The organism is Cryobacterium sp. Hz7 (genome assembly GCF_004402815.1).
Classification (GTDB): domain Bacteria; phylum Actinomycetota; class Actinomycetes; order Actinomycetales; family Microbacteriaceae; genus Cryobacterium; species Cryobacterium sandaracinum.
Window position 1 is genome coordinate 57,041 of the sequence record NZ_SOFB01000011.1, and the last position, 93,761, is coordinate 150,801.

General features: G+C 67.9%; 88 protein-coding genes and 3 pseudogenes (1 of these 91 cut by a window edge). 46 read left to right on the forward strand and 45 right to left on the reverse strand.

Annotated elements, in window-relative coordinates; genetic code table 11:
- The 6 genes from E3N86_RS02300 to E3N86_RS02325 all read right to left on the reverse strand — a co-directional run.
- On the reverse strand, positions 1 to 758 hold the 5' portion of the coding sequence (locus tag E3N86_RS02300) for a radical SAM protein (RefSeq protein WP_206751002.1). 208 nt of this gene lie to the left of the window's left edge; only the first 758 of its 966 coding nucleotides appear in the window; the start codon lies at positions 756 to 758; the stop codon falls past the left edge of the window.
- Positions 759 to 808: 50 nt separating this feature from the next.
- On the reverse strand, positions 809 to 1,621 hold the full coding sequence (locus E3N86_RS02305) for a phosphate/phosphite/phosphonate ABC transporter substrate-binding protein (RefSeq protein ID WP_134511250.1): 813 nt from the start codon (positions 1,619 to 1,621) through the stop codon (positions 809 to 811).
- On the reverse strand, positions 1,618 to 2,775 hold the full coding sequence (locus tag E3N86_RS02310) for an acyl-CoA dehydrogenase family protein (protein WP_206751003.1): 1,158 nt from the start codon (positions 2,773 to 2,775) through the stop codon (positions 1,618 to 1,620). Before E3N86_RS02310 ends, E3N86_RS02305 begins: the two co-directional genes overlap by 4 nt.
- A gap of 33 nt (positions 2,776 to 2,808) precedes the next feature.
- Positions 2,809 to 3,204: a hypothetical protein gene (locus tag E3N86_RS02315; RefSeq protein ID WP_104101606.1), complete on the reverse strand. Its 396-nt coding sequence runs from the start codon at positions 3,202 to 3,204 to the stop codon at positions 2,809 to 2,811.
- Positions 3,201 to 3,737 (reverse strand): DoxX family protein, encoded by a 537-nt coding sequence (locus E3N86_RS02320; RefSeq protein WP_134341957.1) that lies wholly within the window; start codon positions 3,735 to 3,737, stop codon positions 3,201 to 3,203. Before E3N86_RS02320 ends, E3N86_RS02315 begins: the two co-directional genes overlap by 4 nt.
- 396 nt (positions 3,738 to 4,133) lie before the next feature.
- Entirely contained in the window at positions 4,134 to 4,868 is a 735-nt protein-coding gene (locus E3N86_RS02325) for an SDR family oxidoreductase (protein WP_104101598.1), read from the reverse strand.
- Between the two features lie 286 nt (positions 4,869 to 5,154).
- Here E3N86_RS02325 and E3N86_RS02330 point away from each other — a divergent pair, with 286 nt between their 5' ends.
- Positions 5,155 to 5,859, forward strand: coding sequence for a hypothetical protein (locus E3N86_RS02330; RefSeq protein WP_134341958.1), 705 nt, complete (start codon positions 5,155 to 5,157; stop codon positions 5,857 to 5,859).
- A gap of 42 nt (positions 5,860 to 5,901) precedes the next feature.
- Here E3N86_RS02330 and E3N86_RS02335 read toward each other — a convergent pair whose 3' ends face one another.
- The 5 genes from E3N86_RS02335 to E3N86_RS02355 all read right to left on the reverse strand — a co-directional run bounded on the left by E3N86_RS02335 (position 5,902) and on the right by E3N86_RS02355 (position 10,427).
- Positions 5,902 to 6,531, reverse strand: a complete 630-nt coding sequence (locus E3N86_RS02335; RefSeq protein ID WP_241985921.1) for a DUF808 family protein — start codon at positions 6,529 to 6,531, stop codon at positions 5,902 to 5,904.
- Between the two features lie 57 nt (positions 6,532 to 6,588).
- Complete coding sequence (locus tag E3N86_RS02340) at positions 6,589 to 7,530, reverse strand: Brp/Blh family beta-carotene 15,15'-dioxygenase (RefSeq protein ID WP_104101593.1); 942 nt, start codon at positions 7,528 to 7,530, stop codon at positions 6,589 to 6,591.
- Positions 7,527 to 8,726, reverse strand: a complete 1,200-nt coding sequence (locus E3N86_RS02345) for a lycopene cyclase family protein (RefSeq protein ID WP_134511251.1) — start codon at positions 8,724 to 8,726, stop codon at positions 7,527 to 7,529. The genes E3N86_RS02340 and E3N86_RS02345 overlap by 4 nt, the downstream gene beginning before the upstream one ends.
- Positions 8,727 to 8,859: 133 nt before the next feature.
- On the reverse strand, positions 8,860 to 9,483 hold the full coding sequence (locus E3N86_RS02350; RefSeq protein ID WP_104101588.1) for a LysE family transporter: 624 nt from the start codon (positions 9,481 to 9,483) through the stop codon (positions 8,860 to 8,862).
- A 50-nt stretch (positions 9,484 to 9,533) separates the two neighbouring features.
- Entirely contained in the window at positions 9,534 to 10,427 is an 894-nt protein-coding gene (locus tag E3N86_RS02355) for a DUF808 domain-containing protein (protein ID WP_134511282.1), read from the reverse strand.
- A 197-nt stretch (positions 10,428 to 10,624) separates the two neighbouring features.
- Between E3N86_RS02355 and E3N86_RS02360 the strand changes: the two genes are divergently transcribed.
- The gene (locus E3N86_RS02360; protein WP_104101585.1) at positions 10,625 to 11,191 is read left to right on the forward strand and encodes a PadR family transcriptional regulator; all 567 of its coding nucleotides are present in this window, start codon (positions 10,625 to 10,627) and stop codon (positions 11,189 to 11,191) included.
- Positions 11,192 to 11,228: 37 nt separating this feature from the next.
- Positions 11,229 to 12,935 carry an AarF/ABC1/UbiB kinase family protein gene (locus E3N86_RS02365; protein WP_134511252.1) on the forward strand — a complete coding sequence of 569 codons (1,707 nt, stop codon included), beginning with the start codon at positions 11,229 to 11,231 and terminating at the stop codon, positions 12,933 to 12,935.
- 235 nt (positions 12,936 to 13,170) lie between these two features.
- Here the strand turns inward: E3N86_RS02365 and E3N86_RS02370 are convergent, their stop codons facing one another.
- Positions 13,171 to 13,959, reverse strand: coding sequence for an SDR family oxidoreductase (locus E3N86_RS02370; RefSeq protein ID WP_134373460.1), 789 nt, complete (start codon positions 13,957 to 13,959; stop codon positions 13,171 to 13,173).
- Between the two features lie 242 nt (positions 13,960 to 14,201).
- Here E3N86_RS02370 and E3N86_RS02375 point away from each other — a divergent pair, with 242 nt between their 5' ends.
- The 7 genes from E3N86_RS02375 (at position 14,202) to E3N86_RS02405 (ending at position 20,226) form a co-directional block, all read left to right on the forward strand.
- The gene (locus E3N86_RS02375) at positions 14,202 to 14,843 is read left to right on the forward strand and encodes an ABC transporter permease (RefSeq protein ID WP_104101578.1); all 642 of its coding nucleotides are present in this window, start codon (positions 14,202 to 14,204) and stop codon (positions 14,841 to 14,843) included.
- Positions 14,844 to 14,904: 61 nt separating this feature from the next.
- Positions 14,905 to 16,152 carry an ATP-binding cassette domain-containing protein gene (locus tag E3N86_RS02380; RefSeq protein ID WP_104101723.1) on the forward strand — a complete coding sequence of 416 codons (1,248 nt, stop codon included), beginning with the start codon at positions 14,905 to 14,907 and terminating at the stop codon, positions 16,150 to 16,152.
- 107 nt (positions 16,153 to 16,259) lie between these two features.
- Positions 16,260 to 16,985 carry an ABC transporter permease gene (locus E3N86_RS02385; RefSeq protein WP_104101721.1) on the forward strand — a complete coding sequence of 242 codons (726 nt, stop codon included), beginning with the start codon at positions 16,260 to 16,262 and terminating at the stop codon, positions 16,983 to 16,985.
- Complete coding sequence (locus tag E3N86_RS02390) at positions 16,986 to 18,011, forward strand: glycine betaine ABC transporter substrate-binding protein (RefSeq protein WP_134373462.1); 1,026 nt, start codon at positions 16,986 to 16,988, stop codon at positions 18,009 to 18,011. It abuts the gene before it with no gap.
- Between the two features lie 140 nt (positions 18,012 to 18,151).
- Positions 18,152 to 18,856: a histidine phosphatase family protein gene (locus E3N86_RS02395; RefSeq protein ID WP_134373464.1), complete on the forward strand. Its 705-nt coding sequence runs from the start codon at positions 18,152 to 18,154 to the stop codon at positions 18,854 to 18,856.
- Between the two features lie 9 nt (positions 18,857 to 18,865).
- Positions 18,866 to 19,438, forward strand: a complete 573-nt coding sequence (locus E3N86_RS02400) for a DUF3090 domain-containing protein (RefSeq protein ID WP_104101569.1) — start codon at positions 18,866 to 18,868, stop codon at positions 19,436 to 19,438.
- Positions 19,438 to 20,226 carry an SCO1664 family protein gene (locus tag E3N86_RS02405; protein WP_134373466.1) on the forward strand — a complete coding sequence of 263 codons (789 nt, stop codon included), beginning with the start codon at positions 19,438 to 19,440 and terminating at the stop codon, positions 20,224 to 20,226. The genes E3N86_RS02400 and E3N86_RS02405 overlap by 1 nt, the downstream gene beginning before the upstream one ends.
- A gap of 1 nt (position 20,227) precedes the next feature.
- On the opposite strand, the gene nrdG is transcribed toward E3N86_RS02405, so the two are convergent.
- Positions 20,228 to 20,830 carry an anaerobic ribonucleoside-triphosphate reductase activating protein gene (nrdG, locus tag E3N86_RS02410; RefSeq protein WP_134373468.1) on the reverse strand — a complete coding sequence of 201 codons (603 nt, stop codon included), beginning with the start codon at positions 20,828 to 20,830 and terminating at the stop codon, positions 20,228 to 20,230.
- Complete coding sequence (nrdD, locus tag E3N86_RS02415; RefSeq protein ID WP_134373484.1) at positions 20,823 to 23,060, reverse strand: anaerobic ribonucleoside-triphosphate reductase; 2,238 nt, start codon at positions 23,058 to 23,060, stop codon at positions 20,823 to 20,825. The genes nrdG and nrdD overlap by 8 nt, the downstream gene beginning before the upstream one ends.
- A gap of 308 nt (positions 23,061 to 23,368) precedes the next feature.
- Between nrdD and E3N86_RS02420 the strand changes: the two genes are divergently transcribed.
- The 3 genes from E3N86_RS02420 (at position 23,369) to arfB (ending at position 26,635) form a co-directional block, all read left to right on the forward strand.
- Complete coding sequence (locus E3N86_RS02420) at positions 23,369 to 24,214, forward strand: pseudouridine synthase (RefSeq protein WP_241985918.1); 846 nt, start codon at positions 23,369 to 23,371, stop codon at positions 24,212 to 24,214.
- A 275-nt stretch (positions 24,215 to 24,489) separates the two neighbouring features.
- Positions 24,490 to 26,082: an HNH endonuclease signature motif containing protein gene (locus E3N86_RS02425; RefSeq protein ID WP_134511254.1), complete on the forward strand. Its 1,593-nt coding sequence runs from the start codon at positions 24,490 to 24,492 to the stop codon at positions 26,080 to 26,082.
- Between the two features lie 130 nt (positions 26,083 to 26,212).
- A complete protein-coding gene (arfB, locus tag E3N86_RS02430; RefSeq protein WP_134374478.1) occupies positions 26,213 to 26,635 on the forward strand; it encodes an alternative ribosome rescue aminoacyl-tRNA hydrolase ArfB in 423 nt (140 codons plus the stop codon).
- A 115-nt stretch (positions 26,636 to 26,750) separates the two neighbouring features.
- Here the strand turns inward: arfB and E3N86_RS02435 are convergent, their stop codons facing one another.
- Positions 26,751 to 28,634, reverse strand: a complete 1,884-nt coding sequence (locus E3N86_RS02435; protein WP_134511255.1) for an FAD-binding monooxygenase — start codon at positions 28,632 to 28,634, stop codon at positions 26,751 to 26,753.
- Between the two features lie 227 nt (positions 28,635 to 28,861).
- On the opposite strand from E3N86_RS02435, the gene E3N86_RS02440 reads away from it, so the two are divergent.
- Complete coding sequence (locus E3N86_RS02440; RefSeq protein WP_241985919.1) at positions 28,862 to 29,191, forward strand: HNH endonuclease signature motif containing protein; 330 nt, start codon at positions 28,862 to 28,864, stop codon at positions 29,189 to 29,191.
- 284 nt (positions 29,192 to 29,475) lie between these two features.
- On the opposite strand, the gene E3N86_RS02445 is transcribed toward E3N86_RS02440, so the two are convergent.
- Positions 29,476 to 30,108, reverse strand: coding sequence for an O-methyltransferase (locus tag E3N86_RS02445; RefSeq protein WP_104101036.1), 633 nt, complete (start codon positions 30,106 to 30,108; stop codon positions 29,476 to 29,478).
- Between the two features lie 86 nt (positions 30,109 to 30,194).
- Between E3N86_RS02445 and E3N86_RS02450 the strand changes: the two genes are divergently transcribed.
- Positions 30,195 to 30,575 carry a Sec-independent protein translocase TatB gene (locus E3N86_RS02450; protein WP_104101037.1) on the forward strand — a complete coding sequence of 127 codons (381 nt, stop codon included), beginning with the start codon at positions 30,195 to 30,197 and terminating at the stop codon, positions 30,573 to 30,575.
- Here the strand turns inward: E3N86_RS02450 and E3N86_RS16655 are convergent.
- Entirely contained in the window at positions 30,572 to 30,718 is a 147-nt protein-coding gene (locus E3N86_RS16655) for a hypothetical protein (protein WP_166784980.1), read from the reverse strand. The genes E3N86_RS02450 and E3N86_RS16655 overlap by 4 nt on opposite strands.
- A gap of 500 nt (positions 30,719 to 31,218) precedes the next feature.
- On the opposite strand from E3N86_RS16655, the gene ppk2 reads away from it, so the two are divergent.
- Positions 31,219 to 32,088: a polyphosphate kinase 2 gene (ppk2, locus tag E3N86_RS02460; protein WP_369827975.1), complete on the forward strand. Its 870-nt coding sequence runs from the start codon at positions 31,219 to 31,221 to the stop codon at positions 32,086 to 32,088.
- Positions 32,089 to 32,129: 41 nt separating this feature from the next.
- Here the strand turns inward: ppk2 and E3N86_RS02465 are convergent, their stop codons facing one another.
- From E3N86_RS02465 to E3N86_RS02480, 4 genes are read right to left on the reverse strand one after another with little or no spacing between them, the layout of a single operon-like run.
- The gene (locus tag E3N86_RS02465; RefSeq protein ID WP_104101039.1) at positions 32,130 to 33,680 is read right to left on the reverse strand and encodes a succinic semialdehyde dehydrogenase; all 1,551 of its coding nucleotides are present in this window, start codon (positions 33,678 to 33,680) and stop codon (positions 32,130 to 32,132) included.
- 58 nt (positions 33,681 to 33,738) lie between these two features.
- Positions 33,739 to 34,905 (reverse strand): Mrp/NBP35 family ATP-binding protein, encoded by a 1,167-nt coding sequence (locus E3N86_RS02470; RefSeq protein ID WP_134511257.1) that lies wholly within the window; start codon positions 34,903 to 34,905, stop codon positions 33,739 to 33,741.
- Entirely contained in the window at positions 34,898 to 35,494 is a 597-nt protein-coding gene (locus E3N86_RS02475) for a DUF1003 domain-containing protein (RefSeq protein WP_104101041.1), read from the reverse strand. The genes E3N86_RS02470 and E3N86_RS02475 overlap by 8 nt, the downstream gene beginning before the upstream one ends.
- Positions 35,481 to 36,812 (reverse strand): magnesium transporter MgtE N-terminal domain-containing protein, encoded by a 1,332-nt coding sequence (locus E3N86_RS02480; protein WP_134511258.1) that lies wholly within the window; start codon positions 36,810 to 36,812, stop codon positions 35,481 to 35,483. Before E3N86_RS02480 ends, E3N86_RS02475 begins: the two co-directional genes overlap by 14 nt.
- Before the next feature lie 54 nt (positions 36,813 to 36,866).
- Between E3N86_RS02480 and E3N86_RS02485 the strand changes: the two genes are divergently transcribed.
- On the forward strand, positions 36,867 to 37,448 hold the full coding sequence (locus tag E3N86_RS02485; RefSeq protein ID WP_104101043.1) for a general stress protein: 582 nt from the start codon (positions 36,867 to 36,869) through the stop codon (positions 37,446 to 37,448).
- 16 nt (positions 37,449 to 37,464) lie between these two features.
- On the opposite strand, the gene E3N86_RS02490 is transcribed toward E3N86_RS02485, so the two are convergent.
- On the reverse strand, positions 37,465 to 39,021 hold the full coding sequence (locus E3N86_RS02490; protein ID WP_166784986.1) for an aminopeptidase P family protein: 1,557 nt from the start codon (positions 39,019 to 39,021) through the stop codon (positions 37,465 to 37,467).
- 460 nt (positions 39,022 to 39,481) lie between these two features.
- Here E3N86_RS02490 and E3N86_RS02495 point away from each other — a divergent pair, with 460 nt between their 5' ends.
- Positions 39,482 to 40,351 carry a PHP domain-containing protein gene (locus E3N86_RS02495; RefSeq protein WP_104101046.1) on the forward strand — a complete coding sequence of 290 codons (870 nt, stop codon included), beginning with the start codon at positions 39,482 to 39,484 and terminating at the stop codon, positions 40,349 to 40,351.
- A gap of 137 nt (positions 40,352 to 40,488) precedes the next feature.
- Here the strand turns inward: E3N86_RS02495 and E3N86_RS02500 are convergent, their stop codons facing one another.
- A complete protein-coding gene (locus E3N86_RS02500) occupies positions 40,489 to 42,066 on the reverse strand; it encodes a DEAD/DEAH box helicase (protein WP_134511259.1) in 1,578 nt (525 codons plus the stop codon).
- A 207-nt stretch (positions 42,067 to 42,273) separates the two neighbouring features.
- On the opposite strand from E3N86_RS02500, the gene E3N86_RS02505 reads away from it, so the two are divergent.
- Positions 42,274 to 42,981 (forward strand): ferritin-like fold-containing protein, encoded by a 708-nt coding sequence (locus tag E3N86_RS02505; protein WP_241976719.1) that lies wholly within the window; start codon positions 42,274 to 42,276, stop codon positions 42,979 to 42,981.
- 25 nt (positions 42,982 to 43,006) lie between these two features.
- Here E3N86_RS02505 and E3N86_RS02510 read toward each other — a convergent pair whose 3' ends face one another.
- Positions 43,007 to 43,315, reverse strand: a complete 309-nt coding sequence (locus E3N86_RS02510; protein WP_134511260.1) for a hypothetical protein — start codon at positions 43,313 to 43,315, stop codon at positions 43,007 to 43,009.
- Positions 43,316 to 43,321: 6 nt separating this feature from the next.
- Complete coding sequence (locus E3N86_RS02515; protein WP_104101050.1) at positions 43,322 to 43,546, reverse strand: DUF3107 domain-containing protein; 225 nt, start codon at positions 43,544 to 43,546, stop codon at positions 43,322 to 43,324.
- Positions 43,547 to 43,644: 98 nt separating this feature from the next.
- On the opposite strand from E3N86_RS02515, the gene E3N86_RS02520 reads away from it, so the two are divergent.
- Both E3N86_RS02520 and E3N86_RS02525 read left to right on the forward strand, forming a co-directional pair.
- Entirely contained in the window at positions 43,645 to 46,959 is a 3,315-nt protein-coding gene (locus E3N86_RS02520) for an ATP-dependent DNA helicase (protein WP_134374686.1), read from the forward strand.
- On the forward strand, positions 46,956 to 50,396 hold the full coding sequence (locus E3N86_RS02525; protein WP_134511261.1) for an ATP-dependent DNA helicase: 3,441 nt from the start codon (positions 46,956 to 46,958) through the stop codon (positions 50,394 to 50,396). The genes E3N86_RS02520 and E3N86_RS02525 overlap by 4 nt, the downstream gene beginning before the upstream one ends.
- A 284-nt stretch (positions 50,397 to 50,680) precedes the next feature.
- Here E3N86_RS02525 and E3N86_RS17225 read toward each other — a convergent pair.
- Positions 50,681 to 51,442: pseudogene (locus tag E3N86_RS17225) on the reverse strand (phosphotransferase); the annotation flags it as partial.
- Positions 51,443 to 51,531: 89 nt separating this feature from the next.
- Between E3N86_RS17225 and nudC the strand changes: the two are divergent.
- The 4 genes from nudC to E3N86_RS16660 are packed head-to-tail and all read left to right on the forward strand — an operon-like array spanning position 51,532 to position 55,146.
- Positions 51,532 to 52,500 carry an NAD(+) diphosphatase gene (gene nudC / locus E3N86_RS02535; protein WP_134342085.1) on the forward strand — a complete coding sequence of 323 codons (969 nt, stop codon included), beginning with the start codon at positions 51,532 to 51,534 and terminating at the stop codon, positions 52,498 to 52,500.
- Positions 52,491 to 54,206 carry an ATP-dependent helicase gene (locus tag E3N86_RS02540; protein ID WP_134511262.1) on the forward strand — a complete coding sequence of 572 codons (1,716 nt, stop codon included), beginning with the start codon at positions 52,491 to 52,493 and terminating at the stop codon, positions 54,204 to 54,206. Before nudC ends, E3N86_RS02540 begins: the two co-directional genes overlap by 10 nt.
- A 25-nt stretch (positions 54,207 to 54,231) precedes the next feature.
- Positions 54,232 to 54,972 carry an SGNH/GDSL hydrolase family protein gene (locus tag E3N86_RS02545; RefSeq protein WP_134511263.1) on the forward strand — a complete coding sequence of 247 codons (741 nt, stop codon included), beginning with the start codon at positions 54,232 to 54,234 and terminating at the stop codon, positions 54,970 to 54,972.
- A 9-nt stretch (positions 54,973 to 54,981) separates the two neighbouring features.
- Entirely contained in the window at positions 54,982 to 55,146 is a 165-nt protein-coding gene (locus E3N86_RS16660; protein ID WP_158250268.1) for a hypothetical protein, read from the forward strand.
- Between the two features lie 177 nt (positions 55,147 to 55,323).
- On the opposite strand, the gene E3N86_RS02550 is transcribed toward E3N86_RS16660, so the two are convergent.
- Complete coding sequence (locus E3N86_RS02550) at positions 55,324 to 56,184, reverse strand: TOMM precursor leader peptide-binding protein (RefSeq protein ID WP_134511264.1); 861 nt, start codon at positions 56,182 to 56,184, stop codon at positions 55,324 to 55,326.
- 134 nt (positions 56,185 to 56,318) lie between these two features.
- Here E3N86_RS02550 and E3N86_RS02555 point away from each other — a divergent pair, with 134 nt between their 5' ends.
- Positions 56,319 to 57,878 carry an SDR family oxidoreductase gene (locus E3N86_RS02555; RefSeq protein WP_134511265.1) on the forward strand — a complete coding sequence of 520 codons (1,560 nt, stop codon included), beginning with the start codon at positions 56,319 to 56,321 and terminating at the stop codon, positions 57,876 to 57,878.
- 638 nt (positions 57,879 to 58,516) lie between these two features.
- On the opposite strand, the gene E3N86_RS16665 is transcribed toward E3N86_RS02555, so the two are convergent.
- Positions 58,517 to 58,684, reverse strand: a complete 168-nt coding sequence (locus E3N86_RS16665) for a hypothetical protein (RefSeq protein ID WP_158252085.1) — start codon at positions 58,682 to 58,684, stop codon at positions 58,517 to 58,519.
- Positions 58,685 to 58,791: 107 nt separating this feature from the next.
- Positions 58,792 to 59,070: a metal-sensitive transcriptional regulator gene (locus E3N86_RS02560; protein WP_104101060.1), complete on the reverse strand. Its 279-nt coding sequence runs from the start codon at positions 59,068 to 59,070 to the stop codon at positions 58,792 to 58,794.
- 89 nt (positions 59,071 to 59,159) lie between these two features.
- Between E3N86_RS02560 and E3N86_RS16670 the strand changes: the two genes are divergently transcribed.
- From E3N86_RS16670 to E3N86_RS02585, 6 genes are all read left to right on the forward strand, one after another.
- Positions 59,160 to 59,345 carry a cation-translocating P-type ATPase gene (locus E3N86_RS16670; protein ID WP_166784981.1) on the forward strand — a complete coding sequence of 62 codons (186 nt, stop codon included), beginning with the start codon at positions 59,160 to 59,162 and terminating at the stop codon, positions 59,343 to 59,345.
- Positions 59,342 to 60,043 carry a DUF2207 domain-containing protein gene (locus E3N86_RS02565; protein WP_166784982.1) on the forward strand — a complete coding sequence of 234 codons (702 nt, stop codon included), beginning with the start codon at positions 59,342 to 59,344 and terminating at the stop codon, positions 60,041 to 60,043. Before E3N86_RS16670 ends, E3N86_RS02565 begins: the two co-directional genes overlap by 4 nt.
- A 130-nt stretch (positions 60,044 to 60,173) precedes the next feature.
- Positions 60,174 to 60,461 carry a hypothetical protein gene (locus tag E3N86_RS02570; protein ID WP_134511267.1) on the forward strand — a complete coding sequence of 96 codons (288 nt, stop codon included), beginning with the start codon at positions 60,174 to 60,176 and terminating at the stop codon, positions 60,459 to 60,461.
- Positions 60,461 to 60,796 (forward strand): DUF6804 family protein, encoded by a 336-nt coding sequence (locus E3N86_RS02575; protein ID WP_104169961.1) that lies wholly within the window; start codon positions 60,461 to 60,463, stop codon positions 60,794 to 60,796. The genes E3N86_RS02570 and E3N86_RS02575 overlap by 1 nt, the downstream gene beginning before the upstream one ends.
- A 204-nt stretch (positions 60,797 to 61,000) precedes the next feature.
- Positions 61,001 to 63,181, forward strand: a complete 2,181-nt coding sequence (locus E3N86_RS02580; RefSeq protein WP_134374672.1) for a DEAD/DEAH box helicase — start codon at positions 61,001 to 61,003, stop codon at positions 63,179 to 63,181.
- 112 nt (positions 63,182 to 63,293) lie between these two features.
- Positions 63,294 to 64,322, forward strand: a complete 1,029-nt coding sequence (locus E3N86_RS02585; RefSeq protein ID WP_134511268.1) for a 6-phosphofructokinase — start codon at positions 63,294 to 63,296, stop codon at positions 64,320 to 64,322.
- Between the two features lie 89 nt (positions 64,323 to 64,411).
- Here E3N86_RS02585 and E3N86_RS02590 read toward each other — a convergent pair whose 3' ends face one another.
- Positions 64,412 to 64,666, reverse strand: a complete 255-nt coding sequence (locus E3N86_RS02590) for a mycoredoxin (RefSeq protein ID WP_104101065.1) — start codon at positions 64,664 to 64,666, stop codon at positions 64,412 to 64,414.
- A 61-nt stretch (positions 64,667 to 64,727) separates the two neighbouring features.
- Here E3N86_RS02590 and E3N86_RS02595 point away from each other — a divergent pair, with 61 nt between their 5' ends.
- The 3 genes from E3N86_RS02595 (at position 64,728) to E3N86_RS02605 (ending at position 66,819) form a co-directional block, all read left to right on the forward strand.
- Positions 64,728 to 65,201, forward strand: a complete 474-nt coding sequence (locus E3N86_RS02595) for an 8-oxo-dGTP diphosphatase (protein WP_104101066.1) — start codon at positions 64,728 to 64,730, stop codon at positions 65,199 to 65,201.
- Positions 65,202 to 65,290: 89 nt separating this feature from the next.
- Entirely contained in the window at positions 65,291 to 66,493 is a 1,203-nt protein-coding gene (locus E3N86_RS02600; protein WP_134374668.1) for an inorganic phosphate transporter, read from the forward strand.
- A complete protein-coding gene (locus E3N86_RS02605; RefSeq protein ID WP_134374666.1) occupies positions 66,490 to 66,819 on the forward strand; it encodes a peptidase in 330 nt (109 codons plus the stop codon). Before E3N86_RS02600 ends, E3N86_RS02605 begins: the two co-directional genes overlap by 4 nt.
- A 265-nt stretch (positions 66,820 to 67,084) precedes the next feature.
- On the opposite strand, the gene E3N86_RS02610 is transcribed toward E3N86_RS02605, so the two are convergent.
- Positions 67,085 to 68,365 carry a uracil-xanthine permease family protein gene (locus tag E3N86_RS02610; protein ID WP_104101069.1) on the reverse strand — a complete coding sequence of 427 codons (1,281 nt, stop codon included), beginning with the start codon at positions 68,363 to 68,365 and terminating at the stop codon, positions 67,085 to 67,087.
- A gap of 102 nt (positions 68,366 to 68,467) precedes the next feature.
- On the opposite strand from E3N86_RS02610, the gene E3N86_RS02615 reads away from it, so the two are divergent.
- The 3 genes from E3N86_RS02615 to E3N86_RS02625 all read left to right on the forward strand — a co-directional run bounded on the left by E3N86_RS02615 (position 68,468) and on the right by E3N86_RS02625 (position 72,066).
- The gene (locus E3N86_RS02615; RefSeq protein WP_241985920.1) at positions 68,468 to 69,997 is read left to right on the forward strand and encodes a carboxylesterase/lipase family protein; all 1,530 of its coding nucleotides are present in this window, start codon (positions 68,468 to 68,470) and stop codon (positions 69,995 to 69,997) included.
- A 139-nt stretch (positions 69,998 to 70,136) separates the two neighbouring features.
- Complete coding sequence (locus tag E3N86_RS02620; protein ID WP_134342065.1) at positions 70,137 to 71,642, forward strand: NCS2 family permease; 1,506 nt, start codon at positions 70,137 to 70,139, stop codon at positions 71,640 to 71,642.
- Positions 71,643 to 71,760: 118 nt separating this feature from the next.
- Positions 71,761 to 72,066 carry a hypothetical protein gene (locus E3N86_RS02625; RefSeq protein ID WP_233191409.1) on the forward strand — a complete coding sequence of 102 codons (306 nt, stop codon included), beginning with the start codon at positions 71,761 to 71,763 and terminating at the stop codon, positions 72,064 to 72,066.
- Between the two features lie 28 nt (positions 72,067 to 72,094).
- On the opposite strand, the gene E3N86_RS02630 is transcribed toward E3N86_RS02625, so the two are convergent.
- From E3N86_RS02630 to E3N86_RS02650, 5 genes are all read right to left on the reverse strand, one after another.
- On the reverse strand, positions 72,095 to 72,841 hold the full coding sequence (locus tag E3N86_RS02630) for a FadR/GntR family transcriptional regulator (RefSeq protein WP_104101273.1): 747 nt from the start codon (positions 72,839 to 72,841) through the stop codon (positions 72,095 to 72,097).
- A 67-nt stretch (positions 72,842 to 72,908) separates the two neighbouring features.
- Positions 72,909 to 73,700, reverse strand: a complete 792-nt coding sequence (locus tag E3N86_RS02635; RefSeq protein ID WP_166784983.1) for a 3-oxoacyl-ACP reductase — start codon at positions 73,698 to 73,700, stop codon at positions 72,909 to 72,911.
- A 35-nt stretch (positions 73,701 to 73,735) separates the two neighbouring features.
- On the reverse strand, positions 73,736 to 75,097 hold the full coding sequence (locus tag E3N86_RS02640) for an aldehyde dehydrogenase (RefSeq protein ID WP_134511270.1): 1,362 nt from the start codon (positions 75,095 to 75,097) through the stop codon (positions 73,736 to 73,738).
- Positions 75,094 to 75,909 (reverse strand): gamma-glutamyl-gamma-aminobutyrate hydrolase family protein, encoded by an 816-nt coding sequence (locus E3N86_RS02645; RefSeq protein WP_198412254.1) that lies wholly within the window; start codon positions 75,907 to 75,909, stop codon positions 75,094 to 75,096. The genes E3N86_RS02640 and E3N86_RS02645 overlap by 4 nt, the downstream gene beginning before the upstream one ends.
- A complete protein-coding gene (locus tag E3N86_RS02650; RefSeq protein WP_134511271.1) occupies positions 75,896 to 77,263 on the reverse strand; it encodes a glutamine synthetase family protein in 1,368 nt (455 codons plus the stop codon). Before E3N86_RS02650 ends, E3N86_RS02645 begins: the two co-directional genes overlap by 14 nt.
- A 220-nt stretch (positions 77,264 to 77,483) precedes the next feature.
- Here E3N86_RS02650 and E3N86_RS02655 point away from each other — a divergent pair, with 220 nt between their 5' ends.
- Both E3N86_RS02655 and E3N86_RS02660 read left to right on the forward strand, forming a co-directional pair.
- The gene (locus E3N86_RS02655) at positions 77,484 to 79,031 is read left to right on the forward strand and encodes an amino acid permease (protein ID WP_104101074.1); all 1,548 of its coding nucleotides are present in this window, start codon (positions 77,484 to 77,486) and stop codon (positions 79,029 to 79,031) included.
- A 438-nt stretch (positions 79,032 to 79,469) separates the two neighbouring features.
- Complete coding sequence (locus tag E3N86_RS02660) at positions 79,470 to 79,751, forward strand: alpha/beta fold hydrolase (protein ID WP_134511272.1); 282 nt, start codon at positions 79,470 to 79,472, stop codon at positions 79,749 to 79,751.
- A gap of 112 nt (positions 79,752 to 79,863) precedes the next feature.
- Here the strand turns inward: E3N86_RS02660 and E3N86_RS16675 are convergent.
- The 3 genes and pseudogenes from E3N86_RS16675 to E3N86_RS02680 all read right to left on the reverse strand — a co-directional run bounded on the left by E3N86_RS16675 (position 79,864) and on the right by E3N86_RS02680 (position 83,001).
- Positions 79,864 to 80,409 (reverse strand): annotated as a pseudogene (locus tag E3N86_RS16675) (glycosyltransferase family A protein).
- 13 nt (positions 80,410 to 80,422) lie between these two features.
- On the reverse strand, positions 80,423 to 81,298 hold the full coding sequence (locus tag E3N86_RS02675; protein WP_233194206.1) for a fumarylacetoacetate hydrolase family protein: 876 nt from the start codon (positions 81,296 to 81,298) through the stop codon (positions 80,423 to 80,425).
- A complete protein-coding gene (locus E3N86_RS02680) occupies positions 81,295 to 83,001 on the reverse strand; it encodes a DNA-3-methyladenine glycosylase 2 family protein (protein WP_255453028.1) in 1,707 nt (568 codons plus the stop codon). The genes E3N86_RS02675 and E3N86_RS02680 overlap by 4 nt, the downstream gene beginning before the upstream one ends.
- 135 nt (positions 83,002 to 83,136) lie before the next feature.
- On the opposite strand from E3N86_RS02680, the gene E3N86_RS02685 reads away from it, so the two are divergent.
- The 3 genes from E3N86_RS02685 (at position 83,137) to E3N86_RS02695 (ending at position 86,317) form a co-directional block, all read left to right on the forward strand.
- A complete protein-coding gene (locus E3N86_RS02685; RefSeq protein WP_134511275.1) occupies positions 83,137 to 84,528 on the forward strand; it encodes an FAD-binding oxidoreductase in 1,392 nt (463 codons plus the stop codon).
- 22 nt (positions 84,529 to 84,550) lie between these two features.
- Complete coding sequence (locus E3N86_RS02690) at positions 84,551 to 85,780, forward strand: PrsW family intramembrane metalloprotease (RefSeq protein WP_134374654.1); 1,230 nt, start codon at positions 84,551 to 84,553, stop codon at positions 85,778 to 85,780.
- 165 nt (positions 85,781 to 85,945) lie between these two features.
- Entirely contained in the window at positions 85,946 to 86,317 is a 372-nt protein-coding gene (locus E3N86_RS02695) for an FKBP-type peptidyl-prolyl cis-trans isomerase (RefSeq protein ID WP_104101078.1), read from the forward strand.
- Between the two features lie 51 nt (positions 86,318 to 86,368).
- Here the strand turns inward: E3N86_RS02695 and E3N86_RS02700 are convergent, their stop codons facing one another.
- Positions 86,369 to 86,665 carry a DUF167 domain-containing protein gene (locus tag E3N86_RS02700; protein ID WP_233191412.1) on the reverse strand — a complete coding sequence of 99 codons (297 nt, stop codon included), beginning with the start codon at positions 86,663 to 86,665 and terminating at the stop codon, positions 86,369 to 86,371.
- 56 nt (positions 86,666 to 86,721) lie between these two features.
- On the opposite strand from E3N86_RS02700, the gene E3N86_RS02705 reads away from it, so the two are divergent.
- Both E3N86_RS02705 and E3N86_RS17230 read left to right on the forward strand, forming a co-directional pair.
- Positions 86,722 to 87,141, forward strand: a complete 420-nt coding sequence (locus E3N86_RS02705) for a hypothetical protein (RefSeq protein ID WP_134374652.1) — start codon at positions 86,722 to 86,724, stop codon at positions 87,139 to 87,141.
- Positions 87,142 to 87,702: 561 nt separating this feature from the next.
- Positions 87,703 to 88,302: pseudogene (locus E3N86_RS17230) on the forward strand (DUF222 domain-containing protein); the annotation flags it as partial.
- A 189-nt stretch (positions 88,303 to 88,491) separates the two neighbouring features.
- Here E3N86_RS17230 and E3N86_RS02715 read toward each other — a convergent pair.
- From E3N86_RS02715 to E3N86_RS02735, 5 genes are all read right to left on the reverse strand, one after another.
- The gene (locus tag E3N86_RS02715) at positions 88,492 to 89,340 is read right to left on the reverse strand and encodes an SDR family NAD(P)-dependent oxidoreductase (RefSeq protein ID WP_134374648.1); all 849 of its coding nucleotides are present in this window, start codon (positions 89,338 to 89,340) and stop codon (positions 88,492 to 88,494) included.
- Positions 89,341 to 89,344: 4 nt separating this feature from the next.
- Complete coding sequence (locus E3N86_RS02720; RefSeq protein ID WP_104101082.1) at positions 89,345 to 89,770, reverse strand: pyridoxamine 5'-phosphate oxidase family protein; 426 nt, start codon at positions 89,768 to 89,770, stop codon at positions 89,345 to 89,347.
- A 112-nt stretch (positions 89,771 to 89,882) separates the two neighbouring features.
- Positions 89,883 to 90,812, reverse strand: a complete 930-nt coding sequence (locus tag E3N86_RS02725) for a hypothetical protein (protein WP_134374646.1) — start codon at positions 90,810 to 90,812, stop codon at positions 89,883 to 89,885.
- A 72-nt stretch (positions 90,813 to 90,884) separates the two neighbouring features.
- Positions 90,885 to 91,154: a protealysin inhibitor emfourin gene (locus E3N86_RS02730; RefSeq protein ID WP_104101085.1), complete on the reverse strand. Its 270-nt coding sequence runs from the start codon at positions 91,152 to 91,154 to the stop codon at positions 90,885 to 90,887.
- 45 nt (positions 91,155 to 91,199) lie between these two features.
- Positions 91,200 to 92,381 (reverse strand): M4 family metallopeptidase, encoded by a 1,182-nt coding sequence (locus E3N86_RS02735; protein WP_134374644.1) that lies wholly within the window; start codon positions 92,379 to 92,381, stop codon positions 91,200 to 91,202.
- 253 nt (positions 92,382 to 92,634) lie between these two features.
- Between E3N86_RS02735 and E3N86_RS02740 the strand changes: the two genes are divergently transcribed.
- Entirely contained in the window at positions 92,635 to 93,537 is a 903-nt protein-coding gene (locus tag E3N86_RS02740) for an LLM class flavin-dependent oxidoreductase (protein ID WP_134374642.1), read from the forward strand.
- Positions 93,538 to 93,761 lie beyond the last annotated feature (224 nt).

The window sequence follows — 93,761 nt, forward strand, 5'->3', positions numbered from 1 at the left end:
CCGGATTCAGCGACTCCGCGGTGGGCGAGTGCGCGGATTACCTGGTCGTCCCGCAGGATACCGAGAGTATCGAGAAAGGCGTGAAACGGCGCGAGTTCGTGCATCTGGTCGGCCGGCAAAGTGGCTGCGACCTTGACTCGAAATCCCTCGTCGTGTGCGATTTGGATGCCCGCGACGGCCCTGGCCCAGGACCCGGAGCCGCGGTGGCTGTCATGGATCTCGGATGTGGCAGAGTCGAGACTGATCTGCAGCACGAGCTGGGAGCGGTCCATTCGACGCAGGCGCTCGCGCCTCCTGCCGTGAAAAAGCATGCCGTTGGTGAGCAACGTCGTGGGCAGTTTGTTCGTGCAGGCATTGACCAACTCGTCGAGGTCATTCAGCAAGAACGGCTCTCCGCCGGTGAGGATGAGCTCTTTGACGTCGGCATCTGCAGCCTCGTGCGCGATCTGCCGGACTCGATCCATTCCGATGGCTCTCCGCTCTGCCTTCGGAGACGACCGAACGCAGCAATAGTCGCAAGCCAGATTGCAATCGAAATTGGTGTATACCCAGACCCGGGATCCTGGGAGCTGACCGGGATCGAGCCCGGCGAGCGGGTCGGGCGAGCGGCCGTGGAGCACGGTGATGGCCGACCCCACCATGCTGACGATCTCATTCCCACTCGAAAGGCACCACGCTGAGATGAGTTCCAGGGCGGCCTCCCGATCGCATGTCCCGAAGTCGACAGAAGCCGTACGGCCTGTTGCCACCCGGCTCACGTTCTCGACCAGGTCGAGGAGCAGGCCCGCGCCTACCGGAGGGCTCGCGGTCACCATCGGTCCGATACTTTCTGTTCCCGCACGGCCGCGATGAGCGAGGCATACCCGTCAAGTTTCGGCGACACCCACGCCCGCAGGCCTTCCATCTCGAGGATTCGCTGATGTTCGAGGTTCTCCCAGTCCATCGCGAATAGGTTTGCCACCCACTCGTCCGACCGGTCGATCGTCAGCGACGGCATGGCGGTGAAGGTGCAGTGGCTGTACTCGGGGGAGATCCAGAAGGACTCGAACGCGCCGGGGAGGAGCTCACCGCGACCGATCGCTTGCCACGTGTTGATGCCGATCGCCGCAGCATCCGCCCGATCCTCGAGCACCGCGCGAAGGGCGTCGAGTTCGCTCCTGCCCGTATCACCGTGTTTCCCGACATCGCTATTGATGCGAGTGAGATCGACATCCGTTTCGCCGATCCCCGCCTCACGCAGGAAATGCACGGGAAGGATGGCGGCTTGCGCTGAATCGCGTGACCCCAGGGCAAGTCGACGTCCACGAAGACTCTCCAGCCCGGTGAAACCGCTGCCTGCTCGGGCGACGAACACCGTCTGGAACACAAGGTCCGTATCCCGGGACGCGAGTGCACGGCATGCTCCATCCGTCTGGGCGACAGTGCGCACCCAGGCCAGGTTGGTATTCCACGCGAGATCGATTGTTCCCGTGATGAGGGAGTCCACCAGACTCGCATAATTTGAGAACAGCATGAAGTCGATCGGCGTTGAGGTCTCGGCGAAGCAGTCTCGCATCCCTTCCCAGATGGGTACGACATTGGGAGAGTACGCAACGGAGCCGATGATCAGGGGCGCACTCACGCTGCAGCACCCGTAGAGGCAGTGTCACGAGTTTGGGCGGCGGGTGCCGCGACGGTTTCCGGGGCGTCGAAAAGTGGGCGGCCAGTGATCGCCCTGCCGTAGAACTCATAGAGCACATCGGATGTCGGAGCCATCACGTGGCCCGCGCGGGCATCGCGAAAGTACCGATCTATTTGCAGGTGCTCCGAGAACGCCGCACCGCCGCAGACGCGCATCGCGGCATCCGTAATTCGCAGTGCGGCATCGTTCGATGATGCCTTGCTGCCGAGCACGAATAGGGGGGTATCCTCCTGCGGGTCAGCCACGCGACCAGCGGCCCGATCAAGGTACGCGCTCGCATTCGCGAGATCGATTGACATCTTCGCCAACTGCGCCCGAATTGTCGGTAGCGCTGACAGGCTTTGGTCGAGATGCTCCAGCCGGGTTCCCACCGTATGCCTCACCGCTGCGTCGACGGCCGCACGGCTGAGCCCGATAGACACAGCCGAGTTGCCGAGATTGAACCACGGCAAAACAGAACTCATCATGAGCCCGAATCCGCTACCGGCCGTCCCGAGACGGAATCCCTCGGAAGAATCCATGTCGATGGTCATCGGGCTCGAGGAGTTCCCACGCAATCCCATACCGCTCCACGGCCGGTCAACGCTGAGCCCCGGGCTATCTGCCGGGACCGCGAACAGGTCGACGGTCTCGGCATCCGCAGTCCCGGTAGAGATGATGTAGACATCCGCGTGGCCTGCGGAGGTCACCCAACTCTTTTTCGCCGAAATATGCATTCCGTCTGACGTCGAGGTCGCGCGCGACACCGGAGTCCAGAAGTGTGAGCGGGAACCCGCTTCAGAGAACGCGAGGGAGGCAAGAGAGCGACCACTGGCGAGATCCTCGAGGAGTGCGGGCATCCCCGCTGGCGGTGCGGCTGCGACGGGCATGGAAGCGCTCACATGCATCAGATAGATCATGGAGGTCGACCCGCACGCTCCCGCAAGCTGGCTGATGACCTCGACAAGCTCGCGTGGCCCCGCACCAAGACCACCAACCTCAGTGGGCAGAGTGAGTCCGAGCAAACCGGACTCGCGCAGGGCCGCGATGGCCTCATGTGGAAAACGCCCATCCGCATCTACTGCGTGGGCGTGAGTTCGTGCAACGTCGAGCACGGGCTGAACGCGTGAATTCAGGTCCATTACGGCTTACCTTTCGTCGGAATCGTGGGTGCGAATAAGCGAACGGACAGCGCGGGCGAGCATGAGAAGCCCGAGGCCGAGACCACCGGTGACCGCCATGGTAGAGGCGTCGCCCCCCAGCGGCCTGAAAGACGCCGCGAGCCCTGCGAGTTGCACGAGCGCGGCGACGGTCAGCAGAACACCGGCGGCAGCGTAGAGCGCGGGGCGCCGAGTGGCACCGCCGGCGATGGCGAGTGTGCCACTCACAAGTAGAACGACAGCACCAGTTGCCCCGATGTGCACGAAGTCGAATTCGGTCGGAAGCTGGGCGCCGAACACGAAGCCCGCAAACACAAGTGAGGCCAGGCCGAGAAGGACGCTAGCGCGGTCGAAGGCGCTCGAGCCGGCTGGTGATCGCCTCATGACAGCCTCATCATCAGTCGGGCCGCGCGCCCTGAGGATTGCACCCACTGCTGGCGAAGGACACCGTCGATTCCATAGCTTCGCCCAGCTGCGGTCGCGAAGATCGCGAGGTGAGCGAGCGCCATGAGATAGTACGACCAGTGCCATTCGTTCGGGGCGAAAAGTACTGAAAGCGTGATTGCCAGGGTCTGGCCGATGCCGACGACAGCCCAGAAACGCGTGGCGAGGCCGATGAGCAGAAAAGCCCCGAGTCCGCCTTCGACGAGGAGGGTGAACCACCCGAAGACCTCGATATTGGGCAGGATGACGGCTTCGACGAGTGAGGAGTAGGGCGGTAGAACAGGATGGGCGATCGCCTGGCTCGCCCAGAAGTAAAGTCCGTTCTCCTGTGCTCGGCCGAAGTCCGGAGGGATCTTCCAGGCGACATTCTGGATCCACATCAGTGCAACACCGACGCGGAGCACCGCGACCATAACCCCTGTCGCGCGGGAGACGGGAACCGCCACAACCGGCGCGTCATTGACTCGGGACATGAGAACCGTTCATCTCCAGCATCCAAGCGGCACGGAGAGCAAACCGCAATACCGAGAAGATGGAAAATCCCAAAGAAACTTCCCATCGAAATCCCATCATCTGCCCGACCGTGTTGTGCCATCCTTTCGGAAACGGCTTCTGACGCGCAGGCCGAGACAAGGCGACTGAAGCAGCAAATCGTCGAGTTGGACTATTCAGTCACGGTAGGCGCTTGCTCCGGACGGCCGCTATTTCTGCGTTGGCGGAGCAGTGCCCACGCTTCTGGGGTCGCGACTATCGGCGTTGCGCTTGGCCTGCTGACCGGGCGCCGGATGGGCGTCCCTGCCCTCTGACAAGGGCGTGCGTTCGGCAAGGTGGTCGTCACTCCGCAGGGGTCGAAACCGGCGACCTGACGCTCACACGTTCAGGACTTGCCCAACCGTCGCACCGCCGTCGGCGATGAATTCGGTGCCCGTGGAGTAGGTTGCGTCGGCGACCAGGTACAGAATCAGCTTCGCCACCTCCTCAGGCTCGCCAATGCGCGGGATCGGCTGCCCCGCGTACATCTCCAAACTTTCCATACCCGCGGTCATCGGTGTACGGATGCCGCCAGGGTGCACCGAGACTACGCGGATGTTGTCAGCGCCGAGATCCAGGGCCGCGGCTTTTGTAAGTCCGCGCACTCCCCACTTGCTGGCAACGTAGGCGCTCAGGTTGGAGTAGCCCATGATTCCCGCGGTGGACGACACGTTGACGATGACGCCTCCGCCGGCAGCTTTCATTGATTCAGCGACCGAGCGGATGCCCAGAAAGACTCCGGTCAGATTGATGCCGATGACGCGGTTCCACTCCTCCAACTCTGTAGTGGCAACAGGCGTGAATGCGACGATTCCGGCGTTGTTGATGAGGATGTCAATGTGACCGACGGTGGAGTCGACGTCGGCCACCACCTGCTTCCACTGCGCCTCGTCTGCCACGTCGAGGTGTCGGTAGACGCCGCCAATCGAATCCGCCAGCGCCTGGCCGGCGTCATCGGCTATGTCGGCCACGATGACCCGGGCTCCCTCTGCTGCCAGCAGCGTCGCATCCGCCGCACCCATGCCCACGGAACCGCCTGTCACCAGCGCGATCCTGCCGTCGAGTTTTCCCATGATCGGTCTCGATTCTGTTTTTCTCGCCCCGCTCGGGTCGCAAGACGAACGTCTCGCCACAGTAGCCACGTTCATTGGCAGCGGGCTACCTTGGCGCCATGCGTAAACTCTTCGTCTCGGCACGAGATCAAGAAATAGAAGCGGAAGTATGCTCCCCTGACGATGAGCGTCAGGACGAGCGGGGGTGTGGAGCGGAGTGCCAATGTTGCTCTGGCCCGCATGATAAATTCGATTGTTCCGATACCGGAGCATGACAGCACGCAGAACATCGTCGAGAGGCTCAAGCATGAGCGAGAAACTGAGCTTCCGAGTCCGACGCCTCAATAAGAAGCATCGGACCGCTTTCGTCGCGTTGTTCGCTGAACACCCGCAGGCCGAAGTCGATGACGCGCCTGAGATCTATTTCGACGACACCATCGAACTCCAAATTGAGTCCATGGCTTTGGCCCTCGTCGCCGAAACCGATGACGGCCGGCTTCTCGGCGCTCTTGTCACCGAACCGGACAGCTACGTTGACGAAAATCAGCTCGACGAAGACTCCACCGACGATGACATCGACGATGCAATCGTCAGCGATCACGGCACCGCCGTCTTCGAGCTGCTGATCACCGGTGGATCCGCGCAGGTGTGCCGGGAACTCCTCAATACTCTCGCACCGGCCCTCACCACCCGCGGTTTCGCTCAGGTGCATGCCAGCGTCCCACCAGATCTCGCCGAGGTGTTCCGCGGTCAAGGCTGGGTTGTCCTGCCAGAAAACACGGGTATCGCCTGGATGGGCATGGACCAGTCAGACGAGCAGGTGCGCGACTATGAAGCGATCCCGAGCAGCTCGCTGGCCGCGTTCCTCGTGATCGACCCCAACGTGTACATGTCTTGGCCGTATGACGCTCCTGACAACCCCGAAGATGACGACTCTCGACAAGAGAACATCGCCACAGGCATGGAGGAGTTCGCAGCCCGGGTAGACGCAGAAGCATCCTCAGATTCTTAGTGTATGACGGCGAGCAGCACGCCGACGCCCACGAGGCTCTCGTCAGGCCGCTACGCGGTCTGTCCGATTCCGTTCCAGAAAGTGCGACACTCCGGAAAAGATCGCGACAATGCTCAGGCCCAGAATGAGCCGGAACACGGCCGGCATTGACCGCACGATGCGCGCGCCGAGGCCGATCACCGCCAGGGCGCCGAGCGTCAAACCGGTCCCGAAATCGGGATCGAGACCCGCCAGTGCGATGAGCATGATCTCTGTGCTGAGGATCAGGTCGGTGCGAGTAGGGCCGAAGACGAGTTTTCGCTCATCCCGCGGTTCAGTGTCGTCAGCCTCATGGTGGGCGCCGAACCATTCGGTGACTTTCTCCGCACCCTCGAAGCAGAAATAGGTGCCGCCGATGATCGGCAGCCACGGCAACACCCATGGTGCGAATGCGGAAAGGAGCAGTGCGAGCGGGATGATGATGAAGTTGTTGAATAGGCTGCCGAGTGCGATCTGCCTGACAGCGTGGAGTTCGCGTGCCGGTGTGAAAACCCGAACGTACTGTGGGGTGACGGCCGCGTCGTCGATGATGATTCCTGCGGTCTTAGCACTCGCCGTGGGGGAGGCGGTAAGTACGTCATCGACTACGGCGAGCAAGCCGACCGAGATCTGGACCTCCTCGAATGGGGGCATCACCCTGGTGGGCGACGCAGTGCTGACCACAGTTCCGCTCGGCACGGGCAGGAGATGTCACAGCAGAACCGCACCAGCTGCTCGTCGCTGACGAATTTCGTAGGTCACCACCATCATGTGCGGCACGGTGAGCCCTGCCAGACCGATGAACACCAGCTGCAGGATCTGCTCGCTGAGAACGCCGCCGGGGCCGAACGCGACGAGGAAGACCGCTACCGCGAGGAGGGGGACCACGGTGTAGACCACGACCAGGAGGGCCGTCTGCCGTCCGCCGCCCCGCTCCTCCTGGAATCCTCCCTTCAAGTGCCGAAAACTGTGCAGTGCGCAGAAATACAGCACGAAGAAGACCAGCGGTTCTGTGGCCAGGCCGAGCACTGTGGCGAGCACGATCTCAACGCTCTCGCTCGGCCGGTGTCGCAGGGCGACCAGGGCAGCGATCATCAGACCTGCCACGGCGATCGGCCCGAGCCACTCCTGCACGCTGGCCACGACTGCGCCTCCGTCACCGGACAGCACCACGTAGATTGCTCTGACCTGGTCAGGATGCGACAGCGCCGGCACGGTGAGCAGCCCGAATCCGGCGAGAAAACGCAGCCCGACCGACCGGTCCGCATTCCAATCGGAGCCGAAGTGCAGCGCCGACACGAGCAAAAACGCGACCAGGCTCAGCACGGGCGCGACCAGCCAGAGCAGCACCACGCCGACCACGACCAGAATGTAGACCGCGTTGAACCCGGCGAAGCCCAGCGGAGTGCGCCACAGCCCAGCCCGGCGCGCGATCAGTGGATCGAGAGCGCCGTGGGGCAGGCCCAGCACACCGGCGAGGATGCCCAGCAGCACGATTTGAACCGTGGGCGAGGGCATGGGAATGCCCAGTCCGACCACGGCCAGAATGACCAGGGCCAGGCTGGAGAACACCACCGTCTCGGCGGGCACGCGCCGCCGCCGCGGCGTGACGCGGGCGGCCTCGCTACGGGGAGGAGTGGTCTGATCGGTCATCGCTGCACGCTGGTTTCTGTGGTCGGCGTCGGTCTGGTGGCCGGCAGGGTCTGTGCCGGGCTGAACGCCGCAGGCGCGGCCACCTGGGCAAGAAAAGGGGTCCACGGCAGGCTCGCGATGATGCGTGCGTAGTCCGTGGGTCGGGCGCCGTCGCTGAGAAAGCGCACCAGCGCGGCGGGGGCAACGCCGCGGGCGAGGGCGAAAAAATACTCCGCGGTGCGTTCCGGATGCGCCCGAACGGCCTGCAGAAAGATGCGATCGAAGGCGCGCCTCGCCCGAGGTTCGTCTGGGTGGCCCACCGCCCCCTGGCCAGCGAGCAGGCTCTCCGTGCAGAGTTGAGCCCAGCGCTGAATGCGCAGGAACCCGTAGCCCGAGGCAGCCCGCAGCGCCCCGCCGGCATTGCCGGCGTGCACGACCCCGGGGATCGGCGACGCCGTCTGCCGGCCCAGACCCATGGCCAGCACGCCACCCTCGGTGCGCACCCGGCGGGCGTCGGCCAGGCCGAGCCCGGTGAGTACCTCGTCGAGCTCGCCGACCAGGCGCTCCCGCTCTATCGGCGCCGTGCCGAAGCGGGTCCACTCCACGATCGCGCGGTTCCGGCCGAGCGGCAGGGCGTACACAAAGCTCAAACCCTCAGCGTCGGCGTCGAGCGACCCCATCAGCGTGACCTCGCCGAGCTCGAACGGCAACGGATGCTCACGCTCCAGTTCGAAGCCCACGAAGCTCTGGTACAGCATCGACTCGGCGGCCCGTGGTCGGGTGTCAACCACCTGACGGGCTAGTAGGGGGCCCGCGTTCGTCTCAACCCTAACGCCGCCGGGGACTGCGTCGACCGTCTCGGCGTGCACGCCGAGGCGCAGGTCGACGTTCGCAGACTCGGCGATGTCGGCCTGCGCGCTCGCGTAGAAATCGCTGCCCCGAATGTACTGGTAGGCCAGCCCGGGTACCCGATGCCGAACGGTGAGGCCCGCCGCATCCGAAAAGGTCCAGGTCTTCCAGCTTCGTGAGACCAGGTGTGACAGGTCGTGCTGTTCCGGTCGCCAGAAGCACCAGCTGCGGTCGTCCTGATAGGCCGTGCGGGGTTCCAGCACCACGACGCGCAAACCGGAACGTACTCGGGCCAGCCGGGCGGCCAGCGTGAGACCGGCGAGTCCACCACCTAGTATCACGAGGTCGGCGTCCACGGCAGGCGTCATCTGTGCTCCTTGCGCTCGATCACGTCCGAGGTGCCAATGGGACGATCTTCGAACAGCCTAGTGGTCTTGGTATGTGATTTTTCGGCTGCTCACCCGGCTGCGAAAAACACCTTCAACCGGTGGTTTGGATTCCTCAGTGGAGGACCGCGAGCAGCACGCCGACAGCCACGAAGAGCACACCGAAGACGCGGTTCAACACGCGCTGGCCGTGATCGTCGCGGGTGAATCGCGCGAATGAATGCGCTGTTCCGGCGAAGAAGAACCACATCACCAGAATGTCGATCGCAACGACGGTGGCCGCGACGATCAGATACTGGGTCGGCATCGGCCTGTCCACCCGGATGAACTGAGGCAGGAACGCAAGGAAGAACACGATCGCTTTGGGGTTGAGCATGTTCACCCACAGCCCGCGTCGGAACATCGACCAGCGGGGCTCATCGCTCAGGGCCCGGGTGCGCTCGCCATCGAGTTCCGGCTTGGCCAGAAACTGACGGATGCCCAGGTAGACGAGGTAGGCGGCACCCGCGTAGCGAATAACGTTGAAGGCGATCGGAGAACCGGCCACGAGCAGACCGACACCGAGTGCCACGATCACGATGTGGATGAGAAGCGCGGCCTGCTGGCCGAGGATTCCCCAGATGGAGCGGCGAAAGCCCGCGTTGAGAGCGTTGCTCATGGTGTTGATCGCCCCCGCACCGGGCGTGAAGCTGATCAGGGTGCCCGCGCCGACAAGGGCCACCCACAGGGAGAACTGCACCGGGACATCCTCGTTTCATGCTGATTGCGGCTTGCCAGCCGGCGACGGGGTCAGGCCGTTACGCGGTGGGACCGATTCTGCTTGCGAAGGCGCGAGATCCCGGACAGGGCCGCGACAATGATCAGGCCGAGAATGAGCCCGAAAACGAGCGACATCGCGGTGTCGGTGACCCAGACAATGATAGGTCCGGCAGGTTCGACCGCCTGCGTCACGGCGTGCAGAACGTCGTAGGGAACGCTCCAGATCGTGTCGTTCAGGTTCACGATCACCAGGTGGCCTCCTACCCACAACATGGCGACCGTGCCGATGACGCTGATCACTCGGAACACGGCCGGCATCGATCGCACAATGCGCGCGCCGGTGCGTCTGACCCGTCGTACCGGGTTCTTCATCAGCGTCAGCCCGATGTCGTCGATCTTGACCAGCAGGGCGACCGCACCGTAGACGAGCGCCGTCATCCCCAGGCCGATCACGACCAAGGCGCCGAGCGTCATCCAGATGCCAAAATCGGGATCGAGACCCGCCAGTGCGATGAGCATGATCTCTGTGCTGAGGATGAGGTCGGTGCGAATAGCACCGAAGACGAGCTTTCGCTCATCTCGCATCTCAGTGTTGTCAGTGCCGTGATGAACTCCGAACCACTCGGTGACTTTCTCCGCACCCTCGAAACACAGATAGGTACCGCCGATGATCAGCAGCCACGGCAACACCCACGGCGCAAAGGCGGAGAGGAGTAGTGCGAGCGGGATGATGATGACGAATTTGTTGAACAGGCTACCGAGAGCGATCCGCCACACGATGGGAAGCTCGCGCGCCGGTGACAGTCCCTGAACGTACTGAGGCGTGACGGCCGCATCGTCGATCACGACGCCTGCGGTCTTCGCGCTAGCTTTGAGAGCGGCGGTGAGTATGTCATCGACAACGGCGAGCAGGCCGACGGACATCTGGTTCTCCTCGGATTCAGGGGCGTCGTCCTGGTGCAGGGCGACGGCAATGGGGTCAACATTACCGCGCGGCAGGGTGGGCACAGGCGCCTCCCAGACGGTGGAAAGAAGATTGATTCTGGTTTCGCCATCACGTCGCGAACGATATATCGTTAACTATCGTCGAGCCGGATGGCTTCGGCGCTGAGGAGGACATCATGAGTGGTTCATTTATGGGTGACGGGTTCAGGGCACGCCGGGGCGGTGCTGGTGAGGGCTGGCCCAGCGGAATGTGGGATGCCATGGAGCAGCTGCGCGGACAGTTCGACCGCAAGGCCGGTCCGAGAATGGCACGCGGGAACGTGCGTGCGGCGGTGCTTGCGCTGCTCGCCGAGAAGCCGATGCACGGATACCAGATCATTCATGAGATCGAGGAACGCAGCAATGGCGCCTGGAAGCCGAGCCCCGGCTCGGTGTATCCCACGCTTCAGCTGCTTGCGGACGAGGGCCTCATCAACGCCGAGGAGTCCAACGGTCGCAAGACCTACTCGCTCACGGACGAAGGCCGCGGGGTAGCGGATGCCATGGCCGACCAGCCGGCCCCGTGGGAGGCCCAGAGCGCTCGGGACACCGGGCGGGCGGCCGCGCTGCCCAAGGCCGGCATCGACCTGGCTCAGGCCGCCGCGCAGGTCGCGCGATCCGGCAACCCGGAGCAGGTGAAGCAGGCTGTCGCCATCCTGGATGAGGCGCGTCGCAAGCTGTACGCCATCCTCGCCCAGGACTGACCGAGTGCCCTCAGCACGTCGGCATCACGGAGATCAGATGACCGACGTCGCGGACTTGCGTGCCCGCTACCGCCGGATTTTGCGGTTCGCCGCCCTGTATTTGGCGCAGACGTGGTGTTACGAGGTCCTTCTCCCGCGGGTCGGGCTCGCGCGGGTCGCGGCACGAAGCAGATCGGCGCGACTGCAGCACATCGCGCAGCGCTTCCACGTGCTCGCGGTCGACCTGGGTGGCCTCATGATCAAGGTCGGCCAGTTCATGTCGTCGCGCCTCGACGTGCTGCCGCCGGAGATCACGAAAGAGCTCGAAGGTCTGCAAGACGAGGTTCCGCCGGTGCCCTTTCCGGCGATCCAGGCCGTCGCTGAAGCCGAGCTGGGTGTGACGCTCGAGCGTGCGTTCTCTTACATCGATCCCTCGCCGCTGGCCGCAGCATCCCTCGGTCAGGTGCACCGCGCTCGGCTGTCGGAACTCGATGCCGCCGAGACCGGTCTGCTCGACGTCGTCGTCAAGATTCAGCGGCCGGGCATCAGCGAGATCGTCGAGGTCGACCTCGGCGCTCTCCGACGTGTTGCCCGCTGGCTCAGCCACGTGCGTCTCGTTTCGGATCGCGTCGACATGCCCGCCCTGGTCGAGGAGTTCGCGTTCACGAGTCTTGAGGAGATCGACTACCTGCACGAGGCGGCAAGCGCCGAACGGTTCGAGCGGAACTTCGCAGACGACCCCCGGGTCAGCGTTCCCGAATTGGTGTGGGAGCGCACCACGCGGCGCGTGCTGACCCTCCAAGACGTGACCGCGATCAAGATCAACGACGTCGACGGGCTGAGGGCAGCCGGAATCGACCCGTCAGAAGTTGCCGAGGACTTCGCGGCGGTCATGTTCGACCAGCTCTTCGTCAATGGCTACTTCCACGCCGACCCGCACCCCGGAAACATCTTCGTCACGCCGCTCGCCGCCGGTGTACCCGGAGCGGACCACGGCCGGGCCTGGAAGTTCACCTTCATCGACTTCGGGATGATGGGCGACGTGCCCGATGTCCTGCGTCGGGGCCTGGTGAATCTGCTCATCGCCGCCGCGTCACGGGACGGAAAGGGGATGGTGGACGGCATCCGCGAAGTGGGTGTGCTCCTGCCGTCCGCTGATACCGCCGAACTCGAGCGCGCGATGACGAAGCTGTTCGCCCGTTTCGGCGGGATGGGTTTCGCCGAGTTGCAGGATGTCGACCCGCGCGAGTTCCGCGCCTTCGCCATCGAGTTCGGTGATGTGGTGCGCTCGCTGCCGTTTCAGCTTCCGGAGAACTTTCTGCTCATCGTGCGCGCGATGTCGCTGACCTCGGGAATGTGCAGTTCGCTCGACCCCGCCTTCAATATCTGGAATTCCGTCGAGCCATATTCCGCCCAATTGATCCGCGCCGAGGGCGGGAACGTGGTGCAGGCGACCGCAAAGCAAGTGGCGTCGGTTGCGGCCATCATCGCGCGGCTTCCCCAGCGGCTCGACAGCCTCACGACGCGATTCGACGACGGTACCGTCTCGGTGCAGACTCCCCGGATCGAGCGTCGCTTGGTCATCATCGAGCGAACCGCACGTCAGATCGTCTCGGCAATCCTCTTCGCCGCTCTGCTGATCGGCGGCATTCTGCTTCGTGCCGAAGATGTCGTGCTCGGAACGGTGCTCGTAGCCGTGTCCGCGTTCCCGCTGTTGCACGCCCTCTTCGCCGGGCTATCGGCGCGGCGCGGACCGCTGCTCTAGTCCCGACTGCGTGGAACGCCATTTCGGTTACTGAAATGCCTATGTCTGGTCAGAACGAAAAGCGGGATGCGGGGTTGCCGTCGACCTCGAGGTCACGACGCGCGCCCGGTCGCTCACTTCACCGCGGCGGCGTCAGAAGTGCCCCGCGAGGCGAAAGCCGGCCGATGGTGCCCTGGCCGAATTTGCTCTCGACCTGGCACTGGACCTGACCTTCGGAAAGCCACAGACCGATCGGCTAGCCCCGGGGAAGGAAGATCGAACCGGCAAGTGTGATCACCGTTCTGCGTGGGATGAACGTGACGAGCGATGCGGTGATTCTGTTGCGCGCACCGACAATCACGGACGGCACCGATTTTCTGGCGCTGATGGCAGCCAGGGTCACGTCGACGACATTCGAGGCCGGCACTCGCTTGCCGGGTGACTGCGAACCGGCGATGTCGAAAAACTCAGTGTCGGTGGACCCCGGACTCACCGCGAAAACCCGCACTCCGGTGTTGTGGGTCTCGCCCCAGACGGCCTCGGTGAACGACAGGACGAACGCCTTCGTGGCTGCATAGACCGCCATTCCGGGCACGGGCTGGTACGCCGAGGTGCTGGCGATGTTCACGATAATGCCCGAGTCTCGGGCCACCATGCCCGGCAGGAAGGCAGCCGTCAGGTCGACCAGCGTGCTGACGTTCAGAGCGATTTCCGCGTGAAGGCGGGCTCGGTCTTCGTCGACCAGGCGCGCATTGGTTCCAAAGCCGGCGTTGTTCACGAGAACATCAACGGTGATCTGCTGGTCGAGGAGTTGGTGCTCGACCGCGGCGGCCGCACCGGGCTCGCTCAGGTCCTGCGAAATGACGTGGACGTCGATCCCGTTCTGCTTGCGCAATTCGGATGCGAGAGCCTCCAATTTCTCGGTTCGGCGGGCCACCAGAATGAGGTTCGTCCCCGTCGCGGCGAAGGCTCGGGCGAAGTGACTGCCGATGCCCGAGCTGGCGCCGGTGACGAGGGCGGTCTTGCCTGCGAGATCGAAATTCATTCAGCTGCTTCCTGACGTAAACGGTGTTCACACCCTAGAGGAGCATCCAGTCGGCCAGTCAGGCGCACACCGGTCCGTTATATCTCGCTGCGGCAATAGGGGGGTGGCCGTGCGAGAATGCTCAGCAACCCTCACCGAAGGCTCACAGCCTGCGTCCCCATCCAGTTCGGCATCCGCGCCTCCCATTGCGCCCGTGCCGGTGGCGGTGAATCAGTGTGTTCTCGACTCGAAGAGGTTTTGATGTGTTGGACTTTCTAGGGGATCAGTATGAGCAGATCCTATTCAGCAGTTGGCAGCATTTCAGCCTTGTCGTTCAATGCCTGATCCTGGCGACAGTCATTGCCGTCGTGCTGGCTTCGCTCGTCTACCGCAGTTCCGCGCTCACCGGGATCGCCAACTCGGTGTCGGCCATCGGCCTGACCATCCCGTCGTTTGCCTTCATCGGACTGCTCATCGCGCCGCTCGGCTTCGGTGTCCTTCCGGCCGTCGTCGTGGTGGCGTTCTTCGCCACGCTGCCCATTTTGCGGAACGCGGTCGTGGGCCTGTCGGGTATCGCTCCATCGATCGTGGAATCCGCCCGCGGCATCGGCATGAGCCGGTTTCGCACGCTCCTGCAGGTGGAACTGCCGATCGCCTGGCCGATCATCCTCACGGGCGTTCGGGTATCCGCTCAGATGGTCATGGGTGTCGCCGCGATCGCCGCATACTCCCTCGGCCCGGGCCTGGGTGGATTCATCTTCTCCGGCCTATCCCGACTCGGCGGCGCCAACTCCCTCGAGTCAGTGCTGACGGGCGTCATCGGCGTTGTCGTGCTCGCCCTTATTCTTGATCTCCTTCTCGTCGGCCTCGGCCGCCTGACCACACCTCGAGGTATCCGTGTCTGAGTACATTGCATCCAACCCTGCTGAATCCAGCAGCACCGAAGAATCCGTCACCCCCACCGGCATCACCGGTGCAAGCATCCTGTTGGACCACGTCACCAAGCGGTTCCCCGGCCAGGCGCGCCCCGCCGTCGACGGTCTCACCATGGAGATCCCGGCCGGCAAGATCGTGATGCTCGTCGGTCCCTCGGGCTGCGGCAAGACCACGACACTCAAGATGATCAACCGGCTTATCGAACCGACCGAGGGTCGCATCGTCGTCGATGGCGACGACGTCACCGACATGAACGGCGACACCCTGCGCCGAGGCATCGGCTATGTCATTCAGGCCGGAGGACTTTTCCCGCACATGACAGTCGCCACCAATATCGGCATCGTGCCGAAGATGCTCGGCTGGGACAAGGCCCGCATCGCGGCCCGCGTCGACGAGCTTCTCGAGCTTGTTTCCCTCGACCCGGCGCTTTACCGCGACCGATACCCCAAGGAGCTCTCCGGCGGCCAGCAGCAACGCGTCGGCGTGGCGCGCGCCCTCGCGGCCGACCCGCCCGTGCTTCTGATGGACGAGCCCTTCGGCGCCGTCGACCCGATCACCCGACTGCGCCTGCAGGACGAACTGATCAACATCCAGGAAGAATTGCAGAAGACCATCGTCTGCGTGACCCACGACTTCGACGAGGCCGTCAAGCTCGGCGACTGGATCGCCATCTTCAACGAGGGTGCCCAGCTCGTGCAGTACGACACTCCGGAACGCATCCTCGGCGACCCGGCCAACGAGTTCGTCGAAAACTTCATCGGGTCCGGCGCCGGCCTCAAACAGCTCACCCTGACCCGGGTGGCGGAGGTCAGCCTCAGCGACGCCGTCGTGGGCAAACCCGGTGAACGGGCAGCGGATGTGCTGGCCCGCGTCGTCGAGACCGGCCACGGCCACGCGGTCATCGTTGATGAGCGTCGCCGACCCATCCAGTGGCTCTCCGCGCGCCAGCTCGGCCGCCTCGAGGTCATCAGCGACGTTCCCGACCCGAAACTTCCGCTCGTCGGCAAGCGGGCTACGCTCAATGACGCGCTCGACACGATGCTCGTCTCGAGCGCCGGAGCCGCGCTCGTCACGGGCCGCCGCGACATGTTCAAGGGCGTCATCGACGTTCAAACCGTGATGGACGCCATCACCCGGTCACAGTCCGCTGCCGTGCTTGAGTCAGACCAGGCCCCCGTCGGGCTGAACACCGGCCTGTTCCAGGCGCAGGTGTCTGCCGCCGAGGCAGACCTGATCGAGACCGATCCCAGCGGCGCTGACGCGCGGTCCGTTCAGTGAGTACCCGCACCCCGCATACAGAGGCGGGCCTTGCCGGCGGCGATTCCGCCGTTGAAACGCCGGGCGACCCGACTGCGACCGGCGTACCGGTCAGCCGTGCGCGCACGGTGTGGCGATCCTGGCGGGGACTGGTCTACCAGCTGGCCGGCATCCTGCTCGCGTTCCTGGCGCTCGTGATCTGGCTGCTGACGGCCAACCTGTCGCCGATCGTGCTCACCACCCTCGCTCCCGGCGCGCTCTGGGTCTACACGGTGGAGCATATCCAGCTCACCCTGCTCGCCGCGGTGATCGTGTTGGTCATCGCGATTCCCTTGGGAATCGCCCTGACCCGCAGACCCTTGCGGTTTCTGACCGCTCCGGTGCTCGCCATCGCCAACTTCGGTCAGGCGGCCCCCGCGATCGGCGTCGTCGTGCTGCTCGCGTTCTGGGTCGGCTTCGGCTTCTGGGCCGCGACGCTGAGTCTCGTGCTCTACGCCGCGCTTCCGGTGCTGCGCAACACCATGGTGGGCCTGCAGCAGGTCGACGCCCGCCTCATCGAGGCCGGACGAGGCATGGGCATGAGCTCCGCCGCCGTATTGTTTCGGGTGGAGCTCCCGCTCGCCGTTCCGGTCATGCTGTCGGGCGTGCGCACCGCTCTCGTTCTGCTGGTGGGCACCGCGGCCCTGGCCACGTTCGTCAACGGCGGCGGACTCGGCATCCTGATCACCACGGGCGTCAATCTCAGCCTCACCCCCGTGCTCGTCACCGGAGCGCTGCTCGTGGCTCTGCTCGCCCTGCTCATCGACTGGGTCGGCCGCGTTGTGGAACACATCGCCCGCCCGAAGGGACTCTAGATGTATCGCTCGTCTTCTCGCACCCGCCTCACGTCCCTCGGCCGCTGGGGGGTGGTAGCCGGTCTCCTCGCCCTGTCCGCAGTCGCTCTGACCGGTTGCGGCCTGAAGCCGGCAACCTCGTACGTTCCCGCGGTCGGACCTGGGTCGATCACCCCGCTCGAGGGCGCCGAGGGCGTCGACCTCACGGTCACGTCCAAGAACTTCACGGAGCAGCTACTGCTCGGCAAGATCGCGGTGCTCGCCGGGACCGCCGCGGGATTCGACGTCACAGACCTCAGCAATCTGCCCGGCAGCCAGCCGACCCGCGAGCTGATTCTTTCTGGTCAGGCCGACATGCTCTGGGAATACACCGGAACCGCGTGGCTGACCTACCTCGGTCAGGATGAGTCGATCGCCGACCAAGACAAAATGTGGCAAGCCGTGTATGACATCGACATCCAGAACGGCATCACCTGGGGCGCACCGGCCCCGATGAATAACACCTATGCCCTGGCTGTGCGCAGTGAGGCGGTCGCCGAGCTCGGCGGCATCACGACCATGTCCGAACTCGCCGCGTTGCCGGTGGAGGATCGCACTTTCTGCGTCGAATCCGAATTCAACTCCCGGCCGGATGGCATGAACCCCATGCTCGCCCACTACGGACTCGAACGTGGCGCCGCTGACGGGGTGCCCAATGGCAACATCGGAATCTACGACACCGGTGCGATCTACAGCGCGACCGACGACGGCGCCTGCAACTTCGGCGAGGTTTTCACGACCGACGGTCGACTCGACGCGCTCGACCTCACAGTTCTGATCGACGATCTCGCGTTTTTCCCTGCGTACAACGTCGCGCCGGTCTTCTTCACCGAGTCGATCGAAGCCACCCCCGGCCTGGAAGAGATCTTCGCCCGGATTTCGCCCAAGCTCACCGACGAGGTTCTGCGCGGCATGAACCGTCAGGTTGACGTCGACGGGAAGGAACCCGCTGATGTGGCCTATGCCTGGATGATCGACGAGGGGTTCATCACCGACCCGACCGACTGAGTCACGGAGAGTCCAGCTGACTGCACCGCGTGGACGGTGTCGGCGGTCAGCTTGGAGGACGCGACGTGACATCCGGCTTCCTCAAGCATCAGATCGTCTGGCCGGGCTCCGTTCCCACCCTGCCTGTCTAGGCTGTACCCATGGCCACAGTCATCCTCGTGCGGCACGGCCGCACCACCGCAAATGCCACCGGAATGCTGGCCGGCCGCGCTGCCGGCGTTCGGCTCGACCAGGTCGGGCAGGACCAGGCCGCCCTCACGGCCAAGCGCCTGGCCGTGGTGCCGCTGGTCGGCGTGGTGTCGAGTCCTCTGGAGCGCTGCCGGCAGACATCTCAGTTCATCCTGGATCAGCAGGCCGGCTCGCTCGTGACGCCGGTGGAGGAAGACATCACCGAGTGCGATTACGGTGAGTGGCAGGGCCAAGCCCTCGGCGATCTCGCCAAGGAGAAGCTCTGGTCGTCAGTGCAGTCTCAGCCGTCGGCCGTCACCTTTCCCGGCGGAGAGTCGATGGCGACCATGCAGGCCCGGTCGGTCGCGGCCATCCGTCGTCACGATGCGGCGTTCGAGGCCGAGCACGGTCCGGGCGCGGTGTGGGTGGCGGTCAGCCACGGCGACATCATCAAGTCCGTTCTGGCCGATGCGCTCGGCATGCACCTCGACCTCTTTCAGCGCATCAACGTGGGTCCGGCATCCGTTTCGATCGTGCGCTTCGGCACCAGCCGGCCGAGCGTGCACGCCATCAACACGGATGCCGGCGACCTCGCCTGGCTCGGCGCCAGCGCCCCTCTGGCCGACGCGCCGGTGGGTGGCGGGGCTGGTCAGGCGCCGCACACGACGGTCGCCTAAAATACCCACATGCCCACAATCGTCCATGAGTTTGCCTGGCCGGATCGTGTCGTCATCGGCACCGTCGGTCCGCCTGGTTCTCGCACGTTCTACCTGCAGGTGCGCACCGGAGCTCAGATTGTGAGCATCGCCCTGGAGAAACAACAATCCGCGCTGCTCGCCGAGAAAATCGATGAGATGCTCGACCAGCTGATGAGCCATGAGGGCAACCCGTTCAGCATCCCAAGCACTACCCCCGTCGAACTCGTCGACAACGAGCCGCTGGATCAGCCCGTCGCGGAGGAATTCCGCACCGGCGGGATGAGCCTGGGCTGGGACCCCTCGACCGTGCAGGTTGTGCTTGAGGCCTATCCGCTCGTGGAAGTCGATCCGGCCAGTGACGACGTGCCCGACGAGGATCTGCTCGACGCGATCATGCAGGAGCCGGCGGAGATGCTCCTGGTACGGATGCCCGTCGGTACCGCCCGGGCCTTCGCCAAGCGCACGCGCGAGGTGGTGGGGGCCGGCCGCCCCCTCTGCCCGCTCTGCGGCAACCCCATCGACGCCGACGGACACACCTGCACCCTCCCCGGCAGCCCCTGATGCACGATGCCGCCCTCGACGGTGAGCTCGACGGCGAGCTCGACGGTGAGCTCGAGCTCACGGGACGCATCACGACGGCCTCGAACGCGACCTTCCTCGGCACTATCGGCGGATTCACGGTGGTCTACAAGCCCATCGCCGGCGAGAATCCATTGTGGGACTTTCCCGACGGCAACCTCGCCAACCGCGAGGCCGCGGCCTACCTGGTCTCGCAGGCCTTCGGCTGGAACGTCGTGCCTCGGACCTGGCTGCGGGGTGGCCCGATGGGCCGGGGGATGGTGCAGCTGTGGCAGCATACCGATCCCGATCAGGATGCCGTCGACCTCGTCCCGTGGGAAGCCGCGCCGACCCCGGGCTGGCGTCGCGTCTTCGACGGCCGGGACGAGCACAATCGTGCGGTGACCCTCATCCATGAGGACTCGGCCGCGATGCGACGCATGGCCGTGTTCGACGTAATCGTGAACAACGCCGATCGCAAGGGCGACCACATCCTGGCGATGCCGGACGGGCACCGTCACGGCATCGACCACGGCCTCACCTTTCACGTCGACCATAAGTTGCGCACTGTGCTCTGGGGCTGGCTGGGCGACGAGCTCATCGCCGACGAGCTGGACGGGATCGACCGGGTCAGTGCGCAGCTGACCGGCGAGCTCGGCGACATCCTTGCCGGGTTGCTCACCGACGCCGAGATCGCCGCACTGGCTGCACGCTGCGACCGGTTGCGCTCTGGAGGGCGGTTCCCTGCGCCGCGCGGCGACATGCCCGCGGTGCCCTGGCCGCTGTTCTGACCTAGATCAGGTTCCGTTTCTCGATCTGTTCGAAGGTGCCGGTCGCGTCCGTGAGCCCGCCCCACAGCGTCACCTGTCCACTGGCCAGGGACTCCTGAACGTCGATGATCCGCTGGTTGCTGCTCCCCCGGAACTGCAGTTTGAGGTCGCGCTTGGCCAGTTCGAACCGACCGTCGACCAGAACGTCGATCGTGCCGAGAAGGGCCAGCTTGTCCGCACTCTCCCGCAAAAGTTCTTCGAACGTGTAGCCGGTCCAGCACCACACATCCTTCGACGTGCCGAGCTCCCGGCGCACGCGGTCGAGGAGGGCCAGGCACACCCCTGTGTTGAGGAACGGCTCCCCGCCGAGGAGGGTGAGGCCCTGTACGTACTCCTGGCCGAGATCGGCCAGGATCCGATCCTCAAGTTCCTGGGTGTACGGCTGCCCGTAGCGAAAACTCCAGGTGGCCTGGTTGAAACAGCCCTCACAGGCGAACAGGCAACCGGACAGGTACAGGCTGCACCGCACCCCCTCGCCGTCGACGAAGACGAAGGGCTTGTAGTCGCCGACGTACCGCTGGCTCAGTTTCTCCGACAGCCACTCGCCGGGCCGGGGGTTACGCATCCACGGCGACGGATGCCGCGGCATCCGCCCCACGGATGCCGGTGGTGCCCGGCATGTGCTTGACCCGGGAGGTGATCTCGGTGTGCCGGCCGTGCACCATCGGGCGGGCCTGCGGGTTGCCGAGGTAGCCACAGGTGCGCTTGACGACATCGCAGGTCATCGGGTCGGCGTTGTGGCACTCGGGGCACTCGAACCCACGCGGGGTGGCGTCGAAGTCGCCCGAGAAGCCACAGGCGTAGCACCGGTCGATCGGAGTGTTGGTGCCCAGATAGCCGACGCGATCGTAGGAGTAGTCCCATACCGCCTCGAGTGCCTTGGGGTTCTGCTGCAGGATCGGGTATTCGCAGTAGTGGATGAACCCGCCGGAGGAGTACGCCGGGTAGACCTTCTCGAAGTCCAGCTTCTCGAACGGCGTCGGGCTCTTGCGCACGTCGTAGTGGAAGCTGTTGGTGTAGTAGTCCTTGTCGGTGAGGTTTGCCACGGCGCCGAACTTCGCGGTGTCGAGTCGGCAGAACCGGTCGGTCAGGCTCTCGCTCGGCGTCGAGTACACGCTGAACTGGTAGCCGTACTCGGTGCTCCATTCCTGGGTGCGCCCATGGAGCGTGCGCAGGATCTCGACGGTGAAGTCCTTCGCCTCGGGATTGGACTCCCAGTCACCGCCGTAAAAGGCCGCGGCCACCTCGTAGAGGCCGATGTAGCCGAGGGAAACGGTGGCGCGCTTGTTCTTGAAGAGGGTGTCGACGGGCTGACCGGCATTCAGGTGTTGGCCGAAGGCGCCGTAGATGTAGAGGATCGGGGCGTTCTCCGGGGTCGCTTCCTTGCACCGGTCGATTCTGAAGAGCAGGGCGTCGCGCGCCGTGCTCACCCGTTCGGCAAGGATGCTCCAGAACTTGTCCTTGTCGCCGGCGGCCTCGAGGGCGATCCGGGGCAAGTTGAGCGTCACGACTCCGAGATTCATCCGACCCTCGGAGACGTCGTTGCCCTGCTCGTCGGTCCAGCCCTGCAGGAACGAGCGGCAGCCCATCGGTACCTTGAAGCTGCCGGTGAGTTCGACGATCTTGTCGTAGTTGAGGATGTCGGGATACATGCGTTTGGTGGAACATTCCAGCGCAAGCTGCTTGATGTCGTAATTCGGGTCGTTCGGTGCAAGGTTGAGGCCGCGCTTGATGGTGAAGATCAGTTTCGGGAAAATTGCCGTGCGCTTCTCACTGCCGAGCCCCTCGATCCGGATCTGTAGGATCGCCTTCTGGATTTCTCGCTCGAACCAGCTGGTGCCGAGGCCGAAGCCCAGGGAGGTGAAGGGGGTCTGCCCGTTCGAGGTGAACAGGGTGTTGATCTCGTATTCGAGACTCTGCATCGCGTCGTAGATGTCCTTGAGGGTCTTCTCCTCGGCATAGGACCGGTGCTGCGACTTATCCGCGATCCACTTGCTTGCGTCGATCAGGTGCTTTTCGAGGTTCTTCTCGGCGTAGGGGGCGAGAACTTCGTCGATGCGGTTCCCCGAGCATCCGCCGTACTGGCTCGACGACACGTTGGCGATGATCTGCGAGATCTGGGCCGTCGCCGTCTGGATCGACCGGGGCGGGTTGACGTCGGCGTTGCCGATTCGGAAGCCCTGGCTCAGCATCGTCGTGAAGTCGATCAGGCAGCAGTTCGTCATCGGCGCGTAGGGGTGGTAGTCGAGGTCGTGGAAGTGCAGGTCGCCCTTCTGGTGGGCGTTGGCGACGTGCGGGGGCAGCATCTTCAGGCCGATGGCCTTGCCCACCGCGCCGGCGGTCAGGTCGCGCTGGGTGTTGAAGACGTCGCTGTCCTTGTTGGCGTTCTCGTTGACGACCGACTCGTCTTTGCTGATCAGTTTTATGATCGAGTGGTTGATGTCGGTGGCCTTGCTGCGGGCGAAGTCCCGCTGGATGCGGTAGTTGATGTAGGCCTCGGCGGCGTCGTACTCCTTGCTGTCCAGCAGGGCGTGTTCCACGATGTTCTGCACCTCGTAGATCTTGATGTCGACCGCGAAGCGCGAGGCGATCTCGCGGTCGACGCGAGCGACCAGGTCACGGATGGTGCGGTGCGTGAGCGGGGTCAACTCGCCGTTCACCTCGGTGAAGCTCTTGGCCAGTGCCGCGTAGATGCGGGCGTTGTCGAAGGCGAGCAGGCGGCCGTCCCGTTTGGCCACCATGAGCGCGCTCAGAGCATGCTCGGTCGTGAGGTTTCCTGCGCCGGGATTTTCCATTTTCAGCACGCGCTGCCATCTCCTTGGGTCGGTACCCACGGCAATCGGGCGGGACGCTGAGTCGGGCGAAAGAACCACATCTAGTGGTTGGGGTGCGATTCACATACTACCTGTAGGGTTTCGCAGTCATGTGCTTCGGCTCGCCGCCGGTGTCTCCGAGTTGGTGGGGCGGTTGCCGGGCGGCGTACGATCGGTGAATGCCACCGCCCTCCCCGTTGCCACAGCGCCACGGGCTTGACGCTGCCTGGGTATGCACGCCGGATGGGGGCCGGGCCGGGCCGCATCCGTGGCCGACCATGGGTGCGTGGTTGCTCGAGCGACTCGCCGAGTTCGTCGATGTCGCCGGGTTTCTGGCCGGGGAACGCTTCGCCTATCAGTCGGGCGCGCTGGTCGTGGGCAGCGACCTCTATGGCCCGCGTACCTTTGTCTGGTTTCATCGCGATCTCGCCGATGAGACAGCCGTGCCCGGGACCATACACGTGGTGCATCGGGATGCCCGACTCATCGTGATCGACAAGCCGGCCTTCCTCTCGACCATTCCGCGCGGCCGACACGTTGTACAGAGTGTGGTGGTGCGCTTGCGCGCCGAGTTGGGACTTCCCGAGCTCTCGCCGTTGCATCGCCTGGATCGGGTGACATCGGGCCTCGTGGTTCTGGCGACGGAGCGGCGCTGGCGTGGGGAGTATCAATCGATGTTCCAACGCGGCGAGGTCGAAAAGACCTATCGGGCGCTGGCCCCGCTGCGGCCGGATCTGGATTTGCCCGTCACCGTGCGCAACCACCTCACGAGCAGGCGCGGCCACTGGCAAGCCGAGGTGACCGACGACCCGGCCAATGCCGAGTCGCTGATCGAGCTGGAGACCGTTCTGCAGCACACGGGCGTCTATCGGCTGACGCCGCGCACCGGAAAGACCCATCAGCTGCGAATGCACATGCTGGGCCTAGGGATCCCCATCATCGATGACCCGGTGTACCCGGTCGTTCAGGATGTCGCACTCGACGATTTCACCCGCCCGCTGCAGCTCCTGGCGAGCGAGGTGACCTTCACCGATCCGATCGACGGGGAGTTGCGCCGCTTCGAGAGCGTCCGGGCGCTTCCGCTGCAGGCTGAGGTTGCTGTTGCTGTTGCTGGGGCTGCTGCTGGCTCAGCCTGAAGGCGCCCCAACCTCCCGACCCATCGCGAAGCATCCGCTGCCGGCCCCCGGCCGAACGAATTCGACGGAGATTTTGCTCAGAACCGGCCCACAGCATCCTTTTGGCTCGAAATCGGTAAAATCTCCGTCGAATTCGTTAGGGAGCCCGCGGTGCCTGAGGCGCGCACCGACGGATGCACGTGGTCGGCCAACCACGGCACCGCGCCGACCGAATTACTTTCTATACTCGTGCAGAACCTCTTGACTTATTATTAGTACACATCTACTATTAAGGTATGGCTGGAGCCCCCACTCCGCACCACCCCACCGCCTCACCGCAGGCGGTGCCTTCCCTCGCGCAGGCACCCCTCGCGCAGGCACCCTTCGCGCAGTCACCCCGTGCACAGTCACCCCTCGTGCAGCAGCTGCAGCAGGCCCGTGACCTGGCCGCAGCCGTGCTCGACTCGGTGTCTTTCTCCCTCCTGGGCGAGGCGGACGCGATGATGGTGCTGGGCATGGTTGAAGACCTCGGCCGTCGGGTCGATGCGGCCAGGGTTGCCTCCGCCGCCGACATTTCGGTGCGGTCTCGGCGTATCCTGGGCCACGAGTCCCTGGCGTATAAGAACGGGGCTAGCAGCGGCATCGACCTGATCACTCGCCTGACCCGCGTCTCTTCCCGGGAGGCGAATCGGCGGGTGCGCCTGGGCGAGAACGTGACCCCGCGCCGGGCGGGCACCAGCATGTTGCCGCCCTACTACCCGGCCGTGGCCGATTCCCTCACCGCCGGGGACCTCGGCGTGGACGCGGCCGAGAACATCGTCACCGCCCTCGACCAGGTCGCGGCCCGGGTCGCGCCCGACGAGCTCGGCACTGCCGAACGTGCCCTGGTGGCCAGTGCCACCGGCGCCGTCACCGACGACACCCGCGGCCTGCCCGGGGAGGGGTTCGCGTTCCCTGCGGACCTGGTGCGGGGCATGGCGGGGCAGTGGCAGGCCCGCCTCGATCCCGACGGCACCGCCCCCAACGAGCCCGTCGCCGAAGCCCGCAGCACCGTCGGCTTCGGGCTCTTCCGCGACGGCCTCTACCCGCTCCGCGGCGGAGTCACGCCGGAGCTCCGCGGCATCATGAACGCCATCTTCGACACGTACCTCTCCGCTCACGCGGCGCCCGCATTCCCCACGGCCAAGGAACAAGCGCGCATGGCGGCCGGGCAGCTGATCCCGGGGGCGGAGGCCGCGGCCCTCAGCGACGACCGTATCGGTGGTCAGAAACGCGCCGACATCCTCCGTGGTGTGTTCGAAGCCGCCACCCGTGACGCGGGGACCCCGACCATGGGCGGCGCCGCCCCCACCGTCATGATCCACGTCAACCAGGCCGACCTTACCGCGGGCCGCGGGGTGGGTTGGATCGACGGCGTCGAAGCGCCGATCTCGCTGACAAGTGTGAAGCAGGCGCTCTGCGCCGGTGGTTTTCAGGAGATCCGGTTCGGGCCGCACAACAAGGTGCTCAGCCTCAGCACCGAGAATCGTTTCTTCAACCGGGCCCAACGCCGCGCCATCAGCGCCCGCGACGGCGGCTGCACCATCCCGGGGTGCACCGTGCCCGCCGCCTGGTGCGAAGTACACCACGTCACCCCCTGGCACCGCGGCGGAAAAACCGAGATCGACAACGGGGTCCTGCTCTGCTGGTACCACCACCACAGCATCGACACCTCCGGCTGGGACATCCGCATGATCCGCGGCACACCCGAAGTCAGGGCACCCTACTGCTTCGACCCCACCCGCACCTGGCGGCCTGGGGGAGGGAACCCGGCCAGCCGCTCACCGGTCTCGGCGGGCTCGACCAGCGTCAACGTGCCTTCCCGAAATCGGGTCACCACCGCCTCCTAGGAACGTGGCTTCGTCCGCCACCACCCGGGCGCACAGTGCCCCCACAGTTCGACAGGCGCGATCACGGTGCTGTTTGGCCACCGGAGCACTCCAGCCGACACCAACCCCAAGATCGTGTCACGCTGGTCACATGGATCTGGAGGTGTCGCCCGCGCTGATTATTCCCGAGCGCGAACTCGGCTGGCGGTTCTCGCGGTCGTCAGGGCCGGGCGGCCAGCACGTGAACACCTCCGACAGCCGCGTCGAGCTCATCTGGAGCGTTGCCGAGTCGGAGAAGCTTTCCGACGACCAGCGGATGCGCCTGCTCGCCCGCCTCGCCAAACGCCTCGTCGACGGGGCGATCACCGTGACCGCGTCCGAGCGGCGCTCCCAGCTGCGCAACCGCGAGCTCGCTTTGGCGAAGCTCGCCGACATCGTGGCCGCGGGCCTGGCTCCCGATGCGCCCATCCGCCGGCCGACCAAACCCACTCGTGGTTCGGGCCGAAGGCACCTCGCCGCGAAGCAACAGCGGTCGGCCACCAAGAAGCAGCGGCAGAGGCCGTCCGCCGACTAGCTGCGAGAGCGGGTGAATCGTCGAACAGCGCAGCTCAAAGCGACGAGTCACCCGTTCTCGCTGCCTGAGGTGTCCGCAGGAGCGGCTAACGCAGGAGCGGCTAACGCAGGAGCGGCTACCGCACCAGCAACATCTGTCGGAAGAACGCCGCGAGCTCAGCGGTCGCGGTCAGCGGCAGCACGTTGGCCACATACATGTCCGGGCGCACCACCACGACGGCACCGCCGCGGTCGATCCCGCGCAGCTCGAAGATGTCGTGCGCCGGGTCGGTTGCATAGAGCTTTTCGTAGTCGATCAGCTCAAAGGGTCCTCTTATCGGCAGGAAAACGCCCGGAACCCGGCCGATGTCCACCCCGGTGTGCTCTTGCTGGTAGACCACTTTGACGTCGAAGACACTGTCGATGTCGCTCCCGGTAGGGGTGTACGCGAGCAGCGGCGACTCGAGTGAGGTGCGAATCCACTCGGCCCACTCGGTCAGCGCCGAGGCATCGCCGGACACAGCGGCATCCGCGAACGCGTACAGGCGCCACCGGCCGTCGGCGCGGTGGTGGTGTCCGAGCTGCACGGGGTTGGCGTCGCCGACGCGCACCACCGGGGCGGACTTAAAGCGCTTGCCGAGCGGGAATCCCGTGGCGAGGTGCTGGTGTGTTGCCTCGCCGGTCAGCATCGACGGCGGGTATTCCGTCATGAAACCCGACGGGAACTCGGCCGTCTTCGTATAGAACTCCTCCAGTGGAACTTCCAGGTCCTCCGACTTCGTCGCCATCAGGGTCGACCAGGTCTTGTCGAAATCGATCAGGTTCTTTGCGATGACCTGGCGCTCGGCAGAGTAGGTACCGAGCAGGGATTCGGGGCTGCGGCCTTCGATCACGTAGCCGAGTTTCCAGGCCAGGTTGAAGCCGTCCTGCATCGACACGTTCATGCCCTGGCCGGCCTTGGCGCTATGCGTGTGGCAGGCGTCCCCGGTGATGAACACCCGCGGGGTGCGTGTGCCGATCTCGTGGGGGAGGAGGTCGTCGAACCGATCGGTGAGACGATGGGCGACCTCGTACACGCTGTGCCAGGCGACATTCTTCACGTCGAGGGTATACGGGTGGAGGATGCCGTTGGCCTTCGCGATGATCTCCTCGATCGTCGTCGTGCGCACTGCCCCGTTGTCGTCAGCGGCCACCTCGCCGAGATCCACATACATGCGGAATAGGTATCCGCCCTCGCGCGGGATGAGCAGGATGTTGCCGCCGGATTCGGATTGGATCGCGCACTTCATGCGGATGTCCGGGAAGTCGGTGACCGCGAGCACGTCCATAACGCCCCAGGCGTGGAATGCCTGGTCGCCGGCGAGCGTACAGCCGATCGAGTCGCGCACAGCGCTGCGGGCACCGTCGGCGCCCACCACGTACTTGGCGTGCACGACGCGTTCCTGGCCCTGCTTCTCCCCGGTGGTGTGCATGAGCGTCACCGTGACGGGATACTCGCCCTCGTCGGTGTTCTCCAGGCTGCGGAAGTCGAAGCCGAAATCCGGCTCCATTCGCGTGGGGGAGTGCGCCATCACTTCGGCGAAGTAGTCGAGAACACGCGCCTGGTTGACGATCAGGTGCGGGAATTCGCTGATGCCGGTGGGGTCGTCCACGGCACGGGCCGAACGGATGATGCGGGTCACGTCGGCGGGGTCCGGTGTCCAGAAGGCCATTTCGGTGATGCGGTAGGCCTCGGCGATGATGCGTTCCGCGAAACCGAACGCGTGGAAGGTCTCGACGCTGCGGGCCTGGATGCCGTCGGCTTGCCCGATTGCAAGGCGCTTACCGCGGCGCTCGACGATGCGGGTCGTGATACCGGGGAACTGGGAGAGTTGCGCGGCGGTGATCATGCCGGCTGGGCCCGTTCCGACGATGAGAACGTCGACGTTCTCGGGGAGCTCGCCCGGGCGATTGAGGCCGACCCCGGCGGCATCCTGGATGCGGGGATCGGTGGACACGTATCCGTGGTGGTGAAACTGCACGGCTTCCTCACTTCTTTGTGGGCTCTGCGTGGGTGAATCGGACGTCACTGTCGTGGCGTGCATGTCCTGACGTGTTCGATAATCGAACACAAAGTTCTATTATCGCTTCTCGGATCATATATCATCCGGCTGGCCAGGACTAGATGAGAGGCGGCGAACCAATTCGACGGAGATTCTGGCTCTCCTGCTGCTTCTGTGGGTTAAACCCGGCCGGGGAGCACTGGTTTGTGGCCGCCGAGGCTGAGCATGGCGAGGGCGATGAGGGCGTCNTCATTCCCGGCTGCACCGTGCCCGCCGCCTGGTGCGAAGTACACCACGTGATCCCCTGGCACCGCGGCGGAAAAACCGAGATCGACAACGGGGTCCTCCTGTGCTGGTACCACCACCACAGCATTGACACCTCCGGCTGGGACATCCGCATGATCCGGGGCATACCCGAAGTCAGGGCACCCTACTGCTTCGACCCGACCCGCACCTGGCGGGCCGCGGAAGGGAACCCGGCCAACCGGGCACGGGCACGGTCTCGGCCTCGGCAGGCTCGACCAACGTCAGGGTGAGTCCCCGGGATCGGGTCACCGGTCTCGGCCGGCTCGACCGACGTCAGCTTAAATCCCCGGCCGCGAGCGACCTGAGCCCGGTGGTCGAGGTCGTCGAAACCAGGCGGGCCATCTTCCGAACCCGGCCCGGGGCATCCGTTAGCGCGGGCGGCGACAACGGATGCCGGTGTGTGGGCCTCCGGAGCCGGCGCACCGGGTCTCGACAGGCTCGACGACCGACAGGCTCGACGACCGACAGACTCGACCACCGATCGGCTCGACCACCGGAGGGTGTGCTCGACCGTCTAGGCGCGGAGCTTGGTGATCTGCAGCAGGCCGTCGCCCACAGGGGAGAGGGCACTGATGACTGCGGTGGACGAGGCGATGACGGTCAACAGGGTGCGGAAGCCGGTCGCCACATCGTCGCGCTGGGCCGGGTTGGCCACGCGGCCGCGCCAGAGCGCGTGGGCCACGAGCACGGTTCCGCCCGGGCGGGCCAGGCGCAGAGCATGCTCGACATACTCGATCACACACTGCGGATCGGCGTCGACGAACACAATGTCGTAGGAGTTCTCGTTCATGCGCGGCAGTACATCCGCTGCCCGGCCCGTGATCAGGCGTACCCGGTTCGCGGGGATGCCGGCTTCGGCGAAGTTGGCTTTGGCGTGCTGCTGGTGGTCGACCTCGGTGTCGATCGAGGTGAGGGTGGCGCCGGGGGCGCCGGTGAGCAGCCAGATGCCGGAGACGCCGGCACCGGTGCCGACCTCGAGAATGCTCCGGGCCCCGGTGGCGGCCGCGATCACGGCCGATTGAGCGCCGACCGCCGGAGAAATCGCGTCGATTCCGAGTTCGAGGGACTGCTGTCTGGCCCGCGCCACAGCGTCGGACTCCACGACTGAGTCGTCGGAGAATTTCCAGTTCAGATCTTTGTCAGACACAGCGCAACTCCAGTAGATGAATGGGTCAAGCCTAAGGGGGGCCGGGCATGGTCCGGGGAGGCCTCGCCGGGGGTTATTCTGGGGGAATGTTCGGTTTGACCTTCGAGAAGATATTACTGATCGGGATTGTCGCCGTCTTCCTGCTCGGACCCGAACGGCTTCCCCACTATGCCGCCCAGCTCGCCCGTCTCGTGAAGCAGCTCCGCAACCTGGCCAACGGGGCCAAAGACCGGATGCGGGACGAGATGGGCCCGGATTTCGACGACGTCGACTGGAAGAAACTCGACCCGCGTCAGTATGACCCGCGCCGCATCATCCGTGAAGCTCTCACCGACGAAGACGAGCTGAAAGGCCAATCGGCGACCGTGTCGCGGGCGGTGCCGAACCCCGACGGCGCCTATCTGCAACGCAAGCGCGCCAGGGAGGCCGCCACGCTGCCGGCGCCCTTCGACTCCGAAGCCACTTAGCCACTTAGCCACGCAGCCACGAAGCCACGCGGCCAAACGAACCAGGTGACGAGCACACCGGACGCGGCGTATTCGAGCTGGCGGACGTCGGGAACGGGTACGTTGGGCAGGTCGGGCAGGTCGGGCACGTAGGCCCGCGACACGGTCCGAGTGCGCTCGGATCGTGTTCCCGACCGCTGCGATGACCTCGCCGGACAGCCCGAATGACGAGAAGTCCTCGTCGACCACGATCAGGCGCCCGGCCGGAAAGAGCGATGCGCGAAAGGTCCCCTGGTTGGCCGCACCCTCGCCGGTGTCCGCCACGGCCACTCGGTCGTCGCCCAGCCGGGAAAAGGCGACGGCCTGTCCGACGGCGGGCGATAGATCGTCGGCGATGATTCTCGAGCAGGAGAAATGCGTGCCGGGGTCGAACAGGTGTATGTGCCACCCGAGGCTGAGGCCGAGGGCCGGGCGGTGAGCGGCGCAGTGCGCACCAGAATATGCAGGCCGGGCCATACGGGCGATGCGTGCACGCTACGCTGAACCCACGTATCTGAGGAGTGTGACCGTGTCGAAGCCGTCGAACACCCACGCGAAGCCCAAGCGGGTGCCGCTGCCCGTCTACTCCGCCGAGTTACGCAATCTGCAGACCGAGTTGGTCGCCATGCAGGAATGGGTCAAGGAGTCCGGGGCCCGCATCGTCGTGATCTTCGAGGGCCGGGACGCGGCCGGCAAGGGGTCCGCGATCAAGCGGGTCAGCGAGTTCCTCAATCCCCGCGTCGCCCGGATCGTCGCCCTGCCGGTGCCGACCGAGCGCGAGCGCGGCCAGTGGTACTTCCAGCGGTACATCGAACACCTGCCCTCCACGGGTGAGATCGTGCTGATGGACCGCTCCTGGTACAACCGCGCCGGCGTCGAACACGTGATGGGGTACTGCACCCCCGACGAGTACCGCCGGTTCCTGCACCAGGCGCCCCTCTTCGAACGGATGCTGGTCGAAGACGGCATTCTGCTCGTCAAGTACTGGTTCTCGGTGTCCGACACCGAGCAGGAGAGGCGGTTCCGGTCACGGCTGAACGACCCGATGCGCCGCTGGAAGCTGTCCGGGACCGACCTTTTCTCGATCACGAAGTGGGTCGATTATTCCCGCGCCAAAGACGAGATGTTCGTGCACACCGATCTGCCGGAGGCCCCATGGTGGGTCGTCGAGAGCGAGGACAAGCGGGCCGCGCGCCTCAACATGATCAGCCACCTGCTGTCGATCGTCCCCTACACGCATCGCGAGCCGCCCCAGGTGACCATTCCGACTCGCCCCGCCGGCTCGGAGTACGAGCGCCCGCCGCGCGAGCTGAACCGGCCAGTGCCGGACATCACGACCACGCTGGGAAAGCCCACGGCGAAGCCGAAGGGCAAGGCCAAGATCAAGAAGAACGCGAAGAAGGCGACCAAGGCGGAGGCGGCGAAGCTGGCGCCGGAGAAGGCGGCCCAGCAGGCGGCCCAGCAGGCGGCGGCGTCGGCCAAACTGTTCGTCTGAGCCGGGTTCGCGGAGCCGGGTCACGGCTCTGCTGCCCGGGGTCAGCGGCGGCGGATGCCCTTCAGCACGGCCGCCAGCAGCAGCATCGGCCCGGCCAGCCGCTCGAAGTCGTGGCCGGTGCGAGGCAGCTGCACGAGACCCGTCGGACGCGCGATGGTGACGGCGTCCACGAACCTGAGCAGTCCCTCCGGGCCGTTGCGTCGGCCGAGACCGGACTGCTTCAGGCCGCCCATCGGGGCCGCCACCGAGGAGAACGACCCGCGATAGCCCTCGTTGATGTTCACGCTGCCGGCCTCGAGGGCCCCGCCCACGCGCAGAGCCCGCCGCACGGAACCGGAGAACACCGACGCGTTCAGCCCGTAGTCGCTGTCGTTGGCGGCCAGGATGGCCTCCTGCTCCGAGTCGATCACGGTGACCGCGACCACAGGGCCGAACGTTTCGCCGGCGAAGCACTCCATCGCCGGGGTGACCCCGGTCAGCACGGTGGGTTCGTAGAAGAACGGTCCCAGGTCGGGGCGGGCACGGCCCCCGACCTCGACCGTGGCGCCGTGGGCGACCGCGTCGGCCACCTGCGCGCTCACCCGGTCCAGCTGGGCCTGCGAGGTGAGGGAACCGACGTCCGTCGTGTAGTCGTAGTCGGCGCCGAGCCGGAGCGACCGGGTGACGGCCACGAATTCGTGCAGGAACGCGTCGGCCACACCTCGCTGCACGAAGATGCGCTCAATCGACACGCAGAGCTGGCCCATCGCCGTGAAGCAGGCCGGGGCCGCGTCGGCGGCCGCGCGGGCCGGGTCGGCGTCGTCAAGCACGATCAGCGGGTTCTTGCCGCCCAGCTCGAGCGAGACGCCGGTGAGGTTGCCGGCCGCCTGCGCCGCCACCCGCTTGCCCGTCGCGGTCGACCCGGTGAAGCAGACGTAGTCGGCCTCCGCGGTGACCGCCCCGCCGATCTCCGCGCCGTCGCCGACGACCACGGCCCAGAGCTGCTCGGGCACGCCGGCGTCGATGAATGCCTGACGCAACGAGAGGATGCTCAGCGCACCCTGGTCGTCGGCCTTCTGCACCACGCCGCAGCCGGCGGCGAGGGCCGGCACGACATCCATGGCGGCGAGGCTGAGCGGGTAGTTCCACGGGGTGATCACGCCCGCGATGCCCTTGGGCCGGTAGCGCACAGTGGCCGTGATGACGAGCGGGATCGCGGAGTGGCGGCGCCCGCCGCGCAGCACGCGCGGCGCGGCGAGGGCATTGAAGCGGGTGACGCCAGCGGCCTGGAAGACCTCCTCGAAGGCCTGGCCGCGGGTCTTGCCGGTCTCCGCCTGCACGGTGTCCTGCAGCAGCCCGCGTCGCTCGAGGATCAGGTCGTGCGCGCGCAACAGGATCGCTCGGCGCCGTGCGAACCCGGCCCGCACCCAGGCCAGCTGGGCCAGGCGCGCCTGCGCGTAGGCCGCCTGCACGTCGGGCAGCCCGCTGACGGGCAGCTCGTGCAGCACCTCCCCGGTGAAGGGCGCGATCACGGTGACCGTGGCTCCCGTCGTGGAACGTATGGAGCGGGTGAGAGTCGTGATCCCGGCAGGGTCGAGGGGGGAGGCAGGCATGCCGAAAGTCTAGGTGGGGGCGGCGCGTGCGCTCCGCCGCGGCGCCGGTGCGGCGACGCTACTTTGGGGTGATGCCGAGGCTCAATCCGGAGAGGCCGCGCGCCCGGGTGGCGAGGCGGTCGGCAACCAAACGGATGGCCACGGCCGCGGGGTCGGTCGGGTCGCCGTGCACCACGGGCACCCCGGTGTCCCCGCCACTGCGGAGCGGCACGCTGAGGGGAACCTGGGCGAGCAACGGTACGGGGAGCCCGTGCCCGGCGCCGAGCCGGCGCGCGACCTCGGCGCCACCCCCGGAACCGAACAGCTCCAGCACCGTGCCGTCGGGCTGCACGATCCCGGCCATGTTCTCGATCACGCCGTAGATGGTCTGGCCGGTCTGCCGGGCCACGACACCGCTGCGTTCGGCGATGTCGGCGGCGGCCGGTTGCGGGGTGGTGACGACGATAACCTCGGCCTGGGGCAAAAGCTGCCCGACCGAGATGGCCACGTCGCCGGTGCCCGGCGGCAGGTCCAGCAGCAGGATGTCCAGGTCGCCGAAGTAAACGTCGGTGAGGAACTGGGTGATCGCGCGGTGCAGCATCGGCCCGCGCCAGGCAACCGCGACGGAGCCGTCCTCCACGAACATGCCGATCGAGATGACCTTCACGTCGAAGGCGATCGGCGGCAGGATCATCTCGCCGACCTGGGTCGGCTTGACCGCGGCGGACTTGCCCGTCTCGGGGGAAGGCGGGGTGACCAGGCCGAGGAGTCCGGGAATGGAGAACCCGTAGACATCCGCGTCGACGATGCCGACCCGCAGGCCGCGCTCGGCCAGGGCCACGGCCAAATTCGCGGTGATTGTGGACTTGCCGACCCCGCCCTTGCCGCTGGTGATGGCGTAGACCCGGGTGAGCGAGTCCGGGCCGAATTGGTTGCTGCGGGCTTCCTTGCCGCCGCGCAGCTTCTCCGTCATCGCTCGGCGCTGCTCGCGCGTCATCACGCTCACATCCACGGTCACGTTGCCGGGGCCGGCCACGGACTCCACGGCGCGCAACACATCGCGCTCGATCTGCCGGGCCGCCGGGCAGCCGGCGATGGTGAGACGGATCCCCACGAGGGCGCGGCCGTCGACGATCCGCACCCCGGCGACCATGTCGAGGTCGGTGATCGGCTTGCGGATCTCCGGGTCGATCACCCGGGCCAGGGCGGTGAGCACCTGGTCGGCGGAAAAGAGGGGCTCAGGCACTGGGCGATCGCTCCTCGCGGTCGCGGTCTCGCTCGCGGTCGCCCTTGCGGAGGCGTTTACGGGTCTGCTTGTCCGGGTCTTCGCGCTCTTCCAGGTTGTCGAGAAGGGCGCGCAGCTCGGAGCGGAGGAAATCGCGGGAGGCGAGGTCCTTCATGCCGAGGCGTAGCGCCACCACCTCCCGGGCGAGGTATTCGGTGTCGGCCAGGTTGCGTTCGGCGCGCTGCCGGTCCTGTTCGAACTGCACCCGGTCTCGGTCGTCCTGGCGGTTCTGCGCCAGCAGGATCATCGGGGCCGCGTAGGAGGCCTGCATCGACAAGACCAGGGTCAGTGCGATGAAGCCGAGCGACACGGAGTCGAAGCGCCACTGCACCGGTGCGAGCGTGTTCCAGGCGATCCAGCTGACGGCGAAGAACGTCAGCCCGAGCAGGAACCACGGCGTGCCCATGCCGCGGGCGATGGCCTCGGTGAACCGGCCGAAGCGGTCGCGGCTGGGGCGGTCGCGGCTACGCCGACGCTTGCGGCCGAGGGCGGGCGTGCGCACACCCTTGGGGGAGTCGAGGCGGAGATCCGCTCGGTTAGCTCGGGCCATTGCCGGTCCTCCGTCCGTGGTGCAGCGGGATGCTTCCCGTGGTCAGTTCGGTGCGGGCCTCGGCCCGGCGGCGCACGTCGTCGTTGCCATCGTGGCTGCGCCAGTCGTCGGGCAGCAGATAGTCGAGGACGTCGTCAATCGTCACCACCCCGACGAGTCGGTGGTTCTCGTCGACCACGGGCACGGAGACGAGGTCATAGCTGGCGAGGATGCGGGTGACCTCCGCGGCCGAGGTGTCGGCGGTGACGGGATCAAGACCCTGGTCGAGCAGTGTGCCGAGGCGTTCGTGGGGCGGGTAGCGCAGCATCCGTTGGAAATGCACCATGCCGAGGAAGCGGCCGGTGGGCGGCTCGTAGGGCGGGAGGGTGACGCAGATGGCCGCACCGAGGGCTGGCGCCAGGTCGTGGCGACGGATGAGCGCGAGCCCCTCCGCGACCGTGGCATCGGCCGAGACGATGATTGGTTCGGTCGTCATCAGGCCGCCGGCGGTGTCGGGGGCGTAAGTGAGCAGGAAGCGCACGTCGTCCGCTTCCTCCGGCTCCATCAGGTCGAGCAGCTGTTCGCCGAGCTCTTCCGGCAGCTGCGCGATCAGGTCGGCGGCGTCGTCGGGCTGCATGTGGTCGAGCACGTCGGCGGCGCGGGCGTCGCCGAGCCGGGTCAGGATGCTGACCTGCTCACTTTCCGGCATCTCCTCGAGGGCGTCGGCGAGACGGCCGTCCGGTAGCTCGCCGGCAACCTCGTGCATGCGCTCCGGCGGGAGGTCGAGCAGGGTATTCGCGAGGTCGGCGGGCTTGAGGTCGGAGTAGGTGGCGATGAGCTGCTCGGCCGACTGGGCCTGGCCCTCGGTGGTCTGCTCGCGCACCTCGGCCCAGTCCGTGAAGGTCGTGGCGCCCTTCGCGAAGAGGGACAGGCTGATCTTGGGGCGGCGCACGAAGAGCTGGCTGATCGCCCAACCGCCCTGGGGGAGCTCCTCGATCGAGACGTCTTCGATGGTCGCCTCACCGGAACCGTCGTTGAAGACCACCGTGCGCCCGAGCATCTCGGCAATGACGCGCACCTCTCCGCCGCGCTGCTCGAAGCGGCGCACGTTGATCAGACCGGTGGTGATGATCTGACCCGAACCGATGCTGGTGACGCGCCCGATGGACACGAAAACGCGGCGTTTGCCCGGGATCTCCACGATCAGGCCGACGACGAGGGGCGGGTCGTTTTTTCGGTAGACCACCAGCACGTCCCTGACCTTGCCCACACGGTCTCCCGCGGGGTCGAAAACGGTACACCCGGCCAAACGGGCAACGAAGACTCTGGTGGCAGACACAGATCAAATCTAGGCCACCTTCAGGGCAGATCGGTCCTGTGAAAGAATGGACTCATGAGCAATCAGAACCCCTTCGGCGGGCGCAGGGCCGCATTGTTCCCCGTTTTACCCAAGGGGGAGGTGCTCGCGACATACGCCACCTATGGCGAGGCTCAGGAAGCTGTGGACACTCTGGCGAAGTCCGACTTCCCGGTGAAGCAGGTCTCCATCCTCGGCAACGACCTCAAAACCGTCGAGCGGGTCACCGGCAAACTCACTTGGGGGCGCGTCGCTCTCGCCGGTGCGGCCTCCGGCGCCTGGCTGGGCGTGTTCTTCGGGCTGCTGTTCTTCATCTTCTCGCCGGATGGCGCGGGCCTGCCGTTCGTATTCGCCGCGGTGATGATCGGCGCCGGGTTCGGCATGCTGTTCGGGGTCGTCAGTGCCGCGCTCAATCGACGTCGCCGCGACTTCACATCGACCATGCAGGTGATTGCCAGTACCTATCAGGTGATCGTCGACGGCACCCTGGTCAATCGGGCCCGGAACCTACTCGCCGGGCTCGCTGAGGCCGAGCAGACGGTGCCGGCCCCGCCGCATCCGTCGGAGCCCCCTCGCGTCGAAGAGCCGCCCGCGGCTCCGCAGCATCCGCTGCCCTGACAGTCCGCGGTCAGGTTTAGGTGGTGAGGGCGGCGATCCAGGCCTCGACCTCCTCGACGGTGCGGGGGATGCCGGCCGACAGGTTCTCCGGGCCGTCCGCGGTGACCAGGATGTCGTCTTCGATCCGCACGCCGATGCCGCGGTACTCCGCAGGCACCGTCAGGTCGTCGGGCTGAAAGTAGAGGCCGGGTTCGATCGTGAACACCATTCCGGGCTCGATCACGCCGTCCATGTACATCTCGCGGCGCGCCTGCGCGCAGTCGTGCACGTCGAGGCCGAGGTGGTGGCTGGTGCCGTGCACCATATAGCGGCGGTGGTGGCCGTTGTCGGGCAGCAGGGCTTCCTCGGCGGTGACGGGCAGCATGCCCCATTCGGCCGTGCGGCGCGCGATGACCGCCATCGCCGCGGCGTGCACGTCGCGGAACACGGCGCCGGGACGCGCCATGGCGAACGCGGCATCCGCTGCCTCGCGCACGGCGTCGTAGACACGGCGCTGCACGTCGGTGAAGGTGCCGTTCACCGGGAGGGTGCGGGTGATGTCGGCGGTGTAGTAGCTGTCGACCTCGACGCCGGCGTCGATCAGGATCAGGTCGCCGGGCACGACGGCGCCATCGTTGCGGGTCCAGTGCAGGATGCAGGCGTGAGGGCCGGACGCGGCGATCGTGTCGTAGCCGACCGCGTTGCCGTCGGACCGGGCCCGGGTGTTGAACACGCCCTCAACGAGCCGTTCGCCGCGGTGGTGGGTGCTCGAGCGGGGCAGGTCCCGGATAATGTCCTCGAAGCCGCGGGCCGTGGCGGCGACGGCGAGGCGCATCTGGGCGATCTCGTAGGAGTCCTTGACCAGGCGCAGCTCCGACAGGCCGCGGGCGAACTGCTCGTCGGCGGCATGGTCGCCGTTGATCTCGAGGCTGAACGGCGAGTCGGAGGCGTCGGTCGTGAGCACCTTCTCCGCCGCGAATCGGAGGCGGGCTTCGTCGACCTCGGTGGTGAAGAGCGGGTCGGCCTCCCGCAGCACGAGGCTCTCGGTGTCGATCGTGTTCATGACCAGGGCAAGGTCGGCGATGCCGCGCACCGGCACGCCGAGGTCGGCGGCAACCTGGGCGACCCCGGGGCGTGGGCCGATCCAGAATTCGCCGATATCGGGGTTTGCGTAGAACTCGTCCGAGTCGCGGCCGGCCCGCTCTCGGAAGTAGAGGGTGGCGTCGTGACCGGTCGCTGTGGGTTCGAGCACCAACACGGCGCCGGGCTCGGCGTCGCTGCCCCAGCCGGTGAGGTGCGCAAAGGCCGAGTGCGCGCGGAACGCGTAGTCGGTGTCGTTGGAGCGTTGCTTGAGACGACCGGCGGGGATGATCAAACGCTGTCCGGGGTGCATTGCGGAAAGGAGTTCGCGGCGGGCGGCCGCGAAGCGCGCCTGCTCGCGGGCGAGCGGTAGCTCTTCGGTGCGCTCGGCCCAGTCGTTGGAGATGTACGCCTTGAACCCGGCCGAACCGGGGGTGGTGGAGCGGTTCTCGTTCGATCGGGGAGCAGGGGTGATCGCGGTTTCGCTGGAAGTGGCCATGGCCCATTGTCCCATTGAGCTAGGAGGTTGGGCGAGGGTGGCCACGATCGGGCGGTGATCGCTGCCTGCGCCGTCTTCCGCCTTGATCACGCGCAGGCCCTGCACCTGCCAGTTCGCGGTGGCCAACGCGTGGTCGATCGGCGAGCCGAGCAGGGCCGGCGCGAAAGTCGGCCAGGTGCCGACGGCGCCCGCACCGGTCGCCGGTCCGGCCTCGTCGCTGACCGTGTAGTCGCCCAGGTCGGAGCTGATCATTAGGGTCGTGGAGCGGGCCTTGGAGATCTGGTCGAAGGCGATGGTGTCTACCCACATCGGACGTCCGCCCTCGCGCATGGCTTCGGCGACGGCCTCACCGGTGGCCTCGGTGGTTTCCGGCAGGGTGACGATGTCGGCGTTCTGGCCGAGGGCGAGTCGGCGATGGCGGCGGCTGGGAACCCCGCGGGACGGTCCGGGTCCGTCGCACAACTAGCATGGGGGAATGCTTGGTGCTCGACGATTCCGCGGTCCGATCGACCTGCACACGCATTCGAGCGTGTCGGATGGCACGGAGACCCCGTCGCAGCTCGTGCGGGCCGCCGCCGCGGCCGGCCTGGGCACGGTCGCACTGACCGACCACGATTCGACCGCCGGCTGGGCCGAGGCCGGTGTTGCCGCCCGCACCGCCGGACTCACACTCATCCCCGGCATGGAATTCAGCACCCGGGTGGGCTTCTCCAGCGTGCACCTGCTCGCGTACCTGTTCGACCCCTCCAACGCCGGCATCGTGGCCGAAACCGCCCGGGTGCGGCAGGCCCGGCTGGTGCGCGCCGAGCAGATGGTGGAGCGCATCGGCGTCGACTACGCCCTGACCTGGGAAGACGTGCTCGCACAGACCACGCCGGATGCGACGGTCGGCCGCCCGCATATCGCCGACGCACTGGTGGCCCGCGGGTTCGCGCTCACGCGGAGCGAGGCCTTCGCGGGAATCCTGCACTGGGAGGCCGGCTACTACCAGCCCCACTACGCGCCGGACCCGCTGCGGGCCATCACCCTCGTGCGCGCGGCCGGTGGGGTGCCGGTCATCGCACACCCGGCGACGCGCGGGGCGGTCGACGTCATCCCTGAAGCGAAACTGGCCCGGTTGGCCGAGGCCGGCCTTTTCGGGCTCGAACTCGAGCACCGTGAGAACAGGCCCGAGGCGAAGGCCCACCTCTACGCGCTCGCCGAGAAGTACGGACTCTTCGTCACCGGGTCCAGCGACTACCACGGCGAGGGCAAGCCGAACCGCCTGGGCGAGAACACGACGACGCCCGAGGTGCTCGAGCGCATCATCGGACAGGGAACGGGCTCGCCGCCCGTCTACGGCTGACGCCGCCCACCCTAGGGAACCGGGCGCGCGGTCTACCATGCGCCGCGAGCCCTATCGTGAGCCACCGCGGAGTCAAACGAAAAGCGCCCCCGCCGAAGCGGAGGCGCTTACGGCCGAAACTGCCGTGCAGGGGGTGCCTAGCTGGGGGTGCCGGCCTGCGGGGCGTGGCGACGCGTGCGGCTTCGACGCCGCGGGGCGCTGTTGCCGTCGTGGTGCTCGGCGCCGCCGCCGTCGTGAGTGCCGGCGGCCGGGGTGATGACCGGGGCATCCGGGTTGGTGGTCGCGCTGACCCGGGTGCGCGAGCGCGGCGGGCGGCTGCCGGCCAGTTCGCCGGAGTGGCTCGCGCCCGAGCGTGCGGCGTCGGTGTGACCGGCGCCGGAGCGACCGGCGCCCGAGCGCGAGGAGTCGCCACCGGTGCGGCCCCCGCCGGAACGGCCGAAGTCAGAGCGGCCCGAGTCGGAGCGGCCGGCGCCGCCGGTGCGGCCTGCGCCACCCGTGCGTGCGGCCGAGGCGGCGGTCTCTCGGATGGGCGAGGCGCGGAGGCGACCCTTCGACCCGGCCGGGATGTTCAGGTCGGCGTAGAGGTGCGGCGACGACGAGTAGGTCTCCATCGGAACCGGCGTGCCGAAGTCGAGCGCGTTGTTGATCAGCGTCCACTTGTGCATGTCGTCCCAGTCGACGAACGTGACCGCAATGCCGGTCTTGCCCGCACGGCCGGTGCGTCCTACGCGATGCAGGTAGGCCTTCTCGTCCTCGGGGATGGTGTGGTTGATCACGTGAGTGACGTCGTCCACGTCGATGCCGCGTGCGGCGACATCCGTGGCGATCAGGATGTCCTTCTTGCCGGCCTTGAAGGAGGCCATGGCGCGTTCACGCTGTTCCTGGTTGAGGTCACCGTGCACGGCCGTGGCGTTGAAGCCGCGATCTTCGAGCTCCTCGACCAGTTTGGCGGCGGCGCGCTTGGTGCGGGTGAAGATCACGGTCTTGCCGCGGCCCTCGGCCATCAGGATGCGGCCGATCACCTCGTCCTTGTCCATGTTGTGTGCGCGGTAGACCAGGTGCTCGATGTTGGCCTGCATCAGGCCCTCGTCGGGGTCGGACGCACGGATGTGGATCGGGCGGTTCATGAACCGGCGCGCCAGAGCGACGATCGGGCCCGGCATCGTGGCCGAGAACAGCATCGTGTGGCGGGTGGACGGCGTCTGCGAGAACAGCTTCTCGATGTCGGCGAGGAAGCCGAGGTCGAGCATCTTGTCGGCCTCGTCGAGCACCATCTCGCTTACGTTGGCGAGGCTGAGCAGGCGCTGGCTGGCGAGGTCGAGGAGCCGGCCGGGGGTGCCGACGACGATCTGCGCGCCGGCCTTGAGCGCCTCAATCTGACCTTCGTACGCCTTGCCGCCGTAGATGGAGACAACCTTGGTGTTGCGGTTGCTGGAAGCCATCTCGAGGTCTTCGGAGACCTGCACGCACAGCTCGCGGGTCGGGACGACGACGAGTACCTGCACGCCGGGTGCGGGGTCGAGCCCGAGTCGCTGAATGATCGGAAGGCCGAAGCCGAGGGTCTTGCCGGTGCCGGTCTTGGCCTGGCCGATGATGTCCTGGCCGCTCAGGGCGAGGGGGATGGTCTGCACCTGGATGGGGAAGGGCTCGATGATGCCTTTATCAGCGAGAGCCTGAACCATGTCCTGGTCGATGTTGAGTTCGGAGAAAATCACGAATTATTGCCTGTCATTAGCTGGAAGCGGGATGCGCCCGTCTTTTGCTTCGGGCACCTGGCCATCGATCCATGCCGATAGCGTGGTCCCAGCCTATCGGGCGGCCCTGTGAAGTCTCTTATACCGGACCCGGACGCGCCGATTCGCCCAGCATGGGCCGGAACCCGCGGTGGCGGCACGACACTGTTCTAAGCTGGGCCTGTGATCATGTGGACCGATGGGCGCAAGAAGCGCGTGGAGGCACCCCGGCAACCGGCGCGGCGGGCACGTCAGTCGACCACGAAAATGGACATCGCCGGTTTCACACCGGAGTTGCTGCCCTACTTCGGCCAGGCGGCGTACTTCCAACTCGGCATGTTCGAGAACCTCGCCCTGGCCATCGCGATCGCTCCGGACCTCACCGCGAAGGAGGCGCTGAGCGTCGCCGCCGGCCGGGCCCTCGCCAAGCACCAGGGGCTCGTGGCCGAGATCCGCCGCCGCGGCGGTGAGCCGTCCGAGGTGATGGCCCCGTTCGCGCCCCACCTCGACGCGTTCCGCGAGCAGACGGCCGGCGCCGACTGGAACGAACTGCTGCTCAGCTGCTATCTCGCCGGGGGACTGCTCGACGACTTCTTCATCCGGCTGTCCGACGGGCTGCCCGGCGATGTGGGCCCGCGGGTGGCGCACCTGCTCGGCCAGGACGCCGGCACGGAGGTTCTCGTCACCCACCTGAAGGCCGCCATCGGCGCCGCCCCGGCGCTCGGGTCGCACCTGGCCCTGTGGGGACGACGCCTGGTCGGGGACACCCTGCTGGTCGCCCGCTCGGCTCTGCCGATGGAGGGCATCACCGCAGCGGAGTCCCGGATCGAACCCGTGTTCACTGAGCTCATCGCCGCGCACACGCGGCGCATGGACGGACTCGGCCTGACCGCCTGACCGCCGGCCGCACGGGGAGCCTTCGTCACGCGCGGGCCGGGTGCCCGTCGCGCATCAGGGTGTGCAGCATCCGCTCGTCGCCGGCGGTGCGCGTGCGCACCAGGGCCAGGTCGGCTGCGACGGATGCCAGTGCGGTCACCCCGAGGGTGACCCACCAGATCCAGCCACCGTCCAAGGGCTCGCCGAGCCAGCTCAGCGCCACCCAGACGACGGACGCGACCATGGTGCCGATCGCCGGGACGAGGACTGCACCGTGTGCGCGGCGCCCCGGAATGGCATACCGTGCGGCAATCCCCAGAACCGCACCGCCGAGGGCGATGAAGAGCAGTTCCACGGTTGGTCAGGCGACGAAGCCGACGCGGCGGGACTCCTCGGAGCCCAGCTCCACGTACGCGAGCCCGACGGTCGGAACGATGTAGACCTTGCCCTTGCTGTCGGAGAGCTTCAGGTACCCGGTCTGCCCGGCGAGGGCGGCAGCGACCGTTTCCTCGACCTCGTTCGCGGGCTGTGAGGTCTCGAAGCCAATCTCACGGGGAGAATTGAAGATGCCAATGCGGATATCCACCAGATGCGCCTTTCGTTGCCTAAGCGCCCAGATTACGACAGAACCGCGCACCGGGCCGACATCGTTCACTGTCGGCGCAACCCGTTACGTTTGAAAACGTGACAACCCTGGGACTCCCGCTCCGTACCGAGCAAGAAACGGTCGTTCTCGACGACTCGCAACGCGCCGTTCTTGCGCTGGTAGCGCAGCCTGCCCTGCCCGGTGGTCGACGCCACACCTCGGGAGTCAGCGCCTCCGTGATCGGCGCACCCGGCACCGGCAAGACCACCACGCTGGTCGAACTCGTCGCCGAGTGCGTGCGGGGCCACGGGTATTCGCCCAGCGAGGTGCTTGTGCTGGTGCCCACTCGCACGGGAGCGACGGCCCTGCGTGACCGGCTTGCGCTGCGCCTCGGCGTGCCCACCAACGGCCCGCTGGCCCGCACCGCGAACTCGGTCGCGTTCCAGATCGTGCGGGATGCCCTGGCCCGGGCGGGAGGCGCGGCTCCCACCCTGCTCACCGGCGGCGAACAAGACCAGATCATCGCGGAGCTGCTCGAGGGGCACCGGCAGGACCACGCCGAAGCGCAGCAGGCCGAAGCGCAGGGCGGGTCGCAGCACATCGAGTCACACCCTGAGTCGCGGCACGCCGCACCGGACTGGCCCGACAGCCTCGGCGCCGACGTGCGCAGCCTGCGCGGGTTCCGCACGCAGCTGCGCGACCTGATGATGCGCGCCGTCGAATACGGCGTCACCCCGGAGGCGCTCGCGGCTCTCGGCCGCAGCGAGCAGCGCCCGGAGTGGGTGGCCGCGGCCGAGTTCATCCGCGGCTACGACGACGTGAAAGACCAGTCCCGCCCCGGCCAGTACGACTCCACCGAACTGGCCCAGTTCGCCGCGGCCATCGTGGCCCGGGCCCCGGCCGGTTCCGCGGCGCTCGGCTCGCTCGGCAGCCTGCGCCTGATCCTGCTCGACGATGCGCAAGAACTTACCCAGGCCAACCTGACCCTCCTCGCCCAGTTCGCGGCGCGCGGCGTGGGCGTCATTGCGTTCGGCGACCCCGATATCAGCACCGGTTCCTTCCACGGCGCCCACCCGGATGCCCTCGGCCGGCTGGGCGCGTACCTGTCCGGCGCCGTGCTGCCGACCCTGGTTCTCAGCACGGTGTACCGGCACGACGCGGCCATCCGCGGGGTGGTGCGGGGTCTCACGCACCGGATCGGCGCGGCCTCGGCCGGCAGGCAACGGTTCGCCGTCAGCGTGGCTGACCCGGCCGCGCAGGCAGTCCAGCCCGAAGGGCAGGCGGACCAGGCCGAGCCTGCCGGGGAGCCGAACCCCGTGCAGACCATGCTCGCGGACAGCCCCGCCGACCAGCTCGCCGTGATCGCCCGCCGGCTGCGGGAGCGGCACGTGCTCGGCGGCATTCCGTGGGGTCAGATGGCGGTCGTCGTGCGCAGCGGCTCGCTCGTGCCCGCCCTGTCCAAGGGGCTCGCCGCGCTCGAGGTGCCCACCCAGGTGTCGTCGGCGCAGACCGCGCTCCGCGACGATTACGCCGTGCGGGCCTTCATCCTTGCGCTCGAAGTGACCCTGGGCCGCACACCCCTGGGGCCCGAGGAGGCGACCCTGCTGCTCCGCGGCCCGCTCGGCGGCCTCGACCCGATCACCCTGCGGCGCCTGCGTGCCGCGCTGCGCCAACAGGAACTCAGCAGTGACCGGAACCGCTCCGCCGACGAGCTCCTGGTGGAGGCCCTCGGCGACCCCGGCCTGTTCGCCGCCATCGACAACCGCACGGCCCGCCGGGCCGCCAGCTGCGGGGAGAGCCTTCGGGCGGCCGCCGTGGAATACGCTGCCGGCGCCACGATCGAGGAACTGCTCTGGGGTCTCTGGCAACGAAGCGGCCTCGCCCGGGAGTGGAAGGACCAGTCCACCGGCACGGGCATCGTCGCCGACGAGGCCAACCACAACCTCGACGCCGTGGTGGAGCTCTTCTCCGCCGCGCAGCGCTACGTGGAGCGCACCCCGGCCGCCCCGCCGGTTTTGTTCCTCGAACACCTTGTCGACACCGACGTGCCCGAAGACACCCTCGCCCCGCGCGCGCTGGGCGACGCGGTCATCGTGTCCACCCCGAGCGGCCTGATCGGCCGCGAATTCGACGTCGTCGTCATCGCCGGAGTGCAGGAGAACGTCTGGCCCGACCTGCGCATCCGTGGTTCGCTGCTCGGAGCCGACGACCTGGCCGCGCTCGCCGCCGGCCGGCGCCCGGAGGAGGCCGGCGCCCGCACCACCGTGCTGCACGACGAGCTGCGCATGTTCGCCCAGGCGACCAGCCGCGCCCGCAGCGAACTGCTGGTGACTGCCATCGACAACGAGGAAAACCAGCCGTCGGTCTTTTTACGGCTGCTGCCGAAGCCCGCACCGCGCACGGCTCCGGAGCCCGGCGACATCAGCCGCTACCCGCTCTCCCTGCGCGGCCTGGTGGGCCGGCTCCGCCGGGATCTGACCCGGGGCACTGCGGCCCACGGCGACGAGGCCGCGAGCCGGGCCACGGATGCCGCAGCGACCCTGGCCCGGCTGGCCCGGGAGAACGTGGTCGGTGCCGCCCCCGACCAGTGGTACGGCCTGAACGAGCCCAGCACCGTGCGCCCGCTCAACGACCCGGAGGCCGGCGATGCCCCGGTGCGCGTCTCGCCGTCGCGGATGGCGGCCTTCGAGACCTGCCCGCTGCACTGGGTGATCGGGCAGGTCGGCGGCGGCACGTCCAACACCGCCGCGAACCTCGGCACGATCATCCACAAGGTGATGGAGGACTCCACCACTCATAGCCCCGACGCGCTCTGGAAGGGCGTCGAGGCGCGCTGGGGTGAGCTTCAGTTCGACGCCGACTGGCAGTCCCGGGTGCAGAAAGTCGAGGCGCGCGCGCTGACCGACCGGCTCGCCTCCTACCTGCTCGACTTCGAACACGGCGGTGGCAGCCTGCTCAGCGCGGAGGGCACCTTCCAGCTCGACGTCGACGGCGCCGTGCTGTCCGGCACGGTCGACCGGGTCGAGCGGCTCGGCGACGGGCGGGCGGTCATCGTCGACCTGAAGACGGGCCGCGGCGACCCGATCAGCGACGCCGGGGTGGCCCTGCATCCGCAGCTCGGCGCCTACCAGCTCGCGTTCAGCGAGGGTGCCATCGAGGGCATCCCCGCCGGAATGCCGCTCGCCGGCGCTCGCCTCCTGATCGTGTCCAGCGGCACGGTCAAGCAGAATTACCGCAATCCCACCCAGTCCACCTTCACCCCTGAGGAGCTTGCGGCCTTCCGCAGTCGGGTCGGTTGGGACGCCGCCGGCATGGGCGGCGCCACCTTCCTCGCCGAAATCAGTTCCCACTGCCTCGACCCGCGCTCGCACGGGTCCTGCCGAATCCACGTCATCAAGCAGGTCAGCTCATGAACCAGTCCGTCACCCCGCCGCCCATCTCGGCCCGCCAGATCGCTGCGACGCTGGGCATGTTCCCCCCCACGGATGAACAGCAGGCCGTGATCGAGGCGCCGTTGACGCCCACCCTCGTGGTGGCTGGGGCCGGCAGCGGCAAGACCGAGACCATGGCCAACCGGGTGCTCTGGCTGCTCGCCAACGGGCACGCCCGGCCCGACCAGATCCTCGGCCTCACCTTCACCCGCAAGGCCGCCGGCGAACTGTCCGAGCGCATCCGCGACCGCATCGACCAGCTCGACGCGCAGGGGCTGCTGCCGAAGCCGCCGGCGCCCGCGGCGGGGGTGGTCACGATCGATTCCTCCGACCTGTTCAACATGCCCACGGTGTCGACGTACAACTCGTTCGCCAGCCGCCTGTTCACCGACAACGCCCTGCTCCTCGGGCGCGAACCCGAGTCGGTGCTTCTCAGCGAGACCAGCGCCTGGCTGCTGGCCCGCCGAGTGGTGATCGAGCACGGCGACAGCCGGCTCGTACCCTTCGGCAAGAAGCTCGACGCGGTGACGGATGCCGTGCTCGCCTTCAGCCGTTCCCTCGCCGAGAACCCCCCGCCCGTTGTTCCAGGCGTTCCGGCCGCGCCGCACGACTTGACCGGCCTCTCCGCCGGCTTCGGCTATCTGCGAGACCTGCCCTACGGCAACCCGCGCAAAAAGATCCCGTATGCCTCGGTCGCCGAGTCACTCGCGGCGGTGGAGCCGCTGCCGGTTCTGTTCGAGCTCGCCGAACGCTTCGCAGTGGAGAAGCGCCGGCTCGGGCTGATCGAGTTCTCCGACCAGGTGGCTCTCGCCCTGCAGGTCTGCCAGAAGACCCTGCAGGTCGTCGCTCGCTACCGCGACCAGTACCGGGTGGTGCTGCTCGACGAATACCAGGACACCTCGGTGCTGCAGACCGAGCTGCTGCACACCCTCTTCAGCCGGCATCCGGTGATGGCCGTCGGTGACCCGCACCAGTCCATTTACGGCTGGCGCGGGGCCAGCTCGGCGAACCTGCTGGGTTTCTCGCAGAGCTTCGCCGGACTCTCCAACCGCCAGTCGCCGTCGATGAGCCTCTCCGTCACCTGGCGCAACCCGGTCACGGTGCTCGACACCGCGAACGCGCTGGTGGCGCCGCTGAGCGAGGCGCTCCGGGCCCGGCCCGACGGCATCCAGGTCGACACCCTCGCGGTGCCGACCGGTAAGGCGAACGGGCGGGTCGAGGCGTCGATGCTGGAGACCATCGCCGACGAGGCCCGGGTCGTGGCGGACTGGTTCGCCACGCGCCTCACCAGCGGCACTGACAAGTCCGGCGCGATGCTCTTCCGGGCCCGGCGCGAGATGGAGTTCTTCGCCGAGGTGCTGCGGGAGCAAGGCGTCCGCGCCCACGTGCTCGGCCTCGGCGGCCTGCTCTCCACCCCGGAGGTCACCGACGTCATCTGCGTGCTGCGGGTCGTGCACGATCCCGCCGCCGGCAGCGAACTGGTGCGACTGCTCGCCAGCGGTCGCTACCGGGTCGGCCCCCGCGACCTGCAGCACCTCGCGGCCGTGGCGCGCTGGCTGGCGGCACACGACTGGGCCCAGCAGGCGGTGACACAGGAACTCAAAGACAAGATGCGGGCATCCGTCGCCGTCGACGAGGGCGCGTCGCTCGTCGACGCCCTCGACTTCGTGGCTGCCGCCCCCGAGACCCACGGGCAGCTCGCGGGCTTCAGCGACACCGGCCGGGCCCGGGTGCGGGCCGCCGGCCGCCAGCTGGCCTGGCTGCGCGCGCGGGCCGGCCTGCCGCTGCTGGACTTCGTGCGGCTGATCGAGCAGGAGCTCCTGCTCGACGTGGAACTTGTCGCCAACGAGGCCAACGGCCTGGGCCTCGCGAACCTCTACGCTTTCCACGACACGGTCTCCGCCTTCCTTGCCAGCGACGAGGTCGGCAGCCTCGCCGGTTTCCTGCGCTGGCTGGGCAGGGCCGCCGCCTTCGACGACCTGGGCCCGCGGATCGAGCCGGGCGAGAGCGGCACCGTGCAACTGCTCACCATCCACGGGGCCAAGGGGCTCGAGTGGGACTATGTGGCCATCCCCAACCTGACCGAGAAGAGCCTGCCGGCTCAGACCCGGGACGGGGCCGGCTGGCTGAAGTTCGGCGAGCTGCCCTACCCGTTCCGCGGCGACCGGGCCGAGCTGCCCGAGCTCGCCTGGCAGGAGCATGAGACCCAGCTGTCGTTCGACACAGAATTTCAAGCTTACAAAGAGCAGCTCGCCGCCCGCCACGACGACGAGGAGCGGCGCCTGATCTATGTGGCCACGACCCGCGCCCAGGAGGAGCTGCTGCTCACCGGATCGTACTGGGGCGGCGGCAGCACCGTGCGCGCCCCCAGTCGGTACCTCGAAGAGCTCGCCGAGGCCGGGCTGATCGCCGCGCTGCCGGAGGGCAGCGAGCACGACGAGAAACCCGACACCGGGGAGGGCGTCGACGAGCACTGGCCCTTCGACCCGCTCGGCACGCGGCGGCCCCTCGTCGAGGCCGCGGCCGCCCGGGTGCGCGCCGAAGCGCAGAGCGAACGCGACACACGGTGGTCCCACGCGGTCACCCTGCTGCTCGAGGAACGGATGCTGCGCCTCGCCGGCGCGGGCGCCGTCCCGCTGCCCACGCGCATTCCGGCTTCCCGGTTCAAGGACTACATCGACGACCCGGTGGGGGTGGCCGCCGCCCTGCGCCGCCCCATGCCCGAGCGACCGTACCGGGCCACCCGGCTGGGCACCCTGTTCCACTCCTGGGTGGAACAGCGCGCCGGCGGGGCGTCGGGCGGCGACCTGATCGACGCGGACGAGAGCGAACTGGACCTCGGTGACCAGGGCAGCGACGACCTCGACCTCGACCTCGACCTCGACCAGAACCAGCCGCTGGAGCAGGCCCAGCTCGAACGGCTGCAGCGCACCTTCGAGCACTCGCCGTGGGCGTCGGTGCAGCCCGAAGAGGTCGAGATCGAGATCCACCACGTGCTGGCCGGGCAGGTCTTCGTGTGCAAGCTCGACGCGGTCTACCGCACCGAGACGGGCTACCAGGTCGTCGACTGGAAGACCGGCCGGGCGCCTTCGAGCGCCGCGGACCTCGAGCTCAAGCAGACCCAGCTGGCCCTGTACCGGCTCGCCTATGCGCGCTGGAAGGGCATCGACCCGGAGATCGTCGACGCGGTGTTCTACTTCGTCGCGGACGACACGATCGTCGCCCCGGACCGGCTCTACTCCGAGGAGGACCTGGTGCGGGCCTGGTCGTCCGTTCGATTGAAGGCGGTATCGCCCACGGTGTCGAGCGCGCCGGTGGTGGCATCGTCGGCCGATGACGATGACGACGAGCCTGGACCCGAACCGGAGCCGGCCTCGTCGTCGTCCTCGAACTCGCCGCCGAACTCCGACAGGTTGTAGGCGTCGGTGTGCATGGAACCACCCAGGTCGCGGCGGGGGATGCCGCGCGGTGTGGACTTGAGCATGCTCTCCACCCCGGCAACATCGAGGATCGGGCCGGTGGCCGGTGACAACGGATGCGACGTAGCCTGGTGCACGTTGTCCACCAGACCGTCGAGCATGGCCACGGCGTCGTCTACGATCCCCTGGCTGCGCGTGTCCGTGCCGTGCAGCAGCCAGCGGGCCAGCTCCAGCTCGGCGTAGAGCATCGCGCGCTGCGTGATCCTCGGGTCGTTGCCCTGGCGGGCCGACGCGTACGACGCGACGGCGGTCTCGCCGGCCGCCCCGCGGGAGGAAAGCAGCCAGTGCAGGTCGCGGGCCGGGTCGCCCACGCTCAGGGCGGACCAGCCGAGAACCCCGGAGACGGAGTCGTCGGTGATCAGGAACGAGTCGGCCGACAACGACCCGTGCACCACGCAGGGCGCGAACTGCCAGAGCCCGTCGTCGTCGGTGGCCTGTTCCCAGCGGCGCAGGATCGCGGCGGGCAGGTAGCCGGTGGTGGCCGCCCGGTCGATCAAGGCGATGGTTCCGGTACGGCATTCCTGAGCGCTCTGCTGAGATAACCCGGCGGTGCCGACGAAGGCCGTCGGCAGTGAGTGCACCGCGGCGATGGCGCGGCCGATCGAACCGGACACGCCCGCGTGGCCGGTGAGGGCATCCGCGTCGAAGGAATCGCCCTCCAAAAACTCGTAGACGACGGCCCGGGTGCCGCTGAGCGGCGCCTGGCCCACGAACTGCGGCACGTCGAAGGGGAGCCGGCTGCGGTTGCCGACGGTGAGCGCGCGCAGGGCTACCAGATCGGCGGACTGCTCGGTTTCGGCGGCCTGCGAGGCGGGGACCCGGATGATGAGGGCACGGTCGTCGCGGTCGATCAGCAGTGCGGATTCGAACGCGCCGCTGGCTCCTCGAGAACGCGCGACGGTGCCGTGCAGACGCACCTGGACGACGTCGAGACCGGGGACGGCGGCAGTGGCCAGCGCGGCTAGAGTGAGAGGTGATCTGACCATACTTCTAGGTTAGGTCGACTTCCCCTCGGCGCGGTTGTTCGCCACGCCTCGACACAACTTCGGCAGTCTGTCCGAGACCGAGGAGCACCATGTCGTTTGCGTTCACCTCCCGTCTGCCGCTTTCCCGTCACGCGGTCGACCGTGACGGCGAGGCGCGCGCCACCCCTGGGTTGCTCAACACGCTGCAGACGGATGCCGGCACGCGCCTGCTCGTGCTGTGGCGAGGCTCCGCGCTGATGGAGGCCGCCGCCCCCGCCCGACTGCGCCTGCTGGCTCCCGACCGAGTTCCCGCCGGCGAGTTTCGGCTCTACCTCGGCCGTTCCCTGGCCGAAGATGCGCCGGAGCCCGTGGGCACCCCGCTGGTCGCGGCCGTGCTGACCGACGAGGAGGCCCTGGCGCTCGAACCCGACGAGTCCCTCTGGGTGTCCCTGCGCCCTGTGGCGACCACCCTGTCCGACCGCGACGCGGGACTGTTCACCGAGACGCTCGGCGTCGTGAACTGGCACGACTCCCACGCCCACTGCCCGCGCTGCGGCACGGCCACCCTGATCGAGAACGCCGGTTGGACGAGGCGCTGCCCCGACTGCGGCGGCCAGGTGTTCCCGCGCACCGACCCGGCCGTGATCGTGCTGATCACCGACGCCGACGACCGCATCCTGCTCGGCTCGAACGCCCTCTGGGAGGGCAACCGCTACTCGCTCCTGGCCGGTTTCGTCGAACCGGGCGAGTCGCTCGAGGCGGCCGTCATCCGGGAGATGTTCGAGGAATCCGGCCTGCGCGTGGCCGACCCGGTCTACCTCGGCTCCCAGCCGTGGCCGTTCCCGGCCTCGATCATGTTCGGCTTCACGGCCCGGCTCGCCGACGGCCAGGCTCCGGCGGCCCTGCTCCCCGACGGGGAGGAGATCCTCGACCTGCGCTGGTTCAGCCGCGACGAGCTACGGGCCTCCGGCGACGTCATCATCCTGCCCGGCCGTTCCTCGATCGCCCGGGCGATCATCGAGCACTGGCTCGGCGAACCTCTCGACTTCGGCCCCGACAAGGTGCACGGATGGCGCTGACCGCCGGTTCCCTGCTGGCCGGCCTCGACGACCAGCAGCGGGTGGCGGCCGAGGCGCTCGTGGGTCCGGTGTGCATGCTCGCCGGCGCCGGCACCGGCAAGACCCGGGCCATCACCCACCGCATCGCCTACGGCGTGATGACCGGCGCGTACTCGCCGAACCGGGTGATGGCCCTCACCTTCACGGCGCGCGCCGCCGCGGAGCTGCGCGGCCGGCTGCGCCAACTCGGCGCCGGGGGCGTCGCCGCCCGCACGTTCCACTCGGCGGCCCTGTCGCAGCTGAACTATTTCTGGCCGCACGTCGTCGGCGGCCAGGCGCCCCGCATCCTCGACGGCAAGGGCCGTCTGCTCGGGCACGCCGCCGAAACCCTGAAGCTCAAGCTGGACACGGCCACCCTGCGCGACCTGGCCGCGGAGATCGAGTGGCGAAAGACCTCCGGAATCGGCATTGAGGCGTATGGGGCCGGCATCGCCAAGCGCAGCCTGCCCGGCCGGCTCGACGTGGACCAGGCGCTGGCCATGATGGAGTCCTACGAGCGCCTCAAGGACGACCGCAAGCAGATCGACTTCGAGGATGTGCTCCTGGCGATGGCCGGGATGATCGAGGCCGAGCCATCCGTCGCCCTACAGGTGCGCGAGCAGTACCGTTTCTTCGTCGTCGACGAATACCAGGACGTCTCCCCGCTTCAGCACGACCTGCTCTCGCTCTGGCTGGGCCAGCGCCGCGACCTCTGCGTCGTCGGGGACGCCAGCCAGACCATCTACTCCTTCGCGGGCGCCCGCAGCGACTACCTGCTCGACTTCCCCAAGCGGTGGGAGGACGCCACCGTCGTGCGCCTCGAGCAGAACTACCGGTCGACGGGGTCGATCGTCGCCACGGCCAACCAGCTCATGCGCGGGCGGACCGGCGCCCTCACCCTGCGCGCCCACGCCAGCGAAATCGGCACCGAGCCGGGTGTGCGCGAGTACCCGAACGACATGGCCGAGGCCCGCGGCGTCGCCCAGAACATCGTCGAGCTGATCGAGGGCGGCACCCGCCCGGAGGACATCGCTGTTCTGTTCCGGGTGAACGTGCAGGCCGCCTTCCTCGAAACTGCCCTCGGCGACGTCGGGGTGAGCTATCAGATCCGCGGGTCGAAGCGCTTCTTCGACCTGGCCGAGGTCAAGCAGGCGGTGATGCAGCTGCGCGCGGCATCCGTCTCGATCATCGGCGAACCGCTGTTCAAATCCGTCAGTGACGTGCTGCGCTCCCTCGGCTGGAGCCAGAGTGCGCCGGAGGCCCAGGGCGCGGTGCGCGACCGGTGGGAGTCGCTTAACGCGATCATGGGCCTCGTCGACCAGGCAGCCCCGGAGACCACATTCCGCCAGTTCACCGACGAGCTGATGGAGCGCCAGGCCGGCCAGCACGAACCCACGGTGTCCGCGGTGACCCTGGCGACGCTGCACTCGGCGAAGGGCCTCGAATGGGACGCCGTCTTCCTGATCGGTCTGTCCGAGGGACTCGTGCCGATCAGCTACGCAGGCACTTTCGAGCAGATCGACGAGGAACGCCGGCTGCTCTACGTGGGCATCACCCGGGCACGCAAACGGCTGTCCCTGAGCTGGTCTGCTGCGGGCCACCAGCAGCGCAGCCCCAGAGAGCGTTCCCGGTTCCTGTCCGAGATCGGCGCCCGCGGCGTGCGTGCGCCCGCCGCCCGCGGCTCCTGAGACCGGCGCGGGGTAGCCTCGGGGCGTGCCCACTTTTCCGTTCACCCGACTGGCTGCGGTGCCCTACGCGCCGTTACTGGTGACGCAGGCACGCCGGCTGCGCCGCGACACGCCCCGGTTGCCCGACGCCGCCCTCCCGTGGACCGGTTCCCGGCCCGGCCCAGACCCGCTGCGCATCCTCGTGCTCGGCGACTCGACCGCCGCCGGCGTGGGCGCCGAGACCCAAAGCGAGGCCCTGCCGGGCTGGATCGCCCACGAGGTGGCCGAGCGCTGGGGCCGCGGCAGCACCTGGCGGGCGATCGGTGAGAACGGCGCCACGGCCCGGGACGTGCGCGAGCGCTTCCTGACGGACGCCGCCGCCGTGCCCTTCGACCTGGCCCTGCTGACCATCGGCGCGAACGATGCGCTGGGGCTGCGCTCCCGAAACGCCTTCACGAACGATGTGCGTCGAATCGTGCTCGCCCTGCGGGCCGCGGCGCCGCAGGCGGCCGTGCTCGTGTCGCTGATGCCGCGCTTCGACCGCTTCGCGCTGCTGCCCGAACCCCTGCGCGCCACCCTCGCGCGGCACGCCGCGAGCCTCGACACCGGCGCCCGCCTGGCCGTCGAGGATCTCGACGGGGTCGTCGCGATCCCGACCCCGCCGCCCTACGTCGAGGGCTTCTTCGCCAGCGACGAGTTCCACCCGAGCGCGCTCGGCTACCGCCTCTGGGCCCGGTTCGTCTTCGACTCCGCGCCCGGCCTCCGACTCGACCGCCCGGTCGGCTGAGAGCACCTGATGGCCCTGCTCCGTAGCCTGGACGAGGTTGTCGCGGTCGTCCGGGCGGTCGAACTCGAACGCACCCGGCAGGCGACGGATGCCGGCTCGCGCACCCTCGTCGGCCTGGCCGGCGCCCCGGGATCGGAAAGTCGACCGTGGGGGAGGCGCTGGTCGCCCGGCTGAACGCCGGCGCCTCGTGGTGGTGGAGGGCAACTACCTGCTGCACGGCGAGGGCGGCGGGGCCGAAGCCCGGCCGCTGCTCGACCTGACCCTGGTCGTAGGGCCGGAGCGGGGCATCCGGCTCGCCCGAGCCTGATCTGGGCCCCGGTCTGCGACCGGGTCTGACCTGGACCTGTCCGGTCAGTCGCGGACGGGGCGCCCGGCCCCGGGCAGCGCGGTCACGTTCCCGGGAACGGTGCGGCAGCCGCACGACTCATGCGGCCGGTAGCCACGACGTTTGAGGGTGCCGGACGCCACGTCGAAGACGAGCGCGGTCTCCGTGAGGGTGGAGCGCCGGAGGACCAGCCGGTCGTGGCCGATCCCGGCGACGAGGGCGGCCACATCGATGCCGGCCCGCGGGGTCTCCGTGGGTGCCCGGCGGCTGAGCAGCTGGCAGGCCAGGGCGGCCCACGACGGGTCGGAATCCATGTGCGCCAGCTCCAGGCAGTACAGGCAGGGGCCAACCCCCGGCTCGACCAGGGGTCCGATCCGCACCTCGCTGTCGCTGAAGACAACGGGCAGGTGCGGGATGTCCCGGCGCAGCCAGCGCCCGTGCCGCTCCGGTTCCAGGGCGTAGTGACCCAGGACCACGGCCAGCCCGGTGCCGGGGTCGTCGGTCTTGGCCAGGGTCAGACCCAGGGTGCCGATCAGGGTGCGGATCAGGTCCGCCGTGAGCCCGCACCCGTCGACGCAGATTCTGGGCGGCGGTGCCACGGCGACCGGTTCGGGCATCCGGGCCGGGCCCGGAACATTCTCGGCGGTGACCAGAAGAGCCGGCCGCAGGGCGCGGAGCAGCGCCAGGATGGCCTCGTCGGAGGCCCCGCCCTCCCGCCCGATCATCAGTGCTCCGGAGCGGGGCACCCCCACGAACAGGGCCGCGAGCACCCGCTCGAGTCCCGGGCTCAGGGCGGTGATCACGACCAACGGGTGGTCGACGCCGACCTGGATGATGTCGGGCGAGCGCCAGACGACCGGATACCGGGGATCGAGTCGGAGTGTCATTCGGCGATGATGCCGCACTCGGCGCGCGCCCGCGCGAGTCATCCACAGCCCTGGCCCACAGCCGCAGCTCGGCACGGCGCGGCCGTTTGCCCGATCCTCGGCGTCAGTCCAGCATCCGCCCCTAGGCTTTCGCTATGACGACGCAACGACGTGTACTTGTGACCGGCGCTACCGGGTATATCGGCGGCCGGCTCGTTCCCCTGCTGCTGGAAGCCGGCTACGCCGTGCGCGTGCTCGTGCGCACACCCCAGAAGCTGAAGGATGTCCCGTGGGTCGAACAGGTGGAGGTCGCCGAGGGTGACCTCGGGGACCTGGCCAGTGTGCGATCCGCCGTCACCGGGGTCGATGTGCTCTACTACCTGGTGCACTCGATGGGCACCCGCGGCGACTTCGAGAGCACGGAACGCCTCGCGGCCACGAATGTGGCTACGGCCGCCGCCGCGGCCGGCGTCTCCCGCATCGTCTACCTGGGCGGGCTGCACCCGGACACCGAGGAGCTGTCCCAGCACCTGCGCTCCCGGGCAGAGGTCGGCCGCATCCTGGTGGAGTCCGGTGTGCCGACAGCAGCCCTCCAGGCCGGGGTGGTCATCGGGTCCGGCTCCACGTCGTTCGAGATGATCCGGCACCTGACCGACGTTTTGCCGTACATGCCGGCGCCGCAGTGGGTGCGCAACAAGATCCAGCCGATCGCCGTGCGTGACGTGCTCTACTACCTCGTCGCGTCGGCGGAGCTTCCCGCCGACGTCAACCGCACCTTCGACATCGGCGGCCCCGACGTGCTGCGTTACGGCCAGATGATGAACGGGTACGCCCTCGAGGCCGGCCTGCGCCAGCGCCCCATCGCGTCCCTGCCCGTGTTCACGCCCTGGCTCGCATCGCAGTGGGTCAATTTGGTCACGCCCATCCCGCGCAGCCTTGCCGTGCCGATCATCGCAAGTCTGCAGAACGACTGTGTGGTTCACGAGCGCGACATCGACCAGTACATTCCCCAGCCGAAAGAGGGCCTCACCGGGTATCGCACCGCCGTGCGCCTGGCCCTCGGTCGCATGCGCGACGGCGACGTCGAGACCAGCTGGCGGAACGCGTCGATCGCGGGCGCTTCGAGCAACCCGCTGCCCAGCGACCCCGAATGGGCCGGGCACCTCGTCTACACCGACCTCAAGGAAAAGCACACCGCCGCGAAGCCGGAAGCCCTGTGGCGCGTGATCGAGAGCATCGGCGGTGACAACGGCTGGTACTCATTCCCGCTGGCCTGGGCCATCCGCGGCTGGATGGACAAGCTCGTCGGCGGGGTCGGCCTGCGCCGCGGCCGTCGTAACCCCGACCACCTGCATACGGGCGACGTGCTGGACTTCTGGCGGGTCGAACGCATCGACACCGGCCGGTTCCTGCGTCTCCGTGCCGAGATGCGCGTTCCCGGCCGGGCGTGGCTGGAGATGACGGCGGATCCGGCGCCGGGCGGCGGCTCCGTGTACCGTCAGCGCGCCGTCTTCTTCCCACGGGGACTGGGCGGTCGGCTGTACTGGTTCGCGATCCTGCCCTTCCACGGCGTCATCTTCACCGGCATGGCCAATCGGATCACGGCGGCCGCCGTAGGGGAGGCTGCCGTGGAGGTGGCCGTGACGAACGCGAACGCCACGACTGCCCCGGATGCCCCCGGATCGGTCCGGCCGGTCGCCGAGCGCGCCGCCTGAGCGGTGAGTTCACCAAGGTTGACCTGACCGGGCTCTGACCTGACCGGGCTCTGACCTGACCGGGCTCTGACCTGACCGGGCTCTGACCCGACCGGGCCCTGACCTGACCCGGCCCTCGACGCGGTATGAAACCGCGTTCCAACCGCCCGGTTTTCCGAGTCCGAGGCCCTGAGCCACTCAGCCCGAACGGAGTCGACGGCGATTCTGGCGCCCCGAACGCTTTCCTCGGTCAGGCCCGGCTGAGCCCGCGCGTGTGGCCAACTCAGGACATCCGCCGCCTGGGTCCGCCAGCCGCCGCAGACTAGTGCGGAACCAGCGCGGATGCCCGGCATGCCCCGAGCGGATCTCCTGAGTTGGCCACACCATCTGCCGGATACCAAACGGTGATCGCTGGAGGCGCCGCATGACTCGTGCGGCTCGGGCCTTGACCAGGGCACTCGCCGCCTCGCCGGTGATGACCCGCGTGCACGCGGTGCCGTCGGACCCGATCGTGGGCGCGCGACGCCGCGAAGCGATGAGGACTCACCAAGGGGCCGGTGCGGTCACGGCGAGGCACTATGGAAGAGTTGCGAGCAACGCGATGCCGATCCAGCAGATCTGATGTGGGGCGAGTCTGCGCGATGGCTCGTGCGCAGTGGCTAGTGCGTGGGAAGGTGCGCAGAGATCTGCTCGTCGGGCTCGAGTTCCAGCTGGCGCTCACGGAAGAGATTGAGCTGGCGCTGGCGGTATTCGCCGACCAGATTCGTGATGTCGTGGTGTTCGGTGTGGCCGGGAAGGTTAGGCAGGGATGCAGATTCTGAAGTCAATGGGAAAACCAATTCGTCTCGGGGGAACGACCGATGCCCGGATTTGGAGCATTCAGAGACGCTAATTGATTCCACCGGTGATGTCAACGCGGCGGGTGCCGCCGGCTTCAGCCTCGGTTGTTGTTGAGTTCGAAGACCTTGAGCAGCTCCGCGATGGCGGTCCCCCGAGCCTCGCCCCCGGCCTCGAACATCTCGGTCACGTGGGTTTGCAGGTGATTGTCCACCAGGAGCTTGTTGAGCGAGCCGAGCGACTTCTGGATTGACAGGGACTGCGTGAGGATGTCGATGCAGTAATCCTCGTTCTCGATCATCTTCTCCAAACCACGCATCTGACCCTCGAGGATGCGGGCACGGTGCAGGGCACGCCGTTTGATGTCGTCAATCATGGGTCTACAGTACCGCGATTTCACATACCCCGGAGGGGTATTCTGTCGTCTGCCAGCGACGTCACCATCGTGTGCGACCACCTGGCACCATGCCCGACGTCATCCGGCTGTCCCGACGCACCCTGCGCGTGATCAGGGGTACCCTGATATGCACCTTCTGCTACGGCCGGGCGGCGCTGCCGCTGGCCGTGTTCGACCTGATCAACCCGTTGATCTCCGCCGCAGCGATGGTGTTCTCCAGCCTGTTCGTGGTGCGCAACAGCCTGCGCCGGTGACGATCGCCACCGATGTCTTCGTGCATGGCGCGCAGACCTATGTCATCACCTGCGAACAGGTCGACGTCACGCTCGACGTTACCGCCGGGGCACTCGGCCCGGCCGAGGGGCGCACTCTGTCCGTCGGGTTCGAACCTGGCACCTTCGTGCCCCGCGACCAGTCGTTCACGGCGAACCCTTTCCCGGGTATCGGCCTCGCAGCGGCCCTGATCGGCCTGCTCGGCGCCGGTCTCGCCGTCGCCTCCCGGGCCACCCGCTGGCGGAACGCACCGGGTCGGCCGACCGTCGTCGCCGAGTACCTGCGGCCGCAGGGCGTCAACCTGCTCATGGCGGGAAACGTGATGCGCACGAGCGCCAAGGCCATGACCGCCCAGTTGCTCAGCTTCGCTGTGCGTGGCAATGTGCGGGTCCTGGAGGGGGAGGGCACAAAGCACTACCTGCTCGAGCTGCTGCACACCAGAGACCTCGACCCGGCCGAGCAGGCGGTGCTCCGGCTGCTGTTCCCGGGGCTGCACGCGGGCACGAGCCGCGACCTCAAGACGAAGGACACCAAGCTGGGCGCCGGGCTGGCCAAGCAGCTCCAGGCGGTCACCGAGCAGGTGCTGACCGACGGGCTGCGGGAGAGGAAGGGTGGCCGGCTGCCCCGTTGGCTGCTCGTCGGCGCTGTGCTCACCGGCATTCTGACTCTGGTCGGCTGAAGCTGTACATCGATATAGCCCGGGCCGAACGGCTGCGAGTGCTGCAGAGCCCGAGGGAGCGCTGAGGTCGCCCTACCGGCCGGACCCGGCATCCGTTCTCGGCCTGCCCGATCCGGGGCAGCCGGGGCAGGTGCTGAAGCTCTATGAGCACCTGCTGCCGTTCGCGGTGCTGTTCGGTCAGGAGAAGGAGTGGGCCCAGGTTCTCGGTGACCACTACGCCCGGAGTGACGCGCAGCCGGACTGGTACGCTGGGTTCGCTCCGTTCAACCCGGTCTGGTTCGCCGCCGGGTTGAGCTCGTTCACGAGTTCCACCTCGGCCTCCTGGTCGGGAAGCGCTTCGAGTTCCTCCAGTTCCGGTTCGGGTGGAGGTGGCTCGGTCGGCGGCGGTGGAGACGGCGGCGGAGGAGGAGGCGTCTGATGGGCACCCCGGTCGAACCCACAGTCACACGTTCCGCTCTGGCCCCCGGTCTGCTCGGGGCGGTCATCCTGCTCGGCGGGCTCGCGCTGCTGGACTCCGAAAGCTTTATCATCATCCGTTACGCGGTCAGCATCCTCGCGATGATCCTCTGCGTCTTCGCTATCCAGGCGAAGGCCTGGCTGTGGTTGATCGGTCTCGTGCCGATCGCGGTGCTCTGGAACCCGATCGTGGTCATCGACCTGTCCGGCCGGGGCTGGGTGTCCGCCCAGTTCATCGCCGCGCTGGTCTTCATCCTCGTCGGGGTCGTCACCAAGGTGCCGGTGCATCGGGATTGACCAGCGGGCGTAGACTATACCCGCGTCGAAAAAGCCCGATTACCGTCTTGACCGTGCCGCTGCATCCCAAATGCCGGTGGCGCAAATAGGGTTGGCACGTTGCTCGATTCAGGCTTCGACGTATCGATCGCACCGGTGTCCACGGATGCCGCACCACGTCGAGCACGGCCTTTGTCTGCTGTGCTGCTGTGAAGTTGGAGAAGAATGGCTTACACCCGCCACCAGGCCGCCGGTTCGAACAACCGTGTTGCCGCGGAAGGTCGCGCTCGGCAGCGACCTCGTTCCCGCGACGATGACGCCCCCATCATTCCCATCCTCGCCCGCAAGGTGCGCGAGGTGGAGGCGAAGGCGCAGGTCGGCGCCAAGCTGGGCCCGACCAACCGCACCAAGTACCAGGTCATCGCGCTGCTCATGCGCGAGGAACGTGCCCGGGTCAAGGGCGACAAGGACCTCACCGACGCGAACCGCGCGGAACTGCTGAAACGCCTTGACGGCATCGCCCAGATCCTGGCGAAGACCGCGGCCCGCGACACCAGCCTGATCACCCTGCTGGAACCGGATGCCGGCGTGTCCACGGTCGCGCAGCGGTTCCGCCGCGACTGGCTGCTTGAGTCCGGCGCCGAACTCACCCCCGACGAACTGATCATCACCCGCGAGGCCGAGGCCAAGCCGGAAATTCCGGTCAACCAGGTCATCCCTCAGTCGGTCAAGGCTCGCCAGCTCGCCAACCCGTTCCTCGCGCCCGATTTCAGCGCCGCGACGGCCCAGCCGGTCGTCTCCGGCCGTCGCCTGGCCAACTGGGAACTCATCGGCCCGCTGTTCAAATCCTTCGAGTATGGTTCCGGCGGTCAGGCCGCCAGCATGGACCTGCCCGAGGCACCCCGCGTCGACCGGCTCTCGCCTCGCGGCATGGAGCTGATGCGCCACCAGGCCCGGTTCGTCGAAAGCGCGCGCCTGGGCCACCGCAGCTACCTGCTTGCCGACGAGCCGGGGCTCGGGAAGACGGCGCAGAGCCTGCTCGCGGCATCCGTCAGCGGGGCCTACCCGCTGTTGGCCATCGTTCCCAACGTCGTCAAGATGAACTGGGTGCGCGAGGTCGCACTGTGGACGCCGAACCGCCGGGCCACCGTCATCCACGGCGACGGCGACACGCTCGACGCCTTCGCCGATGTGGTCATCGTCAACTACGACGTGCTCGACCGGCACCGCACCTGGCTGGGCACCCTGGGCTTCAAGGGCATGGTCGTCGACGAGGCGCACTTCATCAAGAACCTGCAGTCGCAGCGCTCCAAGCACGTGCTGGCCCTGGCTGAGCAGATCCGGCGCCGCACGCCCGGCGGCAACCCGCTGCTGATGGCTCTGACCGGAACCCCGCTGATCAACGACGTCGACGACTTCCGGGCGATCTGGCAGTTCCTCGGTTGGCTCGACGGCGACAAGCCGGCCCCCAGACTCATGCAGAAGCTCGAAGCGATCGGGCTGACCCCGGCCGACTCCGGGTTCTACAGCGCCGCGCGTGCCGCGGTGATCGACCTTGGCATCGTGCGCCGCCGCAAGGTCGACGTCGCCGCCGACCTGCCGGCCAAGCGCATCGCCGACATCCCGGTCGAGCTGGACGACGACCTCGGCCGCTCCATCCGCCAGGCCGAGCGGGAGCTCGCCGCCCGCCTGGTCACCCGGTACCACTCCCTCGTCGCCGCCCGCCATCCGGGCCAGACGCCGCCGGTTCTCGAGGGAGAGCAGCGAGCCGCGTTCATCCGCGCGGTTGCCCACGCCGAACTCGAGGAGTCGAAGGGGCAGACGACCGGTGAGAACGTCTTCACCATGGTGCGCAAGATCGGCCAGGCCAAGGCCGCCCTCGCGGCAGACTACGCCGTGCAGCTGGCGCACTCGGTGGGCAAGGTCGTCTTCTTCGCCAAGCACATCGACGTGATGGATGCCGCCGAGGACATCTTCGCCAAGCGCGGCCTGCGCACGGTCTCCCTGCGCGGCGACCAAAGCGCACTGGCCCGCCAGGCCGCCATCGACTCCTTCAACGATGACCAGGGGGTGGCCGTGGCGGTCTGTTCCCTCTCTGCCGCCGGAGTCGGCGTCAACCTCCAGGCCGCCTCCAACGTCGTGCTCGCCGAGCTCAGCTGGACTGCCGCCGAGCAGACACAGGCCATCGACCGGGTGCACCGCATCGGCCAGGACGAGCCGGTCACCGCGTGGCGGATCATCGCCGCCCACACCATTGACGCGCGCATCGCCGAACTCATCGGCAGCAAGCAGGGCCTCGCGGCCCGCGCCCTGGACGGCGCCGTCGACGAGATCTCGTCCGCCGATTCCGTGCAGGCCAGCGCCCTGATCTACCTGCTGACCCTGGCACTCGACGGGGAGTTGTAGAACGCGCCCCTCACCGGCGTGGATTTGAACCGGGCCTCGTTTGGGGTCCATCATTGAGTGGCGGCGGTGTGGGCGCCAATCTGATCACTTGTGCAACAAGGAGCAACGACAAATGAAAATTGGTATCCTCACCAGCGGCGGAGACTGCCCCGGCCTGAACGCGGTTATTCGCGGTTCCGTCCTTAAAGGCATCCGCGTACTCGATGCCGAATTCGTCGGCATTCGCAACGGCTGGAAAGGCCTGGTCGAGGGCGACTTTATGACTCTGGACCGGCACAGCGTGCGCGGTCTCTCCCGTCAGGGTGGCACCATCCTCGGTAGCTCCCGCACGAACCCGTTCGAGGGTGAAAACGGCGGCCCCATTAACATTCAGAAGACGATGGACGCGGAAGGAATCGACGCGATTATCGCCATCGGCGGCGAGGGCACCCTCACCGCGGCACGCCGACTGACGGATGCCGGACTTCAGATCGTCGGCGTTCCCAAGACCATCGACAACGACCTCGAAGCCACCGATTACTCATTCGGCTTCAACACCGCCGTCGAGATCGCCACCGAGGCCATCGACCGACTGCGCACCACAGCCGAATCCCACGGCCGCTGCATGATCGTCGAGGTCATGGGCCGCCACGTGGGCTGGATCGCCCTGCACTCCGGCATGGCCGGCGGCGCCCACGCCATCCTGATCCCGGAGCAGCCCCAGACCATCGAGCAGATCTGCGACTGGGTCATGCACGTGCGCGACCGCGGCCGCGCACCCGTGCTCGTCGTCTCCGAGGGCTTCAAGCTCGCCGGCATGGAGGAGGCGCTCTCAACCAAGGGCCTCGACGCGTTCAACCGCCCCCGCCTCGGCGGCATCAGCGAGATGATCGCCCCGATGATCGAGGAGCGCACGGGCATCGAATCCCGCGCCACCGTCCTCGGCCACACCCAGCGCGGCGGCGCTCCGTCGGCCTATGACCGGGTGCTCGCCACCCGCCTCGGCATGGCGGCCGTTGACGCCGTCTACGCCGACCAGTGGGGCTCCATGGTTTCCCTGCGAGGCACCGACATGGAAATCGTCAGCATCGCGGAAGCGACCATCGGTCTAAAGACCGTGCCGCAGGCGCGCTACGACGAGGCCGCGGTGCTGTTCGGCTAAACCCGCACCAGGCGCTGAGGGGATCCGGATCGATTTCCGCCGATTGGCGGAGGTTCGACCGGGACCCCTTCGTGCGTTCCGGGACCGACTCAGGCGAGTTTGGCCTGAACCTGCGCCAGCGACGGGTTCGTCGCGCTGGAGCCGTCCGGAAAAAGGACTGTCGGGACCGTGCGGTTGCCGTTGTTCAGGCTCATCACCAGCTCGGACGTGCCGTCGACCTCCTCCACGTTGATCTCGGTGTAGGCGATGCCGGCCTTGACCAGCTGGGTCTTCAGGCGGGTGCAATAGCCGCACCAGGTCGTCGTGAACATGGTTATGGTTCCGGATTCCGGCACAAAGTTCATACTTGGATCCTAACAAACCGGCCTGAACGGGAGCAGGACCGTACCTCGTTACCATTGGTTCATGTCTCTTCCTCAGGTCTGCGTGGGCTACCTCACCCGGCGTTCTCCATCGGGGGACCTGCAGGTGCTGCTCGGCCGCAAGAAGAAAGGACTGGGCCGGGGCAACATCGTCGGCCTCGGCGGCAAGCTCGAGCCGGGGGAGTCGGCCGTGGAGGCGATGGTGCGGGAGATCGAGGAGGAGTCCGGCCTGGTCGTGGCGGCATCCGCCCTGACCCCGTTGGGTCTGCTGACCTACCTGTTTCCGCACCGGGAGGCCTGGAGCCAGGAATCGAGCGTGTTCGTCTGCACGCAGTGGAGCGGCACCCCGCGCGAGTCCGACGAGCTGAACCCGGTCTGGTTCGACGTGGCCGCGCTACCGGTGGACGAGATGTGGGACGACGCCCGGCACTGGCTGCCGGGGGTGCTCGCCGGCATTCCGGTGCGGGCCACCTACACCTTCGGCCCCGACTTGGCCACGGTGGTCGACCCGGTTTGAATTGACCTACTTCCCCGGGAGTGTCAGGCTTATCACAGCGGTGCAGCTTGAGATAACCCCGGCTGTCGTACACTCAGAGGAAGACGCCGGTGGATTTCACCCTGATCGTTGCGCTTGTGATTGCGCTCGCACTGATTTTCGACTTCACCAACGGCTTCCACGACACCGCGAACGCGATGGCAACCCCCATCGCGACCGGCGCCATGCGCCCGAAGGTCGCGGTGGGACTCGCCGCCATTCTGAACCTGGTCGGGGCTTTCCTCTCCACCGAGGTCGCCAGGACCATTTCCGGCGGCATCATCAACAAGGATGACGCCGGAGTTCAGATCACTCCCGAGATCATCTTTGCGGGCCTGATCGGCGCCATCGTTTGGAACCTCATCACCTGGCTGCGTGGCCTGCCGTCCAGCTCGAGCCACGCCCTGTTCGGCGGACTCATCGGCGCGACGATCATCGGCGTCGGCTCGCAGGCGGTCGCCTACGACGTCGTGCTGGCCAAGGTCATCCTGCCGGCACTGATCGCCCCGCTCACGGTGGGCATCGTCGCCTACCTCGCCACCAGGCTCGCCTACTTCATCACCCGGCGGGATTCCGGCAAGGCGGATGGCCGGGGCGGCTTCCGCTACGCGCAGATCATCTCCTCGTCGCTCGTTGCCCTCGCACACGGCACCAATGACGCCCAGAAGACCATGGGCGTCATCACCCTCACCCTGATCGCCGGCGGGATGCAGGACGTGGGCACCGGCCCGCAGCTGTGGGTCATCACCACCTGCGCGATCGCGATCGCGATCGGCACGTACACCGGCGGCTGGCGAATCATCCGGACCATGGGTCGCGGCCTCACCGACATCAAGCCGGCCCAGGGCTTCGCCGCGGAGACCAGCACCGCGGCCACCATCCTCGCGTCCAGCCAACTCGGCTTCGCGCTCTCCACCACGCAGGTCGCGTCCGGGTCGGTGATCGGCTCGGGCCTGGGCCGCCGCGGCTCGACCGTGCGCTGGGGGATGGCCGGCCAGATCGCGCTCGGCTGGGTGCTCACCCTGCCGGCGGCGGCCATCATGGGTGCCTTCGCGGCCGGACTCGCCCTGATCGGACCGATGGGCATCGTGCTCGACCTGGTGATCGGTTCCCTCGTCATCGCCGTGCTGTTTCGCCGGTCCCGCCAGAGCCGGGTCACGCACGACAACCTGCACGACATCGACGACGCCGGGCGGGTCGTGAAGATCCGGAAGACCCCCCGCAAGGCCTCCCGCACGGCCTCTCGCAAGGATCAGAAGAAGGTCGCGCTGTGATCGATTGGTCTGCGTTCCTCGTCGTCGCGCTCGCTTCGCTCCTCTCGTCCGCGGTCGTGGTGGGCCTGTATTCGCTCGGGCTGCGGTTGCTCACCACCTCCGGCCGTGTACCCGTGGTCGAACCGGCCGAATTCACGGGAGCCATCACCGTGCTCACCCCCAAGCGTGCGGCCAAGGAGGCCAAGCGCGCGCGCAAGGCCGCCGCCGGCCCACTGAGCCCTCTGCAGAAGCAGGTCGCCCTGATGGGCGCCTACGCCTGTTTCGTGCTCTGTAGCGCGGCCGTGCTCTACGGTGTCTACCTGATTGTGCCGGCCCTGCACCGCTGACCCGCTGCGTCCCTGTTCCGCTTCCCTCGCAGCGTTCCGTGCCGTAACGGGCGCTCTCGGTTGCCGCGCGGTAGCTGCGCCGCTGCGCTGGTGGCACGCCACGTGCGGAACGGCGCTGCACGCTCGCAACGCCGGATGACTGCGCGACCTGGTCCGTCAGGCTGGCGGTGCACCCTGTGGAGCTGGGTGCACGGTAGACCGTGCGCCGCGAGCCAGGACATGCGCCGCGAGCCACTACCTGCGGCGCTGCGGAGGGCCGCGGATGCTACCGTGCGGTGCCGCGCACCCGGGCCACCCACGTCATCAGGTGGTAGATCACGATGGCGGCGACCGTGCCGAGCGCGATGCCGTTGAAGCTGAGGCTGCCGGCCGAGAAGGTATAGTCGGCGATGCCGATGATCAGCGCGGTGGCCGCGGTGAACTGGTTGACCGGCTTGCTGAAGTCGACCTTGTTGTCGAGCCAGATCTTCACGCCGATGATGCCGATCAGGCCGTAGAGGGCCGTGGTGACGCCGCCGAGCACCCCCGCCGGGATCGTGTTGATGACCGCACCGATCTTGGGAGAGAGTCCGAGCAGCACCGCGGTGATGCCCGCGACCCAGTAGGCGGCCGTGGAGTAGATGCGGGTGGCCGCCATGACGCCGATGTTCTCGCCATAGGTGGTGGTGCCCGATCCGCCGCTGAAGCCGGCGAGCATCGTGGCCAGGCCGTCGGCCATCAGGGCGCGACCCGTGAAGCGGTTCACCGTCACATTCGTCATCTGGGCAACGCCCTTGATGTGGCCCACATTCTCGGCCACCAGCACGAGCACGACCGGCAGGAACGCCGGGAGCACGCCGAGGGCGGCGGACGGATCCGCGAACGGGTTCATCGCCGCGGTGAACTGGGGCAGGCCGATCCAGGCAGCCTCGCCCACCCCGCTGAAGTCGACCTCGCCGGCCACCACGGCGGCCACATAGCCCACGATCACGCCGATGAAGATGGACAGCCGGCCCAGGATGCCGCGGAACACCACGGTCGAGAGGATCACGGCGAGCAGGGTGATCAGCGCGGTGAGCGGGGCCAGCTCGAAGTTCGACTTGGCGACGGGCGCCAGGTTGAGGCCGATCAGGGCGACGATGGCCCCGGAGACGACGGGCGGCATCAATGCGTCGATCCAGCCGGTGCCGGTGAGCTGCACGATCACGCCGATCAGGGCCAGGAGTAAGCCGACGACGATGATGCCGAACAGGGCGCTGCCCATGCCCGCGCTCGCGGTCGCGGCGGTGATCGGCGCGATGAAGGCGAACGAGGAGCCGAGGTAGCTGGGCAGCTTGTTGCGCGTGATGACCAGGAAAAGCAGGGTGCCGATGCCCGAGAAGAGCAGCGTCGTGCTGGGTGGGAAGCCCGTGAGCAGCGGTACCAGGAACGTGGCACCGAACATGGCGATGACGTGCTGGGTGCCGATTCCGATGGTCAGCGGCCAGTTCAGGCGCTCGCCGGGGCCGACGACATCCGTGGCTCCGACCGTTTTTCCGTCACCGTGCAGGGTCCAGGGCAGAGCCATGTGTTTCTCGTTTCCGTGTCGTACGTAATCCCGATGGTAGTGAACAATTAAGATCGGACGGTGAGACCATCCGTTCAGCCTGCCCAAGCAGAGCCACTCTCGGTGAGGATTGAAGCCGGCTTGCTGCACGGAATCCGGGTGCGCGGGGTGCGCCAGTGGCGCGGGATTCCCTACGCGGCCGCCCCCGTGGACGAGCTCCGATTCCGCGCTCCGCAGCCGGCCGCGCCTTGGCCGGGCGAACGGGATGCAAGCTCCTTCGGCCCGGTCGCCACGCAGAGCCACCGCGGCCAGTTCATCGGCGCGAAACCGACGATCCCGCAAAGCGAGGACTGCCTCAACCTCAACGTGATCGCTCCCGATGAACCGGTCGACCCGCGGATGCTGCGGCCCGTCATGGTCTTCATCCACGGCGGCGCCTACAGCGTCGGGTCCTCGCGGGAGGTGCCCCGGCAGGGTGAGGGGCTCGTGCGGCGCGGCGGCATCGTCTATGTCAGCCTCAACTACCGGTTGGGGGCGCTTGGCTACATCGACTTCAGCCGTTACTCGACCGCGGAGCATGCCTTCGAGAGCAACCTCGGGCTGCGTGACCAGGTGGCTGCGCTCGGCTGGGTGCGGCGCAACATTCGCGCGTTCGGCGGCAACCCGGATGCCGTCACCCTCTTCGGCGAATCGGCCGGAGCCAACGCCGTGACCACCCTGATGACCGTCCCGGCCGCCGCCGGACTCTTCCAGCGCGCGATCGCGCAGAGCGCCCCGCCGAACGCCGTCTATGCCCCCGATGTCACCGCTGAGTGGGCCACGGATTTTGTGCGGCTCCTGGCCCGGCGCACCGGGCAAGCCGACCCGACGAACTCGACCACCACGGCGACGGATGCCGCTGCCCTGCTTCTGCAGGCCGACCCGGCACATCTGGCCGAGGCCACGAGCGACCTGACCCGGCGCGCCCCGGACCGGTACCCCGGCACGATCCCGCTCTCGCCCGTGATCGACGGCGACTTCCTGCCCGAACGACCTCTCGACGCCTTCCGCGACGGCCGCGCCCACCGGATTCCGCTGATCATCGGCACCAACTCGCGGGAAGGTTCGCTGTTCAGTGGGCGCATCGACATCCTCGCCACGACGCCCGGGCGCATCCGCGCCGTGTTCGCGAACACCAAGAAGAAGGCTCGCACGCGCCTGCGGGCGCAGTACCCCGGGATACCCGCGCTGCGGCCCGCCCTCGATTTCGGTGGTGATTTTTCTTTCTGGTACCCGAGCGTGCGCGTGGGCGAACGGCACTCCCGGTATGCCCCGGTGCGCTTCTACCGCTTCGATGCCGCGCCGCGCCTGGTGCGTTTGATGGGGCTCGACGCCACGCACGGCCTCGAGCTGTTCCCGCTGTTCGACCGGCTCGACGGCTGGTTCGGCCGCGGCATGACCGCGCTCGGCGGTCGCCGCGACTTCCAACGGATCGGTGCCCGGATGCAGGGTTGGTGGCTCAGTTTCGCCGCCTCCGGCGTGCCGGATACGGCCTGGCCGCTCTACGACGAGGCCGAGCGCCTGACCCTGGTCATCGACGCCGTCGACCGTGTCGAGTCCGACCCGCGCGGGGACCGCCGCCGGGCCTGGGACGCCTTCGTGCCGCACATCTGAGCTCGGCGTGCCACAGCCCGGAAGCCCGACCGGTTGCCTCCGCGGGCCGTCCTCGCCCAGCCCCGCGGAATCGGCCCGCGCTCCGGGGCCGTAAACTGAGGAACTGAGAATCAGCTGAGTCGGACACCAGGAGCACCCCATTTCTGAAACAGAGACCCACACGTCATCCACGCCTGCCCCCAAGCCGGACGCCCCGGCGGGCACGAACCCGGGGCTCAAGGCCCGCATCGATCGGTACTTCGAAATCACCCGGCGCGGCTCCACCTACGGCCGAGAAATCCGCGGCGGTCTGGTGACGTTCGTCACGATGGCCTACATCGTGATCCTCAACCCGCTCATCCTCGGCGGCTTCAGCGCCGACCAGGCCGCGGTCGACGTGGCCGGCGGATGGCTGCCCAACGGCCAGGTTGCCGCGGTCACCGCCCTCACCGCCGGCGTCATGACCATCCTGTTCGGCGCCGTCGCCCGGCTTCCATTCGGTTTCGCCGCGGGCCTCGGCATCAACTCCTTCCTGGCCGTGAGCGTCGTCGGCCAGGTGACCTGGCCGGAGGCCATGGGCCTCGTGGTCATCAACGGGCTCATCATCGTGCTGCTCGCCTCCACCGGCCTACGCGAGCTCATTTTCAACGCCGTGCCGCGCCAGCTGAAGATCGCCATCACGGTCGGCATCGGCCTGTTCATCGCCTTCATCGGCCTGGTCGACTCCGGCTTCGTGCGCGCGAGCGGCGCCGCGTCGCCGCCCGTGCAGCTCGGCGACAACGGCTCCGTCGTGAGCCTGCCGACCGCCGTGTTCGTGCTCGGCCTGATCATTCTCGGCATCCTGGTCGCCCGCAAGGTGAAGGCGGCCCTCCTGATCGGAATCGTCGCCACCACGCTGATCGCGGTGGTCCTCGAGGCGATTTTCAAGGTCGGGCCGTCATTCGGGCAGAACCCCGACGGTTGGAACCTGAACGCGCCGGTACTGCCGACCTCCATCGTCTCGCTGCCCGACCTGAGCCTCGTCGGACAGGTCAGCTTCGGCGCCTTCGACCGGATCGGCATTCTGGCCGCGTCGATGCTCGTTTTCACGCTCGTCTTCACGAACTTCTTCGACGCCATGGGCACCATGACCGGCCTGGCCAGCGAGGCCGATGTGGCCGACGAGAAGGGCAACTTCCCGCGCCTGAAATCCGCCCTGATCGTCGAGGGCGTCGGCGCCGTCGTCGGCGGCGCCACCTCTGCCTCGTCGAACACGGTGTTCATCGAGTCCGGTGCCGGCATCGGTGAGGGTGCTCGCACGGGACTGGCCAACATCGTCACGGGACTGCTGTTCCTCGCGGCCATGTTCTTCACCCCGCTCACCCAGATCGTGCCGCTCGAGGTGGCCGCGGCCGCCCTCGTGATCGTCGGCGCGATGATGGTGTCCCAGATCCGGTTCATCGACTTCACGGAGTTCTCCATCGTGCTACCGGTATTCCTCACGATCATCGTGATGCCGCTGACCTACTCGATCGCCAACGGAATCGGGGCCGGCTTCATCACCTGGGTGCTGGTGCGTTCGTTCTCGGGGAAGGCGCGCGAGATCAGCCCGTTGCTCTGGGTGGTCGCGGCCGGCTTCCTGGTCTTCTTCGTGCGCGGCCCGATCGAGGTTCTGTTCGGCGCGTGACCGTGTGGCCGCCCCCGGCCCGATTCGGGGGCTAACCCCATGGGTGCCAGAACGGATGCTCCGTAGTGTCGTTGGGAGAGCGGCATCCGTCGCTCCCCATCGAAACGGAGAACCGCCCATGTCAACCATCGCTCCCGACCAGGCCCCGGTCTACACTGCCGAGCCCGTACCCCCGCGGAGCAGCACTCTGGCCGTGTCGAGCCTCGTGCTCGGCCTTGTGTCGATCGTCGCCGGCTGGACCTTCCTCGTGCCCATTGCCGGCCTGGTCGTCGGCATCCTCGCCCTCGGACGGGAACCGCAGGCGCGCACCCTGGCGATCTGGGGCATCGTGCTCAACGCGGTGCTGCTGGCCGGCTCGCTGCTGCTCGTGCTGCTGGCGCTGGCCCTCGGCCTGCTGGCGCTGCCGTTCGCGTTCTTGATCTGACCTCGATCTGGCCCGGCGCGGCCTCGCGCTACTCCAGGAAGCCGCGCAGGAGCAGGGCGGTGCCGGCCAGATGCTCGGCCATCGCCTGCGCGGCGGCGTCGGGCCGACCGGTCAGGATCGCGGTCACGATCTGCTCGTGCTGCCGGTCCGAGTGTGCGATGTTCGGGCCGAGTGACGGGATGTTGTCGAGCAGTTCGTTGATCCGCATCCGCACTTCGGCCAGCAGCGGCACGAGCGACGGTGAGCCGGCCAGCTCGCCGATGGTGAGGTGCAGCCTGGAGTCCAGTCGGCGGTAGTCCTCGCCGGTGGCGCCGATCGAGTCGGCCAGGCTGTTCCACAAAACTTCCCGTTCGCCGGGCGACAGGGTGCGCGCGGCGGCATGCCGGGCGGCGCCCTCCTCCAAGATTTCCCGGAGCGCGAGCGCGTCCTCGATCTCGGCCACGGAGATGTCCCGGCGCGCCGGCAATCCACGCTCGTGGCCTCGGCCGGGCGTCTGCTGGGGCAACGAATCGTTGACGAAGGTGCCGCCGTAGCGGCCGCGTCGGGAGACCAGATAGCCGGCCTCGGCCAGGGATGCGATCGCATCCCGCAGCGTGTCCCGACTCACGGCGAGCATGGCGGAGAGTTCGCGTTCGGCCGGCAGTCGTTCGCCGGGCGCGACGAGTCCCAGCCGCACGGTCTGCAGCAGCCGCTGCACGGTCTCCTCGAAGGCGTTGCCACTGTGCACGGGGCGCAGCAGCAGGCCACTGTCGAGTCCGGGCTGTTCGTCGTCGATCACTGTTCTGGTCCTGGCTCCTGGTCGAACTTCCAGTCCATCACGGTTTCCGCACCCTCCCGCACCGCTACATCGGCGTCACGTAGGCCGAGCTGATGCCGCCGTCGACCAGGAACGTGGAGCCCGTGATGAACGAGGAGTCATCGCTGGCCAGGAACGCGACCGCGGCCGCGAGCTCCTCGGGTTCCGCGAACCGGCCGACTGGGATGTGCACCAGCCGCCGGGCCGCGCGCTCCGGGTCCTTTGCGAATAGCTCTTGCAAAAGCGGGGTGTTCACCGGGCCGGGGCAAAGGGCGTTGACCCGGATGCCCTGGCGCGCGAACTGCACGCCCAGCTCGCGGCTGAGTGCGAGTACGCCGCCCTTCGAGGCGGTGTAGGAGATCTGACTGGTCGCGGAGCCGAGCACGGCCACGAACGAGGCCGTGTTGATGATCGACCCGCGGCCCTGCTTCACCATGTAGCGCAGGGCGGACCGGCAGCACAGGTACACCGACTTCAGGTTGACGTCCTGCACCCGTTGCCAGGCCGGCAGCTCGGTCGTCTCGATCGAGTCGTCGTCGGGCGGGGAGATCCCGGCATTGTTGAACGCGATGTCGACGGAGCCGTAGGTGAGATAGGCGGTGTCGAAGAGGTTGTTGACCTCGTCCTCGTCGGTGACATCCACCTTGACGAAGAGGCAGTCGAGCTGGTCGGCCGCCGCGAGCCCCGCCGCCTCGTCGAGGTCGCCGATCACGACCATTGCTCCTTCCGCGGCGAACCGTTTCGCCGTGGCCAGGCCGATGCCGCTGGCGCCGCCTGTGATCACGGCGACCCGGCCCGCGAGCCGCTGGGTGAGGTCGATGGGGGTGAGGGTGCTCATGCTGGCTCCTTGGGGTTCGTCTGAGGGTGTGGCGTCTAGTCGACGGCGATGAAGACGTTCTTGGTCTCGGTGAACGACAACGGGGCGTCCGGGCCCAGTTCCCGGCCGAGGCCCGACTGCTTGAAGCCGCCGAATGGAGTCGAGTAGCGCACGGAGGAGTGCGAGTTGACGGACAGATTGCCGGATTCCACGGCCCGCGCCACTCGGATCGCCCGGCCCACGTCGCGGGTCCAGATCGATCCGGAGAGGCCGTAGTCGGTGTCATTGGCGAGGTTCACGGCGTCGTCCTCACCGTCGAACGGCAGCACGGTGACGACGGGTCCGAAGATCTCGTCGGTGACGCAACGGTCCGTGCGGGAGTCCGGGGTGAGCACGGTCGGCGGGAACCAGAAACCCGGTCCGGTCGGGGCGCTGCCCCGGAAGGCCACGGGGGAGCCCTCCGGCACATAGGCCGAGACCGCGGCGTGGTGCGCGGCCGAGACGAGCGGGCCCATCTCGGTGCTCTCGTCGGCGGGATTACCCACCCGCACACCGGCGACGGCCGGCTCGAGCAGCTCGAGAAATCGGTCGTAGACGCTCCGCTCCACCAGGATGCGGCTACGGGCGCAGCAGTCCTGGCCGGCGTTCTCGAACACCCCGGAGGGTGCGGTGGCGGCGGCCTTCTCCAGGTTGGAGTCGGCGAACACGATGTTGGCGCTCTTGCCGCCGAGTTCCAGGGTGACCCGTTTGACCTGGGCGGCGCAGCCGGCCATGATCCGCTTGCCGACATCCGTCGACCCGGTGAAGACGATCTTCCGCACTTGGGGGTGCGTCACGAACCGTTCGCCGACCACCGATCCGCGGCCCGGCAGCACCTGGAACAGCCCCTCGGGCAGGCCGGCCTCCCGGGCGAGTACGCCCAGATGGATGCTGGAGAGCGGCGTCCACTCCGCCGGCTTCAGCAACACCGCGTTGCCAGCCGCGAGGGCGGGAGCGAAACCCCAGGCCGCGATCGTCATCGGGAAGTTCCACGGGGTGATGATGCCGACCACACCCAGCGGTTCCTGGAAGGTCACGTCGAGACCGCCGGACACCGGGATCTGCCGCCCGAAGAGTCGCTCGGGGGCGGCCGAGTAGTAAGTCAGCACGTCGCGCACATGGCCGGCCTCCCAGCGCGCCTGCATGATCGGATGCCCCGAGTTGGCCATCTCGATGCGGGCCAGGTTCTCCCGGTCCCCGTCCACGGCCTCCGCGAAGCGGCGCAGAACGGCAGCCTTGTCGGCCGGCGCCACCCGGGACCAGAGCCGCTGCGCGGCCACCGCCCGGGAGACGGCCTCATCGGTCGCATCCGTGTCGAGGTGTTCGACCACGGATACTGGGGTCTCGTCGGCCGGGTTGATCACGGTGTAGCTGCTCACAGGGTGTCCCTTTCCTGATCGTGGTCGTGGTCGTGGTCGTGGTCACGGGCCGCCCGGTAGCGGGCGGCCGCGTCGACGAGGCCCGCGAAGAGACGTAGGTCGTCGTGCTGTTCCGGATGCCACTGCACGGCCAGCCCGAACGGGACATCGGTGAGTTCCACGGCCTGCACGACCCCGTCGTGAGTGCGTGCGGACACGGTGAGGCCGGCGCCGATCCGGTCGATGGACTGGTGGTGGTAGACGGGAACGGGAAGCGGCACGTCCAGGGCGTCGAGCAGCCCGTGCAGCCGCGACTCGGGTTCCACGTGCACGTCCACGATGTTGAAGACGCCGCCGCCGGCCTGGTAGCCGCCGTGGCCCACGACGTCGGGCAGGTGCTGGTGCAGGGTGCCGCCCTGTGCGATGTTGAGCATCTGGGCGCCGCGGCAGATGCCGAGCAGCGGCAGCTCCCGGTCGATGGCCCGGTGGATCAGCTCATGCTCCCAGGCGTCACGGTCCCGCCGCGGCTCGTCGGTTTTCGTGTGGGCGGCCTGACCGTAACGCGCCGGATCGACGTCCTTGCCGCCGGTGATGACCAGGCCGTCGAGGCCGTCGAGCACCCGGTCGGCAATGGCCGCGTCCACGGGCTGCGGCGGCAGCAGCACGGCGATGCCGCCCGCGCGGATGACCGAGTCGAAATAGGCCTGGGGCAGGAAGGCGGCCGGCACGTCCCAGACACCGGTCTGGGACTGCTCGAGATAGGTGGTCAGGCCGATCACGGGGCGCGGGTCGGCACCGGGGCGCGGTGCGGTGCCGGGGTCAGAGGCGCTCAAAGCCGCGCACCCGCTCCCAGTCGGTCACGGCCGCGTCATAGGCTTCCAGCTCGATCCGCGCGTTGTTGAGGTAGTGATCGACGACCTCGTCGCCGAATGCCTCCCGGGCGACCGTGGATGTCGCGAACAGCGCGGTGGCCTCCCGCAGCGAGGCTGGCACCCGCTCGGCGCCGCTCTCGTAGGCGTTGCCGACGAAGGCATCGTCGAGTTCGAGTTCGTTCTCGATGCCGTAGAGGCCGGCCGCGATCAGCGCGGCCACGGCCAGGTACTGGTTCACGTCGCCGCCGGGCACTCGGTTCTCCACCCGCAGGCCGAGGCCGGCCCCCACCACGCGCAGGGCGCACGTGCGGTTATCGAGCCCCCAGGCGATCGCAGTCGGCGCGAAGCTGCCGCTGACATAGCGCTTGTAGGAGTTGATGTTCGGTGCCGAGAACAGGGTCAGCTCGCGCATCACCGCGAGCTGGCCGGCGAGGAAGTGACGGAACAGCGTCGACATGCCGTGATCGGCATCCTTGTCGGCGAAGACCGCGGATCCGTCGGTGCCGCGCAGGCTGATGTGGATGTGGCAGCTGTTGCCCTCCCGCTCGTTGAACTTGGCCATGAAGGTCAGGCTCTTGCCGTGGGCATCCGCGATCTCCTTGGCGCCGTTCTTGTAGATGGAGTGGTTGTCGCAGGTGGCCAGGGCGTCGGTGTAGCGGAACGCGATCTCCTGCTGGCCCAGGTTGCACTCACCCTTGACGCCCTCGCAGTACATGCCGGCGCCGTCCATGGCGTTACGGATGTCCCGCAGTAACGGTTCCATCCGGGTGGATGCGAGCAGCGCATAGTCGATGTTGTAATCGCTGGCGGGGGTCAGGTCGCGGTAGCCCTTCTTCCACGCCTCCCGGTAGCCGTCGTCGAAGACGATGAACTCCAGCTCGGTGCCGACATAGGGTACCAGCCCGCGGTCGGCCAGCCGGGCCAGCTGGGTTTTCAGGATCTGGCGGGGTGACGCCACGACGGGTGACTTGTCGAGCCACCGCAGGTCCGCGGTGACGAGGGCGGCCCCGGGCAGCCAGGGCGCGCGTCGCAGTGTGGCGAGGTCGGGGATCATGGCCATGTCGCCGTAGCCGCGTCGCCAGCTCGACATCTCATAGCCGTCCACCGTGTTCATCTCCACGTCGACGGCCAGCAGATAGTTGCAGCACTCCGCGCCGTGGCCGGCCACGTCTTCCAGGAAGAGCCGCGCGGAAACCCGCTTGCCCACCAGCCGCCCCTGCATATCGGTGAATGCGACGACGACGGTGTCGATGTCGCCGCCGCGAACCAGGGAGGTGAGGTCCTCAAGCGAGAGATTTCCGGAGCGGGGTGTCATCAACTTCTCCTCATCGAGCCGGTCAAAGGGTGAACATTCGACCATTAGACCACAGATCGAGCGCTGTGTGACGGCCAATTTTTGTTTCGCTCGACTCAGGAATCGGGCGCGTAAAGGTATGTACAAGCCACCATTGGAGCCCTATAGTCATGCCAACGTAAACTCCCGGAGTTGCCGCTCGATCGCTGAGTTGCGCAACCAGAACGCAAAGGAATCCAGGATGTCCAAAGACACCTTGAACGTCTCGGGCGTGACCTACACGACGGCAGAGGCAGGGTACTTCGAGAAACGCAAGCTCCGCCGCAGCGCCGGGATCTGGGGGCTGTGGGGACTCGCCGTCGCCGCGGTCATCTCCGGTGATTTCTCGGGCTGGAACTTCGGCATCGATTTCGCTGGATTCGGCGGAATGCTGATCGCCTTCGCCCTCTTGATCGTCATGTACTACGGCATGATCTTCGCGATCGGGGAGATGGCGTCGGCCATGCCGCACACGGGCGGCGCCTATTCCTTCGCCCGGGCGGCGCTCGGGCCCTGGGGCGGTTTCGTCACCGGCCTGGCCGAGACCATTGAGTATGTCGCGACCACCGCCGTGATCGTGTACTTCTCGGCGTCCTACGCCGACGGCATCACGAGTGAGCTGCTCGGAGTCTCACTGCCCGCCTGGGCGTGGTGGGCCATCCTCTACGCCGTATTCATCGGCCTGAACTCGGCCGGCGCCGCGATCTCGTTCAAATTCGCGATCGTGGTCTCGATCATCTCCATCGGCATCCTGCTGGTGTTCTCGGCAATGGCGGCCTTCTCCGGGCTCTTCAGTGTGGACAACCTCTTCGATATCGCCCCGGAGGCCGGCCAGTCCGAGTTCCTGCCCTTCGGCGTGGTGCCGATCCTGTTCGCCCTGCCCTACGCCATGTGGTTCTTCCTCGGAATTGAGGAGCTGCCGCTGGCCGCGGAGGAATCCCACGACCCGGTGCGGGACATCCCGCGAGCCGGTCTGATCGCCCGCACGACCCTGATCGTGACCGGGCTCCTGGTGCTGGTGCTCAACACCGGGATAGTCGGGGCCTCGAACATCGCCACCGCCGGGGAGCCACTGCTCGACGGCTTTCGGGCGATGGTCGGCGACGAGGCGGCCGCTGTGCTGGCCCTGTTCGCCCTGGTCGGACTGCTGGCCTCCCTGCAGGGCATCATGTTCGCCTACGGGCGCAACATGTACTCCCTGTCGCGGGCCGGCTATTATCCGAAATTCCTCTCCCTGACCGGCCGCCGCCAGACTCCGGCGGTGGCGCTGCTCGTGGGGGCCCTGATCGGCTTCGTGGCCCTGATCCTCGTCGACTCGCTCGGCGGCGCCGGCGGCGTGGCCGGGGCGATCGTGCTCAACATCGCCGTTTGGGGAGCCGTGATCGCCTACATCCTGCAGATGATCTCGTTCGTCGTGTTGCGCCGAAAGTACCCGAATGCGAACCGGCCCTACCGCAGCCCGTGGGGCGTACCCGGGGCGGTGATCGCGGGCATCCTCTCGCTGGCGATCTTCTTCGGGTTCTTCATCAACGAGCCGGCCCGCCCGGCCATCGCGGCCATCGCCGTGGTCTACGTGGTCATGCTGCTGATCTTCGCGCTCTACGGGCGCAAGCGCCTCGTGCTCTCCCCGGAGGAAGAATACGCGGTGTCCGGCGGCCTGCACGGCGACCCGCAGAAGGAAGGCTACGGCGGCGCCGTGGAGGAGCAACTGCTCGCGCTCGACGGCCGGGACGACCAGCGCGCGCCGTAGCCGAACGAGTTTCGATCGATTGGTTGGGTCGCCCTCCGCGGGTCAGAGCTGACGCACCCGCGTGGACGCTGTTCAGCACAGGCGGAGCGACCTGCCGGTGTTGAACCAATTCGACGGAGATTCTCGAGGAAAACGGCCATTTCGACGTGGTGAGGCCCGTTTTCGGCAGAATCTCCGTCGAATTCGTTCGGGCTGCGGGGCGGGAGCGCTACCGTGACGCCATGTGCGTCTGGGAGTGGCGTTCCCGCGGCCGACCGGGTTCCGCGCCGGCCGCTCGGCCGGCAGGGAACCCGGCCGATGTGATGGTGCTGCGCGGCCACACCCTCCCCGACCGGGACTGGACGGTGCTGCCCGCAGGCAGCCGCGCCTTCTGGTTCCCGGCGCCGAGCGGGAACCTCGCCGCCTTCGAGCTGGGCGACCCCGGCCGCTCCGAGAATCGTGCTGCTGCCCGGCGCGACCGGCTCCAAGGAAGACTTCGTGCTGTTGGCTCCGCTGCTGGCCGACGCCGGCCACTTCGTGCAGAGCCACGAACTGGCCGGGCACTACCAGGCGTGCGCGGCCGGGCCCGGCGGCACCGAGCCCTGGGACTACGCCCCGTTCGTGGCCGACCTGATCGTGTTCCCCGACGCAGGGCCCACCCCGGTGCACGTGCTCGGCTACTCGATCGCCGGGATCGTCGCGGAGCTGGCCCTCGCCGCGCTTTACCGGGTGGCTGGCTGATCAGGCGGGCCGATTCGGCAGGCTGACCCGGCTGGTAGCAGGCTGAACCGGAGGTTGGCCGGCCGGCTGAACCGGAGGCCGGCGGGCTGATCCGATGCCCCCGCGAAACAGCTCAGTGCCCGATCGTGGGACGCCCGGCCCGGCGGCGCCGCACCGCGCACCGGGCGGCATGCCGGTGCCCCAGCCAGAACGGCATCCAGAAGAAATATCCGCCGATGTAGAAGGTCCCGCCCAACCAGGCCACGAGGGTGCCGCAGCCGTAGAAATCGCCGGGGCCGGTGACCATGTCGCTCCCGGGGGACTCCGCCAGCGCGGACTCGATCCGCTCCAGCCAGTCGGCTGGCGGCACGGAGTCGGCGTCGAGACGGGCGATCACGTCACCGGATGCCGCACCCTAGCCGGCTGCCGCCGCCGGCCAGATGCCCCGCTGGGTCGCCCGCACGACCCGCGCACCCCCGAAGAGAGCGATCTCTGCCGAAGCATCCGTGCTCGCGTTGTCGACAACGATCGCCTCGTCGGGCACCCGCTGCTGCCGGGCCAAAGCCGCGAGGCAGGTTCGGAGAAGGGCGGCGTCGTTGTAGCAGGGGATCACGACCGAGATCGTCATCGTCGCTGCCTCCTTTCCCGCCCGCAGCGAGCTGTCGCATTGATCCTCCATCTGGCGGTCACGGTCAGATCGCGCGGCAATGCGTGGTGAGGAACCCGATCTTGTCGATGGTGATCGTGACCGTCGAGCCGTCGCGCAGGAACACCGGAGGTTTGCGGCTGTAGCCGGCGCCGCCCGGGCTGCCGGTGGAGATGAGCGTGCCCGGCAGCAGGGTCGAGGTTTTGGAGAGGTAGGAGATGATCTCGGCGACCGAGCGCACCATGTCGCCGCTCGAGGCGTCCTGCAGGATGCGGCCGTCGACGTGGGTGGTCAGCCACAGGTCCTGCGGGTCGGCGATCTGGTCTGCCGTGATGACGACCGGCCCGGTGGGCGTGAAACCGTCGAAGGACTTGCAGCGCGACCACTGCGCCTCGGAGAATTGCAGGTCGCGCGCCGTGATGTCGTTGACGACCGTGTAGCCGAAGACATGGTCGAGAGCGTCCGCCACCGACACGTGGTGTGCGGCCGTGCCGATGATCACGCCGAGCTCGGCCTCGTAGTCGACCTGGCTGGTCAGATCGGTCGGCCAGGTGATCGTGGACTCGTGCCCGGTGAGCGAGTTGGGCCAGAGCGAGAACACGGTCGCGGCCGTTTCGACGCGCAGTTCGAGCTCGGAGGAGTGGGCGGCGTAGTTGGCGCCGATCGCGATGATCTGAGGCGGACGCAGCACGGCCGACGAGTAGCGCAGCTCGCCCAGCGGGGTGAGCGTTGCTCCCTGCGCGGCGGCGTTCTGGCTCAGGGCGCGCACCCGGTCGTACTCGTCAGAGTCCTTCTCGATCAGGTCCTGCAGATCGCGGGGGGCGTCGTCCATGATCTCGTCGAGGAACAGCGCTGCGTCGTCGAAGACGGCGGCGAGCCGCGGAGTGGATTGACCTTCAACTCTCAGGTGGGCGAATTTCACCTGTTCAGGCTATCTGGCCCGGGAGGGGTCGCGGTGCGCGGGGTAGCCGCGGCGCCTGCCGCGCGCCACAAGTGCATGCCGGCGTAGCTGCGCCACGGCGCCCAGGCGGCACCGTGGCGGGCGAGTTGCCGGGCCTCCGCGGGCAGGCCGAGCCGCCCGGCGCCCTGCAACAGGGCTAGGTCGCTGGTCAGCAGGATGTCCGGGCTGCCCAGCACGCGCAGGGCCACGTATCCGGCCGTCCACGGTCCGATCCCGGCCAGGGCGGTCAGACGGGACTCAAGATCCTCCCGGGTCTGCCCGTAGGAGAGCACCAGATCGCCGGAGCAGAGCGCCTCCGCCACGCCGATGATCGCGTCGATGCGCGCGGCCGGGCCGCGCAGCACGCCGCGGCCCTCGGTTGCGATCCGCTGGGCGGTGGGAAACAGCCGGGTCAGGGGAGCGGCGGTGGGAAACAGCCGGGTCAGGGGAGCGGCGGTGGAGTCGTGGATGAAGAGGCTTTGGCTGGTGCCGGTGGTGGCGCTGGTGCCGCTGGTGCCAGTGGTGGCGCTGCTGTCGCTGTCCCCTGCACCCGGGTACACGTCGTCGCCGAGCGCAGCGGCCAGCCGGGTGAGTGCCGTTCGCGCGGAGGCCACCGAGACCTGCTGGCCGATGAGCGCGCGGAACAGGGTCTCCTCGGGGTCCACGCTGCCCGGCACGCGCATGCCGGGGGTGGCCGCGATTCCGGCCGCGAGTTGCGGGTCCCTCCCGAGCGTCAGGTCGATCGCCCGGGAGTCCGCGTCCAGGTCGAGCAGGCGCCGCACCCGGCTGACGAGCGGCGCGAGGTCGGCGAGGCTGGCCAGTCGGGCGCGGCAGGCGACGGCTGGCGCGGCCGCCGTTCCCGACAGGGTCAGTTCCATCGTCGCGGGTCCGTGTGGCAGGCGCAGCGTGCGCGCGTAACGGGCATCCGTCGCCTGTTCCACCCCCGCGAGGCCTCGCGCGGCAAGGAACCGCAGCACCCCCACCCCGTCGAACGGCGCGCGCGCCGGCAGCAGCAGGTCGATGCCCGTCCCGTCACCGACCCCGAAGCCGGCCTCACCGACCCCGCCGACGCCGAGGGGCTGGGCGCGGGGCTGGGCGCGGGCGGGACGGGCGCGGCGCAGCTCGGTGGGGGTGCGCTCGTAGACGACGGCGATGGTGTCGTTGAACTGGCGCACGCTGCCGAAACCGGCGGCGAATGCGACCTCGGTGATCGGGACATCCGTGCTCGCCAGCAGCACGCGGGCGGTCTGCGCGCGGTGCGCCCGGGCGAGCGCGAGCGGGCCGGCGCCCAGCTCGGTCACGAGCACGCGGGTCAGGTGCCGTTCGCTGTAGCCGAGGCGGCGGGCGAGGCCGGGCACGCCCTCCCGCTCAACCGTGCCGTCGCTGATCAGGCGCATGGCGCGGGCGGCGAGGTCGTCACGGATGTCCCAGTCCGGCGACCCGGGGACGGCATCAGGAAGGCAGCGTTTGCACGCCCGCAGGCCGGCCTCGTGCGCGGCCGCGCTGGTGAGATAGAACGACACATTGGCCGGCTTCGGTGTGGCCGCCGGGCAGCTGGGGCGGCAGTAGATTCCGGTGGAGTGCACGCCCGTGATGAACTGACCGTCGAAGCGGGAGTCTCGGGAGGACATGGCCCGGTAGCGCTCGAAGAAGACCGGATCGAGCCCGGCAGGAGGGATGGTCACCCGGCCAGCCTGCCACCGCGAGCCCGGGCGCACCAGCGGGAATCGGCCATCGCCGGTGCCGGCCGCAGCGGCCGCGGGCCATGCCGGCCTGTGTCCGGGCCTGCCCTCCGGCACCCGGCCCGGTACTCTGGGCGCATGACCGCATTGGAGCGTCTGCAGGCCGAACTCGGCACCCACGTCAGCGTCGATCCGCGCCGGCTCGCGGCCGTTCGGGGCGACAAATCGGGCTGGGTTGCCCCGGGGATGCCGCTGGCGGTCGTCTACGCCGCATCCGTCGACCAGGTGCAGGCCACGCTGCGCATCGCGACCGAGTTTCGCGTGCCGGTGATCACCCGCGGAGCCGGAACGGGCCTGGCCGGGGGAGCGTGCGGCACGGACGGCGCCATCGTGCTGAGCGTCGAGCGGATGAACCGTATCCTCGAGATCCGCCCGGAGGATGAACTGGCCGTGGTCGAGCCGGGCGTGCTCAACGGCGACCTCAACACGGCCCTCTCCGCGCACGGGCTGTGGTTCGCGCCGGACCCGGCAAGCCGGGCGATCTCCTCGGTCGGCGGCAACATCGCCACCAACGCGGGTGGGCTGCTCTGCGCGAAGTACGGCGTCACCCGGGAGGCGGTGCTGGCGTTGACGGTGGTGCTCGCCGACGGGAGCCTGCTGGAGACCGGGCACCGCACCGTCAAGGGCGTCACCGGCTACGATTTGACCGCCCTGCTCACCGGCTCGGAGGGCACCCTCGGCGTGATCGTCGAGGCCACCGTGCGGGCGCGCGCCATCACCCTGGGTGAGACCGTCACGATCGGCGCGACGTTCCCCGACGTGGCCAAGGCGGCCGCGGCATCCGGTCTCGTCACGGCGGCCCGGCTGCGCCCGGCCGTGATGGAACTCATCGACCCGGTGGCCCTGGCCCTGATCGCGGCGTACCTCGGGCCGAACCTGTTCGAGGGAGTTCCGGCTAGGGGAGCGTTCCTGCTGGTGCAGACGGATGGGCCGGCGAGCCAGGCGGAGGCGGACCAGGCGGTGGCCGTGCTGCGGGCCGCGGGCGGGGAGGTGCGCGTCTCCACCGACGCCGAATCCGCCGATCGACTGCTGGCCGTGCGGCGGGCCGCGCATCCGGCGCTGGCCGCTCACGGCGAGGTCCTGATCGAGGATGTCTGCGTGCCCCGCTCCCGGCTGGCCGAGATGTTCGCGCGGATCGCTGAGATCAGTGCCCGCACGGGCCTGCCCATCCCCACGGTGGCCCACGCCGGAGACGGCAATCTGCACCCCAATTTCCTGATCCCGTTCGATCCGGCCCGGGGCGGCGCGGAGCCGGTCGTGCCGGAGGCGGTCTGGCTGGCGGCCGACGAGCTCTTCCGTGCCGCGCTCGAACTCGGCGGCACGCTCACCGGCGAGCACGGGGTCGGCGTGCTCAAGCGGCGCTGGCTGGCCGAGGAGCTCGGCGACACGGGCTTCGCCCTGCAGCGCCGGATCAAGGCGGCGTTCGACCCGTTGGGCATCCTCAACCCGGGCATCATGTTCGCGGCGTGAACGCGCGGCTAGTCTGTTGGGCATGACCCACGAGCCGACCCCGGAGCACTCCGCCGCCGCCCCACACTCTCATCCGGCCGGAACCCAGCCCGCGGCCCAGCCTGCCTCGGTGCAGCCCGCGGCCCAGCCGGTGCAGCCCGTCTGGACCGCCCCCGTTCGTCGCACCCGGGCGGGCATCGTCACGCTTACGGTCACCGGCCTCGTCATCGGGGGCGCCGCGCTGCTGCTGGTGTTCGTCTACCTGGCCACCTTCCTCGGTGCCGGCACGCTGCTGGTCGGCCTCATCCTGGCACTCATCCCACTGATCGGGATTTTGCTCGCCGTGGGCTGGATCGATCGGTGGGAGCCCGAACCCCGCCCGGCCCTCTGGTTCGCGTTTCTCTGGGGCGCCGGCGTCTCCATCGTGACCGCGCTGCTCTTCGACCTGGGCGTGCAGCTGGCCCGGGCCGGCGCCGGGGCCACCGAAACGGATGACGGTTTCGCCGCCGCCGTCCTCCAGGCGCCCCTCGTCGAGGAGGCCGCCAAGGGCGCCGGGGTGCTGCTGCTCTTCTGGGTGCTGCGTCGGAGATTCGACGGCCCGGTCGATGGCGTGGTCTATGCCGCGACGGTCGCGGCCGGATTCGCCTTCACCGAGAACATCCAATACTTCGGTGTGGCGATGATGGACGGTGGCTCTGAGAACCTGGGCTTCACGTTCCTGGTGCGGGGGGTGTTGTCGCCCTTCGCTCATGTCATGTTCACTGCCTGCATCGGCATTGCGTGCGGGCTGGCGGTCCGGTTCCGGCCGTTCCCGGCCTTCGCCACGATTCTGCTCGGATTCGTCTCGGCGATCTTCCTGCACTCCGTCTGGAACGGGGCGTTCTACCTGGTCGAGAGTGGCTCGCTGGTGGCGTACTACCTCGCCGTGCAGGTGCCTCTGTTCCTCGGCGCGATCATGGTTGTCGTGTTGCTGCGGCGCCAGGAAGAACGCGTCACCGTGCTCCGGCTGAGCGAGTATGCCGCGGCCGGCTGGTTCAGCCCGGCCGAGGTGGGTATGCTCGCCACCCGCGATGGCCGTCGGCAGGCTCGATCCTGGGCCGCGCGGCAGCCCCAAACCCGGAAGCGGGCCATGCACCACTTCATCCACAACTCCACCCGCCTGGCTTTCGCCCGACAGCGCATGGTGAACGGTACGGCCGCGAACGTCGACCGGGCCGACGAATCGGAGCTGCTGGGGCTGATCCAGCGCGACCGTGCCGGCGTGATCAACTGACTCTGATGCCCTGACGAACAAGGACTCGCCGCCCCGGTGGTGTGGCAGTGCCGACAACTCTCCCGGAGCGGCGAGTTCTGTTCCCATGGTGCGCCCGACGGCCGCGTTCGCGCAAGGGGGAATTTTTGGTGTGCGGGCGAGCGCGCAATCCGATTGGATAGAGGAATGACTGATCAAAACACCAAGCCCGAACTCGACGCTCCGGAGGGCCCCGCGCCTACCGAACTGACCATCACCGACATCGTGGTCGGCGAGGGAGCCGAAGCAACCCCCGGCGCCACCGTCAACGTGCACTACCTCGGCGTCGCCTATGACACCGGAGATGAATTCGACTCCTCCTGGAGCCGCGGGCAGTCGATCAACTTCCCGCTTGCTCAGCTCATCGCGGGCTGGCAGCAGGGCATCCCCGGCATGAAGGTCGGCGGACGCCGCAAGCTGGTCGTCCCTCCGCACCTGGCCTACGGACCGGCCGGCGGAGGACATCAGCTCTCCGGCCAGACCCTGATCTTCGTGATCGACCTGCTCGGAACCCGCTAGAAACCCGCAGTGCCGGAAGCACGTGCAAGTCGCTACGCGAGTCGCGCATTGCTACGAGTCGTGTTCGATTCGCACGTGCTTGATCCGGGAGGCGTGGCCGCGCACGATGGTCACCGCGCTCTTGGACACGCCGAAGTGCTTGGCCAGCAGCTTCACCAGCGCATCGTTGGCGGCACCCTCAACGGCCCGCTGCTGCAAGAACACGGTGAGCGCAGCATCCGTCGGAGCATGGGACGCGTCGTCGCCCGGCTCCCGGCCCGGCTCTCGGCCCGGCTCTCCCCCGGAGACCAGCGGTCCCTTCCGACTACCGGGCTTCACATGCACCGTCAGGTTCACCGTTCGCGTCACGCCGGTCCTCCGGGAATATAGTTTTCTTCACAACGCTAGTGGGCGGAGTCGTCTTCATGATCTCAATCGATAGTGCGCGGGCCCTGGCCGAAGCCGGTCTGCAGTGGCGTCCCGTCTCCGGTGACGCCTTCCGCATCGAGCGCTCCGGCTTCGAAAGCGACGTGTTCACGGTCAGTGACATGACGATCGAGCCGCATGAGTTCGACACGGGAACGATCCTCGGCTTCAACGGCACCACCGAGTGGGCCCTTGATTCACTGGCCCTCGAGGATGCCCTGTGGATGCCGCGTGAGGACCAGCTGCGCGTCCTGTTGCGGAGCACCTTCCGTTCGCTCACCCGTCAGGGCGAGGACAGCTACCGGGTGACGGTGGCGCTGAACGGGGCGCCGGAATTCTTCGACGCCGCCGACCCCGCGGATGCCTACGGCAACGCGCTCCTGCGTCTGATCAGCCTGTCCGCCGACTCCCTCGCCTGACACCCACCCTCTCGACGGCTCCGCCGGTGGTCGAGCCTGTCGAGACCCGGTACGTCGACTTCCAGAGGTTCGCCCGGGGCATCCGTGGCGGTCGAAGTCGCCAGCCTCGGAGATTTTCGCGACACGCCGGGCACCCCAGGCCATCACAACCGGCGTTTCCCGAAAATCTCCGAGTTCACGAGACACGGATGTGTGCTGCGCGCCCATTGACGGATGCCCGCTGCGGGCCCGGCGACGGCTGCTTCTACTCCTCCACAATAAAAGTTTGATCAGGTTATCCACGGGGCGCTGACGGGTGCCTGTCTGGAGCATGGAATGTCAGTGGTCAGCCGTAACGTGTGTCTCATGAAGCCCTCCTACAGTGAGTAGCGGGAACGCCTGGGTCGTCACTCCGACGCCATCCGGGAGTCGCAGGCGGACGCCGCCCGGGTTGACGCCCGCCTGGCCGAACAGGTCGATCAGGCCCGCCGGTTCGCCGAAGCCCTGGCCCGAAACGCGGCCCGGGCAGCCAAGGACAAGGCCAGGGAGGGACCCCCGGCAGTGGCCGGGGTCGCGACCGGGATGCCCCGCACCAGGTGGCACGCTGCACAGGTCGCCGAACGCGAGTTCGTGACCGAACCGTCCTACACCCTGCGGCTGCCGGTGCGCTCGACCGAAACCCTGATCGCCGAGAGCCGCACCCTGATAAATGAACTGCCCGGCACCCGGGCCGCCCTGCAGGACGGGTCGATCACCTACCGGCATGCGCAGGCGATCATGAACCAGGCCTGGTCGCTCCACGCCGAGGCCCTGGCCGGGTTCGAGGAGACCCTGCTGAAGTCGGCCCCGCACCTGACGGTGGCCAACCTGAAGAACGAGGCCCGGATCATGCGGGAACGGCTGCACCCGGGGTCGATCGCGGCCCGGCACCAGAAGTCGGTGGCGGACCGGACGGTGATCTTCGAGCCCGAGGCCGACGGGATGGCATCCCGCTCCTGGTACGACTCGGCGGAGAAAGTGAAGGCCGGTTACGACCGCCTCACCGTGATGGGGATGAGTCTGCAGGGCCCGAACGACACCCGCACGCTGACCCAGCTTCGGGCGGACGTGTTCGAAGACCTCATCCTCGACGGGGTTACCGCATCGGGGGTCGGCCAGGGCATCCGCGGCTCGGTGCACGTCACCGTCCCGGTGATGACACTCCTCGGCCACCCCGAGCAACCCAGCCACTTCGAAGATTCCGGGCCGATCGACCCCGATACCGCACGCAAGATTGCGGCCGGGACGCCCGGCTTCATCCGAATCCTGACCCATCCGGAGACCGGGGTGGTGCTCTCGATCGGGCGCACGTTCATCAGTCGGGGACCGACGTCAGGCCAGCCAGGTCGCCGTCATCCGCTGCACGACTCCGCCGTCGAGGTCGGCGAGCTTGGCCGCCACGAACTGGCGCGCCGCCTCCGATGTCTGCACCCGAAACGGTGGGCGGTCGCCGTCGAGCAGGGCGGCGACGATCTCGCCGGCGCTCCGGGCCGACTGGGCCGAGCCGAAGGATGACGCCGCGCGGGCCAGGTACGCCTCCAGTGCCGCGGCGTACGGGTCGTTGGCCAAGCCGGATTGGTTGAGGTCCCGGCCGACGTTGGCGACGAACGAGGATGTCACGGCGCCGGGTTCGACTACCGTCACCGACACACCGGCCGTGGCGGCCACCGGGGCCAGGCTCTCCATGAATCCCTCCACCGCGAACTTCGCCGCACAATACGCCTCGTTGAAGGGCTGGCCGATGGCTCCACCCACGCTCGAGACGGTGATCAGCCGGCCCGTGCTGCCCCGGAGAAGGGGGAGCGCGGCCCGTGTGAGGGCAACCACCCCGAAGAAGTTCACCTCCATCACGGCGCGAACGTCATCGACCGTTGAGTTCTCGATGGTGCCGAGCCTCCCCGACCCGGCGTTGTTGATGAGCGCGTCGAGCCGGCCGTGCCGGTCGATGGTCCCGGCCACGGCATCCGTGGCCGCGTGCGGTTCGGTCACGTCCAGGCGACGGATGTCGAGACTCACCTCCGCGTCGGTGGCCGCGTCCCGCAGAGCGCGGGCGCCTTCGAGGTTGCGCATGGTGGCTACCACCGTGTGGCCGGCGCGAGCCGCGGCGATGGCGGCGTGGAGTCCGATACCGGAGGAGGTCCCCGTGATCAGAATGACGCTGGAGTCCGGTGCGTGAGTCACGCTTCTAGTACCGGTCGGGTTCCGGGCCGAGCTGGAACCGGCGGCCTGTGATCCTGGTCGGCGTTATCTCGACGTAGATGTACTTCAGGGTCGGGATGAGCGGGCGCAGCGGCAATTGATCCGCGGCCTCGATCTCGGCCTGCTTGTCGAGAACTCGGGCCTCGCCTCGCGCCACGACGCTCCACGCCTCGCTGCGACCGATGCCGTCGATCTCGAAGGCGACCCGGTTGTTCACCGTGAGCTCGAGGAGCTTCGTACCCTCGGCCGTGCGGAAAACGAGCCGCCGGTCTGCGGAGACGAAGTTCACCGGGTAAATGTCCGGCTCACCGGAAATGCTCATCGCGAGTCTTCCGAAACTGGACGAGATCAGAAGATCCCAGCAGTCGTCCTCGCTGAGGTTCTGAACCGGATACAGGTCGTTGGTTTCCATGACTCATAGTCCCACGCGGTCCGGCCCGGCGCGAGCAGGTGCCGGCAACGAAAAACGCGCCCACCGTTCCCCGAGGGGCGGTAGGCGCGTTTCGGTCTGACAGCGAGTCGGATCAGTCCCGACGGAGGCGTACGACGGTGCGTCGAAGCGCGAGGAGCGCGCCGAGTCCCAGCAGCAGGGCGCCTGCAGCCGCGGAGATCAGCAGGGAGGCCGAGTCGACGCCGGTCGCGGCCAGCTCGGGAGCGGCCGTGATCGTGTCGGCGGCGACCGGGAGGGCCGTCTCGGTCGGGGTCGGTGTCTCGGTCGGTGTCGGTGTCTGCGTCGGCGTGACCTCGGCTGCATCCACGATCGTGTTGAGCTCGGTCGCGCACTCCACGGTCGAGCCACCGCCGTTGCTGGAGTAGTTGCACTGGTTGACAGTGATGGGCACGTCGGTCGTCACCGTCGCCGAGGGATTCACCCGGCAGAGCACATCGGCGCCGCCGCCGTTCCCGGCGTTGTTGCACTGGGTGACGGTCGCGTCGGTGGTGTTCTCAAGCGGCACGCAGTCGAGTGCCGTGCTGGCTCCGGAGCCGACGCACTGGTTGACCGTGGCGGGGGATGCCGTGGTCGCACCGGTGATGTGGTTGTTCACGGTCACCGTACAGATGGTGTTACCGCCGCCGACGTTGATCGAGCCGTTGCACTGGGTGATCGTGTGGATCAGCTTCGAAGAGTTCACGACCGTCGCTGCGGGGGGCTGCACCTCGGTATTCGCCGCGTGGATGCTGACGACGGTGCTGGTGGTCGAACTGGTCGCGCCGGTGGCCAGATTGAGATAATTGTCGACCGTGACGCTGCATTCGACGGCGCCGGTGCCGCCGCCGACTCCGGCGACATCGTTGCACTGTTCGACGGTGCCGTCGACCGGAGCAGCCGAAGCGGAAACCGCCGGCGAAGCGGTCAGGACGAAGGCCGCGAGGAAAAGGCCGATGGCCAGAACAAGCGAACGGTTCAGTGCAGAAGCACTGAAGAAAGAACGTGAAGTTTTAACAGCCAGCAAATTTGCGATGGAGGCCCCCTTAGTAGCTTCACTCTAACAGGGGATTTTCAGGCGCAGACAACGGAGAACGGGTCAGTGCCCTTCATTCACGCCTCTGACCCGGTCAATAAGATCTTTCCACGGCCCAGAGACCTGCTGCTCGCTGAGCACGACCTCGTGGGGTGCGCAACGGATGCGGTAGACGTAGCGGTCCGGCTGCGGAGCCGTCGCGGACACCTCGTCCCAGGGCAGCCCACGAAGAAGTTCCGCCCAGGCGGACCGGTCGGGTTGTTCCTCCACCTGGACCTCCCAGGTGGTTCGGATTCCGGCGAAGCCACCGCTGCGCGAAACGACGACCTTCATGAGGCCGATATTACTCCGGCCGGGGGGCAGGAAATGAGGCCGATATTACTCCGGCCGGGGGGCAGGAACGACGGTGGCGCGACCGACGACGGTCCCTGGGCCAGTGCCGGACCGGGGCCGGGATCCGGTGCCGAGCCCGCCGCCGAGGCCGACGGCGGTCCAGCCGGCGATCACGGCCTGGTGTTCTCGGGACCCGGCGCCGTGGCGCGTGACCGCCGCCCGCGAGGTCGCCCGCGCGAACCCGGCGAAGTCCACGGTGCGGCCCAGCGTGCCGGAGGTGAGGGTGTCGAACCAGATCTGGCCGGCCGTCTCCCAGGCGTTTCCGCCGAGAGCTGTGGCCACGAGGTAGAACGCCCGGTTCGGAATGCCCGAGTTCAAGTGCACCCCGCCATTGTCGTCTTCGGTTTCGATGTAGCCGGTCATGTCCGCGGGCTGGGGGTCCTTGCCGAGAGCATCGTCGTTGTAGGCGGTGCCGGGAGCCTTCAGCGAGCGCAGCGCGACCCCCTGCACCTGGTCGGTGAAGAGACCTTCGCCGATCAACCAGCCGGCCTCGGCGGCTGACTGGCCCAGGGAGCGCTGTTCCACCAGCGAGCCGAACACGTCCGACAGGGACTCGTTTATCGCACCTGATTGCCCCTCATAGGCGAGGTTGGCCGTGAATTGGGTCACCCCGTGCGTGAGCTCATGCCCGATCACCGTCAGCGACGCGGTGAAACGGTTGAAGACCAAGCCGTCGCCATCGCCGAACACCATGCGCTCGCCGTCCCAGAACGCATTGTCGTAGTTGCGGCCGTAGTGCACGGTCGCCTCCAGCGACACACCGCGGTCATCGATCGAGTCACGCTCGAACATGTTCCAGAACAGGGAATGCGTGTCTCCGAGCCCCGCCCAGGCTTCATTGACCGCGAGATCGGCCCCGGCGGGCTGGCCCTCGCGGCGGACCAGCCGGCCCGGCAGTCGTTCCAGGCCGCCGGCATCCGACACGGCCCGGTCCACGTGCCCGCGCACCCGAGCGGCCGCTCCGCCGTGCACACCGGAGTGGACCGACGACGACGGCGTCGGATGCGCCGCCGCGCGTAGTTCCCGGATCGGTACGTCCCGCATCAGAGACCGTCTGGCTGCCTCGGCCGCGGCCGCGAGCCGGGGATCGTCGACCCGCGCCAGCCGCACCAGCAGATACGGCGGCACGATAGTGCACCGGGAGAAGCCGTGCGATGAGCCTGTCATGGGTCGAGTGTGGCACTCGGCGGTGACGCGCACCACAGAAATTCCTGATTAGCCCGTGTGCCGCGACCCTGAGACCCGAGCGAAGGCCCGCGGCGGCATCCGGAACGTGGGCCGGGTGCCGCCACGGGGGTCTGGTGTCATCAGCGGCCGACCCGCTGCCTGAGAAATCAGGAACGCCGGTCGAGAACCATCAATAGCACCGTGCGCGCGGGGCGAGAAGGTGCCGGTGGGAGGCCTTCCGTAGACTCTCAGCATGCGCTTCGGAATCGTCATTCTCCCGCAGGATTCGTGGCCGGAGGCCCGCCGCCGCTGGCAGGGCGCTGAGCAGCTCGGCTTCGACCACGCCTGGACCTACGACCACCTGTCCTGGCGGTCGTTGGCCGACCAGCCCTGGCATGCGACCGTCCCGACGCTGACTGCCGCGGCGGTCGTCACCTCGCGGATCCGGCTGGGTACCTTCGTCTCATCACCGAACTTCCGGCATCCGGTGACCTTTGCCAAGGAGATCGCCACCCTCGATGACATTGCCGGCGGGCGATTCCTGCTCGGGGTGGGCTCAGGCGGTACCGGGTTCGACGCCACCGTGCTCGGGCAGCCCGAGTACACCCCGAAGCAGCGGTCCGAGCGCTTCGCCGCGTTCGTCACGGCCCTCGACCGGCTGCTGCGCCACGAAGAACCGGGCAGCGGCGGCATCAGCTTCGAGGGGGAGTGGGCGAGGGCGGTCGGCGCGCGAATGGTCGGTGTGCCGGCCCAGGAGCCGCGGGTTCCGTTCGTCATCGCCGCGAACGGGCCCAAAGGGCTGCGCCTCGTCACGACGTTCGGTTCCGGCTGGGTGACGACGGGAGCGGACGGCGTCGTGGGCGAGGACTGGTGGGCGGCGGTAGCCGGCCTCATGCACCGGCTGGAGGACACGGCAGTCGTCGCGGGCAGGGACCCGGCCACCATCGACCGTTACCTGTCCCTCGACAGCGGCGGCTGCTACTCCCTGCAGAGCATCGGAGCGTTCGAGGATGCCGTCGGTCGGGCCGGCGAACTCGGCTTCACCGACGTGATCAGCCACTGGCCGCGAGCGGCCGGCATCTACGCCGGAACGGAGGCCGTTCTGCACCGGGCTGCGGCCGTGATCAGCCGGCAGCGCGCCCGGGCTGGAAAATAGTTTGAGAAGAACCGACCCCGCAGAGCCGGCGCAGAAAAGCTAACATAAACGATTCGCAAAGCAGTCCTAGCTGCCCTCTTGCGCGGTACAGGGAAGCACTGAGTTTCGCACGGAGGGTTACGTCCCCGTGAGTGGTGTGGTTTCCCGCTCTTGAGTGTTGCTTCGTCAACGTGAAGAGCCACCGTGGGATGGTCAGTGAGTACCGATCAAAGAACTCACAAAGG

What these genes read in the sequence shown, in the direction of transcription:
- E3N86_RS02560 (WP_104101060.1), bottom strand. Translation starts at nt 59,070, where the DNA reads ATGATTGACGACATCAAACGGCGTGCCCTGCACCGTGCCCGCATCCTC.
- E3N86_RS02585 (WP_134511268.1), top strand. Translation starts at nt 63,294, where the DNA reads ATGAAAATTGGTATCCTCACCAGCGGCGGAGACTGCCCCGGCCTGAAC.
- E3N86_RS02705 (WP_134374652.1), top strand. Translation starts at nt 86,722, where the DNA reads ATGATCTCAATCGATAGTGCGCGGGCCCTGGCCGAAGCCGGTCTGCAG.
- nrdD (WP_134373484.1), bottom strand. Translation starts at nt 23,060, where the DNA reads ATGGAAAATCCCGGCGCAGGAAACCTCACGACCGAGCATGCTCTGAGC.
- E3N86_RS02330 (WP_134341958.1), top strand. Translation starts at nt 5,155, where the DNA reads ATGAGCGAGAAACTGAGCTTCCGAGTCCGACGCCTCAATAAGAAGCAT.
- E3N86_RS02490 (WP_166784986.1), bottom strand. Translation starts at nt 39,021, where the DNA reads ATGGGACAATGGGCCATGGCCACTTCCAGCGAAACCGCGATCACCCCT.
- arfB (WP_134374478.1), top strand. Translation starts at nt 26,213, where the DNA reads ATGGATCTGGAGGTGTCGCCCGCGCTGATTATTCCCGAGCGCGAACTC.
- E3N86_RS02610 (WP_104101069.1), bottom strand. Translation starts at nt 68,365, where the DNA reads ATGGCTCTGCCCTGGACCCTGCACGGTGACGGAAAAACGGTCGGAGCC.
- nrdG (WP_134373468.1), bottom strand. Translation starts at nt 20,830, where the DNA reads ATGCGTAACCCCCGGCCCGGCGAGTGGCTGTCGGAGAAACTGAGCCAG.
- E3N86_RS02720 (WP_104101082.1), bottom strand. Translation starts at nt 89,770, where the DNA reads ATGGAAACCAACGACCTGTATCCGGTTCAGAACCTCAGCGAGGACGAC.
- E3N86_RS02730 (WP_104101085.1), bottom strand. Translation starts at nt 91,154, where the DNA reads ATGAAGGTCGTCGTTTCGCGCAGCGGTGGCTTCGCCGGAATCCGAACC.
- E3N86_RS02405 (WP_134373466.1), top strand. Translation starts at nt 19,438, where the DNA reads ATGCACGATGCCGCCCTCGACGGTGAGCTCGACGGCGAGCTCGACGGT.
- E3N86_RS02635 (WP_166784983.1), bottom strand. Translation starts at nt 73,700, where the DNA reads ATGAGCACCCTCACCCCCATCGACCTCACCCAGCGGCTCGCGGGCCGG.
- E3N86_RS02365 (WP_134511252.1), top strand. Translation starts at nt 11,229, where the DNA reads ATGACCGACGTCGCGGACTTGCGTGCCCGCTACCGCCGGATTTTGCGG.
- E3N86_RS02740 (WP_134374642.1), top strand. Translation starts at nt 92,635, where the DNA reads ATGCGCTTCGGAATCGTCATTCTCCCGCAGGATTCGTGGCCGGAGGCC.
- E3N86_RS02340 (WP_104101593.1), bottom strand. Translation starts at nt 7,530, where the DNA reads ATGACCGATCAGACCACTCCTCCCCGTAGCGAGGCCGCCCGCGTCACG.
- E3N86_RS02595 (WP_104101066.1), top strand. Translation starts at nt 64,728, where the DNA reads ATGTCTCTTCCTCAGGTCTGCGTGGGCTACCTCACCCGGCGTTCTCCA.
- ppk2 (WP_369827975.1), top strand. Translation starts at nt 31,219, where the DNA reads ATGCAGGAATGGGTCAAGGAGTCCGGGGCCCGCATCGTCGTGATCTTC.
- E3N86_RS02655 (WP_104101074.1), top strand. Translation starts at nt 77,484, where the DNA reads ATGTCCAAAGACACCTTGAACGTCTCGGGCGTGACCTACACGACGGCA.
- E3N86_RS02450 (WP_104101037.1), top strand. Translation starts at nt 30,195, where the DNA reads ATGTTCGGTTTGACCTTCGAGAAGATATTACTGATCGGGATTGTCGCC.
- E3N86_RS02650 (WP_134511271.1), bottom strand. Translation starts at nt 77,263, where the DNA reads ATGACACCCCGCTCCGGAAATCTCTCGCTTGAGGACCTCACCTCCCTG.
- E3N86_RS02355 (WP_134511282.1), bottom strand. Translation starts at nt 10,427, where the DNA reads ATGTCCGTCGGCCTGCTCGCCGTTGTCGATGACATACTCACCGCCGCT.
- E3N86_RS02495 (WP_104101046.1), top strand. Translation starts at nt 39,482, where the DNA reads ATGCTTGGTGCTCGACGATTCCGCGGTCCGATCGACCTGCACACGCAT.
- E3N86_RS02465 (WP_104101039.1), bottom strand. Translation starts at nt 33,680, where the DNA reads ATGCCTGCCTCCCCCCTCGACCCTGCCGGGATCACGACTCTCACCCGC.
- E3N86_RS02550 (WP_134511264.1), bottom strand. Translation starts at nt 56,184, where the DNA reads ATGACACTCCGACTCGATCCCCGGTATCCGGTCGTCTGGCGCTCGCCC.
- E3N86_RS02395 (WP_134373464.1), top strand. Translation starts at nt 18,152, where the DNA reads ATGGCCACAGTCATCCTCGTGCGGCACGGCCGCACCACCGCAAATGCC.
- E3N86_RS02690 (WP_134374654.1), top strand. Translation starts at nt 84,551, where the DNA reads ATGACCCACGAGCCGACCCCGGAGCACTCCGCCGCCGCCCCACACTCT.
- E3N86_RS02425 (WP_134511254.1), top strand. Translation starts at nt 24,490, where the DNA reads ATGGCTGGAGCCCCCACTCCGCACCACCCCACCGCCTCACCGCAGGCG.
- E3N86_RS02685 (WP_134511275.1), top strand. Translation starts at nt 83,137, where the DNA reads ATGACCGCATTGGAGCGTCTGCAGGCCGAACTCGGCACCCACGTCAGC.
- E3N86_RS02315 (WP_104101606.1), bottom strand. Translation starts at nt 3,204, where the DNA reads ATGAGGCGATCACCAGCCGGCTCGAGCGCCTTCGACCGCGCTAGCGTC.
- E3N86_RS02505 (WP_241976719.1), top strand. Translation starts at nt 42,274, where the DNA reads ATGTGGACCGATGGGCGCAAGAAGCGCGTGGAGGCACCCCGGCAACCG.
- E3N86_RS02625 (WP_233191409.1), top strand. Translation starts at nt 71,761, where the DNA reads ATGTCAACCATCGCTCCCGACCAGGCCCCGGTCTACACTGCCGAGCCC.
- E3N86_RS02735 (WP_134374644.1), bottom strand. Translation starts at nt 92,381, where the DNA reads ATGACAGGCTCATCGCACGGCTTCTCCCGGTGCACTATCGTGCCGCCG.
- E3N86_RS02555 (WP_134511265.1), top strand. Translation starts at nt 56,319, where the DNA reads ATGACGACGCAACGACGTGTACTTGTGACCGGCGCTACCGGGTATATC.
- E3N86_RS16670 (WP_166784981.1), top strand. Translation starts at nt 59,160, where the DNA reads ATGCCCGACGTCATCCGGCTGTCCCGACGCACCCTGCGCGTGATCAGG.
- E3N86_RS02320 (WP_134341957.1), bottom strand. Translation starts at nt 3,737, where the DNA reads ATGTCCCGAGTCAATGACGCGCCGGTTGTGGCGGTTCCCGTCTCCCGC.
- E3N86_RS02590 (WP_104101065.1), bottom strand. Translation starts at nt 64,666, where the DNA reads ATGAACTTTGTGCCGGAATCCGGAACCATAACCATGTTCACGACGACC.
- E3N86_RS02525 (WP_134511261.1), top strand. Translation starts at nt 46,956, where the DNA reads ATGAACCAGTCCGTCACCCCGCCGCCCATCTCGGCCCGCCAGATCGCT.
- E3N86_RS02540 (WP_134511262.1), top strand. Translation starts at nt 52,491, where the DNA reads ATGGCGCTGACCGCCGGTTCCCTGCTGGCCGGCCTCGACGACCAGCAG.
- E3N86_RS02325 (WP_104101598.1), bottom strand. Translation starts at nt 4,868, where the DNA reads ATGGGAAAACTCGACGGCAGGATCGCGCTGGTGACAGGCGGTTCCGTG.
- E3N86_RS02695 (WP_104101078.1), top strand. Translation starts at nt 85,946, where the DNA reads ATGACTGATCAAAACACCAAGCCCGAACTCGACGCTCCGGAGGGCCCC.
- E3N86_RS02335 (WP_241985921.1), bottom strand. Translation starts at nt 6,531, where the DNA reads ATGCCCCCATTCGAGGAGGTCCAGATCTCGGTCGGCTTGCTCGCCGTA.
- E3N86_RS02580 (WP_134374672.1), top strand. Translation starts at nt 61,001, where the DNA reads ATGGCTTACACCCGCCACCAGGCCGCCGGTTCGAACAACCGTGTTGCC.
- E3N86_RS02345 (WP_134511251.1), bottom strand. Translation starts at nt 8,726, where the DNA reads ATGACGCCTGCCGTGGACGCCGACCTCGTGATACTAGGTGGTGGACTC.
- E3N86_RS02575 (WP_104169961.1), top strand. Translation starts at nt 60,461, where the DNA reads ATGGGCACCCCGGTCGAACCCACAGTCACACGTTCCGCTCTGGCCCCC.
- E3N86_RS02360 (WP_104101585.1), top strand. Translation starts at nt 10,625, where the DNA reads ATGAGTGGTTCATTTATGGGTGACGGGTTCAGGGCACGCCGGGGCGGT.
- E3N86_RS02390 (WP_134373462.1), top strand. Translation starts at nt 16,986, where the DNA reads ATGTATCGCTCGTCTTCTCGCACCCGCCTCACGTCCCTCGGCCGCTGG.
- E3N86_RS02475 (WP_104101041.1), bottom strand. Translation starts at nt 35,494, where the DNA reads ATGGCCCGAGCTAACCGAGCGGATCTCCGCCTCGACTCCCCCAAGGGT.
- E3N86_RS02485 (WP_104101043.1), top strand. Translation starts at nt 36,867, where the DNA reads ATGAGCAATCAGAACCCCTTCGGCGGGCGCAGGGCCGCATTGTTCCCC.
- nudC (WP_134342085.1), top strand. Translation starts at nt 51,532, where the DNA reads ATGTCGTTTGCGTTCACCTCCCGTCTGCCGCTTTCCCGTCACGCGGTC.
- E3N86_RS02370 (WP_134373460.1), bottom strand. Translation starts at nt 13,959, where the DNA reads ATGAATTTCGATCTCGCAGGCAAGACCGCCCTCGTCACCGGCGCCAGC.
- E3N86_RS02400 (WP_104101569.1), top strand. Translation starts at nt 18,866, where the DNA reads ATGCCCACAATCGTCCATGAGTTTGCCTGGCCGGATCGTGTCGTCATC.
- E3N86_RS16660 (WP_158250268.1), top strand. Translation starts at nt 54,982, where the DNA reads ATGGCCCTGCTCCGTAGCCTGGACGAGGTTGTCGCGGTCGTCCGGGCG.